The organism is Corynebacterium sp. NML120713 (genome assembly GCF_001875735.1).
In the GTDB taxonomy this organism is placed as follows: domain Bacteria; phylum Actinomycetota; class Actinomycetes; order Mycobacteriales; family Mycobacteriaceae; genus Corynebacterium; species Corynebacterium pseudogenitalium.
Genome location: NZ_MLCR01000005.1, coordinates 1 through 115,343 on the forward strand (window position 1 = coordinate 1; position 115,343 = coordinate 115,343).

At 61.0% G+C, this 115,343-nt stretch carries 101 protein-coding genes, 1 other RNA gene, 1 pseudogene and 1 riboswitch; of the genes and pseudogenes, 64 read left to right on the plus strand and 39 right to left on the minus strand.

Annotated features, from left to right (window positions below):
* Window positions 1-765: 765 nt before the first annotated feature.
* From BJP06_RS00060 to BJP06_RS00075, 4 genes are read right to left on the minus strand one after another with little or no spacing between them, the layout of a single operon-like run.
* Window positions 766-1,341, minus strand: a complete 576-nt coding sequence (locus BJP06_RS00060; protein WP_071572399.1) for a hypothetical protein — start codon at window positions 1,339-1,341, stop codon at window positions 766-768.
* Window positions 1,341-2,258, minus strand: coding sequence for an SURF1 family protein (locus tag BJP06_RS00065; protein ID WP_071572401.1), 918 nt, complete (start codon window positions 2,256-2,258; stop codon window positions 1,341-1,343). Before BJP06_RS00065 ends, BJP06_RS00060 begins: the two co-directional genes overlap by 1 nt.
* A gap of 38 nt (window positions 2,259-2,296) precedes the next feature.
* Window positions 2,297-2,761: a low molecular weight protein-tyrosine-phosphatase gene (locus BJP06_RS00070; protein ID WP_071572402.1), complete on the minus strand. Its 465-nt coding sequence runs from the start codon at window positions 2,759-2,761 to the stop codon at window positions 2,297-2,299.
* Window positions 2,751-3,398, minus strand: a complete 648-nt coding sequence (locus BJP06_RS00075; protein WP_255365759.1) for an HAD hydrolase-like protein — start codon at window positions 3,396-3,398, stop codon at window positions 2,751-2,753. The genes BJP06_RS00070 and BJP06_RS00075 overlap by 11 nt, the downstream gene beginning before the upstream one ends.
* 35 nt (window positions 3,399-3,433) lie before the next feature.
* On the opposite strand from BJP06_RS00075, the gene BJP06_RS00080 reads away from it, so the two are divergent.
* The 4 genes from BJP06_RS00080 (at window position 3,434) to rnpB (ending at window position 6,605) form a co-directional block, all read left to right on the plus strand.
* Window positions 3,434-4,279, plus strand: coding sequence for a Nif3-like dinuclear metal center hexameric protein (locus BJP06_RS00080; RefSeq protein ID WP_071572405.1), 846 nt, complete (start codon window positions 3,434-3,436; stop codon window positions 4,277-4,279).
* 17 nt (window positions 4,280-4,296) lie between these two features.
* Window positions 4,297-4,980, plus strand: a complete 684-nt coding sequence (locus BJP06_RS00085; protein ID WP_070975120.1) for a zinc ribbon domain-containing protein — start codon at window positions 4,297-4,299, stop codon at window positions 4,978-4,980.
* A 4-nt stretch (window positions 4,981-4,984) separates the two neighbouring features.
* Window positions 4,985-6,151: a bifunctional RNase H/acid phosphatase gene (locus BJP06_RS00090; RefSeq protein WP_071572407.1), complete on the plus strand. Its 1,167-nt coding sequence runs from the start codon at window positions 4,985-4,987 to the stop codon at window positions 6,149-6,151.
* 40 nt (window positions 6,152-6,191) lie between these two features.
* An RNA gene (gene rnpB, locus BJP06_RS00095) (RNase P RNA component class A) lies at window positions 6,192-6,605 on the plus strand.
* Here the strand turns inward: rnpB and BJP06_RS00100 are convergent.
* Window positions 6,599-7,801, minus strand: a complete 1,203-nt coding sequence (locus tag BJP06_RS00100; RefSeq protein ID WP_071572409.1) for a hypothetical protein — start codon at window positions 7,799-7,801, stop codon at window positions 6,599-6,601. The two genes, rnpB and BJP06_RS00100, sit on opposite strands and share 7 nt — an antisense overlap.
* A 37-nt stretch (window positions 7,802-7,838) precedes the next feature.
* On the opposite strand from BJP06_RS00100, the gene BJP06_RS00105 reads away from it, so the two are divergent.
* Window positions 7,839-8,042, plus strand: a complete 204-nt coding sequence (locus BJP06_RS00105) for a hypothetical protein (RefSeq protein WP_071572411.1) — start codon at window positions 7,839-7,841, stop codon at window positions 8,040-8,042.
* A gap of 21 nt (window positions 8,043-8,063) precedes the next feature.
* On the opposite strand, the gene BJP06_RS00110 is transcribed toward BJP06_RS00105, so the two are convergent.
* A complete protein-coding gene (locus BJP06_RS00110) occupies window positions 8,064-9,614 on the minus strand; it encodes a CYTH and CHAD domain-containing protein (RefSeq protein ID WP_071572413.1) in 1,551 nt (516 codons plus the stop codon).
* 106 nt (window positions 9,615-9,720) lie between these two features.
* Between BJP06_RS00110 and glnA (BJP06_RS00115) the strand changes: the two genes are divergently transcribed.
* The 3 genes from glnA (BJP06_RS00115) to BJP06_RS00125 are packed head-to-tail and all read left to right on the plus strand — an operon-like array spanning window position 9,721 to window position 14,436.
* Window positions 9,721-11,055, plus strand: coding sequence for a type I glutamate--ammonia ligase (glnA, locus tag BJP06_RS00115; RefSeq protein ID WP_070363460.1), 1,335 nt, complete (start codon window positions 9,721-9,723; stop codon window positions 11,053-11,055).
* A 9-nt stretch (window positions 11,056-11,064) separates the two neighbouring features.
* Window positions 11,065-14,109: a bifunctional [glutamine synthetase] adenylyltransferase/[glutamine synthetase]-adenylyl-L-tyrosine phosphorylase gene (locus BJP06_RS00120; RefSeq protein ID WP_071572415.1), complete on the plus strand. Its 3,045-nt coding sequence runs from the start codon at window positions 11,065-11,067 to the stop codon at window positions 14,107-14,109.
* A 15-nt stretch (window positions 14,110-14,124) separates the two neighbouring features.
* Window positions 14,125-14,436 carry a hypothetical protein gene (locus BJP06_RS00125; RefSeq protein WP_070363461.1) on the plus strand — a complete coding sequence of 104 codons (312 nt, stop codon included), beginning with the start codon at window positions 14,125-14,127 and terminating at the stop codon, window positions 14,434-14,436.
* Here the strand turns inward: BJP06_RS00125 and BJP06_RS00130 are convergent.
* The gene (locus tag BJP06_RS00130) at window positions 14,433-15,761 is read right to left on the minus strand and encodes a nitrate/nitrite transporter (RefSeq protein ID WP_071572417.1); all 1,329 of its coding nucleotides are present in this window, start codon (window positions 15,759-15,761) and stop codon (window positions 14,433-14,435) included. The two genes, BJP06_RS00125 and BJP06_RS00130, sit on opposite strands and share 4 nt — an antisense overlap.
* 71 nt (window positions 15,762-15,832) lie before the next feature.
* On the opposite strand from BJP06_RS00130, the gene thrC reads away from it, so the two are divergent.
* The 3 genes from thrC to BJP06_RS00140 are packed head-to-tail and all read left to right on the plus strand — an operon-like array spanning window position 15,833 to window position 18,440.
* Window positions 15,833-17,278, plus strand: coding sequence for a threonine synthase (gene thrC, locus BJP06_RS00135; protein WP_071572650.1), 1,446 nt, complete (start codon window positions 15,833-15,835; stop codon window positions 17,276-17,278).
* 3 nt (window positions 17,279-17,281) lie between these two features.
* The gene (locus tag BJP06_RS11995; RefSeq protein WP_168156175.1) at window positions 17,282-17,425 is read left to right on the plus strand and encodes a hypothetical protein; all 144 of its coding nucleotides are present in this window, start codon (window positions 17,282-17,284) and stop codon (window positions 17,423-17,425) included.
* Complete coding sequence (locus BJP06_RS00140) at window positions 17,415-18,440, plus strand: trypsin-like serine protease (RefSeq protein WP_143110507.1); 1,026 nt, start codon at window positions 17,415-17,417, stop codon at window positions 18,438-18,440. Before BJP06_RS11995 ends, BJP06_RS00140 begins: the two co-directional genes overlap by 11 nt.
* Window position 18,441: 1 nt before the next feature.
* Here the strand turns inward: BJP06_RS00140 and BJP06_RS00145 are convergent, their stop codons facing one another.
* The gene (locus BJP06_RS00145; RefSeq protein ID WP_071572419.1) at window positions 18,442-19,170 is read right to left on the minus strand and encodes a hypothetical protein; all 729 of its coding nucleotides are present in this window, start codon (window positions 19,168-19,170) and stop codon (window positions 18,442-18,444) included.
* Window positions 19,171-19,203: 33 nt separating this feature from the next.
* Between BJP06_RS00145 and BJP06_RS00150 the strand changes: the two genes are divergently transcribed.
* Genes BJP06_RS00150 through BJP06_RS00160 form a run of 3 tightly spaced genes read left to right on the plus strand, consistent with a single transcriptional unit; the run spans window position 19,204 to window position 21,535 of the window.
* Window positions 19,204-19,731: an NUDIX domain-containing protein gene (locus BJP06_RS00150; RefSeq protein WP_071572421.1), complete on the plus strand. Its 528-nt coding sequence runs from the start codon at window positions 19,204-19,206 to the stop codon at window positions 19,729-19,731.
* Window positions 19,731-20,318, plus strand: a complete 588-nt coding sequence (locus tag BJP06_RS00155; RefSeq protein ID WP_071572423.1) for a glycoside hydrolase family 25 protein — start codon at window positions 19,731-19,733, stop codon at window positions 20,316-20,318. The genes BJP06_RS00150 and BJP06_RS00155 overlap by 1 nt, the downstream gene beginning before the upstream one ends.
* Window positions 20,315-21,535, plus strand: coding sequence for a cutinase family protein (locus BJP06_RS00160; RefSeq protein ID WP_071572425.1), 1,221 nt, complete (start codon window positions 20,315-20,317; stop codon window positions 21,533-21,535). The genes BJP06_RS00155 and BJP06_RS00160 overlap by 4 nt, the downstream gene beginning before the upstream one ends.
* Here the strand turns inward: BJP06_RS00160 and BJP06_RS00165 are convergent.
* From BJP06_RS00165 to glnA (BJP06_RS00210), 10 genes are all read right to left on the minus strand, one after another.
* Window positions 21,532-22,377, minus strand: coding sequence for a polysaccharide deacetylase family protein (locus BJP06_RS00165; RefSeq protein ID WP_071572426.1), 846 nt, complete (start codon window positions 22,375-22,377; stop codon window positions 21,532-21,534). The two genes, BJP06_RS00160 and BJP06_RS00165, sit on opposite strands and share 4 nt — an antisense overlap.
* Window positions 22,378-22,410: 33 nt before the next feature.
* Window positions 22,411-23,595, minus strand: coding sequence for an ATP-binding protein (locus BJP06_RS00170; RefSeq protein ID WP_071572428.1), 1,185 nt, complete (start codon window positions 23,593-23,595; stop codon window positions 22,411-22,413).
* 143 nt (window positions 23,596-23,738) lie between these two features.
* Window positions 23,739-24,836 (minus strand): Wadjet anti-phage system protein JetD domain-containing protein, encoded by a 1,098-nt coding sequence (locus tag BJP06_RS00175; protein WP_071572429.1) that lies wholly within the window; start codon window positions 24,834-24,836, stop codon window positions 23,739-23,741.
* Window positions 24,833-28,216, minus strand: coding sequence for an ATP-binding protein (locus BJP06_RS00180; RefSeq protein ID WP_071572431.1), 3,384 nt, complete (start codon window positions 28,214-28,216; stop codon window positions 24,833-24,835). The genes BJP06_RS00175 and BJP06_RS00180 overlap by 4 nt, the downstream gene beginning before the upstream one ends.
* Window positions 28,213-28,812: a DUF4194 domain-containing protein gene (locus BJP06_RS00185; RefSeq protein WP_070976492.1), complete on the minus strand. Its 600-nt coding sequence runs from the start codon at window positions 28,810-28,812 to the stop codon at window positions 28,213-28,215. Before BJP06_RS00185 ends, BJP06_RS00180 begins: the two co-directional genes overlap by 4 nt.
* Window positions 28,813-28,824: 12 nt before the next feature.
* Window positions 28,825-30,300, minus strand: coding sequence for a DUF3375 domain-containing protein (locus BJP06_RS00190; RefSeq protein WP_083433136.1), 1,476 nt, complete (start codon window positions 30,298-30,300; stop codon window positions 28,825-28,827).
* A gap of 152 nt (window positions 30,301-30,452) precedes the next feature.
* Window positions 30,453-30,827, minus strand: a complete 375-nt coding sequence (locus BJP06_RS00195) for an iron chaperone (protein WP_083329558.1) — start codon at window positions 30,825-30,827, stop codon at window positions 30,453-30,455.
* 142 nt (window positions 30,828-30,969) lie between these two features.
* A complete protein-coding gene (locus BJP06_RS00200) occupies window positions 30,970-31,152 on the minus strand; it encodes a DUF4177 domain-containing protein (protein ID WP_255365760.1) in 183 nt (60 codons plus the stop codon).
* Between the two features lie 148 nt (window positions 31,153-31,300).
* Window positions 31,301-32,455, minus strand: coding sequence for an AAA family ATPase (locus BJP06_RS00205; protein ID WP_071572433.1), 1,155 nt, complete (start codon window positions 32,453-32,455; stop codon window positions 31,301-31,303).
* A 479-nt stretch (window positions 32,456-32,934) separates the two neighbouring features.
* Window positions 32,935-34,371 carry a type I glutamate--ammonia ligase gene (gene glnA / locus BJP06_RS00210; RefSeq protein WP_071572436.1) on the minus strand — a complete coding sequence of 479 codons (1,437 nt, stop codon included), beginning with the start codon at window positions 34,369-34,371 and terminating at the stop codon, window positions 32,935-32,937.
* Between the two features lie 101 nt (window positions 34,372-34,472).
* Between glnA (BJP06_RS00210) and BJP06_RS00215 the strand changes: the two genes are divergently transcribed.
* Window positions 34,473-34,949, plus strand: coding sequence for an RDD family protein (locus tag BJP06_RS00215; protein WP_071572438.1), 477 nt, complete (start codon window positions 34,473-34,475; stop codon window positions 34,947-34,949).
* Here the strand turns inward: BJP06_RS00215 and BJP06_RS00220 are convergent.
* From BJP06_RS00220 to sucB, 8 genes are all read right to left on the minus strand, one after another.
* The gene (locus tag BJP06_RS00220) at window positions 34,946-36,211 is read right to left on the minus strand and encodes a threonine/serine exporter ThrE family protein (protein WP_083433137.1); all 1,266 of its coding nucleotides are present in this window, start codon (window positions 36,209-36,211) and stop codon (window positions 34,946-34,948) included. The two genes, BJP06_RS00215 and BJP06_RS00220, sit on opposite strands and share 4 nt — an antisense overlap.
* A gap of 2 nt (window positions 36,212-36,213) precedes the next feature.
* A complete protein-coding gene (locus BJP06_RS00225; protein WP_070362178.1) occupies window positions 36,214-37,002 on the minus strand; it encodes a DUF4191 domain-containing protein in 789 nt (262 codons plus the stop codon).
* A gap of 51 nt (window positions 37,003-37,053) precedes the next feature.
* Window positions 37,054-38,100, minus strand: a complete 1,047-nt coding sequence (lipA, locus tag BJP06_RS00230) for a lipoyl synthase (RefSeq protein WP_070363464.1) — start codon at window positions 38,098-38,100, stop codon at window positions 37,054-37,056.
* A gap of 39 nt (window positions 38,101-38,139) precedes the next feature.
* Window positions 38,140-38,940 (minus strand): lipoyl(octanoyl) transferase LipB, encoded by an 801-nt coding sequence (lipB, locus tag BJP06_RS00235; protein ID WP_071572439.1) that lies wholly within the window; start codon window positions 38,938-38,940, stop codon window positions 38,140-38,142.
* An 18-nt stretch (window positions 38,941-38,958) separates the two neighbouring features.
* Window positions 38,959-39,351, minus strand: coding sequence for a glycine cleavage system protein GcvH (gene gcvH, locus BJP06_RS00240; RefSeq protein WP_083290837.1), 393 nt, complete (start codon window positions 39,349-39,351; stop codon window positions 38,959-38,961).
* Window positions 39,352-39,353: 2 nt separating this feature from the next.
* The gene (gene gcvT / locus BJP06_RS00245) at window positions 39,354-40,421 is read right to left on the minus strand and encodes a glycine cleavage system aminomethyltransferase GcvT (protein WP_070363465.1); all 1,068 of its coding nucleotides are present in this window, start codon (window positions 40,419-40,421) and stop codon (window positions 39,354-39,356) included.
* 12 nt (window positions 40,422-40,433) lie between these two features.
* Window positions 40,434-43,292, minus strand: coding sequence for an aminomethyl-transferring glycine dehydrogenase (gene gcvP / locus BJP06_RS00250; protein WP_071572441.1), 2,859 nt, complete (start codon window positions 43,290-43,292; stop codon window positions 40,434-40,436).
* Window positions 43,293-43,458: 166 nt separating this feature from the next.
* Complete coding sequence (gene sucB / locus BJP06_RS00255) at window positions 43,459-45,480, minus strand: 2-oxoglutarate dehydrogenase, E2 component, dihydrolipoamide succinyltransferase (RefSeq protein WP_071572443.1); 2,022 nt, start codon at window positions 45,478-45,480, stop codon at window positions 43,459-43,461.
* Window positions 45,481-45,636: 156 nt separating this feature from the next.
* Here sucB and BJP06_RS00260 point away from each other — a divergent pair, with 156 nt between their 5' ends.
* Window positions 45,637-46,032, plus strand: a complete 396-nt coding sequence (locus BJP06_RS00260) for an oxidoreductase (protein ID WP_070363466.1) — start codon at window positions 45,637-45,639, stop codon at window positions 46,030-46,032.
* Window positions 46,033-46,041: 9 nt separating this feature from the next.
* Here the strand turns inward: BJP06_RS00260 and BJP06_RS00265 are convergent, their stop codons facing one another.
* Window positions 46,042-47,532 carry a leucyl aminopeptidase gene (locus tag BJP06_RS00265; RefSeq protein ID WP_071572445.1) on the minus strand — a complete coding sequence of 497 codons (1,491 nt, stop codon included), beginning with the start codon at window positions 47,530-47,532 and terminating at the stop codon, window positions 46,042-46,044.
* 147 nt (window positions 47,533-47,679) lie between these two features.
* Between BJP06_RS00265 and BJP06_RS00270 the strand changes: the two genes are divergently transcribed.
* A complete protein-coding gene (locus tag BJP06_RS00270) occupies window positions 47,680-48,795 on the plus strand; it encodes a branched-chain amino acid aminotransferase (protein WP_070362184.1) in 1,116 nt (371 codons plus the stop codon).
* Between the two features lie 7 nt (window positions 48,796-48,802).
* Here BJP06_RS00270 and BJP06_RS00275 read toward each other — a convergent pair whose 3' ends face one another.
* On the minus strand, window positions 48,803-49,801 hold the full coding sequence (locus BJP06_RS00275) for a nicotinate-nucleotide--dimethylbenzimidazole phosphoribosyltransferase (RefSeq protein WP_071572446.1): 999 nt from the start codon (window positions 49,799-49,801) through the stop codon (window positions 48,803-48,805).
* An 18-nt stretch (window positions 49,802-49,819) separates the two neighbouring features.
* Entirely contained in the window at window positions 49,820-50,527 is a 708-nt protein-coding gene (locus BJP06_RS00280; RefSeq protein WP_083433138.1) for a DUF3043 domain-containing protein, read from the minus strand.
* A gap of 150 nt (window positions 50,528-50,677) precedes the next feature.
* Between BJP06_RS00280 and BJP06_RS00285 the strand changes: the two genes are divergently transcribed.
* Window positions 50,678-51,022 (plus strand): iron-sulfur cluster assembly accessory protein, encoded by a 345-nt coding sequence (locus BJP06_RS00285; protein ID WP_070362187.1) that lies wholly within the window; start codon window positions 50,678-50,680, stop codon window positions 51,020-51,022.
* Between the two features lie 76 nt (window positions 51,023-51,098).
* Here the strand turns inward: BJP06_RS00285 and BJP06_RS00290 are convergent, their stop codons facing one another.
* A complete protein-coding gene (locus tag BJP06_RS00290; RefSeq protein WP_071572448.1) occupies window positions 51,099-52,091 on the minus strand; it encodes a S41 family peptidase in 993 nt (330 codons plus the stop codon).
* A 13-nt stretch (window positions 52,092-52,104) separates the two neighbouring features.
* The gene (gene asnB / locus BJP06_RS00295) at window positions 52,105-54,027 is read right to left on the minus strand and encodes an asparagine synthase (glutamine-hydrolyzing) (RefSeq protein ID WP_071572450.1); all 1,923 of its coding nucleotides are present in this window, start codon (window positions 54,025-54,027) and stop codon (window positions 52,105-52,107) included.
* A 436-nt stretch (window positions 54,028-54,463) separates the two neighbouring features.
* Between asnB and BJP06_RS00300 the strand changes: the two genes are divergently transcribed.
* The 14 genes from BJP06_RS00300 to BJP06_RS00365 all read left to right on the plus strand — a co-directional run bounded on the left by BJP06_RS00300 (window position 54,464) and on the right by BJP06_RS00365 (window position 68,529).
* Window positions 54,464-55,558, plus strand: a complete 1,095-nt coding sequence (locus BJP06_RS00300) for a cytochrome c oxidase subunit II (protein ID WP_070362189.1) — start codon at window positions 54,464-54,466, stop codon at window positions 55,556-55,558.
* A 17-nt stretch (window positions 55,559-55,575) separates the two neighbouring features.
* The gene (locus tag BJP06_RS00305; protein ID WP_070362190.1) at window positions 55,576-56,007 is read left to right on the plus strand and encodes a cytochrome c oxidase subunit 4; all 432 of its coding nucleotides are present in this window, start codon (window positions 55,576-55,578) and stop codon (window positions 56,005-56,007) included.
* Between the two features lie 455 nt (window positions 56,008-56,462).
* Complete coding sequence (locus BJP06_RS00315) at window positions 56,463-57,083, plus strand: heme-copper oxidase subunit III (protein WP_176754846.1); 621 nt, start codon at window positions 56,463-56,465, stop codon at window positions 57,081-57,083.
* An 80-nt stretch (window positions 57,084-57,163) separates the two neighbouring features.
* Window positions 57,164-58,012 (plus strand): cytochrome c, encoded by an 849-nt coding sequence (locus tag BJP06_RS00320; protein ID WP_070362191.1) that lies wholly within the window; start codon window positions 57,164-57,166, stop codon window positions 58,010-58,012.
* Window positions 58,009-59,229: a ubiquinol-cytochrome c reductase iron-sulfur subunit gene (locus BJP06_RS00325; protein WP_070362192.1), complete on the plus strand. Its 1,221-nt coding sequence runs from the start codon at window positions 58,009-58,011 to the stop codon at window positions 59,227-59,229. Before BJP06_RS00320 ends, BJP06_RS00325 begins: the two co-directional genes overlap by 4 nt.
* Window positions 59,229-60,848 (plus strand): cytochrome bc complex cytochrome b subunit, encoded by a 1,620-nt coding sequence (locus tag BJP06_RS00330; protein WP_070478762.1) that lies wholly within the window; start codon window positions 59,229-59,231, stop codon window positions 60,846-60,848. The genes BJP06_RS00325 and BJP06_RS00330 overlap by 1 nt, the downstream gene beginning before the upstream one ends.
* 535 nt (window positions 60,849-61,383) lie before the next feature.
* A riboswitch (cyclic di-AMP (ydaO/yuaA leader) is annotated at window positions 61,384-61,555 on the plus strand.
* A 14-nt stretch (window positions 61,556-61,569) separates the two neighbouring features.
* Window positions 61,570-62,313, plus strand: coding sequence for a C40 family peptidase (locus tag BJP06_RS00335; RefSeq protein ID WP_071572452.1), 744 nt, complete (start codon window positions 61,570-61,572; stop codon window positions 62,311-62,313).
* A 125-nt stretch (window positions 62,314-62,438) separates the two neighbouring features.
* Entirely contained in the window at window positions 62,439-63,485 is a 1,047-nt protein-coding gene (locus BJP06_RS00340) for a C40 family peptidase (protein WP_083433139.1), read from the plus strand.
* Between the two features lie 5 nt (window positions 63,486-63,490).
* A complete protein-coding gene (locus tag BJP06_RS00345; RefSeq protein WP_070478765.1) occupies window positions 63,491-64,636 on the plus strand; it encodes a glycosyltransferase family 4 protein in 1,146 nt (381 codons plus the stop codon).
* 11 nt (window positions 64,637-64,647) lie between these two features.
* Complete coding sequence (locus tag BJP06_RS00350; protein WP_070362197.1) at window positions 64,648-65,619, plus strand: ROK family protein; 972 nt, start codon at window positions 64,648-64,650, stop codon at window positions 65,617-65,619.
* Window positions 65,612-66,352 (plus strand): 1-acyl-sn-glycerol-3-phosphate acyltransferase, encoded by a 741-nt coding sequence (locus BJP06_RS00355; protein WP_070362198.1) that lies wholly within the window; start codon window positions 65,612-65,614, stop codon window positions 66,350-66,352. The genes BJP06_RS00350 and BJP06_RS00355 overlap by 8 nt, the downstream gene beginning before the upstream one ends.
* Window positions 66,353-66,365: 13 nt before the next feature.
* Window positions 66,366-66,542 (plus strand): hypothetical protein, encoded by a 177-nt coding sequence (locus BJP06_RS12000; RefSeq protein ID WP_168156176.1) that lies wholly within the window; start codon window positions 66,366-66,368, stop codon window positions 66,540-66,542.
* Window positions 66,542-67,054, plus strand: coding sequence for a polyadenylate-specific 3'-exoribonuclease AS (locus tag BJP06_RS00360; RefSeq protein ID WP_070478769.1), 513 nt, complete (start codon window positions 66,542-66,544; stop codon window positions 67,052-67,054). The genes BJP06_RS12000 and BJP06_RS00360 overlap by 1 nt, the downstream gene beginning before the upstream one ends.
* 86 nt (window positions 67,055-67,140) lie before the next feature.
* Window positions 67,141-68,529, plus strand: a complete 1,389-nt coding sequence (locus BJP06_RS00365; RefSeq protein ID WP_070362200.1) for a class II 3-deoxy-7-phosphoheptulonate synthase — start codon at window positions 67,141-67,143, stop codon at window positions 68,527-68,529.
* 37 nt (window positions 68,530-68,566) lie between these two features.
* Here the strand turns inward: BJP06_RS00365 and BJP06_RS00370 are convergent.
* A pseudogene (locus BJP06_RS00370) lies at window positions 68,567-69,754 on the minus strand (protein kinase); the annotation flags it as partial.
* Between the two features lie 48 nt (window positions 69,755-69,802).
* On the opposite strand from BJP06_RS00370, the gene BJP06_RS00375 reads away from it, so the two are divergent.
* The gene (locus tag BJP06_RS00375; RefSeq protein WP_240492798.1) at window positions 69,803-70,165 is read left to right on the plus strand and encodes an Rv2175c family DNA-binding protein; all 363 of its coding nucleotides are present in this window, start codon (window positions 69,803-69,805) and stop codon (window positions 70,163-70,165) included.
* Here the strand turns inward: BJP06_RS00375 and BJP06_RS00380 are convergent.
* The 3 genes from BJP06_RS00380 to BJP06_RS00390 are packed head-to-tail and all read right to left on the minus strand — an operon-like array spanning window position 70,134 to window position 73,350.
* Window positions 70,134-71,606, minus strand: a complete 1,473-nt coding sequence (locus BJP06_RS00380) for an alpha-(1->6)-mannopyranosyltransferase A (protein WP_070478774.1) — start codon at window positions 71,604-71,606, stop codon at window positions 70,134-70,136. The two genes, BJP06_RS00375 and BJP06_RS00380, sit on opposite strands and share 32 nt — an antisense overlap.
* Window positions 71,607-71,608: 2 nt before the next feature.
* Window positions 71,609-72,721, minus strand: a complete 1,113-nt coding sequence (locus BJP06_RS00385) for a polyprenyl synthetase family protein (protein WP_070478775.1) — start codon at window positions 72,719-72,721, stop codon at window positions 71,609-71,611.
* 56 nt (window positions 72,722-72,777) lie between these two features.
* Complete coding sequence (locus BJP06_RS00390) at window positions 72,778-73,350, minus strand: GNAT family N-acetyltransferase (protein WP_070362204.1); 573 nt, start codon at window positions 73,348-73,350, stop codon at window positions 72,778-72,780.
* Between the two features lie 129 nt (window positions 73,351-73,479).
* On the opposite strand from BJP06_RS00390, the gene BJP06_RS00395 reads away from it, so the two are divergent.
* The 22 genes from BJP06_RS00395 (at window position 73,480) to BJP06_RS00500 (ending at window position 99,685) form a co-directional block, all read left to right on the plus strand.
* Window positions 73,480-73,914, plus strand: coding sequence for an SAV_6107 family HEPN domain-containing protein (locus tag BJP06_RS00395; protein WP_071572453.1), 435 nt, complete (start codon window positions 73,480-73,482; stop codon window positions 73,912-73,914).
* 96 nt (window positions 73,915-74,010) lie between these two features.
* Window positions 74,011-74,406, plus strand: a complete 396-nt coding sequence (locus tag BJP06_RS00400; RefSeq protein ID WP_070478970.1) for a DUF3040 domain-containing protein — start codon at window positions 74,011-74,013, stop codon at window positions 74,404-74,406.
* A gap of 400 nt (window positions 74,407-74,806) precedes the next feature.
* A complete protein-coding gene (mraZ, locus tag BJP06_RS00405) occupies window positions 74,807-75,241 on the plus strand; it encodes a division/cell wall cluster transcriptional repressor MraZ (protein ID WP_070362207.1) in 435 nt (144 codons plus the stop codon).
* Between the two features lie 202 nt (window positions 75,242-75,443).
* Complete coding sequence (rsmH, locus tag BJP06_RS00410; protein WP_143110515.1) at window positions 75,444-76,442, plus strand: 16S rRNA (cytosine(1402)-N(4))-methyltransferase RsmH; 999 nt, start codon at window positions 75,444-75,446, stop codon at window positions 76,440-76,442.
* 14 nt (window positions 76,443-76,456) lie between these two features.
* Window positions 76,457-77,164: a hypothetical protein gene (locus BJP06_RS00415; protein ID WP_071572455.1), complete on the plus strand. Its 708-nt coding sequence runs from the start codon at window positions 76,457-76,459 to the stop codon at window positions 77,162-77,164.
* Window positions 77,165-77,278: 114 nt separating this feature from the next.
* Window positions 77,279-79,216: a peptidoglycan D,D-transpeptidase FtsI family protein gene (locus tag BJP06_RS00420; RefSeq protein ID WP_369822174.1), complete on the plus strand. Its 1,938-nt coding sequence runs from the start codon at window positions 77,279-77,281 to the stop codon at window positions 79,214-79,216.
* Between the two features lie 21 nt (window positions 79,217-79,237).
* Window positions 79,238-80,755, plus strand: a complete 1,518-nt coding sequence (locus BJP06_RS00425; protein ID WP_070478971.1) for a UDP-N-acetylmuramoyl-L-alanyl-D-glutamate--2,6-diaminopimelate ligase — start codon at window positions 79,238-79,240, stop codon at window positions 80,753-80,755.
* 9 nt (window positions 80,756-80,764) lie between these two features.
* On the plus strand, window positions 80,765-82,303 hold the full coding sequence (gene murF / locus BJP06_RS00430) for a UDP-N-acetylmuramoyl-tripeptide--D-alanyl-D-alanine ligase (protein WP_071572457.1): 1,539 nt from the start codon (window positions 80,765-80,767) through the stop codon (window positions 82,301-82,303).
* A 9-nt stretch (window positions 82,304-82,312) separates the two neighbouring features.
* Entirely contained in the window at window positions 82,313-83,422 is a 1,110-nt protein-coding gene (gene mraY, locus BJP06_RS00435) for a phospho-N-acetylmuramoyl-pentapeptide-transferase (protein ID WP_070478780.1), read from the plus strand.
* Entirely contained in the window at window positions 83,419-84,834 is a 1,416-nt protein-coding gene (murD, locus tag BJP06_RS00440; protein WP_071572458.1) for a UDP-N-acetylmuramoyl-L-alanine--D-glutamate ligase, read from the plus strand. Before mraY ends, murD begins: the two co-directional genes overlap by 4 nt.
* A 43-nt stretch (window positions 84,835-84,877) precedes the next feature.
* Window positions 84,878-86,377, plus strand: coding sequence for an FtsW/RodA/SpoVE family cell cycle protein (locus tag BJP06_RS00445; RefSeq protein WP_071572459.1), 1,500 nt, complete (start codon window positions 84,878-84,880; stop codon window positions 86,375-86,377).
* Between the two features lie 33 nt (window positions 86,378-86,410).
* Window positions 86,411-87,490, plus strand: a complete 1,080-nt coding sequence (gene murG / locus BJP06_RS00450; RefSeq protein WP_071572460.1) for an undecaprenyldiphospho-muramoylpentapeptide beta-N-acetylglucosaminyltransferase — start codon at window positions 86,411-86,413, stop codon at window positions 87,488-87,490.
* Window positions 87,491-87,497: 7 nt separating this feature from the next.
* Complete coding sequence (gene murC / locus BJP06_RS00455; protein ID WP_071572461.1) at window positions 87,498-88,985, plus strand: UDP-N-acetylmuramate--L-alanine ligase; 1,488 nt, start codon at window positions 87,498-87,500, stop codon at window positions 88,983-88,985.
* 1 nt (window position 88,986) lies between these two features.
* Window positions 88,987-89,730, plus strand: coding sequence for a cell division protein FtsQ/DivIB (locus BJP06_RS00460; protein WP_177224244.1), 744 nt, complete (start codon window positions 88,987-88,989; stop codon window positions 89,728-89,730).
* Window positions 89,731-89,884: 154 nt separating this feature from the next.
* Window positions 89,885-91,102: a cell division protein FtsZ gene (ftsZ, locus tag BJP06_RS00465; RefSeq protein WP_070362217.1), complete on the plus strand. Its 1,218-nt coding sequence runs from the start codon at window positions 89,885-89,887 to the stop codon at window positions 91,100-91,102.
* A gap of 9 nt (window positions 91,103-91,111) precedes the next feature.
* A complete protein-coding gene (pgeF, locus tag BJP06_RS00470) occupies window positions 91,112-91,852 on the plus strand; it encodes a peptidoglycan editing factor PgeF (protein ID WP_071572462.1) in 741 nt (246 codons plus the stop codon).
* The gene (locus BJP06_RS00475; RefSeq protein ID WP_071572463.1) at window positions 91,853-92,566 is read left to right on the plus strand and encodes a YggS family pyridoxal phosphate-dependent enzyme; all 714 of its coding nucleotides are present in this window, start codon (window positions 91,853-91,855) and stop codon (window positions 92,564-92,566) included.
* Window positions 92,567-92,637: 71 nt separating this feature from the next.
* The gene (locus BJP06_RS00480) at window positions 92,638-93,126 is read left to right on the plus strand and encodes a cell division protein SepF (RefSeq protein WP_070362220.1); all 489 of its coding nucleotides are present in this window, start codon (window positions 92,638-92,640) and stop codon (window positions 93,124-93,126) included.
* Between the two features lie 50 nt (window positions 93,127-93,176).
* Window positions 93,177-93,470, plus strand: a complete 294-nt coding sequence (locus BJP06_RS00485) for a YggT family protein (protein ID WP_070478791.1) — start codon at window positions 93,177-93,179, stop codon at window positions 93,468-93,470.
* 273 nt (window positions 93,471-93,743) lie between these two features.
* On the plus strand, window positions 93,744-94,760 hold the full coding sequence (locus BJP06_RS00490; RefSeq protein ID WP_071572464.1) for a DivIVA domain-containing protein: 1,017 nt from the start codon (window positions 93,744-93,746) through the stop codon (window positions 94,758-94,760).
* Between the two features lie 344 nt (window positions 94,761-95,104).
* The gene (ileS, locus tag BJP06_RS00495; protein ID WP_071572465.1) at window positions 95,105-98,293 is read left to right on the plus strand and encodes an isoleucine--tRNA ligase; all 3,189 of its coding nucleotides are present in this window, start codon (window positions 95,105-95,107) and stop codon (window positions 98,291-98,293) included.
* Window positions 98,294-98,299: 6 nt separating this feature from the next.
* Window positions 98,300-99,685: a DNA polymerase IV gene (locus BJP06_RS00500; protein ID WP_071572466.1), complete on the plus strand. Its 1,386-nt coding sequence runs from the start codon at window positions 98,300-98,302 to the stop codon at window positions 99,683-99,685.
* Here BJP06_RS00500 and BJP06_RS00505 read toward each other — a convergent pair.
* On the minus strand, window positions 99,674-100,585 hold the full coding sequence (locus BJP06_RS00505) for an asparaginase (protein WP_071572467.1): 912 nt from the start codon (window positions 100,583-100,585) through the stop codon (window positions 99,674-99,676). The two genes, BJP06_RS00500 and BJP06_RS00505, sit on opposite strands and share 12 nt — an antisense overlap.
* A 130-nt stretch (window positions 100,586-100,715) precedes the next feature.
* On the opposite strand from BJP06_RS00505, the gene BJP06_RS00510 reads away from it, so the two are divergent.
* Entirely contained in the window at window positions 100,716-101,306 is a 591-nt protein-coding gene (locus BJP06_RS00510; RefSeq protein WP_070363472.1) for a hypothetical protein, read from the plus strand.
* 7 nt (window positions 101,307-101,313) lie between these two features.
* Here BJP06_RS00510 and BJP06_RS00515 read toward each other — a convergent pair whose 3' ends face one another.
* Both BJP06_RS00515 and BJP06_RS00520 read right to left on the minus strand, forming a co-directional pair.
* Window positions 101,314-103,011, minus strand: coding sequence for an ABC-F family ATP-binding cassette domain-containing protein (locus tag BJP06_RS00515; protein WP_071572468.1), 1,698 nt, complete (start codon window positions 103,009-103,011; stop codon window positions 101,314-101,316).
* Window positions 103,012-103,045: 34 nt separating this feature from the next.
* Entirely contained in the window at window positions 103,046-103,978 is a 933-nt protein-coding gene (locus BJP06_RS00520; protein ID WP_071572469.1) for a DUF6263 family protein, read from the minus strand.
* A 72-nt stretch (window positions 103,979-104,050) separates the two neighbouring features.
* On the opposite strand from BJP06_RS00520, the gene lspA reads away from it, so the two are divergent.
* The 8 genes from lspA (at window position 104,051) to BJP06_RS00560 (ending at window position 114,878) form a co-directional block, all read left to right on the plus strand.
* Complete coding sequence (lspA, locus tag BJP06_RS00525) at window positions 104,051-104,563, plus strand: signal peptidase II (RefSeq protein WP_071572470.1); 513 nt, start codon at window positions 104,051-104,053, stop codon at window positions 104,561-104,563.
* 44 nt (window positions 104,564-104,607) lie between these two features.
* Complete coding sequence (locus tag BJP06_RS00530) at window positions 104,608-105,498, plus strand: RluA family pseudouridine synthase (RefSeq protein WP_083433160.1); 891 nt, start codon at window positions 104,608-104,610, stop codon at window positions 105,496-105,498.
* On the plus strand, window positions 105,491-106,027 hold the full coding sequence (locus BJP06_RS00535; RefSeq protein WP_071572472.1) for a hypothetical protein: 537 nt from the start codon (window positions 105,491-105,493) through the stop codon (window positions 106,025-106,027). Before BJP06_RS00530 ends, BJP06_RS00535 begins: the two co-directional genes overlap by 8 nt.
* Before the next feature lie 76 nt (window positions 106,028-106,103).
* On the plus strand, window positions 106,104-107,771 hold the full coding sequence (locus BJP06_RS00540) for an efflux RND transporter periplasmic adaptor subunit (RefSeq protein WP_071572473.1): 1,668 nt from the start codon (window positions 106,104-106,106) through the stop codon (window positions 107,769-107,771).
* Between the two features lie 186 nt (window positions 107,772-107,957).
* Window positions 107,958-108,671, plus strand: a complete 714-nt coding sequence (locus BJP06_RS00545) for an ABC transporter ATP-binding protein (protein ID WP_070478973.1) — start codon at window positions 107,958-107,960, stop codon at window positions 108,669-108,671.
* Entirely contained in the window at window positions 108,668-109,948 is a 1,281-nt protein-coding gene (locus tag BJP06_RS00550; RefSeq protein ID WP_070362232.1) for an ABC transporter permease, read from the plus strand. Before BJP06_RS00545 ends, BJP06_RS00550 begins: the two co-directional genes overlap by 4 nt.
* A gap of 56 nt (window positions 109,949-110,004) precedes the next feature.
* Window positions 110,005-113,568, plus strand: coding sequence for a DNA polymerase III subunit alpha (gene dnaE, locus BJP06_RS00555; RefSeq protein ID WP_070362233.1), 3,564 nt, complete (start codon window positions 110,005-110,007; stop codon window positions 113,566-113,568).
* A gap of 101 nt (window positions 113,569-113,669) precedes the next feature.
* Window positions 113,670-114,878, plus strand: a complete 1,209-nt coding sequence (locus BJP06_RS00560; RefSeq protein WP_071572474.1) for a cobalamin-independent methionine synthase II family protein — start codon at window positions 113,670-113,672, stop codon at window positions 114,876-114,878.
* 81 nt (window positions 114,879-114,959) lie between these two features.
* Here BJP06_RS00560 and BJP06_RS00565 read toward each other — a convergent pair whose 3' ends face one another.
* On the minus strand, window positions 114,960-115,334 hold the full coding sequence (locus tag BJP06_RS00565) for a hypothetical protein (protein ID WP_071572475.1): 375 nt from the start codon (window positions 115,332-115,334) through the stop codon (window positions 114,960-114,962).
* Between the last annotated feature and the right edge of the window lie 9 nt (window positions 115,335-115,343).

Below are 115,343 nucleotides of genomic sequence, written 5' to 3' on the forward strand. Positions count from 1 at the left end.
TGGTGGTATTCGGTGTTGATTTCTCGAAACGGGCGAATGGAACTGTTTTGAAAACCATATCTGGTTGCTGGCCGAGGTCATCCCGGGAAACCGGATAGATTTACACACACAAAATGTCCCTTAAGCCGGACTGGCGCACCAAATTCGAGGTTTTTCGTTTGGAGGGCTTGCGTTTCCCCAGGTCGGTGTTGTCCTGCGCTGGATTGTGGTGCACAGCGGGCGTCCAGAAAACGGCTTCGCGACGGGACGCGCACCAAATTCCCGGTTTTCTGATTGCCTTGGTTGCGTTTGCCCAGGTTGTGGCGAGATCGTGCCGGATTGTGGTGCACAGCTAACGTACAGGCAGCTTCCTTAGGTTTCTGGTGCTGGGTTAAAAGCGTGGGATTCGAGGAGTGCGATGCTGGTCGGTGAAAATCGGCCAGGCTGGTTGGGAAAGCGCGACCTGCATCGCACGCTTCTAACACCTCGACCGGAATGGAAACTGACTGGTACCTCAGGAAAGTTCCCCGAAGATCTGTGAAACCGGGAACGATCTTTATGGGCATTCGTCGCGACCTGGCGAAACGGAACCGGTGGTCGACCGGAACCGGCCTAAAATGCAAAATAGTTCCCGGACGTGGGAACTTTTTCGGTTGGTGGAGGGATTGCACACCAAATCCCGGCATTTCGGCTCGGAAGTCGTGCATTTCCCCAGGTCGCGAACGTACCGCCCGGAAATGTGGTGCCCAGCGAACATCCAGCGAACACCCAGTGGGCGCAGAAACCCTACAGCTCCGCCTCGATGGCGGTGAAGATGGCCTGCATGCTGGCCTGCGGCGTGCCGGGGACGACGTCGGCGAGGACGACGCCGACTCCTTGCGGGGCTTGGAAGGTGACGGCTTCGGCGTCGAGGGGCATGAGGGCGCCGATGATGGCAAGTTCGGCATCAGCGATGCCAGCAGAATCGGCCGGGATGTCGATGTCGGTGACATCCCACTCGCCGACGCGCAGGCGCAGGGAGCCGGTTTCGATGTTGTCGGGGTCGGGGAAGACGGCGACTTCGCGCAGCTCGGCGCGCAGGGCTTTGGCGGCGAGGGCGATGTAGTCGAGGAGGTGGACGAAGGCGTTGTCGGTTTGGGGGACGCTGTGGACGACGGAGTCGATGAGCGGGGCGTTGTGGGGCCCGCGCAGGCCGAGCAGCGTGGTCATGGGGGCTTCGCGGAAGGCGTCGAGGTCGTCGAGGATGGCGTCTTCGATGTCGGCGGGTTCGGCGGCGGCGTCGAGGTGGATGTTGGCGTCACCGAGCAGCGTGAGGCAGCGGGCGAGATGTTTGACGTCGCGTTGGGTGAGCTGGTGGGGCATTAGCGTTCTTCTTCCTTTTCGTATGATTTGGCCCAGGGGTTGCGCCGTTGGGTGCCGTAGCGGGACCGCGCCTGAGCGGGAGCAACGGGAGCAGCGGGGGCAGGAGAAACTGGGGCGGCTGGTTCGGAGGGGGCGTCGAGAAGCTCGGCTTGTTCTTCTTTGAAGCGGCGGCGTTCGCGGGTTTCGGCCCAGATGAAATAGATGAGGCCGGCGGGCGCCATGATGCCGAAGGCGATCCACTGCAGTCCGTAGGAGAGGTGGTTGCCGGTCTCGAGCATGGGCAGCGGGATGGCGGTGAGGACGCCGGGGGAGTCGCTCAGGAGTTGGACGTAGGGGCTGGCCAGAGTGGCGCCGGTGAGTTCGCCAACTTGGCCTGGGCTGATGGAGTAGACCATGGTGTAGCCCTGGTCATTGAGGGGTGCGGAGGGGTGTATGCCTTCGTCGACGCGCATCATGCCGGAGATGGTTTGTTCGCCGGTAGGTGGGGCGTCGATGCCGGGGACTTGGGTGGAGCCGATGGCGGGGACCCATCCGCGGTTGACCAGCACGCTTTGCCCATTGTCCAGGTGGAATGGGGTCAATACTTGGAAGGAGGGGGTGCGGTCGATTGGGCGCAGGCGCAGCAGCACATCGCTGCCTTGCTCGTAGGTGCCGGTTGCGGTGATGCGGGTCCACTCGGCGCCGGGGGCGAGGGCTCCCTGCTTGTCGACGACCTCTCCGATCGGCATCGGGTCATGCTCGAATGCGGTCTTGATGTGGTCGTTGCGCTCGACGAGCGCTTCGTTCTTGTTGAGCTGCCAGGGCGCCAGCAGGGTGAACGCGAAGTAGGAGAACAGCACGATCAGGATGGCGACGATGACCCACCCGGGGGTCAGAAACGTTTTCCACCATGGTTGTGCACCTGTTTCAGGTTGCATTGTTGCTCCCGCTTTCACAGATCCCGTACTTTCTCCGGCTAGTCTAGCTGCGCTTTGACCCAGCTGATAATACCTGGGGCGGCGGCTTCGATTTGTTCGCGTGTGGTTTGGAAGCCGTCGGCGCCGCCGTAGTAGGGGTCTTCGACGCCGGCGCCTTCGGGGGCGGCTGGGTCGAAGGAGCGCAGGAGACGGATGCGGGATTCGGGGACGCCGCGGGCGATGAGTTCGGAGACGTGGTTGGTGTCGAGGGCGACGATGAGGTCGGCGTCGATTTGGTTGGCGCCGAACTGTTGGGCGCGGTGGCGGGTGCCGTCGTAGCCGTGGTTGGCGAGTTCGGCGACGGCGCGCGGGTCGGCGGGGCCGCCGACGTGCCAGCCGCCGATGCCGGAGGAGGTGACGCGGACGTTGTTGGCGAGGCCGGCGTCGGCAAGTTTGGCGGCGATGATGACTTCCGCCATGGGCGAGCGGCAGATGTTGCCGGTGCACACGAAATCAATATGCATAGAGGATCTCCTTGAGCTCGGTTGCGGTTTGCGCGGTGTGGGTGGCCTGTGCCCACTCCGCGGCGTCGCCGTAGCCCCAGGTCACAGCGACGGACGGGATGTCGAAGTGGGCGGCACCTGTGAAGTCGTGGGTGCGGTCGCCGACCATGATGGGGCGCTTCGGCGCGAAAGTGTCGTGGACGTACTCCAACACCGCGATCTTGGTGCTGCGGCCGTGCTCGTGGTCGGCGGCGCCGAGGAAGTCCAGGTGCGGCCAGATGCCCGCGCGCTGCAGCGCAAGGGTGGCGAAGGTTTCGCTTTTGGACGTCGCCGTGCCCACCCGGAACCCATCCCGGTCAAGCTGGGCGATCAGTTCGGCCATGCCGTCGAAGATGGTGAACTGCTGCCACCCGTCGGTGCTCATGAAGTCGGAGTAGACCTGCATCGCGGCGTCGACTTGCGCGGGTGTGCACCCGGCCTTCTCGTAGGACTCGCGCATGGGCGGCCCCGGGATCTTGGCGATGAACGCTTCGTCAGGCGGGGCGACGTCGATGGCGGCGAGCCCCCGCAGGAAGCCTTCACGGATTCCTGGGAAGGAGTCGAGGATGGTGCCGTCGACGTCAAAGAGCACGGTCGGGCGGTTTGTTTGGAGTGTCACGCCCACCAGCATTCCAGGTTTGTAGGCTAGTTGCCATGACGACGAAGACTGTAGGAGACATTGTTGCGGCACTCGAGGCCGCCTACCCGCCCGAACTCGCCGAAAGCTGGGACCAGGTCGGCTTGATTTGCGGCGACCCGGACGAGCCTGTGCGCAAGGTGGCGTTTGCCCTGGACTGCACGATGAGCGTGGTGGAGCGCGCGCTGGAGGAAGGCGCGGACATGCTGGTCGTCCACCACCCGCTGCTGCTGCGCGGGGTGCACTCGGTTGCGGCGAACACGCCGAAGGGCAAGGTCGTGCATACGCTGATCCGCGGCGGCTGCGCGTTGTTCGCGGCGCATACGAACGCGGACTCGGCGCGCCCGGGGGTCAATGACAAGTTGGCGGAGCTGGTCGGGATTCGGCCCGGCAGGCCGATTCGCCCGGTGGGGGATGTGGACGTCGATACGCCGGGGGCGCTCGAGCGAGCCACCGGCCTTGGGCGAGTGGGCACCCTGCCTGAGCCGATGACCCTGCGCGAGTTCACCCAGCGCGTGGCCGACGCCCTGCCAGAGACCGTGTGGGGCGTGCGCGCCGCAGGCGACCCGGAGCAGATGGTGCGCACCGTCGCCGTCTCCTCCGGCTCGGGCGACAGCTTCCTCGACGACGCCAGGGCGCTCGGTGTCGATGTTTATGTCACCTCGGACCTGCGCCACCACCCAGTCGACGAGCACCTGCGCGCAGGCGGGCCCGCCGTGATCGATACTGCGCACTGGGCGAGTGAATTTCCGTGGACGCAGCAGGCAGAGGGTATCGTGAACCCGCTAGGCGTGGAAACGTGCATCATCCCGGTGCGCACGGACCCGTGGACCGTTTCCGCCCACCCGAATCAAGCCAAGTAAAGGAGCAGTGCTTCCCCGTGAAACTTGCCGTAGAACTCCAGCAGGTACTACTGAATCTTGCCAAGGCTGACCGCCAGGCCGCCCACCCCGAGGCCACGAGCGAGGAGGAAAAGGAGCTGCAGCGCCTCACCGCGGAGCTCGAGCGCATGCGCGGTGCGGCGTCTGCGGCGCAGCTCGCTGTCGACGATATGGAGCTGGAGATCCTGCGCATCCAGGAAGACGAGCGCAAGCTCAAGCGCCGCGACCTGGACAACAAGCGCATGCTCGGCGCGGAGACAGACGAGGAGCGCCGCAAGGACCTGCAACACGATCGTTACACCACGAAGTCGCGCATCGCGGATTTGCAGTATGAGCTGAAGGAGGCCCACAACGAGATCGCGGCGCTGCGCAACAACCGCGACAACCATGGGGCTCGCCTGGACGGGCTCGAGCGTAAGGTCGAAGCCGCGCAGCGCGCCGTGGACGCTCTCCCGGCACGCGAGCGCGTGGACACCGAAGCACTGCGCAGCCAGCTGCCCGCGGACGTCCTCGAGGCCTACGACGAAATCGGCGCCGCCGCGTTCAACGGCCGCACCTGCAACGGCTGCTTCATCGCCCTGCCCGCCACCGAGCGCAACCAGGTCAACGCCACCCCGGCCGACGAGGTCCCAATGTGCCCGAACTGCGGCACACTGCTGGTACGCACCCAGGTACAGGAGTAGGCGCATGAAGGTAGCCATGTTTTGCGACGGCGGCTCCCGCGGCAACCCCGGCGTCGCCGGAAGCGGTGCCGTCGTCTACGGCCCGGACGGGGAGACGCTGGCGGAAGTGGTCTACGCTGTGGGCAAGAAGTCCACGAACAACGTGGCCGAATACCACGGGCTCATCGAGGGGCTGAAGGCCGCCATCGACGCCGGCGCCGACGAAGTCGCGGTGTCCATGGACTCCAAGCTCGTGGTCGAGCAGATGAACGGGCGCTGGAAGATCAAGCACCCCGACATGCAGCAGCTCGCGCTGGAGGCGAAGCAGCTTGCGCGCACGTGCACCAAGGTGACGTATACGTGGGTGCCCCGCGCCAAGAACAAGAAGGCGGACGAGCTGTCCAACGTAGCCATGGACGCCGCCGCGAAGGGCAAAAAGGGCCTCATTGCGCACGAGGCGCCTGCACACGAGGCACTTGCGCAAGCACCGAAGCAGGCTGCCCCGGCAGCGCCAAAAGAGGCGCAGCCTCACGAGACTGCCAGCCCCGGCCACTGGTCCGGCACCGACGCCCCACGCACCCGCTTCGTGCTGCTGCGCCACGGCCAAACCGAACACTCCGCCCGCCGCGTCTACAGCGGGCAAGCCAACCCGCCACTCACCGAAATCGGGCAGGCGCAGGCGCGCCGGGCCGCGGACGCGCTCGCCGAGATGGGGCACATCGACGTGATCGTTGCCTCACCGCAGGCGCGTGCCCAGCAAACCGCGCAGGCCTGCGCGGACGCGCTCGGGATTGCGCACGAGGACATCGTCACCGAGGAGGGCTTCCGCGAGGTGGACTTCGGCGACTTTGAGGCGCTCAGCAGGCAGGACGCGCAGCAGCGCTACCCCGAGGAGTTCGAGGCGTGGCAGGCCTCCGCCGCCACCGCGCCGCCGAACGGGGAGTCGCTGGCATCGCTGCACCGCCGCGTCACGCGTGCCCGGCTGCGCGTCCAGGAACGCTACGAAGGCAAAACCATCCTCTTGGTGGCGCACACCACGCCGATCAAGTCGGTGATCCGTCAGGGGCTGAACGTGAGCGCTGAAGTGTTCAAGCACCTGTTTCTGGACTTGGCGTCGATTTCTGTGGTGGAGTTCTACGGGGAGATGGGCGTGGTGCGCTGCGTCAACGACGTCGCCCACCACCGAAAATAAAGCACACCGGCTGCTGTGTTGTAGAGTGGCACAGTGCGAATGAGCCGGCCGGGCGACCGCGTCGCCCCGAACCACCACACGCGTTGTGGCTGGCGGGGACCGAGGAAAGTCCGGACTCCACAGGGCACGGTGGTTGCTAACAGCAACCCGGAGCGATCCGCGGGCAAGTGCAACAGAAAGTACACCGCCAACCCAGGCAACTGGGTGGGTAAGGGTGAAAGGGTGCGGTAAGAGCGCACCGGCATGCACAGTGATGTGCGTGGCCAGGTAAACCCCACCGGGAGCAAGGCAAGAACCGCAGCCGCAAGGCTGGGGTCGTCGGACGTGATGAGGCTGCCCGCCCAGTCCGAAGGTAGCTGCTTGATGCGCCCAGCGATGGGACGCACAGATGGATGGTTGCCGCCCGCGCCTACGGACGTGGGTACAGAATCCGGCTTATAGGCTGGCTCATTCGCCTTCTGTTTCAACCCTGCCAACCTCACCCGTCGTGATCGGGATGACCAGCAGGTTCTCCTTCATTCGGGAGGCAAAGTTTTCGGCTTTCGACGTCGGCACCAGCGCCAGCACCGACTGGGAGACCCCAGGTGCGGCTGGCCTTGCGACGCTCGCTCCGCACTCGCACGCGAGCTGGCTCAGCAGCGCCGGGGTTGCCAGGGCCTCATCGGCGGCGTCACCCGCGTGGGGGTGCAGCGCGTTGACCAGCGCATCGATCTGCTGCGAGCGCAACGCCTGCGCCGCACCCAGTGCGCGTGCCGTTTCGTCCTCACAGCGCTGCAGCACCGCGCGTGCGCGCTGCGGATCCGGCGCGGAACTATCGCCAACAGTGTGGCGGGCCTCCACCCACTGGACCACGCGCGCGGTCGCGTCAGGTAGTTGGCGCAGTGAGGCCACGCCGAAGTTTGCAGCTGCCGTCTCGATGAACTCCTGGCGCCGCCGCATCGACTCCGCGAACGCGTCCGGCTGCGCAGCCTGCTCCTTGGCCACCACGAACATCCGCAGGCCAAGGCGCTCGGGGTGGGTGATCTGCGTGACCGAGCCGTCCGCCTGCTCCACAAGGTTCAGTGTGGTGCCGTGGCCGCGAAGAGCCGCGGTGTAGCGCGCCTTCAGCGGGCTGGACGTGGCGTACGCGGTGGCGGACTGTGCGCAGACCTCCGCAAGCTTCGTGCGCAGGGGAGGGGCGTCGATATCGTCGTGGGCGCCGGCGCATGCCAACGTGATAGCAGCCTCTGCGGCGGCAATCTCGCCGAGGCCAACACCGTGCGGGACGTGCGAGACCACTGAGATGTCCATTCCCGTGGTTTCGCGGGAAAGCACCTGGCGGTGGATCAGCGTATGGATCAGCCCGGTAATCCGGTGCGCGAGCTGCGCTTCCTCGGTGCCCGCGGTGGGCGCGTTGAGCGCCGCCAGGGTGGTGGTCGCGGCGAGGACCTGGCCGTCGGCACGCGTGAACTGGAGCGAAATGACATCGTCCGACCTGCGGCTCACCGCGGCACACACCCGCTGTGGGCCAAGCCCGATGATGCTCGCCCCGCCATAACTATCGACGCCATCACCAGCCACCACCACGGTTGCCGGCGCGGACGCCACATGGTCGGGGGCGCAGCCAGCGTGGTGGGCATGCGCAGCACGCATCTCCTGTTGGACATTCATAGGGCACAACCATACCCGCGGCGCTAAGGTGGGCGCCATGAACGGAAACTTCTACTACAACCCGACCACCGGCGAGATCACCGAGGGCAAAGAACAGTCCTGGGAAAACCGCATGGGCCCCTACAAGACACGCGAGGAAGCTGAGGATGCGCTGCGCATCGCGGCCGCGCGTAACCAGCAGGCGGACGCCGAAGACTCCGCCGAGGACAACTGGGGCACCCCACCTTCCTGGGAGAAGTAGCCCCTACTGCACGAACAGGACTTACAGGGCTTTCTGTGCCGCCTTCTTTACTTCGCGGATCGCGCCGAAGTAGCCGCGCAGTGCCTTTTCACCGTCGCGGAGTTCGCGCTGGAAGCACATGCCGTAGGCGAACACGTCCTCGTCGCGCTGGCGCGCCAGCTTCGCAAGCACCAGCAGCTCCTCGCGCGAGGTCGCGCAGTCCTGGAAATCCCCCAGCATCGATTGCAGGCGCTTGCAGGCCTTGATAAGGCGCTTGAACTTCGGGTCGCCGGTGGCGGCCGCTGCGTAGCGCAGCCGCTTGGCGGCCTTGCGCACGTCGTGTACGTAGGCCTCGCGCTTCGCGCGCGGCAGTGACGTGTCGTGGTAGCGGTCGTCGACCTTGGCGTGGCGCTTCATCAGCTTCTTATATGCCTTGCGCACGTGGCGGGCCAGGGCCTCGTCGTTGTCCTTGATGCCCTCGCGCACCTGGGGAGGGTTCGCTATGAGTTCATCGATGGCGTCGAGAAGGTTGAGGTAGGCGTCACTGTTGCACATGTTGACGATGTTGCGGTGCGCGAGCTTGTACACGCTGTGCATATCCTCGCGCAGGTGGGCTGCGGCAGCATCATCCATGCAGCCGGAATCGTCGGTGTCGAGCAGCTGCAACCACCGGGCGTGCACCACTTCAGCGTCTCGCGCCACCCCGAGCACGCCCGCGACGTGCTTGAGTTCCTTCTCGATGTTCGAAAACGCATCGCCCTGCACGAGCCCGTCGAAGGTGCGCAGGATGGAGCGCAGCTCTCGGATTGCCACCCGCTGCTGGTGCACCGAGTCCCACTGGTCGGCGCGTACGGCGCGGTCGCCGTGGACGATGGTGTCGCGAAGCGTGCGTACGGAAGTTAACAGGGAATGCAGCGGGGAATCCGCAGGCAGGTGCGCCTCGGTGAGGTGCGGAGGCAGCGGAGCTTTCGCCAACGAGTCCCCGAGTGCGGACGTCAGCTTCGACGGCGAGGAGGACGGGCGAGCGCCGGAGGAGAGCAGGTAGCGCTCCGCCTGGCGCAGCAGGGACGCACCTGCGTTGGTACCCGCGACCTGCTCCGTGAGTTCGAGTTCCCACTCGCGCCAAGTGGTGTGCGAACCCCCTGGTAGCAGGGAGCGGGCGGAGACGTGGTCGTCGCAAAACTCGGCGACGGGCTGGCCTTCCTCGTCGGCGAGGATGGTTTCCACGCGGTGGTTGTCCACCTGGGCAATGGGCTGCAGCGGGTGGCGGCGCACGATGGCGCGGACGGCGTCGACAAGCTCCTGCGGGACCGTGTGCGGGTCCTGCAGTGGGCAGCGTAGCTCGGTGCGGCCTTGACCTGCTGGAATCTTCATGTGCCAGCCGTCGTCCGGGCCTCCCGTGCGGCGGCGCAGCGTGATCTTCTCGCGCGTCAGGCGCAGGTCAGCCGTGTCGTAGTAGATTGCGGAGAGCTGCTGGTGGCTCGTGCTCGCGAGCGCGGACACCCCCGGCAGCTGCCGCATGTCGGGGACGGCGGTGGAGTCGTCGACAGCTAACTTGATCTCAATTTCTATGTACTCATGTGGTGCAGCCACGGCGAAGCCCTACTTTCAACACGAAGCATGTGCGGTCACCGCAAAGTCTAACGCGTTCGCCCACTTTCGCGGCGGCATGAGCGCAGGCGCAGTAGGGTACAACACTATGGACACGCAACAGGAAAACGTACTTCGCATGGTTGAACAGCGCGACATCGCGTTCATCCGCCTGTGGTTCACTGACATTTTCGGATCCCTGAAAACCGTCATGATGAGCCCCGCCGAACTTGAGGCCGCCTTCGACGAGGGCGTGGGCTTCGACGGCTCCTCCATCGAGGGCTTCTCCCGCATCTCCGAGTCCGACACCTTGTTGCGCCCGGACCCCTCCACCTTCCAGCCGCTACCGTTCGACGAAGGCACCGGCCTGCAGACCGCCCGCATGTTCTGCGACATCACCATGCCGGACGGCGACCCGCTCTACGCCGACCCGCGCCAGGTACTGCGCCGCCAGATGACGCACGCGCGCGAGCTAGGCTTCGAGTTCAACGCCAGCCCCGAGATCGAGTACTACGTGCTCAAGCAGAACATGCCTGGGGAGGACCCGGTGCCGGCGGACAAGGGCGGCTACTTCGACCAGGCGAAGCGCAACGAGGCGCCGAAGTTGCGCCGCCAGGCGATCGCCGCGTTGGAGTACATGGGCATTGTCACCGAGTTTTCCCACCACGAGGCCAGCGCCGGCCAGCAGGAGATCGACCTGCGGCACACCGACGCGCTGACCATGGCCGATAACGTGGTCACCTTCCGCTACATTGTGAAGACTGTCGCAGAGGCCAACGGCGTGCACGCCACGTTCATGCCAAAGCCGTTCGCGGACATGGATGGTTCCGCGATGCACACCCACTTCTCGCTGTGGGAGGGGGAGACCAACGCCTTCCACGACCCGGACGATGAGATTTCGCTGTCCAAGACGGGCCGCCAGTTCATCGCGGGCATCATCGAGCACGCCAACGAGATCTCCGCGGTGACCAATCAGTGGGTCAACTCGTACAAGCGCCTCCAGTTCGGCTCGGAGGCGCCGACCGCGGCGACGTGGGGCGTTTCCAACCGCTCCGCGATGGTGCGCGTGCCCACCTACCGCCTGCACAAGGCGGACTCGCGCCGCATCGAGGTCCGCTCGTTGGACTCCGCCTGCAACCCTTACCTTGCGTACGCGGCGGTGCTGGCAGCGGGCTTGCGCGGCATCGAGGGCGAGTATGAGCTCGACGAGCCAAGCCGCGACGACGTATTCGCGCTGACTCGCCGGGAGCGCCGCGCGATGGGGTACCGCGACCTGCCGAACTCGCTCGACCAGGCGCTGCGCCACCTGGAGCGCTCCGAGTTTATGGCGGAAGTGCTCGGGGAGCAGGTCTTCGAGTTCTTCCTGCGTTCGAAGTGGGACGAGTACCACGCCTACACCTCCCAGATCACCCCGTGGGAGATCGAAAGCGGCATCGACCTTTAAGGAAACACCATGTCTGCAGATGCACCCTTGCCGAACCCTGCGAAGCTCGGGCTGACCAGCCCCCGCGCCGCCGAGGACTTAACCACACTCGGCATCACGGATGCGAAGGTGCTCGCAGCGCTTGCCGACGCCGGCGATCCAGACCTGGCGCTCAACACGCTCTACCGTCTCTTCAGCGCGCTTGACGACGCCCCATCCTGGCAGGACGTGCAGTCCCACCTGGCGGCCGACGGCCAGTTCCGCACCCGGCTGTTCGCGCTGCTCGGCGGCTCCACGGCGCTGTCCGACCACCTGGTGGCGCACCCGCAGCGCTGGTGCAGCCTGCTCGAGCCGCTCCCAGGCAGCGAGGAGCTCTTCCGCACGATGCTCGCGGCCGTCGATGCCGCACCCGCGGGCCTCGAGGGCGACACAGCAAGCGAGGACCTGACCACCCCCGGCACCTACCGGGCGGGGCAGGAGTGGTCGCGTCACGCCAGCGCCACCACACCGCTTCGCGAGCACTACCTCACCCTCATGATGCGCATCGCCGCCTCCGACCTCGCAGGTGAGGTGGGCTACCGCGACGTCACCGAGTACGTCACAACGCTCGCCGACGCCGCTCTGACCGCAGCGCTGGCCGTCGCCATCCGCGAAACCTACGGCGACGACGACCCCGACTCCCGCCTCGCGATCATGGCGATGGGCAAGTGCGGCGCCCGCGAGCTGAACTACATCTCTGACGTCGACGTCATCTTCGTCGCCGAACCAGCCACAGCCCCGGCAACCAAGACCGCCAGCACCGTGATGCAGCTTGGCACCGCGTGCTTCTTCGAGGTCGACACCAACCTCCGCCCCGAGGGCAAGTCCGGCGCGCTCGTGCGCACCGTCGACAGCCACCTGGCCTACTACAAACGGTGGGCGCAGACCTGGGAGTTCCAGGCGCTGCTCAAGGCGCGCCCGATGACAGGCAGCGCCGAGCTGGGGCAGCGCTACATCGCGGCGTTGCGCCCGCTGGTCTGGGAGGCGTCGCAACGCACAAGCTTCGTCGAGGACGTCCAGGCGATGCGCAGGCGCGTGCTCGAGCACGTGCCGAAAGACCTGCGCGAGCGCGAACTCAAGCTGGGCAGCGGCGGGCTTCGCGACGTCGAATTCGCCGTCCAGCTGCTCCAACTCGTGCACGGGCGCATCGACCCAAGCATTCGGGTGAAGAACACCGTCGACGCGCTCCAGGTGCTTACCGACGGCGGCTACATCGGCCGCGAGGACGGCGCCAAGCTGATCGACGCCTACGAGTTCCTCCGCCTGCTCGAGCACCGACTGCAGCTCACCCGCTTCAAGCGCACCCACCAGCTGCCCAAACCCGACGACGCGAAAGCGCTGCGGTGGCTCGCGCGCACCTCAGGCTTCCGCACCGGCCCACGCGCGACCGCGACCGAGGCGCTGCGCACCCGCCTCAAGCAGGTCCGGTTCACCGTGGCCAACCTGCACGAACGCATTTTCTACCGTCCGCTGCTTAGCGCGGTGGTGAACCTGAGCTACGGCGAGGCTACCTTGAGCGCCGACGCCGTCAAAGCCCAGCTCGCCGCACTCGGCTACCGCCACCCGGCGCGCGCCCACGACCACCTCACCGCGCTGGTGAAGGGCACCTCGCGCCGGGCGAAGCTGCAGGCGATCCTGCTGCCGTCGCTCATGCACTGGCTGGGTGGCACCGCGGACCCGGACGCGGGGCTGTTGAACTACCGCAAGCTTTCGGAGGCGGCGGAGGATAAGAGCTGGTTTTTGCGCATGCTGCGCGACGAGGGCGTGGTCAGCCAGCGCCTCATGCAGATCCTGGGCACCAGCCCGTACGCCTCCGAACTGATCATCGCGGCCCCTGAGGTGGTCAAACTCTTTGGCGACGGCTCCTCGGGTCCGCGCCTCATCGAGGCGGCGCCCGACCAAGTGGAGAAGGCGATCGTCGCAGCCGCCGGGCGCTACGAGGACCCGGACCGCGCGGTGTCGGTGGCGCGTTCGCTGCGTCGGGCGGAGCTCGCGCGCATCGCCGCTGCCGACCTGCTCGGCTTCATGGAGGTGCGCCAGGTCTGCGAGGAGCTCACCTACGTGTGGGACGCCGTTCTGCGCGCCGCGCTCGCCGCAGAGATGCGCGCCCAGCACCAGGACCCCGAGCGCCCAACGCCGGCGCGCATCGCTGTGATCGGGATGGGCAGACTCGGCGGGGCGGAGCTCGGCTATGGCTCGGACGCGGACGTGATGGTGGTTGCCGCAGCCAACGAGGGCTACAACGACCACGAAGCAACCGTGTGGGCCGCCAAGGTCATTGAGGCGATGCGCGCGCGCCTGGCCAAGCCGAGCGCCGACCCACCCCTCGAGGTCGACCTCGGACTGCGCCCCGAGGGGCGCTCTGGCGCGGTGGTGCGCACGGTGGAGTCCTACGAGCGTTACTACACCGAGTGGGGCGAGGTGTGGGAGCGCCAGGCGCTGCTGCGCGCCGTCACCATCGCCGGTGACCGGGACCTCGGCGCGGACTTCCTCCGCGTCATCGACCCAGTGCGCTACCCGCCGGGGGGTGCCAGCCAGCGCGACATCAGGGAGGTCCGCCGCATCAAGGCGCGCGTGGATAACGAGCGCCTGCCGCGCGGGGCGGACCGCGCCACCCACACCAAGCTGGGCCGCGGGGCGCTCGCCGACGTCGAGTGGACCGTGCAGCTGCTCACCATGATGCACGCGCACACCCACCCGGCCTTGCACACCACCTCCACGCTGGAGGCCCTCGACTACCTCGCCGACCCAAACGACGACCGACCGCAAGTGATTGAACCGCAGCAGGCCCGCCAACTGCGCGAGGCCTGGCTGATGGCCACCAGGGCCCGCAACGCCATCGTGCTCGTCACCGGCAAGCGCACCGACCAGCTGCCCGCGCCGGGCACACAGCTCGGCCCCGTCGCAGGCTCCGCGGGCTACAGCCCGGAGCACCAACAGCAGTTCCTGGAGGACTACCGGCGCACCACCCGCCGCGCATATCGCGTGGTGGAGGAGGTGTTCTGGGGCGAGGCGCCGTCGCACGAGTTCGAATAACTTATGCTGGTGCCCATGGCTGTACAGATCTCAATTGACCTTGATAATGCAACGTTCGCGGACCTCGTCGCGCTTGTCGACGCCGCCCGCGTCGCCGGCGTCACCCCCGACACCGAACTCGAACTGGCAGATTCCACGCTGAGCATCGCCGTGGAGCCCGGCACCACGGATGCACACCAGCAGCGCGTGCCCGAGCGCACCCGCGAAGGCGAGGGGCCGACCACGGTCTCCACGCCCGGATCCTCGGCGCTGCCGCAGCTTGGCGACGCCGCCATCCGCTCCGTCGTTGACATCCTGACCGGGCGCCAGGAACCCCCGCGGCGCTAGTTTGCCTTCGTTGGTGGCGCTTGCTCGACGATCTTGAGTCGGCGCATCTGCGGCTGCGCCTTCGCCCGTGCCACCAGCAGGCCCACGATCAGCAGGACTGCTAGCACGTAGACCGCGATCCAGGCGTACTGGAAGTCCTCCCACGTGTACTGCACCGAATCTGCCGAGTGGTCCAGCAAAATCCCCACCGCCTGGGCTGCCACCATGGAGGATGTGAACCCGCCCATGTTGGCCAGGCCGGTGCCGGTCGCCACCATGGCGGGCGGCACGTGCTCGCGCACGTTATCGAAACCGAAGTTGGACGCGGGCACCACCGTGCCCATCACGATCACCACCGCCAGGATCGCGCCGAAGCCGCGCGGAGTGGACGTCGAAAAGAACCACAAAAACATCAGCGGCGTCAGCGAGCACAGCACGATGACCGCCATGTCACGGCGCACGCCCAGGCGTGCAGAGACCGCACCGAGCACCGGCGATGCGACGATCATGCACACCGTCAGCACGATGAGCACCGTGCCGGCCTCCTGCTCGTTCAGGCCCATGCCGAGCGTCATCATCGGCACACCCCACAGCAGGGTGAAGGTGATCATCGGGAAGATGGAGAACCCGTGGATGAAGAATGCCTCCCAGCACACCGGCGAGCGCACCACCGTCGAGAGCGTGGTGCGAAGCGGCACCTTTGCACTCTTGGCGGGGGATGCTTCACCGGGCTTCGTGGGGGCGTCCGCCACCGCCACCACCGCGGCGAGCGCCACGAGCACCCCGACCGCACCGAGCGAGACGAACGCGACCTGCCAGCCCTTCGCGTGCAGCAGCGCCAAGAACGGCACCGCGGACAGGAACTGACCCATCTGCCCAATCGCAGTAGACAGCTGCGTAAACAGCGGCGTCTTGCGGGGCGGGAACCAGCTCGGCAGGATACGCATCACTGCCAGGAACGCCGTGGCGTCGCCCGCGCCGATCAGTACGCGCGCCGCAAGCGCGACAGGGTAGGAGGACGTAAACCCGAGCAGGATCTGGCCCACCGCCATCACGAGCGCGCCGACGATCAGCATGAAGCGCGGACCCTGCCTATCGATGAGCACCCCGGTCGGGATCTGCGCCAACGAGTACACGCCAACCTGTACTGCGGTGAACACGGCGATGCGAGAGGCGTCGATACCAAAGCGGTCGATCGCCTCAACTCCCGCGACGCCGAAGGACGTGCGGCCCAAGATGGCGACTACGTACACCGCGACTGCGCCGAACCACACAAAAAGGGCGCGCCGGGTGACGCGCTGCTGTGGATCGTTGGTCTGGGAGACAGGGGAGTTGGAATGGGGCATGCGGTACAAGGTACTCCCTCGGTTAGGCAATCCGGCATGCGGGTCCGGTGCGTCACGTAGACTGTGCAACCGTGGATTACATTTCAACGCGCGATACCGCAGGCACAACCTACAAGTTCACCGACATCCTGCTCACGGGCTTAAGCCCGGATGGCGGCTTGTTCCTTCCCGTGGAGTACCCGCAGCTGACTCCCGAGCAGCTCGACAGCTGGCGCACGCTGCTCGCCGAGCGCGGGTACGCGGCACTCGCCGCCGAGGTGCTCAAGCTCTTTATCGACGACATCCCGCACGCCGACATCGAAGCGATCACCGCCCGCGCCTACCGCACCCCCGTATTTAACGACGCCGCCATCGTCCCCGTAACCAAACTCGAGGACGACCTGTGGCTGGCACACCTCTCCGAGGGGCCAACCGCGGCGTTTAAGGATATGGCGATGCAGCTGCTCGGCGAGCTCTTCGAGTACGAGCTTGGCCGCCGCGGCCGCCACCTGAACATCCTGGGCGCTACCAGCGGCGATACCGGTTCCTCTGCCGAGTACGCGATGCGCGGCCGCGATAACATCCGCGTGTTTATGCTCACCCCAGCTGGCAGGATGACGCCATTCCAGCAGGCCCAGATGTTTGGCCTGGACGATCCGAACATCTTCAACATCGCCCTCGACGGCGTCTTCGACGACTGCCAGGATGTGGTCAAGGCCGTCAACGGCGACGCCGACTTTAAGGCGAAGTACGCCATCGGCGCCGTCAACTCCATTAACTGGGCACGCCTGTTGGCCCAGACGGTCTACTACATCTTCACCTACCTGCGCGTGACCGAGAACAACTCGCAGAAGGTGAGCTTCTCGGTGCCAACCGGCAACTTCGGCGACGTGTGCGCGGGCTACATCACCAAGCGGATGGGCCTGCCCGTTGACCGCCTGATCGTGGCTACCAACGAGAACGACGTCCTCGACGAGTTCTTCCGCACCGGCCAGTACCGCCCGCGCAGCGCGGCAGAGACCCAGGCGACGTCCTCGCCGTCCATGGATATCTCGAAGGCGTCGAACTTCGAGCGCATGATGTTCGACGCCGTCGGGCGAGACGCCGCGCTGACCGGCGAGCTCTTCGGCACCAAGGTGAACAACGGCGGCTTCGACGCCGAGGACTTCGGCGGCGCAGACGTCCTGGCCCGCATCCGCGACGCGTTCGGCTTCTGTTCCTCCTCGTCCACCCACGCTGACCGCGTGGCGACCATTCGCGAGGTCCAGGAGCGCTCCGGCGTGCTGATTGACCCGCACACCGCCGACGGTGTCCACGCCGCTCGTGCTGTCAGCGGTGACGTCAACACTCCTGTCGTCGTGCTGGAGACCGCGCTGCCGGTGAAGTTCGCCGAGACCATCGTCGAGGCCACCGGCACCCAGCCGGAGGTGCCTGAGCGCTTCCGTGGCATCATGGACCAACCACGGCACGTCACCGAATTGCCGAATGACGCCGACGCCGTGAAAGCCTTTATCCAAGACTCCATCGAAGGGAAGTAGCACATGGCACAGGAACAGTTCGCAGGCCCGGAGTACTTCACCGAGTTCGACCCCGAGAAGTTCATCCGAGACATGAAGATTCAGAAGGAAGAAGCTGCCAAGGGCGACCCCGCCTTCGCTGACGATGAAGCGGGCGATGAGCAGTAGCGGCGACCTCGCCAAAAAATACCAGCCCGAAAACGGGCAACAGTGGACGTTCCCGGAGCCGGTCGCCCCAGTAGGGCAGCCGGCGCCTCGTCGCGGGCTAGGTGGTGCCGCGTGGTTTACCGTCATCGTCACCGCGCTGTGCTTGGTCGGGATGGTGGTGTGGCTGGGCCTGCACACCTCTGAAATAGACACGCGCACCGCCGAGGAGCGCCAAGCCCAGGAAGCCGTCCAGCGACCCGGGGAGCAACCGCCTGCCGCGGCAACGGGCAACCGGATCCTGGTGCCCGAGTTCGCACCGTGGGCGCCGGGCTCCCTGATCCAGTCCACGGACCACTACCCGGAGCCGGGGGAGCGCTTCACCGCGCAGTCCTGCACCGTCGCGTTCACGTTCTCGGGTGCCGACGGCCGCTCCTACGCCGTCACCGCCGGGCACTGCGGGCGTGAAGGCAACCTGGTGTGGCCGAAAGGGGCCTCGGACACGAACGACTACTCGCAGGAAGTCGGTAGGTTTATCTACTCCGGGCTTTACACCCCTGATGTAGAGGACCCAGAGGCGGAGCGCATCGACGTCGGCATTATCGAGATCTACGACACGGACCGCGCCGTGCCACTCGTCGGCGACCCGATCCCGACAGGCGTCGGTGCCGAGATCGGCCCAGTCGACCGTGTCTGCAAAACGGGCGGGACGACCGGCTACACCTGCGGCCACTTCGAGGCCGCGAGCCGCGTCCAGATCGTGACCGCCCACGACGACGAAGAACAACGTGAGTCCCGCGGCGACATCGCAGGCGTCTGCGCCTCCTCCGGCGACTCGGGCGGCCCCGTCTTCGCAGACGTGAATGGGCGCGCCGCCATCATCGGCGTGGTCTCCGGGACGGAAGCCGACCGTTCAGGAGAGGAGTGCTGGGAAGGCATGGAGGACCCGATCATGATGTCCTACTCCAACGTTGATCAAATTCTGAGCGTCATCGAGCGCGTCGTGCCGGACGCCCAGTGGGTCGAACAGCAGTGGTGAGCTACTGCGTATCGGGCGTCGGGTTCGTCTGCAAGTCGTGCTTGCCCTTGTCATCAATCTCGAGAGTGGTCACTTCGCCAGCTCCGTAGGCCTGGTAAATCACCTCGACGAAGCCGTCGGGCAGGCCGACTTCCTCCCACATTGCGATGAGGCTGTCGCGATCAGCCTCGTCGGCCACGTTCATCCACGTTACCTTGACTTTCTGTCCGAACGGGTAGTGCAGGAACCCGACGAAGTCGGCGTCGTAACTCAGCGCGAGGCGCATTTGCTGCGCAATCGATTCTGGTGCGGGCGCTTCGTGGCAGTAGTCCCAAAAACTCACGTTGAGGTTGCTGCCCGTGCGCAGCTCGACGCCGGGGATGCAGTTCTGCTGCAGCAGGCGTGAGAGGTGCCCCGCGAACGAGTCCACGTCTTGCACCGCGGTATCCGTGATGTCGCCGCGCAGCGCTGCGCCGCGATGCGCCTCGCGCACCTCTGCATCCGCGATCAGGTACGGCCGGATGCTCGCTTCTATCGACGCGATGTCGGCCTGCGGTGCCTCGGGCTGAAACACTAGTTCGCGCTGCAGCCGAGTCTCCTGCGGAGCGTTGTGCTGGTAGGCGTACAACGCGACTGCCAGAGAGGCCAGCACCACCACGAGCGCTCCGTACACCGCCACAAACAGTGCAGTTGGCACCCGGCGAAGCAAAGCGACAGACTGTGCGGAGTCATCAGTGGTGGTGTGCAACATGCCGTAAATAGTAACCGAAGTACACTTGAACCCATGCCTATACCCGAGTTCATCGTGCAGACCCGAACAAAGATCGGAACCGACCCAATGTGGGTTCCCTCCGTATGCGCCGTCGTGCTGCGGGACTCCACCGCGGACACCCCGTGGGCAGTCCCCGAAGTGCTCCTCGTCCGCCGCGCGGACAACGAGAAGTGGACGCCCGTGACCGGCATCGCCGACCCAGGCGAGGACGCCCACGACGCCGCGGTGCGCGAGGTGCTCGAAGAGACCGGCATCAAGGCCACTCCGGCTGCGATCCTCGGCGTCGGCGCCATCGGCCCCGTCACCCACGACAATGGGGACATCGCAAGCTACATGTCGACGCAGCTCCGCCTCGAAGCCGTCGACCCCTCCCAGGAGCCCGTCGTCGGTGACGACGAATCCATCGACGTCGGCTGGTTCCCGCTATCCCACATGCCGGTCACGGACGCGAAGTGGCGCCTCGTCATCGGCGACGCCGCCGCCCAGCGCAAGCGCCCCGAGGGCTTCCAGCCACGCATGGGCTTTAGCAAGCGCAACTAATGCGGTTCGGCGTCGACGTATCCGAGCACCAGGCAGGCTTTGACTTCACCGCCTGCCCACTCGACTTCGCCATCATCCGCACCACCGACGGCACCTACCAGGACCACGCGTTCCCCACCCTGTTTGTCGACGCCCACTCCGCCGACCTCAACGTGTCCACCTACCACTTCCTGCGCAGCCCTTCCGAGGGAACCAGCGTGGCCGAGCAGGTGGAGGCCAGCGTCGAGGTACTCCAGCGCGCCCCCGGCGCCATGAATTGCCCGATGTGGCTCGACGTGGAAAGCCCTGCCGGGCTCGCGCTTTCCGACGTCCGCTCCGCCTACGACACCTTCCAGGGGCGTGGGGTGCGCGTTGCTGGCGTCTATACGAATGCCTGGTACTGGCGCCGATACATGCGCTTGGCCCGGCCCACCCAGTTCGGTGCGCTCTGGCTCGCAGACTGGGGTTCCGACGAGCCAGCATTTCCAGGTGCCGACGCCTGGCCAGCCCCGCTCGGCATGGGCACCCCCGAGGTGTGGCAGTACACTTCCCGCGGCACCATCGGGGGATTCACGGTGGACCTCAACGCATGGAGGGACGTCGCATGAACGCTGTGCGCGCTGCGTTGGCAGCCGTGGTGTGCGCTGCGTGCGTTGTGGTCCCGTCTGTGGCACCGCCAGCTCAGGCGCAGTTGCTGGGGAAAGGCGATAGCGAGCCTTTGCCCGAGGCCCCGCTCGAGGCGTACGAGCGCAACATCGCGGCCCCACCGCAGCGCTGCACCGATTTCGAGATTGTGATTGCCGCCGGCACCGGCGACTCCAACCAGGGCGACGACCCGCTGCACGTGCGCGGACTGCGACCTGGCTCGACCCTGATCGCTGACGTCGAAGCGGCTGGCGAGAGCGTGTCTGCCTGGCAGGTGCCGTACACGGCCTCGGTTGGCGTGCTCGGCACGCTGGGGGAGACCAGGACGAACATGGCCCTGCCGTACGGGGCGTCGCTAGATACGGGCAAGCGTGCGGTGCGCACGCACCTCGCCACGCTCCACGACGCATGCCCGGACACGAAGGTGTTGTTCCTCGGGTTTTCGCAAGGGGCTGGCCTGCTCGGGGACCTCGTGGCGGAGTCCCCCGACCCGAGCCTTGTCGCGGCCTACCTTATCGCGGATCCGGGGCGCAGCCGCACCACCTACCACACGGCGGAAACAGTCACCGGCGCGCGTGGCGTCCGCGGCGAGAACGGCGAAATCCTCATCCCGCTCGACGGCGTACGCCTTGCTAGCGACGTCTCGGGTCTCACCGGGCCACGCCGCACCAGCTTCCACGACGCTGAGGCTGAGGTACTCACGTTTTGCCACAGCAACGACCTCGCCTGCGCCACGCAGCACGACGGGTTGGCGCAGCGCGTCGGCGTGCGCCTCGCCCAGCCCGCCGCAGCCCCGCTGCACAAACTTGCCGGGCGTGGCTTCAAGGACTTTGGGCACAACCCCATCGCTACGCTGCTTGCACTGGCGTGGGAACTGGCTGCCGTGTCTCATGTAGTACAGGAATATGCGGGGGAGACACCGCCGTTTTTGGGTGAGGACATCACGGGGTTGGGAGTGCTGCTCCACGTGGCCGCGCAGGAACTGCTGCCGATGACCGCCGGGCTAGGCGTTCCTCAGATCCCGATGCCACTGATCGACCTCATCCCGCACGTGATGAACATGATGCCCCACCACCTGGCCTACTTCGAAGGCGGCGACCACCCGGCCTGGACCATCGACGGTGAGTCAGTAGAGTCGTGGATCGCCCACGACATGGTCGCCCGGATGCAGGCGAGCTAACTGTTCCTTGTGGTGTACGTCTTGCCGGGCACCGGATGCGGCACCATCTGATCCAAGCTCGCCGGCCGCAGCCCCTTCGCCCGCAGCCCGTCGATCACGCACTCCACGGCTTGGGCCGTCGTCGGGTGGATGTCGTGCATCAACACGATCGACCCGGACCGCGCCTGGTCAACCGCAGTCTTGCACGTCCGCGCCGGGTCGCGGTGCTTCCAATCCAGCGTATCGACGTCCCACAAGACCACCGCCTGCCCCTGCACCCGCGCCGCCTCGGACACGGTCGCGTTGAGCGCCCCATACGGTGGGCGGACAAACCGCGGGGAAGCACCAGTGGCATCAGCAATCGCGCGGGAGCCCTCCTCCACTTCACGACGCACCTCCGGCTGCGAAAGCTTCGTCAAGTCGCGGTGCGTGACAGTATGACTGCCCACTGTGTGGCCTGCTGCCCGCATCCGCTGCACGGCGCCCGGGTTTGCGCGCACCTTCGGCGTCAACACGAAAAACGACGCCGTGGCGTGCTTGCGCGCCAGGATATCCAACACCTGATTCGTGGAGGCAGCCGGACCGTCGTCGAACGTGACGGCCACACAGTTGGAACAGTCCGCAGGTTGATCCTGTGCAGGCGTCGGCGCGCTAGGCGCAGGTGCCGGAGCAAGCTGCTGCGCCCACGGATGGCTGCGCGCCTGCGGAGGCAGTGCCCGGTAGATAGCCGTGCGGAGCTCCTCACCAGCCTGGGAACTGGACTGCGAGAACGCCTGTGAGCTGCCCGCGAGCGGGTTCGCGGCCGCGTGCGGTGCTGTGAACAGTACCGCCACCGCAACGAGCGTGGATACGACTTTGCGCATTGCTTACACCACCATCCAGAGTTAGTACGCGTGTCAGAGTACCCGGTTTGAAGGACTCGCGAAATCCTGACGCAGGTACTCGACAACGGGCACCACCTTGAACTCTTCCAATTGTTGGCCGTGCTCGCCACGGTAGACCACCCAGCGCTGCGTCGGGTCAATGTCCAACTGGCTGCCAACCGTGGCGAGGTTTCTCCCGTGGCGCGAGCGAAACGTTGCGGAGGATTTTATTTCAACAGCGCGTGGCTCGTGCGCCATGTCGAGGAGATCCACTTCAATCTTGCTGTCATCGCGATAGAAATACAGGTCAGGGGCTATCCCTTGGTGGTGGTAGCACTTGGCTGTTTCTGCCACGATGAGGTTCTCCATCACCGCGCCGAAAGCCGGGGAGTTCACGAGGTCTACTTTTGTGCGGATACCCAGGAGGTGGCAGAGCAGTCCAGTGTCGTAAAAGTACAACTTAGGGGTCTTCGTCAGCGTCTTGCGGGAATTGGTGTGAAAAGGACGCAGTGTGAACACGATGAAGCTGGATTCCAGGATGCTTACCCAGTTCTTCACGGTCGCAAACGCGACGCCGAGTTCGCGAGCCAGTCCAGTGTAGTTGATGAGGTTGCCGGCATTAAGGGCCATCAGTTTCATCATCATTTGGAAGGCGTCCGTGTTCTGAACATTGAGTAACTGTGTGACGTCTCGTTCGACGTATGTGCGGAGGTAGTTCTGGTAGTAGATCTCTGGTGGCATATCTACTTGATAAAGGCGCGGATACCCACCGTGAACCATGAAATCTTCAGCGCTCGTGTCGGGTCGTGCGGTGAGTGCCTCCCGGAAAGAGAGTGGAAGCAGGTGGGTGATGCCGACTCTTCCGGCTAGACTTTGCGAGATCTTCTCCATGAGGAGGAAGTTCTGCGAGCCGGAAAGCACGTATTGTCCCGGTGTGCCCTGTTCGTCTGAAATAACCTGCAGGGCCGAGAAAAGCTCGGGCGCATACTGGGCCTCGTCGATGATGAGGGCAGAGCCACGATCATGGATAAAGCCCGTGGGATCCTCGGTGGCTAACGCGCGTAGCGTTGGGTCTTCGAGATTGAGATAGGTGAAATCAGGGAACTGTTCACGAATCAACGTCGATTTTCCGCTTTGCCGTGGTCCGGTCACGCTCACGATCGGAAACCACGAAGCCAGTTGCTCAAGATGCTGTCCCAATTCCCTCGGAATGAACACTATTTCACCAAATCCCTAAAGTGCGACTTACCAAATCCCTAAAGTGCAATCTACCAAATCCCTAAAGTGCGACTTACCAAATCCCTAACATGTTGACTGTTATCGCTGGTCGTGGTGGTAGTGGTGTCGTCGGTGGAATCGGCCTACATCTGTTGCAACGCGCGCTGAGCCCAGTCAAAACCAATCCTTTCTTGTTCGATTCGCAACCACGTGTTGTCCGCATGGGTATGAAGGAATTCAAGCGTGGCTTGCTCATCGTCGCTGAGCGTGATGGGTTCGAAGCGTTTGGAAGTAGTCTCTTCTACGCCGTACGCGGCATGCGCGCGGGCGGTTGCGAGGTCCATGAGTACTGACCGTGTGCGGGGGAGGTTCATTCGTACATGGTCGAGAATGTAGAAACCGTTGGAGTCTAAATCTCCCCAGTACAAGACCTCCCTGTCGTGAAGCCAGGTGGCGTCGCGGGAAAGCGAAATCGCGTTCATTCCCTGCCCATAGATCGCAATGGTGTCCGGCATTTCCGGCAGAGCTATATAGGTCTGGTAGTTCTCTACGATGATGGCTCGTGACCCTGGTAACTGGTGGTGACGGACCTCATCGAGCTCACAGCAGACTCGATGGAGCCCGAAGAGATCGCAAGATGGGTCGAGGCTGCGCATGTCCATCATGGCAGGGGCCTGTTTGAATTTCAGCGGTCCTGTGAGCGACTCGATGAGGGAGCGGTACTGGGCTATCCATTTACTATCGATACCGCGAATCGGAAGCTCCCGCTCGTAGAAGCGTGAGGTGTCGTTTGCATTGATCCAGGTGACCGTGTCGATGAACTGCGTCGCTGTTGTGTCGTCGAACTCCTTCCACGCTTTTAGTCGTAGCGCCAGCGGGGCCCGTACGTGCGTGCCAAGTGTCGTCTCAAAGCGGTCCACCAAGGCATTTATTCGTTGCCATTCCTTCAGCTTGCCTGCAGCGCGAGCGGCCACCACAGGGGAAGACAGGACTACTGCCGACGGGACCGTGTGGGTGCCGTAGACGTCCAGGCGTTTGACTGTGGTCTCAGGGTCTAACCAATGCCGTTCCCAGGTAGAAAGCCACTCGCGTACTCGGGAGCCGTCGTTTTTGGAAACTTCTGCAGCAGTGGGTGGGCTCAAGCTGATGCGTAGTGGGCTGAATTCACCGGCTAACCAGCTGCGGTGGTTGCGCCTATAAAATGTCAAAGCTCGCTTGTGTACGTCAGGCGGATACTTCACTGTTCGTCCTCTTCTGCAGCAGGGGAGAGTGATGCCGCGACTTCCTCGAACTTCAACTGCGCGGTGCGGGAATGCTTACGGTCCGGGCAGTCGACCTTAAGGATGCCGCCGATGTAGTCTTCCACGGTTTGGAGGAGCTTGAGCGGGGTGGCCAAAATCATGTGGAAGCCGAATCGATGGAAAGCTTCCATCGCGGCACGAGTGAACTCCGCGTCGGCACGGTCGAAAGCCTCGTCCAAAATGACTGAGCCGAACTTGGGATAGGTCGCCCCGTCATGCACCACCGTGGCACGCTTTGCCTGCGCGGTGGTTGTTCCAATTCCAGTCAGGCGGTAGCGCAGCGCAGCAGCCAGGCAGAACGAGGATAGCTTTTGTGCTTGCCCGCCTGAAAGCCCTTCCGCGGAGTCGTAGACGGCGCCTCGCTCACCGTCCGGAGTGATTTCCACTCCAAGAAATTTCACGTGTTCGCGGGTATCTAGACGCTGGATGCGCTGCCGGACAGTCGTTGTGTCGTTCACGGTGATGTCATCGATGACTGCCTTGAGTTTGGAAAAACGAGCTTCGCTAGCTGCCTGGTCGTCGTCGTGCAGGGACCCTTCCAGCGCGTCGTTGAGTTTTGCGATGAACTGGCGAGCCTCAGCGGGCTGGGACTCTTTGACCTCGATCTGGAGGAAGTTTGGGCCGTAGAAGCTGACTTCGGACAAGGATTCGTTGACAGGCACGATGGAGCTGCGGGTTTTCGCGGTGGCTTCTGAGAGTAAACGCCGCAGTCGACCCAAGTGACGGTCGGTTTGTTCACGCAGCAGCTCCCGGAAGTCAGCTTCAAAGCGGGGGAGGTCATCGTCTTCCAGGCGGTCCAGCTCGGCGAGAAAGTCCCCACGCCATTGCAGGTCAGGGTGGAGATCCCCGCGACGCTCCGGCCACCTATCCACGTATTTCTCCATCGCAGTGCGAACGGTGTTTTCCAGGCGAACGATTGTTGATTGCAGACCAGAGATTTGTTTATTCAGTTCTTCCTGCAAGGTTCGTTGAAGCTCATCGATGTTTGAGCGTTGGGCGCGTCGAGTGTGGCGATCAAGGCGTGCTGCGAGCCGTTGGATAACACTCGAGTCCAGCGGCTCGGTTTCGTCCAAGACGTGCTGTGCCTGGGCATACTCTTGTTCGGCTCGCTGAAGCTGGCTGCTAAGGCCGCCAATTCGCTGGTTGAGGTCCGTCACGCGCGAAGAACAGTCGTTGATCCGTTGCGCAATAACCTCGAGTTCTTTGCGCAGTTGGGCCAGTTCCTGGTTCCCATCAACGAGGCGGTCGAGCGCTGCTTGCGCGACGTTGAGGCTGTTTTCAGCAGAGGGGACGTCGATAGCAGAGAAATCCTCGGTCTCTAGCAGGCGTTCGCAGATGCCCACGCGGCGCTCCAGGCGCTTAACGTGTGCCTCAAACCGGGTGCGCTGTTCCTTGAGCTGCTGGAGCTCGGATTTCTTTCGCACGATGATATTGGTGAGCTCGTCGATCTTATCGTCGACGTTGCCAGACAACACCCAGCGAGAACGATCGTCAATGCGCCGACGGTCGTCTTTTGTATGCCGAGTTTTATTCTTGACCTGACCATTGAGTGTTACGGCTTTGGAAGCTGACCGGAACTCGTCAAGCGTTTGTACACAGGCATGGTCGAATCGATCCGAGAGCTGGGATTGTAGCCAGTCATGAAAGCGGCCGCTGCGCACGAACAGTTTTGTGCCAAGAGAACCTTGTACAAACGGGCGTGGCGTCGAGTGCTCCATCGATGAGGTTACCCGCACGTAATCAAGCCGGGCATCGAGGTGTGTGGAATCCACAGCCTTACTCACAGCTTGATAATGCTCTTCTGGGACGATCAACGTCCTGGCGAACCCGCCCACTATGCGTTCAGCAGCCGGTTGCCACTCAAGGTGATCTGGGTGCATATAGATTTCATCGGCCACGAACGGGAGCTCTTTGAGCGCGATGCCAGTGATATCTGCAATTCGCTGGCGGGCGCGGAGCAGGCGCGCATCCATGGAAGAGCGATACTTGCGGATAATTTGAAGCTCATCACTTGCCCGCGCGATGGCTTTGTCAGTTTCATCAATCTGCGGGTAGATCACCTCACGGCGTTGTTCTTGGGTAGCTACCTCGTCGCGAATGTCTCCGGCCTCGCGGCGTAGCGAATCCCGGACGAGTGAAAATTGTTCGCTCGTCGTCGGGATTCCGGTGCCGTCGCCTAAGCGATCAAGCAGGCCTTCGTAGACTCCGGCCTGCTGTTGCACAGCCTGCAGGCGAAGTTTGGCATTGTCTCGTTGATTTTGTGCTGCTTGAATGCCTGTGTCACCAGTGCCATGGATCTGGGCGTGAAGCGAATCCTTCTCGGTATTGAGGCTATCGAGGATTGCTTCCACTTGGGTCCGCTCGTCCTCCACCGCATCTTTTTGTGCGTTCAGCTGCTCGACGTCTTCTTGGGCGAAGCTCGCTCGTTTCTCAGCGATGAACCGCTCGAGCCCAGCTTTATCTGCGTCGGCCTCATCGAGCTGGCCGAGAAGCTGAGTCGCTTCATTGATGGATTCGCGCATGGGAACCAAGTGCGCAATCTGATCACGGGCAGTAAGTACTGTCGAGTGCGCGGACTTGAGCTCGGTGAACATAGTCGCTGCGGTTTCCGCGACGGCAAAGGTTTCCGGTTCGGGCAGCATGAAGGTGCGCATCAGGTGGTTCAAGTCCCCGAGAGTCTTTGCGGACTGGGTGCGGTGCAGCAATGCCAAAGCACCATCGTCAGGAATCCCCAGCTGTTTTCTCAGTGCGGCGATAAACGGACGATGGCTTCGGTTGATTGCGAAGGCATCTTTGTAGGTGCGCTTGGCCAGGCCGATATCGGCCTCCTGTACAGCAATGGGTTCGAAGTCCGCTAGGTTCACTTGCCCTGGCAGCGCCAAGAATAAGTTCTTCACGTCGGCAGCAACATGGGCGTTGGCACTCAGATACATCAGGTAGACCGCACTGACTTCTCGACCAGCGCCGTCTGAATAGGTGAGATTCACGCCTGACCACGTAGCGCCTGTTCGTAGGAATGAACGGGTGAGCTCGTCGACCTCTACGGAGTGTTCCCGACGCCACGCACCACGGCAATAAGTAATGAGGTCGCGGCCTGAAGCTTTCGCAGTGTCGGAAGCAGCCGCGTTGAATTTCCGCTTTATTGGAGGGACCAAGATCGTCGATACAGCATCGATGAGTGTCGATTTACCCGAACCGGACGCACCTGTGATGAGGAATCCCTTGCGTGCAACGTCTACTGTGTGCAGGTTGTTAAACGTTCCCCAGTTGTACACCTGGATGCGTGATAACCGGAATTGGCCTGCGATCAGATCAGTCATGCGTTGTCCTCCAGAACCTGTTGGTAGCTTGCGGTAACTGCAGCAATTTCTTCGGCAGAAAAGAGGATTCGCAGCACCGGTGAAACTTCGTAGCGGCCAGTCGTCGGGGTCTTCACCACGATGGAGTTCTTCTTGAACTTATTCCATGCAGCATCGAACCGTTTGCGCTGTTTCGTGTGGTCAGTGCCCTCTGCAGCTTGATACGGAAGCGTGGCTTCGAAGACTTCGTTTTCATCTACGATGGTGCGTTCATTGGGGTTGGTGTGGATCAGTGCTTTGCGCAGATGCAGCAGTACGACAGTGTCGACAAACTTCAGCGGCAGTGTGCGCAGCATCGCACGTTTATCAGGGTGATCAGCTTCCCACGTCTTCGTATAGGCAACGCCGGCATTGTCGTCGATAATCAAGGTCAAGAACAAGTTGTCGAGCTGTTGCGCTAGCACTTCCCGCGAGGAGGAGACGATGCTAAAAATCTCCGGTGAGGTCAGCATCGACACATACGGGCCGCGGATGAGCTCCGCGAGGGCCCTGCGCTGGCCGGAAGTGAGCGTTCCGGTGTCGCCCTCGTACAGAGTGGTGGATTCATTGTCATGCATGGTGGTTTCCTCTTAGTTGGTTCCTTCGAGAGACTGGTCAAAGACATGAGTAGGGAAGCGGGCTTGCCAAGGGTGTCCACTAATCGACGTCCACCTCAGGAGTTCACTGCCTTCAGTCCGCCGACCATGTTTTTCTGCCAACACAATGACGCCTACTACGCTGGCGACTCCTTGTGTGGCAGGGTGATCCTGCAGGACCTCGCTCAACGTGGCTACACCACGGCGGTGAACGGACGCGTTAATGGCATCGGTGAGCTCCTGCCAGTCAATCTCCGATTCTCTGATCTGTCGGCGCAGCTCCTCGAGGTCTATCTCCCCGATCTCAGCCTCTTCTACCGCGGTCTCGATTCGGTAATCCAGCGGGTCCCACAACTTCCAACTAGAGACGGACTTTGCCTGGTGTGTGCTCAGCTCCAGCTCAAGGTAGACGTGTTGCCCGGGGGCTGCGTCGGCGCGCGCAACTTGTAGAGCACATGCGTTGGCGTCATTAATTGCTTTCGTGAGTGCTTGTTGGGACTCGGCTTCCCTCGACTGTACGAAGCGCCGCAGTGACCTCGATAGGCTGGTCATGGAATCATGCACTTGCCCGGAGGAGGCGTCGAGCGTGCTCATGAGCAGGTGCAGCTGGAGGCGCTCCTCGGGAGTCAGCTTGGTCACGAAATCGCGCGACATGACCGCTTCCAGTGTGGCGTCGAAACGATGGGATTGCTCCGGATCCAAGAACAAGTCATAGAATCCGCCGAATGCCTTGCCTGCATCTGACTCGTTGATGAGGTCTACGCCCCGGAACACGTTGTCCAACACGTCTGCGGCGCTGCGCTCATTCTCCACGATGGATTGACGCAGCTCTACGTTTACTTTCTCCACCTCAGCCTGTACACGTGCAAAATCGGCAGGCAAGTCACTGACTAGATTGAGAATCTCGCGTGCTCGTTCCACAGCTTCGGCATCGGCGAGAACGTTGACTCCGTGCTGACTAATCGCGTCGATCTGACGCTGCAAGCTATCACGCTGGGCTTCCAATCGTGCGATCGCAGTGGCCTCGTCCGGGTCAGTCTCTGCAGCTAGCGAATACAGTGACGCCATCAACGTGCCCAGGCGGGACTTCGTGACCGTGTGCTGGGGGTTAATCAGATGCATCGCATAGTCCAGCGCCGAGTGCGCATCCGGGGAAAGCTCATATGTTTCATCGTGCAGCTCTTTCGGACTGCGACGAACCAGGTACCCGGCCTTCACCCAATCATTCACGTACGCGGTTGCAGCCTTGGGTAGTTCCTCGTCTGTTTGCTCTCGGATGTCAGCAAGCAGGGGCTCGACAGCGGAGATGAAGTCCTGGCCGGCAATGGGTTTATCCTCACCCTTAAACACTGCGCTGAGCACCGTGAGGATAGTCGGAGCATTATGCGCGCGCAGCAGCGTCCAGGCAGGGGACTGCTTGGCGAGACGTGAGAGGGTAAAAACATCGGCCAGCGACTGAGCTCGGGTCATGTGCAATTCTCCATACTGCTGGATCATCTACTAGGCCCGATCTTAGAGACGGGGTCCGACATAAAAGAGGCGTTGGCGTACGTAACCAACCAACATTAGAAAGGAGATTCGATTGAAGTGCTTGCCGGAGCGAGAACGACCAGCGGAAAGTGCTACCTCCAGAAGCTGGTCATGCCACGCTTGGTGGCAATCTGGTAGTCAATGAGCTCGCCGAGCAGCTCGAAGTTGAAAGGGGAGCCCCAAGGCTGGCGGATGATATTCTTCGTGAAGTCTGCGCCCAGGGCTTCGAGCTCTGGCTGGAAATGCGTGATCGTTGCTTGCTCAGGTGCGATGGCCATGTGTTTCGACGCCACCGAAAACCCAACGATATACGTGCCGCCGAGCGTAAACATCGGCTGGCTCCATTTGATCTGTAGCTCAAGATCCGGGTAGTTGCTGTGCACCCAGTCGATGACGTCGGTCATCCGGGCGCGCTTGTCACCTTCGGGAACGGTTGCTAGAAATTCGTCAAGTGTTTTCAGCGCCACCAGACCCAACATAGGCGATAGCAGTGCCGTGCACGACACAAGTCCGCCCAGCAACCACCCAAGCAGGGTCAGGCAGGCAGCCTGCTACACAATCCCAATCCAAGAGACCGCTGCGTCACGGGAGTACCCGACGCGTGCTTACCTACAGGCTTTCAAATACCAGGGTTGCCTGCACGCGGTCGCCTCCGAGCAGTCCTTTACTGCCAGATGAGGTGGTGGTGATGGTGTGCAGGCGATAGCCTTTCGCGCACTGGGTGTTGATGACGTCTTCGAGTTCGGAAGGACTTCTGGAGGCAGTGCCCATGAGCTTTTCTTTGAGCACCACTTGCAGTACAACGTAGGTTGGATTCGTGCACGTAATCCTAATGTGATTAGCTCGTGAGTTTTAGGCATTTCGGGGGGTATCCGAGCGCCGGAGAACACAGCTTCACATAACAAGCCTTCGTTCTAAGAAATCAAAGCGATCCCGGTAATTAGGCATCGAACTCGGGCAGACGAAGAATATCTGCGACCACATGGGTGCGAAGGTACTCGCGCAGATAGGGGAGAGCGAAGTCTGCGGTGCCGCGGTCGTAAGTGATTAAGTCGGCTTCGCTAAGGCGGCGTCGATAGTTGTACGCTTGTTGTTCGCTCACTTCGAGACGGCTGGCGACATCGCTGATTTTCGAGGCACCATCATCGAGCGACATTGCAGCAAGGAACCTACGATCCTCCGCAGAAAGATCGTTGAGCGCTGGTTCATGAACAAGTTGCCCGAGTTTCTTCCGTGCACGAGTAATCGCCTTCTCCGTAGCCTCCAATTGAATTGTGTCAGAGGATTCAAAGCGCCAAGCGAAGTTGCCAATCAACTGGATCATGAACGGATAGCCTCCAGTAGCTTGTACAGCAGTCGCGAGGGCTCCCTCGTCCCACGAGCGTCCGGCCTGTTGGACGGGAACTGTGAGCCCCTCACGGACCTCTGTACCTCTGAGTCGGCCGAGATCCACGCGGTTTGCACGCCTTAAGAAAGTGATTGGATTGCGCCCTTCGTCACTGGCAAGCAGAGGTCTCACCGAACTTGGAATACCGGCCATTACCACGGCGATTTCCCTGTTTTCTCGAACGAGGTGTTGAATAGCCGTCGCGAACTCAACAATTTCATCATGATGTACGAAATGAAGCTCATCGACCGTAATTAAGACACCATTGGCAGAACGGTTAAACCTGTTGTGGTTCGCGAGCGTGTCAAGGACCTCCGTGAGTAGAGTACGGAGTGAACGTGGCCTTTGGGCAGGCCGTTCGAACTCATGCTTGAGGCGCAAAGCGCTCGGACCAACTTGAAAAGAGGTTCGGGTCGGCGCATCGCTCTCGAGAAACTCTGTAAGCTGGTCTCTCAACTTATCGACGAACCCCTCAGTCGCCGTTTCGGAAAACGTTAGCCACCCAGCGTTTATTGCGGTGTCTTCTAACTCGTTGAGTAGGGCTGTTTTTCCAATACCTCGTGCGCCAACGAGGAGTGAGATGCGTTCGTGTGCACCTGGTCCTTCTTCAAGCCCGAGTCTGAAGTCATCGATTACTTCGTCGCGGCCGACTAGGAGTGGCGGGCTCGTCCCACGCGAAGCACGGAAAGGGTTTTGCGTGGTCGTCATAGTTACACATTAGCGCTCTTGTGTGGAGATGTGTGGTTTGTGTGGAGATGTGTAATTTGTGTGGAGTTATGTATAGCGGGGATGTCGCTGGTTCTTGCGAGTGAGCTGTGCACCACAATCCGTCCGCGGACTTCGGCCACCTGGGGAAATACTCAAGTTTTTCTGGGAGAAATGGGAAATTTGGTGTCCTGGCCTGAGATGCAGTGACAAGGGACGCAAGTTTGAACTTCGACCTCCACGTTCCCGCAGGTCACAAAAGGGCTAGATGTTATGTGTTGTGTCTTTTGGCACTGGCACGAAGCGGCCCGCACCAGATTCCTGGGTTTGGGAAGGGGACGTCGGCAAATGCGCAGGTCGCCGATTTCGCGTGAGGAAATGTGGTGCAAAAGTCCGCTGCACAGGAAGAAGACAAAGAAAAACCCACGGCAACCGTGACGGAAACCGTGGGCAAGAGGCCAGGACGAACCTGGGCTCAGAATCTAGCAGTCAAAATACAGCTCAAACTCCAGCGGCGTCGGGCGCAGGCGCGCCGGGGTGATCTCGCTGTCGTACTTGAGCTTCACGTACGTGTCGATGAGATCTTCGGTGAAGACGTCGCCTTCGGTGAGGAACTCGAAGTCGTCTTGCAGGGCCTGCAGCGAGGCTTCGAGTGAGGTCGGCGCTTGCGGAATGTCCTTGGCTTCCTCTGGTGGCAGCTCGTAGAGATCCTTATCCACTGGGGCGTGTGGCTCGATGCGGTTCTTCACTCCGTCGAGGCCGGCCATCATCATCGCAGCGAAGCCGAGGTACGGGTTGCCCGATGGGTCCGGTGCGCGGAACTCGATGCGCTTCGCCTTCGGGTTGGTGCCCGTGATCGGGATGCGGATCGCGGCGGAGCGGTTGCGCTGGGAGTACACGAGGTTGATTGGGGCCTCGAAACCTGGAACGAGGCGGTGGTAGGAGTTCAGCGTCGGGTTGGTAAACGCAAGGACAGCGCCGGCGTGCTCGAGGATGCCGCCGATGTACCAGCGGGCGATGTCGGAGAGCCCGCCGTAGCCGTTCTCGTCGTAGAACAGTGGCTTGCCGTCCTTCCAGAGGGACTGGTGGGCGTGCATGCCGGAACCGTTGTCACCGGCCAGGGGCTTCGGCATAAAGGTAGCCGTCTTGCCGTACTGGGTGGCGGTGTTCTTGACGATGTACTTGAAGTCCTGCAGGTCGTCGGCCGCGTGCAGGAGGGTGTTGAAGCGGTAGTTGATCTCCTGCTGGCCGCCGTTGCCTACCTCGCGGTGGAAGCGTTCGATTTCGAAGCCGGATTCGCGCAGGTTCTTGACCATGGCGTCGCGCACGTCGACGGTCTTGTCGTGTGGTGGGACGGGGAAGTAGCCGCCCTTCACGCGGTTGTGGTAGCCAAGGTTCGGGCCGCCGACTGCGTCGGTTTCCTTGCCACGATTCCACCAGCCTTCTTCGGCGTCGATCTCGTAGAACGCGCGGTGGCCTTCGACTTCGTAACGGATGGAGTCGAAGAGATAGAACTCGGCCTCGGCGCCGAAGCTACAGGTATCGGCGATGCCGGTGGAAGCCAGGTACTGCTCCGCCTTGCGCGCAACGTTGCGCGGGTCGCGGGAGAACGCTTCGAGGGTGAATGGGTCGTTGACGAAGAACTTCACGTTCAGGGTCTTCGCTGCGCGGAACTGGTCCAGCTTCGCGGTGGCGAGATCCGGCATGAGCGTCATGTCGGACTCCTCGATGGTGGTAAAGCCACGAATCGATGAGCCGTCGAAGGCGAGGCCTTCTTCCATGACGGTTTCGTCAAACATGGAGGCAGGGATAGAGAAGTGGTGCTCGATGCCGGGGACGTCGGTAAACCGGACGTCGACAAACTCCACGTTCTCGTCCTGAATGAACTTCTTTACGTCTTCGATAGTTTCGAAAGACACGACCTTTTCTCCTTCGGACGGCGTTGGGAACTTCGCACAATTCTAGCGTGTAGCTCCCGCTCTGTAACAGCTTTTTGGGAAAAGAGGATAGGCTATGTCGCATGTCTGCACCCCAAGGAAAACGATGGCTCGACGGCCCGGAGCTTCCCGGCCAGTTCAAAGGCGATGACTCGATCCCTGACTACCCGGGGCAGTTCCTTGGGTTGCCGAAGGAGGGCGCAGGTGCGCAGGCGTCGGTGGCGCGACGCATGGGAGGCGTCGCGATCGACTGGGCAATTGCCTGGGCGGCTGCAGCGATCATTCATGCCAACACCACCGTTTTCGGTGGCACGTCGACGTTGACGTATCTGTTGTGGATCGTGTTGGGCATCATTTGCGGTTGGCTATTTGCACGCACGCCGGGCATGGCGATCCTCGGGATGGGGGTGGCCCGCGTCGACGCAGAAGAGCCCGTCGGGCTGTGGCGCGCGGCAGTGCGCACGCTGCTCACTGCGTTCATTCTGCCCGCAGCGCTTGTCGACGCCGACGGCCGCGGCATGCACGATCGTGCGACCAACACGACCGTGATTCGGAGCTAGGGCTCCTCCAACGGGCGGAATTCCACGGTGCGCTGGAACGCCCAGTTCTTGTCAGTGAGCAGACGGGCCACCGTCAGGCCTCCAGAGAGGAACAACACCGTGAGCACGACGGCGGTAGTCGAGTCGATTGCCGCGGAGATATTGCCGTTCGTGATCTGGTGAAGCGCCGCGTAAATGGTGGGACCGGGGATCATGACCACGGCTGCGGGGATGGTCACCGTGGTGCGCGGCACCCGAAAGTGTTGGCCCAGCCAGGAACCAAGAATACCGATCACAAGGGTCCCCAGCAGGCAGGCGAGGAAGTATTCCACGTGGGCGTCGACAAGCATGAGGCGCAACACATTGGCGACGGTGCCGAGCGTGGCTGCCAAAAGTGTCATCCTGCGTGAGGCATTAAACAAAATAGCGAACCCACCCACGGAGACGAAGCTGGCGAGCGCCGCAGCCCCGTAAAACGCAGGATCCGGGGTTGCGCTGACCGTACTGGGGGCGGGCGCATCGGTGACCATCGCGATGACCGCGACCGTCAGCATCATGGTGATGACCACCTCGAGCGCGAAGAACAACCTCGGCAGCCCCGAGGTGAAGTCGAAGCGGGAGAGATCCATCAAAGAAACGAACAGAGGAAAGCCCGGCACCAGGTACAAAATAGCGGGGACGAAGCCCGCGGAGAGCTCAAAGTCGGAGTGGGGAAGCGCCCACGCGAGCGCCAGGAACAGCAACGTTGACACCAGGGCCGCTGCCATCACGACGCCTAGTTGCAGGAGGTGTCGACGCCCCAATCGCAGACGGACGTACTGGCCCACACCAGCCGCAATAATCACGAGCAACGCGGTGAAGTAGGAAAAGTGGTTCAGCACCGCGAAGCCGCCACATGCAAGGCCAGCCGCGCAGCTTGAGGTCAGCGGACCCCAACGAGGGGTAGGGATTGCCTCAATCTCGTCGATGGCAGCGTTGATTTCTTCCGCGGTGGTGTAGCGGTGCATCTCGTGCTTGGTCAGATTCTCGAGCGCCTCGATGCGCGACGCGTTCACCCCTGGCAGCGGAAGATCAGCCACGAGCGTGCGGAAATTATCACCGCGGTGGACAGTGCACGTGATCGTGTCGAAGCCGACGACCACGTCGGCGTCGTCGAAGTGCATCGCGCGGGCACAACGCTTCACGGCGCGGGTGACCCGGTAGCCGGGAGCGCCCGCGGACAACAAAAGAGCGCCGAGGCGCAGCGCGGTGCTGGCCTCGACGCCCATGTCGAAGGAAGACATACCTACTTGCCTTGACGCTGCTGCATTCGGCGCATACGGCGGTTCATACCCGCCATGTTCTGGGCCTGCTTCGGCAGCGGCCCGCCAGGCAGACCAGGCATCTGGCCAGGCTGCGTACGAGCGTCCATGGCCTCGAGCTTCGCGCTCATGGAGTAGACGTCATCCTTGCGGTAGTGGCGTGGCAGCTTCATCAAGTGCTTCTGCAGGTCACGCACTGCAACCTGGCCTTCGCCTTCGCCCACGTACACCTCGTGGATCGGCACGCCTGCCAGCAGGCGGTCCACGCGGCGGGACTCCTTCTTCATCAGGGTGCGTAGGCGGTTCTCGTTGCCCTCACCGACTAGGATGACGCCTGGCAGGCCAATCACGCGGTGCACGGTATCCATATGGGTGTTGGCCTGCACGCCGGTCTTGGTGATCCACACCATGCCGATGGTGTTGCGCAGGTTCTCCAACGTCCAACCGGCAACGCCCGGGGTATCACCGACCTCGTCGTACATCGAGCGCTCCAAGCGGCGGGTGAACATCCACATCGCCAGCACGGTACCGAACGCCAAGCCGAGCGCCAGCATGTACCACTGGCCGCCCCAAATGAGGCCGATCAAGAAGAAAAGCAGACCCATGCCAAGCAGGCAGGCCAGCATAATCGGGATGAGCTTCTTATCCCGCTTGCGCTGAATCTGAAACGCCTGCCAAATCTGGCTACGTGTCTGCTTTCCCTTTGCGCGCTTTGCCGCGCGCTCCTGCTTCTTCGCAGCCTTCAGGGCTGCCTTATCCTTCGACTGAGCCATGCCGTCAACTCTATGTCACGAACATGGCCGGACCAAAGTGGCCAAAGCGAGTTAGGAACGTGTTGCTACCGGGTGATCCTTCGAAGCGCCGTACTTCTCCAGGAGCGTCGAGGCTTCCTGGGCAGTGTCGCCCTTCGAGGTTTCCGCCAGGTGGCGCAGGTTTTCCGGCAACTCCAGGCCGCGGTGCTCCATCGCCTCGACGTAGAGCTTGCCCGCGCGGTATGAGGAGCGCACCAGCGGGCCCGACATGACGGCGCCGAAGCCCATCTCGTAGGCCGCGTCGCGGTACTCGATGAACTCTTCGGGCTTTACCCAGCGGTCGATCGGGTGGTACATCGGGCCGGGGCGCAGGTACTGGGTGATCGTGATGATGTCGGTGCCGGCGTCAACAAGGTCTTGCAGCGCCTGCATGACCTCTTCCTGGGTCTCACCCATGCCCAGGATCAGGTTGGACTTGGTGATCAAACCGAAGTCGCGCGCCTGGCGGATGACGTCCAGGGAGCGGTCGTAGCGGAACGCCGGGCGGATGCGCTTAAAGATGCGCGGGACCGTCTCCACGTTGTGCGCGAAGACCTCCGGGCGAGCTTCAAAGACCTCCTGGAGCAGATCCGGCTTGCCGGAAAAGTCCGGGGTGAGATTTTCGACGCCAGTATGCGGGTTGAGCTCGTGAATCTTGCGCACAACCTCCGCATACAGCCACGCGCCCTCATCCTCGAGGTCGTCGCGGGTCACACCGGTGATGGTGGAGTAGTTCAGGTTCATCTCGCGAACTGACTCCGCCACACGCTGTGGCTCGTTGACGTCGAGCGGCTCGGGCTTCGCCGAGTTGATCTGGCAGAAGTCACAGCGACGAGAGCAGTTCGCGCCACCGATCAGGAATGTCGCCTCGCGCGACTCCCAGCACTCGTGAATGTTGGGGCAGCCGGCCTCCTGGCACACGGTGTGAAGGGACGCGCCCTTCACCTTCTTTTTCATGTCCTCGTACTCAGGGCCGGTCTTGACCGCGTTGCGGATCCAACGCGGTTTCGACTCGATAGGGGTCTGGGCGTTGCGTTTTTCTACGCGAAGTAGTTTGCGTCCTTCTGGTGCAATAGTCACGCCGTCCACCGTAACGGACAGCCCCTCCAAAGTCGAGGTTTAATGGGAGGCTCGCCTTACATCTCGACGTTTGAGCCCCTTCGTCGGATCCGGTGCCGAACCAAAGCTGTGGTCGGCCACCACGAGCTCGCCTGCAAGGGCGCGCTTGAGGGCGTCGAGCAGCGGAGCGGTCATCTCCTCAGGTGTGACGTCGCGGCCGAGCTCCAGGCTCATCGTGGTCACGTCGGCGTCGTCGATGCCGCACGCAACGATGTGGCCGTAGTGCTCCAAGGTGTTGTCGCAGTTCAGCGCGAGCCCATGCATGGTCACTCCGCGGGTGATGCGGATACCCAGCGCCGCGATCTTCCTATCGCGGTGCGACGCCGAGCTATCCGCCGCGTCGACGGTTTTTGGCACCCAGACGCCGGAGCGGCCGTCGATACGCCCGGCGGCATGTACCCCCGCCTTGCGCACCGTCTCGATGATCGCCTCCTCCAGGCGGCGCACGTAGTCCACGACGTCTACCGGTTGGGCAAGTTTGATGATGGGGTAGAGGACAAGCTGGCCCTCGCCGTGCCACGTGATGCGTCCTCCGCGATCAACGTCCACGACCGAGACCGGGTACGACGGATCCGGCAAGTCCTCCGGCTGGGTTCGCTTGCCCGCGGTAAACACCGAGGGGTGCTGCAGCACCAACACCGTGTCCGGGATCTCGTCCGACGCACGCTGCTTGGCCAGCTCAGCCTGGAGGTGCCAGGCTTCCTCATAATCAACGAGCCCCAGCTCGCGCACATCAATAGGCGCGGCTGAGGCCCGAATGGATTTGTCGGCAGGGAAGAACGGATCGCGTGGAGCTGTCATGCCTGCCAACGATAGTCGCTAGTTTTCGACACCGTTAGCGGCAGCGTACTCATCCGCCGTCATCAGTGGACCAACCTCCTCGACCTCAACCTCGAAGAGCCAGCCAGCACCGAACGGGTCCTCGTTGATGGCCTCGTAGGCGCCATCAATGTCCTCGTTGACCGCGGTCACCGTGCCAGTCACCGGTGCGTACAGGTCAGACACCGACTTCGTCGATTCCACCTCACCGCACGTCTCACCAGCCGTGACCTGGTCGCCGACCTGCGGCAGCTCAGCGAACACGACCTCGCCGAGGCGATCCGCCGCAACGTTCGTGATGCCTACGCGCACCTTGGTGCCAGCAGCGTCCTCAGGGCGAGCGTTGATCCACTCGTGGTCCTCCGAGTAGTAAAAATCAGGGTTCAAAGACATGATTACTGGTCCTTTCGGGAATAGAACGGTGTGTCCACAATAGTAAACGGATAGCGGCGGCCGCGGATATCAATCTCAACATCCGTGCCAACCTCGGCGTGCGCTGGGTCGATGTGCGCGAGCGCCACCGGACGCTGCAGCGTGGGCGAAGGCTGCCCGGAGGTGACGACGCCGATGCGCGTATCGCCCAGGTAGATCTCGGCACCCTCGCGAGCGGCGCGACGCTGCTCCGACGACAGGCCGGCAATAACCACCGAGGGCTCGCGGCTGACAAGCGCGTCCTTGCCCACGAAGTCCGCCTCTTTCTTCGCAAACGCGCGGCCCATCCCGGCCTCGACCGGGGTGATCTCGCGGGAAAGCTCGTGGCCGTACAGCGGCATCGACGCCTCGAGCCGCAGGGAGTCGCGCGCAGCCAGGCCACACGGCGTCGCGTTCGGTGCGAGAGCGTCCCAGATCGCGCGGGCGTCTTCGCGGTCGCAGTAGATCTCGAAGCCGTCCTCGCCGGTGTAGCCGGTTCGGGCGACCAAGACGTCGCAGTCACCGAAGCGCATCGGTGCCGCCGAGTAGTACGCCAAGGCACCGGCGTCGCCGTCGAGGTGCGAAGCGATCGTCGATAAGGAATCAGGGCCCTGCACCGCAACAAGCGCGACGTCCGCGCTACGGTTCGTCAGCTCTACATCGAAGTTTGCTGCGCGCTTTTGGAATGCCTCCCACACCGCGGGCGTGTTGCCAGCGTTCGGCACGACCAGGAAGTGATCGTCTGCGAGGCGGTAAGAGATCAAATCGTCGATGATGCCGCCATCTTCGGCCACGATCATCGAGTACTTCGCCTTGCCAACACGCAACGTAGACAGCGTGGAAATCAACGTGTAGTCCAAAAACTCCGCAGCCTGGGGGCCGCGTACATCAATCTCGCCCATGTGGGAGAGATCAAAGATGCCGACGCGCTCGCGCACCGCACGGTGCTCCGCAAGCTCGTTGTCGTACTTCAGTGGCATGTTCCAGCCACCGAAGTCCGTAAAGGAAGCACCAAGCTCCTCATGCGCTGCAAACAAAGGGGTCTCAGCCATCACAATCACTCCTTACTTTTCCGCACTCGCTGAACTTTCAGAAATATCAAACGCCTCCGGCGGCGGGCAGGAGCACACCAGGTTGCGGTCGCCGTACGCCTCATCAATGCGGCGCACAGGCGGGAAGTACTTCTCGCGCACCAAGCGCTCTACCGGGTAGGCGGCCTGCTCGCGGGAGAACTCGTAGTCCCACGCAGTGCTAGCGACGCTGTGCGCGGTAAACGGCGCATGGTGCAGGACGGAGGCCTCGTAGGATACCTTGCCGTCGATGATCTCCTGGATCTCCGTGCGGATGGAACGCATCGCCTCGATGAAGCGATCCAGCTCGTCCAGATCCTCGGACTCGGTCGGCTCCACCATCAGCGTGCCCGCCACCGGGAACGCCAGGGTAGGGGCGTGGAAACCGTAGTCCACCAGGCGCTTCGCCACATCCGCCGCGGTCACGCCCGAGCGGTCCGTCAGCTCGCGCAGGTCAAGGATGCACTCGTGGCCCACCAGCCCATGCTCGCCGGTGTAGAGCACCGGGAAGGAATCGTGCAGCTCGTGAGCCACGTAGTTCGCCGCCAGCACCGCATGCGCAGTTGCGGACGCCAACCCCTCCGCACCGCTCATCGCGATGTAGGACCACGCGATCTGCAGCACGCCCGCCGAGCCGAACTTCGCCGCGGCAACCGGCACGCCCTCGCCAACTGGGGCAGGGTCGGCCGCATGCGTTGGGTCGACGTTCGGGTCCGTCGGCAGGAACGGAATCAGGTGCTCCGCCACACCAATCGGGCCAACGCCCGGGCCGCCACCGCCGTGCGGAATCGTAAACGTCTTATGCAGGTTCAGGTGCGATACGTCGCCACCAAAGTCACCCGGGCGCGCAAGCCCAGTCAGCGCGTTCATGTTCGCGCCATCGATGTAGACCTGACCGCCCACCGCGTGCACCTTCTCCGCGACGGCCTGCACCGTGTCCTCATACACACCGTGCGTGGACGGGTAGGTGACCATAATCGCTGCGACGTGCTCGCCGTGCTGCTCAAGCTTCGCATCCAAGTCAGCCAGGTCGATCGAGCCATCCTCCGCAGTCTTTACGACGACCACCCGAAGGTTCGCCAGCGTCGCCGACGCAGCGTTCGTACCGTGCGCCGACGCCGGGATCAAGCAGATGTCACGGCCATGGTCACCACGGGAAACGTGGTAGCGGCGAATCGCCAACAGGCCAGCCAGCTCGCCCGTCGCACCCGAGTTTGGCTGCATAGATACCTCGGCGTATCCGGTGATTTCGACAAGCCAGGCGCGGAGCTCGTCGATAAGCTCCCTCCAACCAGCCGTGAAGCGATCCGGTGTGTACGGGTGCACGTTCGCGAATGCTGGCCACGTGATGGTCTCTAGGCCCGCGGTCGGGTTCAGCTTCATCGTGCAGGAACCCAGCGGGATCATCGTGCGATCCAGCGCGAGGTCCTTGTCGCCGAGCTTGCGGATGTAGCGCATCATCTGCGTCTCAGAATGCACCGAGTTGAAATTGGGGTGCGTCATGAACTCCGTTGTGCGGCGCAGCGCCTCGGGCAGCGCGGACGGCGCCTCGTGAGCAACCGTGTCGACACCGAAGCCAGCGAGCAGCGCCGCGAGGTCGTCCTCCGACGTGTCCTCACCGAAGGAGACACCCACCGTGGTCGCGTCAATCGGGCGCACCAGGTAACCGGCATCCGCCAAGCGCTCGCACACTGCCTCGGAGCTGTCCACGACGACGGCCACCGTGTCGAAGAACGCGTCGTGCTTGACCTCGATACCCGCGTCACGCAGGGACTTGGCGAAGCGCGCCGCCCAGTCATGCACCTGAGCAGCGATAGCCTCAAGACCGCGTGGGCCGTGGTACACGGCGTACATCGACGCTGTCACCGCGAGCAACGCCTGCGCGGTACAGATGTTGGAGGTCGCGCGCTCGCGACGAATATGCTGCTCACGGGTCTGCAGGGCCAGGCGGTAGGCAGGAGTGCCCTCCGCGTCCTTCGACACACCCACCAGGCGGCCCGGCAGCTGGCGCTTCATCTTCTCCTTGACCGCCATGTACGCGGCGTGCGGGCCACCGTAGAACAGCGGAACGCCGAAGCGCTGCGTGGACCCGATCGCGATATCCGCGCCAAGCTCACCAGGGGACTCCAGCAGCGTCAGCGCAAGAATATCCGCATCCACCGCGACCAAGCCCCCGCGCTCGTGCACCGCCTCGACCACCACGCGAGGATCAACCACGTCGCCCTCGGTGCCGGGGTAGGCCACGATGGCACCCACGAGGCCCTCTCCCACGACCCCCTCACGCAGGTCAACGACCTCCACCTCGAGGTCAAGCGTGCGAGCACGCTCCGACGCGACCCGCAACACCTGCGGGTGCAGGCGCGCATCCAGCAGCACCGTCCGACCCTTGCGCACTGCGCGAGCCATCAAGCCGACAGCCTCCGCAGCCGCCGAAGCCTCATCCAGCAGGGAAGCGTTCGCAATGTCCAGGCCGGTCAGGTCCTGCACCATAGTTTGGAAGTTCAGCAGTGCCTCAAGACGACCCTGCGAAATCTCAGGCTGATACGGTGTATACGCCGTGTACCACCCAGCATCCTCGACCACACCGCGCCGAATTACCGGCGGCGTCAACGTCGACGAGTACCCCTGGCCGTAGAACGCCTTGAGCACCTCATTTTTCGACGCCAACTCCCGCAACCGATCCTGCGCCTGGTATTCCGTGAGCGGGGCGGGAAGGTTGAGTGGCCCTTGAAGTAGCAGATCGGCGGGGATCGCGGCAGTGGTCAGCGCCTCGAGTGAGTCGTAGCCGACTTTCGCGAGCATCGCCTCCGTTTCCTGCGTGTCCGGACCGATATGGCGGGTGATGTAATCCAAGATCTACTCCTTTGGTAGTTCTGAACCTGATGTCGTGAATAGTCTACGGGGCAAAACTGGCCTGGGTCGGCCAGTCAGCTGAAAATATGCAGAGGTGAAAACAGCGGTGGCCCCAACACCGTATTGGCATTGGGGCCACCGCTAAGATTCCTCATCTTGACCTGTTTTAGAGGTCTAGGTCGTCTTCAAAGTCGCCGGTTTCGATGCGGTCCTTGATCGTGGTGACGAAGCGGCCTGCATCTGCGCCGTCGATCAGCTGGTGATCGTAGGTGAATGGCAGGTAGCACATCTGGCGGATCGCGATGGAGTCGCTACCTTCCTCTGTAACGATGACCGGGCGCTTCTCAATCGCCGCGGTACCCAGGATGCCTGCCTGTGGCGGGGTGAGCACCGGCGTATCCAGCAGTGCACCTTCGGAACCGATGTTGGTCACCGTGAACGTTGCACCAGACAGGTCGTCCGGGCGCAGCTTCTTGTTGCGTGCGCGGGTCGCCAGGTCGTTGATAGCTTGCGCGATCTGCGCCAGGTTCAGGTCCTGTGCACGCTTGATCACCGGCACGAGCAGGCCCTGTGGCGTATCCACTGCGACACCAATATTGACGTCCTCGTGGTAGGTGATCTCCTTCTTCTCCGCATCGTAGGACGCGTTGACGTTCGGGTGGGAGACCAGGGCCTCGGCCGTCGCCTTGATGAAGAACGCGAGGTAGGTGATGTTGGCGTCGTGCTTCTTGATGAACTCCGGCTTCACGCGCTTGCGCAGCTCTGCGATGCGGGTGACATCGACTTCCTGAACGTGCGTGAGCTGAGCCGTGGTCTGCAGCGACTCGACCATCTTCGCAGCGGTGATCTCGCGGATGCGATTGACCTTCTGGGTGGTGCCGATCAGCGACTGCTTCTCCGGATCCACGGACTTGGTGGACCAGTTGGAGCGTGCGCCTTTCTTTTCCTCGGACTTCGGAGCCGATGCCTCGGTCTTGTCGTCGGATCCACCCTTCGCCGCAGCGATCACGTCCTGCTTGCGGATTCGGCCACCAACGCCAGTGCCCTCGACCGTGGAAAGATCAACGCCGTGCTTTTCTGCCAGCTTGCGCACGAGCGGGGTGACGTACGGGAGGGAACCGTCGGACTTGTTCACCTTGGTCGAAGCCTGCGATGCAGGCTTCTCGTCCTTCGGCTTCTCCTCCTTAGGCTCTTCAGCCTTCGGGGCTTCCTTCTTTTCTTCCTTTGTCTCTTCGGCCTTTGGAGCTTCCTTTTCAGCTGGCTTGGCGTCAGCGTCGCCGATGCGGGCGATGACTTCGCCGACCTCGACGGTGTCGTCTTCCTCAGCGAGGATCTCTACGAGGGTGCCTGCGACAGGGGAAGGAATCTCGGTATCGACCTTGTCGGTGGAGACCTCGAGCAGTGGCTCGTCGACCTCGACGGTGTCGCCGACTTCCTTCAGCCAGGTGGTGATGGTGCCTTCGGTGACGGATTCGCCGAGCTCAGGCATGGAGACGTCGGTAGCGTCGCCGGAGGCTGGCTTGTCAGCCTTCTCTTCCTCCGGAGCTTCCTTCTTTTCTTCCTTTGGCTCTTCGGCCTTTGGAGCTTCCTTTTCAGCTGGCTTGGCGTCAGCGTCGCCGATGCGGGCGATGACTTCGCCGACCTCGACGGTGTCGTCTTCCTCAGCGAGGATCTCTACGAGGGTGCCTGCGACAGGGGAAGGAATCTCGGTATCGACCTTGTCGGTGGAGACCTCGAGCAGTGGCTCGTCGACCTCGACGGTGTCGCCGACTTCCTTCAGCCAGGTGGTGATGGTGCCTTCGGTGACGGATTCGCCAAGCTCAGGCATGGAGACGTCGGTGGCGTTGCCGGAGGAAGGCTTGTCAGCCTTCTCTTCCTCCGGAGCTTTCTTTGGCTCCTCTTCTTCCTGAGGCTCCTCGTCCTTTGCCGAGTCCGATGCCGGGGCTTCGCCTTCTTCGCCGATAATCACAATCACGTCACCGACATCAACGGTGTCGTCTTCCTCGGCCTTAATCTCGAGGATTACACCGGCGACAGGGGAAGGAATCTCCGTGTCGACCTTATCGGTGGAAACCTCCAGCAATGGTTCGTCGACCTCTACCTTGTCGCCGACTTCCTTCAGCCAGGTGGTGATAGTGCCTTCCGTGACGGATTCGCCCAGCTCAGGCATCTCGACAGAGTGCGCCATAATTTAGTCTCCTCGCAGATACATTTTCGTAGAAGCTATACAGGTCAATAGCGTACCTGTCACCGAAGACTTTCGTGCCTTTCGGGGGCAACTAATTTGTTGAAGGCCACCAAACGCAGAATTGGGGCGTCGAGAAATATCCGTATGATGAGAGAAGTGTTTAACCTGTTCGGCAAGCGGAAGAAGCAGACCACCTTCAAACCCCCACGCGCGCCCGGCGAAACCATCCGGCCGGAAGACGCTGCCTACCTCCAGGAATGGGTTGCGCAGCGTGCCTTCGTTGAGGGGTTTGTTGAGCCGGAAACGATGGTCAACGAGATGTCCGTCGTGCTTGTCGATGAAGAGGGCAACTACACCCGCCGGCGCATCGGAGGTCCCAAAGGTATCGACGCCGTCGCTACGCTGCTGAATATATCTCTTTATGACGTCGAAGAGACCGGGTACCCGGACCGGATGCGTCGCAAGATGGAGCAAGAACGCATCCTGCGGAAGCGAGCGGAACAGAAAGAACGCCGCGCCAAGTTTGAGCGCGGCGAACATCCCTTTTCCTAAATCCGGGGACTAGTTGGCTTCAGCAATGCTGCGAAGCGTTGCAACGATCGTGCGCAGCGGGGCGCCGGTCGCGCGCTTCGGCGTGTAGCCGCGTGGCGAGCCACCGTTCCACGCCGGGCCGGCGACGTCGATGTGCACCCACTCGGTGTCCTCGCCGACGAAGCGAGACAGGTACAGGCCAGCGAACAGCATGCCGCCGGTACGGGCATTGTGGACGTTGCGGATATCGGCGACGGGGGACTTCAGCTCTTCTTCCTGTTCCTCCAGCAGTGGCATCGCCCAGGCCTGCTCGCCAACCTCGCGGCCCAGCGCAGCGACGCGGTCGCGGAACTCATCAGAGCCCATGACGCCGGCAGTGCGGTTGCCGAGGGCGACGAGCTGAGCGCCGGTCAGCGTGGACGTCTCAATCATGAAGTCAGGGTTATCTTCAGCCGCGCGTGCAATCGCGTCTGCCAGCACGAGGCGGCCTTCAGCATCGGTGTTGAGTACCTCGCTGGTGATGCCGCCGTAGTGGCGAATCACGTCGCCTGGGCGGGTGGCAGTGCCGGATGGCATGTTCTCCGCGAGTGGCAGCCAGGCGTCGACCGCAACATCCAGGTTGAGGCGGGCAGCTGCAACAATTGCGCCGAACTGAGCAGCAGAGCCGCCCATGTCGGAAATCATGTCCTCCATCTTTGCGCCCGGCTTGAGGGAGATGCCGCCGGTATCGAAGGTGATGCCCTTGCCAACCAACGCGACAGAGGACTTCGACGCGGAAGGCGTCCACTTCAGGTGCACTAAGCGAGGTGCGCGGGCGGAGCCTTTGCCGACCGCGAGGATGCCGCCGAAGCCCTGCTCCTCAAGCTGCTTTTCGTCGAACACATCGACCTCGAGTCCAACCTGCTTGCCGACGTTCTCGATGAGCTCCGCATACACGGCAGGGTAGAGGTGGTTCGACGGCGTGTTCACAAGATCGCGCGCCAGCATGACCGACTCGGCGAGAATCACTGCCTGGTCGAATGCTTCCTTTTCGTCGTCCTTGCCTACAACGGTGACGTCGGTAAGCCCGTGCTCGCCGTCGCAGCCGCACTGGCACGGGGCCTTGAAGCCTTTGTACTTGTACGCGCCGAGCAGCAGGCCCTCCACGACGGGGGCGACGCCGAACTCAGTCGAGATCACCGCAGACTCCGTGCCATACAGTGTGCGAGCCAGGGAACCGACAGCGCGACGGACAGTCTCGTCATCAATCTCATCGGCGTTGCCCAGGCCAAAGGCGATGACCAACTTCCCATCAACGACCACGCGGGTGATCTCGCCGGCGGTGCCCTTCGCGCCGACTGTCTCCAGCGCCTCGAGTGCACCCTTCGGTGCCAGTGAGGTCACTGGGACTTCAACCTTCGAGTCATCCGAGGTCACGGGTAGCAAGAGGGCAGCGGTGTCGCTCGGAGCGGACGTCGAAAAGTTGAGGGAGACGGAGTCGCCCCGGACCGGGAGCAGCGATTCAGGAACCGAAAAAGTCATGAGTACATGCGCCTTTCTTAAGATTATTGAACATCGCCAAGGGTACCTGGAATAAGGGACGCGTGGCGCGGGGCAAGCTATTTGTGCGTGGAAGAAAATATGGAATTCCGGTTCCAAAGAGTGGAATCGGGGAGTAGGGTGGTCTGCATGACTCAAGGCACACCATTTGAAATTATCCCGAATCCGAACAAGGCAACTGACGAAGAGCGCAATGCAGTGCTCGCAAACCCAGCCTTCGGGCAAGAGTTTACTGACCACATGGTCTCCATCGACTGGGACGAGGCCAACGGTTGGCATAACGCGCAGGTCCGCCCGTACGGGCCGATCTCGCTGGACCCGGCGACCAACGTCTTCCACTACGGGCAGGCGATCTTCGAAGGCCTGAAGGCATACCGTCACCACGACGGCTCGATCACGACGTTCCGCCCCGAGCAGAATGCGACGCGTTTTGCCCATTCCGCGCATCGCCTGGCAATGCCTGAGTTGCCGGAGGATCTGTTCATCGAGTCGCTGCAGCAGCTGGTGACGATTGATAAGGACTGGGTCCCCGAAGCTGGTGGGGAAGCGGCGCTGTACCTGCGTCCATTTATGATTGGCACCGAGAAGACGCTCGGGGTGAAGCCCTCGAGCACCTACACCTATTACCTCATTGCATCCCCAGCTGGCGCCTACTTCTCCGGCGGCGTCAAGCCCGTCAGCGTGTGGATCTCCGAGGAATACGTCCGCGCGGCGCCCGGCGGCACCGGTGACGCCAAGTTCGCTGGCAACTACGCGGGTTCCCTGCTCGCGCAGGCCGAGGCAGAAGAAAAGGGCTGCGACCAGGTTGTCTGGCTCGACGCCATTGAGCGCAAGTACATCGAAGAGATGGGCGGCATGAACCTCATGTTCGTCGAGGGCAGCGGGAAGGACGCGAAGTTGATCACCCCAGCACTGTCCGGTTCCCTCCTGGCGGGCATCACCCGCAAATCGCTGCTGCAGGTTGCGGAAGACCTCGGCTACAGCACCGAGGAGCGCAAGATCACGGTGGAGCAGTGGCACAAGGGCGCTGAAAACGGCACCATCAGTGAGACGCTTGCATGCGGTACCGCAGCGGTGATCACTCCGGTCGGGCGCGTGCTGAGCCGCCACGGTGAGTTCACCGTAAACAACAATGAGGCCGGCACCATCACCATGCAGCTGCGCGAGCGCCTGCGCGGTATCCAGGACGGCTCGGTCGAAGACGTCCACGGCTGGAACCACACGCTCGTCCCAGCCGAGAACTAGAGGGATCTCAGGCCGGGGCGCCCTCTGGGGCCTCCGGCCCGAGCACTGTAGTAACGAGCTCAGAAGCCAGGTTGATTTGCGGCAGCGCTGCGAGCGCGCCCACTCCCTGGTTGAGCGACAAGTCCAGTGCCAGCACCGGAATGATATCGAGGGCCTGGAGCGCCAGCATCTGGGCGGGTTCCGGACTGAGCTGGCCCGCCATGATCCACTGCTTCGTGCCGGGTGCGAGGCGCTCGGCGGCGTAGGCGGCGACGGTGGCGTAGAGGCCGTCGAAAAGTACGGGGGTTCGACGAACCGCGGCCTGCGCGAACATACCGACAAGGAACGCGAAATCTGGCCCCGAAAGCTCGGCAAGGACGCGGGGGACGTCGTCACTAAAGGTGCGCACCCGGAACATGGCGTCCCGAATTGCCGCAACTTTCACCTTCCAGACGTTGTCGTCGATGCCCGAGCCGCGTCCGATGACCTTGACCGGCTCGGTGCGCGACAGCGCGCCATAGACGGCGGCGGCGACCGTCGAATTGCCGACGCCAATGTCTCCAGGAATGAACAGGTCAACTCCACTGTCTACGCCCTGGTCAACGACGCGAGCACCGTGCGCGACTGCCTGCTCGAACGCCTCGGGCGTCATGGCGGCTTGCCGGTCTATCGCGCCTGTCGGCAGCGTTAAGTAGTCATTAATCTGAATAATCGACGCGCCCGCGGCTTCCGCAGCAACGCGAGCGACGCCGCCACCTGCCGCAATCTGCTTTACAGTGGTCCAGGCGGCGTCGTGTGGTTGCGCGGAAATACCGCGTGCTGCGACACCGTGGTTACCGGCGACAAGCACGCACTGCGGCTGACGGAACGCAACCGGGCACGTACGGTTTTGCACCGAGGCAGTCCACTCCGCAATCGTTCCCACGCGACCGAGACCGCGCCCCTCCGGGCTGCGCTGTAGTTCGCGGGCAAGCTCGCGGCGCAGGGTTTCGCTTGGATGCTCAATCGGGTCGAATGCAACAGCCATGAAACGTCCTTTGTCCGTTTAGTTCACGGTCTCGCCGATGCGCACCTGTGGCTTCGGCGAGCGCCACTTCCGCGGCTGCGACGCGCGCGAAAACGCGTACATACCAAGACCGAAACCGGTATCTGCAGTGCCCGGGAACTTCGCGCGCACAGCGTTGTTCGCACGCTTGCCGATCAGGAATGCCTCACCAAGAATCAGCACGATAAACACCATCGGCAAAATGGCGATGGCTCCGGCAATCTCGGGGTACCAAGAACCGATAAAGAGGATGAGGAACAGCAGGATCGCCAGAGGCATCGCGTAGTTGTTCATGAAGCGGCGAGAATCCACCCAGTCGCGGACGAAGCGGCGGGTTTCGCCACGGTCGCGGTCCATGAGGTAGCGCTCGTCGCCGGCGTCCATCTTGGCTTGGACCTCACGGTTGTGCTTCTTCGCCTCTTCGCGCTGCTGCTTCTTATAGGCTTTCCACTCCTCCTTCGACATCGACTTCTTTAACTCTTTGTTCTTCTGGTACTGCTGAGCAGGAGTCGTCGCGTTGGGGTCGCGCACTACGCCGCGCTTGATCTCCTGATCGATGCGCTTCGGCGTCGGCCGCCCCTTTGGAGGGGTGTAGCCCTTCGGGTACTTTTTCGCGGGTTCCGCGTCGGTTTCGGGAGTCTCCGCTCGATTCGCTGCGGCAGCAGCGGCGGCTGGAGCCTCATCAGATTTCTGCCAAGGAAGTTTCACGCTATACAGGCTACAAGGCCGTCCCCGAAAGTGGGGAATAAGCGCCCGCTCCCATACGCTGTAGACGATGACGGTGTGATGCGAGTACGCTAGTGCCACACTCCGAAGCACGCATCTTGCGTGAAGATATTCGCTAAGCAAGGAGAAAGAATGACTGCACCTACCTCTGCCACGGGCGTGACCCTTACTGAAGCAGCGGCTGCAAAGGCGAAGGCTCTGCTCGACCAGGAAGGCCGCGACGACCTTTCGCTTCGCATTGCTGTTCAGCCAGGTGGCTGCGCTGGCCTGCGCTACCAGCTGTACTTTGACGACCGCGAGCTCGACGGCGACAAGGCTGACGTTGTCGGGGGTGTGCGCCTCGTCGTGGACAAGATGAGCGTGCCGTACCTCACCGGTGCAACGATCGATTTCGCTGACACCATCGAGCAGCAGGGCTTCACCATCGATAACCCGAACGCTGGCTCGGCCTGCGCGTGCGGCGATAGCTTCAACTAAGCAGTAGCTTTTCGACGCCAACACCCCGCGCCCACCTCATGATTGAGGGGAGCGCGGGGTGTTTCGTCTGCGCGGACTATTTACAGCCGTACTCGGTGTCGAGCCACTGCTTGGCCTCCTCGAACGGCACATCGGTTTCGACGTCGGGCTGCACCGGATCTTCGGCGAACTCCTCGCCAGTGCGTGCCTTGTCCTTCGCGATAGTCAGCATCAGCAGGCTGCCGTCCGGGAAGTCGTACACCATGTTTGCCGACGCGTAGCCCGCAGTAGGGGACCCGAAACTGCGGGAGTGCTCGAGCCCCCGGAACGACAGCATCGTGGCCTCGCCCGACGAAGCAGTGTCGCCATCGACTAAGACCGCCACCGGCGCATCCCACTTCCCGCCAGAAGTCGTGATCGGGGTGCCGCCGCCGGTCACCGAGTTCCCCTCAACCGTGACCTGGGTAGTGTTCGTCCGAGAGACGAATTCGAGCACCGCGCCATCCGGCAACAGTGAGGAGAGGCCTGAGACCATTGGACCCATGTCGCCTCCGTCGTTGCCACGCAGGTCAACGACCGCCCCGCATGCCCCGGCATCACGTGCGGAAGCCAGACCTGTTGCGAGCGTGTCTGCGTAGCCCTGCACATCATCGTGCTGATCGACGCCAGGCACGGTTGCCACCGCAACGCGGCCCTCGACGCTGACTGCGGCTTCCGACTTCTCTTCCATAGTCCAGCCGAGGTTAGGGTTACCAGGTTCAATCAGACGGGAGTGCTTCCCGCCAGCAGCTTTGACTGCGTCCTCGAGGGCGGGGTAAACGTCGTGAAGCGTATCAGCCTGCTTTGCGGCCTCCTTTGCGCGGGCCTTCGCCTCCTCGAACTCTGTCGAGTCGGCGTAGATGCCCTGCTCGGCGAGCGCGAGCACCGTCGCGCTATACCGCTTCGGCGTCTGTGTCCCCGCGAAACGAGCGGTGCCCGTCAGCATCGCGGTGAGCGTCGGACCGTAGACGAACGCCACGGCGCCAACTGCGAGGAGCAGCGCACTGAGCATCGCGACGATGGTAGTCAGTACCCGTTTCTTGGTCCACATGAGCAGGTCCTCCTTAAAGCTGAACCGGGTATTCCTTGTGCTCGATGCCCGGATCAATGCGATGCTCGACAAAAATGCCGTGCCAGATCATAAACGCAAGCACCGTCCAAAGGCGACGCGAATGATCGGAAACACCGTCACGGTGCTCCTTGAGCATCTCCAGCACCTGGTCCTTGGCGAAGATATGGTCGGTCTGCGAATCGCGGATAGTGTCCTGCGCCCAGCCAAAGAGCTCATCGCCGGCCAGCCAGTGGCGCATCGGAACAGGGAATCCCAGCTTCTTGCGGTGGAGAACATGCGGCGGAACGATCTGCTCCATCGCCTTACGCAACGCGTACTTGGTGGTGCCGTGCGCGATCTTCTGGTCGTACGGAATCGTCTGTGCGACCTCAAAGACCTCCTTATCCAGGAACGGCACGCGCAACTCCAGCGAGTTCGCCATGTTCATCTTGTCCGCCTTGACCAAGATATCGCCGCGCATCCAGGTAAACAGGTCCAAGTTTTGCATCCGGGCAACTGGATCCATCTCTGTCGATGTGGCGTAAATCGGCGCGGTGACCTCGCGGTGGTCCCACTCATGCTTCGCCCACGGCAGCACACGCTGTAGTTGCTCGAAGTTAAAGGAACGAGCGTTACCGTAGTAACGGTCCTCCATTGGGGTCGTACCGCGTTCGAGTAAGCTCTTGCCCTTCATGCCTTCCGGCAGCACACGGCTTAGCCTGTTCAGTCCCCGTAGAAGAGGCGTCGGCAACTTCTCGAACGGCGCGAGCGACAGCGGTTCCTTATAGATGGTGTACCCACCGAACAGCTCGTCGGCACCCTCACCCGAGAGCACCACCTTGACGTGCTTGCGGGCCTCCTGTGCGACGAAGAACAGCGGGACAAGCGAAGGGTCCGCGACCGGATCATCGAGGTACCACATGATCTTCGGCACCGCGTCCGCGTACTCTTCAGGCGAGACAATCTTCACGATGTGCTCAACACCAATCGCCTCAGCGGACTCCGCAGCCACGTCTACCTCGGAGTAGCCCTCGCGCTCGAAGCCGGTGGTAAACGTCAGCAAGTTCGGATTGTGCCTCTTCGCCAGGGCCGCAATCGCTGTCGAATCAATGCCGCCCGAGAGGAAAGAACCGACGGTGACGTCCGCACGCATATGCTTCTCGACGGAGTCTTCGAGCGCCTGAGCGATCCTGTCGTAAAGCTTCTGTTCTTGACCTTGTGGGACTTGCTGTGGTTTGAAGTGTGGTTTGAAGTAGCGCTCCGATGTGACTTCACCGCCAGGCGTCAGTGACACCGTGCAGCCAGACTCCACGCGTCGAACGCTCTCGTGCAACGTTTCTGGTTCGGGAACATACTGCAGGTCAACGTAGTGCTCGATAGCTCGCCGATCTAACTCGAGACCAATCTCCAGCTCTGGAGCCATTTCTAGGATGGACTTTTTCTCGGAAGCGAACACGGTACCGACCGGGGTAGTGGCGTAAAACAAGGGCTTAATGCCGAATTGATCACGTGCCGCGAACATACGCTGTGTCTCGGTATCCCAAATGACAAACGCGAACATGCCTCGCAGGTGTTCGACAACCTTCTCTCCCCAGTGGTGGAAGCCGACTACGATTGGCTCACCGTCCCCCGAGGTATTGAAATTGTAGCCTGCCTCCTGCAGTTCCTCGCGAAGCTCGATGTAGTTATAAATCTCGCCGTTGAACGTCAGCGCGTAGCGCTCCGGATTCTCCTTCGGGCCCCAGCGTAGGGGTTGGTGAGAATGCTCGAGATCGATAATGGCAAGGCGGTTGAAACCAAAAACGGCGTGGTCGTCGTTCCAGGTGCCGGCGGCATCAGGGCCACGGTGATACATGCAGGGCAACGCGCGTTCCGCGGCTTCCACGAAGCTTGCAGCATTGCTGTTTGTGGTGAGTAGAGCCAACAGGCCACACATAGACTTGAAAACCTCTCCTATATATAAGGTGTACGCAGCCGTGCGGAGTGCTGGGCCACGAAGCATTTCTTCCAATCAACAATAGGGTTTTCTGTAGGAGATGCGCGAACCAGCGAAACCAGCGCCAAAATGCGGAAATTCTTCATCCTTTATTCGGTCCCCAAAAGGGGGCCAACTTATGGTTGAGCAATTTGGGTGAAAAATAAAGCTCTTACCAGGACGTTTGTACCGTTTTATGCAAAACCCGTTGAGTGCACCGCTTTTGCATACACGGTAAAAGATGTCAGCTGACAGCGAATGCTTACCTCGACTCAAAATCAAAAGAATTCAGAGGCGATGCGCCTTATCCACTATTCTGACGGAGTAACAATGCTTGGGCGCACCTGTTTGTGCGTCCTGCCGTAAACAGCGAGTGTGGACAGGAAGGCAGACACACGTGGAAAAGGTAAAGGACCGCAACTTCGCGAAGAAAATCGCAGTTGCCGGATCGCTCCTGCTGGGCGGTCTCGCGCTGACGGGCTGTGAGGTTGCACCGCCAGAGGCGCTCTCGAAGGTGCTGGATATGGGTTGGCCAGATCCTGTTACCCCTGAGGGTGAGCAGATGTACAACTTCTGGGTATGGACCTGGGTTGCAGCATGGATTATCGGCATCATCATGTGGGGCTTGTTCCTCACCGCGATTTTCAAGTGGAACGCGAAGAGCCAGGAGAAGCGCGGCAAGTCTGAGTTCCCGAAGCAGCTCCAGTACAACGTGCCGCTGGAACTTGTGCTGACGATCATTCCGATCGTCATTGTTATGGTGCTCTTCTTCTTCACCGTCCAGGCGCAGACGAAGACTACAGCCCTCGGCAAGGACCCGAAGGTGACGGTTGACGTAACCGCATACCAGTGGAACTGGAAGTTTGGCTACGCAAACGTTGACGGTGAGTTCACCTCGAACGGTCAGGCATATGACGGTGTTGACACCGAGCGTCAGGCCAAGGCTGAGGCAACGAAGTACGACGACGAGAATATTAAGAACCCGAACCCAATCCACGGCACTTCTACCGGTGACCTCTCGTACCTCAATTTCAATGAGATTGAGACTCTCGGAACCACCGAAGAGGTTCCGGTGCTCGTCCTGCCAACCGATCGTGCGATTGAGTTCCGTCTCGCATCCGGTGACGTGAACCACGCATTCTGGGTTCCTGAATTCCTCTTCAAGCGTGATACCTACGCTCACCCAGAGGTGAACCAGCAGCAGCGTGCATTCCAGATTGAGAAGATCGATAAGACTGGCGCATTCGTTGGTCGCTGTGCCGAGATGTGCGGTACTTACCACTCGATGATGAACTTCGAGGTTCGTGCCGTGACCCCAGAAAAGTTTGCTCAGTACATTCAGTTCCGTATTGACAACCCTGAGGCGCCAAACTCCGATGCGCTCGCATCCATCGGCGAAGCGCCGTACGCCACCTCCACACGTCCGTTCGTGTCTGACCGCCACGGCACCCGCGACGGCAACAACACCAACGACCCTAACGCGACGGTATAGAAAGAGAAGGCAGAGAAATGGCAACTGGTTCAAAAGTTTTCTACGCAATCGGTACCTTCCTGGCGCTGATGGCAGTCTTCTACATGATCAGCACAGCGTGGATTGGCGAAGATGCTTACCTCTACGGGCTCGAATGGGTCGGTGGCGTTGGCTTAGTTCTCGCTACTGCGCTCTGCTTCATGCTCGCCGTCTACCTCGACATCACCGAGCGTCGCATGGACGTTGTTCCGGAAGACTGGGAAGAGGCAGAGGTTGAAGATGGCGCAGGCGTGCTCGGCTTCTTCTCGCCAAGCTCCATCTGGCCGTTCGCAATGTCTGGTGCGGTTATGTTCCTCGGACTCGGAATTGCATTCTGGCAGCTGTGGCTCGTCGTGTTTGGCGCAGTATTCCTCGTGTGGACCACTACGCAGCTGAATCTCCAGTACGGTATCCCGCGCGAGAAGCACTAAAGATTCGCTGACCTCCCCGCCTTCGGGAGGTGTCGGCGAAAACTGATCCCCTTCAGCTAAGGCTGAGGGGGATTTTTGCTTGCTATTTTCATCCTTTCGGTTGAACTCATTCGTAACACTTGGGGGTCATACGAAAGTAGGTCTACAGTCGGAAACGGCAGCGGTGGAATGTGAGTCCCATCACTATTGGGAACTTTTGAAACACCGCAAAGAGTCGATGAAAAAGAATCCTGGATTGCCTAAAAATCAGCCGAAAGTGAGCTGAATGAAGTCGAGAAAGTTGTGACCTGCATTGATGTAGTCGGATGAGTGGCTAGAAAAGTTCCCGGTATTGCAGAAAGTTATTTCCTTCGAGCGCTATTAGGCCAGAAAAGGCAGGTTAGCGCGAAATCTGCCGGAAAGTTTGTGGGTGAAAGGAGATGACTTTGACCCGAAAACAGGGGATAATCACATGCGTGACGACCGCAATTTCTAACCAAGGTATGGCGACACCGCAGAATCGTGTCCCGGCGCTGAACCGACCAAACATGGTCAGCGTTGGCACGATCGCGTTCCTCGCCCAAGAGTTGATGTTCTTTGCCGGTTTGTTCGCGATGTATTTCACCTCGCGTGCAAACGGTATGACCGCAGGCGACTGGGATAACCAGACGGCACACCTGAACGTGATGTTCGGCTTGATCATCACGATCGTGCTTGTGTCTTCTTCCGTGACTTCTCAGTTCGGCGTATTTGCAGCAGAAAGGGGTGACGTTTTTGGGCTCCGCAAATGGTTCACGGTAACTATCGCGCTTGGCGTTGTCTTCCTCGGACTCGTGGCTTTCGAGTGGGGAGAAATGATCATGCACGGCGTGACCATTCAGGCGAGTGTCTTCGGGTCAGTGTTCTTCATCATCACTGGCTTCCACATGGCGCACGTGACCGCCGGCATTATTGCCTTCGTGGTTGTGCTGCTCCGCGTATCTAAGTCGAAGTTCACTCCGGCACAAGCTACTGCAGCAATGGTGACCTCTTACTACTGGCACTTTGTTGACGTAATTTGGGTCGGCGTCTTCATTACTCTGTATATCGTTCAATAGGTATCTGATACGTAGAGTCGCCGTCGAAATGACGGAAGGCCATTTATCTGTATTAGACACTGACGCTCAAAGGGAACAAGATGGAAAAATCACCTAAGAAAAAGCGCAGTCGGCGCAAGGCGCAGCGCACCTTTGCTGGTGCAGCAGCCTTGACGCTCGGCCTCACGGGTGCGGGTTTCCTCGCATCGGCGCTTGCCCCGAACGCGCAGGTCGCTACTGCGCAAAAAGATGACCAGGCAATGATTCAAGAAGGCAAGGACATTTACGACGTCGCTTGCATCACTTGCCATGGCGCAAACCTCCAGGGTGTTGAAGGCCGCGGCCCGTCCCTGATCGGCACCGGCGAAGGTGCTGTGTACTTCCAGGTCAACTCCGGACGTATGCCGATGATGTCGAATGACGCTCAGGCTGAACGCAAGCGTCCTCGTTACACCGAGTCTCAAGCACTGGCACTGGCTGCCTATGTTGCTGCCAACGGTGGGGGACCGGAGCTGGTGTACAACCCAGACGGATCACTCGCGAAAGAAGAGCTTCGCGGTAAGAACTACGATGGCCAGATTCAGGCTGGCGACGTCGCACGTGGCGGCGAGCTCTTCCGCTTGAACTGCGCGTCTTGCCACAACTTCACCGGCCGCGGTGGCGCACTGTCTTCTGGTAAGTACGCGCCGGAGTTGGACCCTGCGAATGAGCAGGAGATCTACCAGGCGATGCTGACCGGCCCGCAGAACATGCCAAAGTTCTCGGACCGCCAGCTCAGTGCCGACGAGAAGCGCGACATCATTGCGTTTATTAAGTCTTCGAAAGAAACCCCAAGCCCTGGCGGTTACGCCCTTGGTGGCCTTGGCCCAGTTTCTGAAGGTATGGCTATGTGGATGATCGGCGTAACGCTCGTTGCTGCCGCAGCTATCTGGATTGGATCGCGCTCATGAGTGAAGTAAACAAGAACTACACATCCCAAGATTTGGACCGCATGAATAATGCGGAGCTCGCTGCTCTGGGCACGGAACTCGACGACGTCACCGTTGCGTACCGCAAGGAGCGGTTCCCAGTTGATGGCGACCCACGCGAGAAGTCTTCCGAACTCGGAATCAACATTTGGTTGATTATTTCGGTGCTCTGCGGAATCGCGTTCCTCGGTGTCTACCTCTTCTGGCCATGGGAGCCACGCTTCCACGGCGATGAAGGACTTTGGGTTTACACGCTTTACACGCCACTGCTCGGCCTTACTTCTGGTGTCGGTTTTGCCGCCCTGGGTATCGCGATTGTCCAGTACGTGAAGAAGTTCATCCCTGAGGAGATCTCCGTACAGCGTCGTCACGACGGCCGTTCTTCCGAATTGGACCGTCGCACGACGACCGCTCTGCTGAATGATGCCTGGGAGACTTCCACCCTTGGTCGTCGCAAGGCAATGAAGGGTCTGCTTGGCACCGCTGGTGTTCTCGCCGGCCTCATGGTCGTTGCACCCCTCGGTGGCATGATCAAAAACCCGTGGAAGAAGCGCCACGACCTTAACTACTTAGGTGATGGCACGCTTTGGACACACGGGTGGACCATGCAGGAGAAGGGCGTCAAGGTTTACCTCGGTCGCGACACTGGCGCGATCGCCGAGCTGCACGAAGGCGTAGCTGGCTCGCACTACTCCACGGCAGGTGTTTCCCGCCTGGTGCGTATGCGTCCAGAAGACCTCGCTGCTGCTTCCATGGAGACGGTATTCCCGCTCTACCCGGAGGATGTCAACGATGGTGACATTTACGACCCAGAGCGCGACGTATACGAACATCACATGCACTCGCTGCATGGCCCTCGTAACGCAGTTATGCTGATCCGCCTTCGCTCTGAGGACGCACGCCGCGTCGTTGAGCGTGAAGGTCAGGAAGATTTCCACTACGGGGATTACTACGCATACTCCAAGATTTGTACGCACATTGGTTGCCCGACCTCGCTTTACGAAGCGCAGACGAACCGCATCCTTTGTCCGTGCCACCAGTCGCAGTTCGACGCACTGCAGTACGGCAAGCCGATCTTCGGACCGGCTGCCCGTGCTCTGCCTCAGCTTCCTGTGACTGTTGACGAAGACGGTTACCTCATCGCCAACGGAAACTTCATCGAGCCCGTCGGCCCGGCATTCTGGGAGCGTAAATCCTAATGAGTACTAAACTTGCACAAGCCGCGGACAACGTTGATTCGCGGTACACGGTAGCCGGTTTCCTCCGGCCACAGTTGAATAAGGTCTTCCCGAGCCACTGGTCTTTCATGCTCGGTGAGATGGCGCTGTACAGCTTCATTATCTTGCTGCTGACAGGTATTTACCTCGCGCTGTTCTTTGACCCTTCCATTACGAAGGTGATCTACGACGGCGGGTACCTACCGCTCAACGGCGTGGAGATGTCACGCGCGTACGCCACGGCTCTGAATATTTCATTCGAGGTCCGCGGTGGCCTGTTCGTTCGTCAGATGCACCACTGGGCTGCGCTGATGTTCATGATGGCGATGTTCGCCCACATGATGCGTATCTTTTTCACCGGTGCGTTCCGCCGCCCACGTGAGGCTAACTGGGTCATCGGCGTTACCCTGATTCTCATCGGCATGGCCGAAGGCTTCATGGGTTACTCCCTGCCAGACGACCTGCTCTCTGGTGTTGGCCTCCGTATTATGTCCGCCATCATTGTTGGTATCCCGATCATCGGCACCTGGATGCACTGGGCAATCTTCGGCGGCGACTTCCCGTCTGACCTGATGCTGGATCGCTTCTACATCCTGCACGTTCTGATCCTTCCGGGCGTGATCCTGGCTCTGATCGCAGCGCACCTGCTGCTCGTCTGGTTCCAGAAGCACACCCAGTTCCCAGGCCCTGGTCGTACGGAGAACAACGTTGTTGGCATCCGCATTATGCCGGTCTTCGCGGTCAAGGCAATCGGCTTCATGATGGTTGTCTTCGGTGTCCTCGCTGCTATGGCTGGTCTGACCACCATCAACGGCATTTGGAACATCGGTCCATACAACCCGTCGCAGGTCTCTGCCGGTTCGCAGCCTGACGTTTACATGCTGTGGACTGACGGCGCAGCTCGTGTCATGCCAGCGTGGGAGCTCTACCTCGGCCCGTACACCATTCCGGGTGCCTTCTGGGTTGCCCTCATGTGTGGCGTGATGGTCGTCCTGCTGATCAGCTACCCGTTCATCGAAGCGAAGGTGACCGGTGACACTGCGCACCACAACCTGCTGCAGCGCCCTCGTGACGTTCCAGTGCGTACCGGCCTCGGTGTGATGGCACTCGTGTTCTTCCTGTTGCTGACCGTTTCCGGTGGCAACGACCACGTTGCTCACTTCTTCCAGATCTCGCTGAATGCGATGACCTGGTTCGGTCGCATCGGTCTCATTGTCTTGCCGCCGTTCGCATACTGGCTGACCTACCGTATTTGTGTTGGTCTGCAGCGTTCCGACCGTGAGGTTCTGGAGCACGGTATCGAAACGGGCATCATCAAGAAGCTGCCTAACGGTGCGTTTGTGGAGATCCACCAGCCGCTTGGCCCAGTCGACGAGCATGGACACCCAGTGCCACTCGATTACGCTGGTGCTCCGGTTCCGAAGCGACTCAACCAGCTCGGCTTCGCTGACTCCGAGACCATCGGTAAATTCAAGCCTGCTGAGCTTGGCGTTTCCGAGCGCGTCCGGGACGCGCAGCGCGAGAACCACCATGAGGAGATCGAGACGTTGCGCAAGCTCGAGGAAACCAAACACCTCGATGACCGCAATGCTTCTGAATAGGCTCTAACACACTAGCGGTCGCTCAAGGCGCCCTGGTTGGTTGTACGAGAGTACAGCTGGCCAGGGCATTTTTGTATGTCTGGTCAGTTCACTTTTGGAACTCAGCACCTTTATCTCGCCCGTGCTATGACACGAGCCCACTTCTGACTTCGTTCTGTTACGGCACTTGGTATAAATGCGGAGCAATGGCTCACCGCTTCACGTCTGAAGGCGGAGGAATTTGAAGCCATTTCGAAGCGTTATGGAAGCGTTACACAATATTAGTGAGTAATGTCACATAAGAGTGATTTAGTGCATTCTTACCAAATCGGCACTCTGTGTACAGGTGAGGAAGGTTCGCAAAAGCGCAGGTAGAAGGTCGTTCGTCAGGTTCGGTACATTGTGGCGCTCTGCTTGTAGTTCTCAGGAAAATTCGCGCGGAATGAGGGGAGGGAAAAATAACGGAACGATAACGGCCGTGTCGTTGGACAAAGATGTTTCCGTTTCGTAACCTAATCGAGACATTGCAGCAACAGCCGTTGAAAGCAAGCAGTAAGTACATATAGCGCCTAATTCCCTGAGCCTTAGTGGCTTCGGGAAGCCGGGGACCCAAGCAGGATTTTCTCTCTGGGGTGAATGCGAACGAGAGCGGAGTTTTCCGTGGAAGTCGTAAGGCTGGTTCTCTAGCCCAACCCGTCAGCTAACTCGGTCGGCAAAAGAGAAGATATGGAGTTTTACAATTATGGCTAAGCACCGTCGTCAGGCACACAGCACTGCACGTAACGTCGCGGTAGTGACCGCAGCAGCTGCAGGTGCCTCGCTGCTCTCGCCAATCTCTGCAGAGGCGGCTGAGGTTCGCGTCCCGAACTCGCCGGTAGCTGTTCAGGTCCCAGGTATTGAGAACGTGCCGGGCATCGCTGCGATTCCTGGCATCGAGGCTTGGATCCCATCCCTGGCAGGTCAGAAGTCCAATGCTGATGTCCCAACGGCAATTGCGCAGGTTCGAGCGGTTCCTGGCGTCAACAACGTACCTTCGTTTGGTGCATGGCTGGCAAACGTCGAGGCTCAGTTCAAGGCGCCAGTCGCGAAGGCATACTCCGCAAACGTTGCTGCGCCGGCAGTTGCTCCAGCGTCGCAGGTCTCCGCAGGTCAGCGCCTGGTCGATATTGCACGTACAAAGATTGGTGCTGCATACGTATACGGCGCTGCGGGCCCGAACGTGTTCGACTGCTCCGGTTTCACCTCCTGGGTATATGCGCAGGCTGGTAAGTCCATCCCTCGTACCTCGCAGGCGCAGGCGGCTGCGGGTACTCCGGTTCCGCTTGATCAGCTTCAGCCTGGTGACATCGTGGCTTACTACGGTGGCGCTTCCCACGTTGGTATCTACACCGGCAACGGCACTATCATTGATGCACTGAACACCAACGCACCGGTCGCTGAGCGTCCACTGCACATGATGCCAGTGCACTCCGCTGTGCGCTTCTAAGCACGGTATTTATCGGCCGATCCAAACGATTGTGGTGGGGGTCGGCAGAAGAATTACAAGATTGTAACTTTAAGCCCCTCTCGCTATATTGGTGATAGTTTTTCTTGCCAGCGAAGGGGCTTTAAGTGGCTAAACACTCTTTACATGCGCGTCATGTTGCAAATGGGCGTTCCTGGGGGAAGCGCGTGGCGCTGGGTGCATCGCTCTCTGTCGTTGTGGGCAGTAGCGTTGCTGCTCCGTCCGCAGTAGCGGATGATGTCGAGGAACTGATTCATCAGGTTGATGAGCTTTCGCATGAGGTCACCGCAAAGGTAGAAGAGCTCAAGGGCGTCGAGGATGATATTGCCGCGAAGTCGGAGGAACTTGAGCGCTTGCAGTCTGACGCGGCGGATGCGCGTACCCAAGTCCAAGCTGCGAAAATCGCTCGTGATGATCTCCAAAGGGAAGTAGACCGCCTCGCTGCTTCCCGGTACCGCAACGTCCAGGCCGATGTGATCCTTACAACGCTGGACTCTGGTAGTCCCCAGACTGCTATTGACCGTGCTGCGTACCTGGATTCGCTGTCCCGCAAGCAGCAAAGCGTGCTCCGCGAGTACGAAGGCGCTGCCCAGGACGCGGCAACGAAGGCGAATGCTGCAAACGTAGCCCTTGCGGAAGCGCAGTATCTCCGCAATGACCTTGATTCAAAGCGTTCGAAGCTCGAGCGTGAGCGCGAGGCGCTGCAGGGACAGATTGAGGAGATTGAGGCGCGCGTCGATAATTTGTCGCCGGAGGCGCGTTCGTTGTGGGAGGGACGTCTGCACCCCGTTGATGCTGGCTCGTTGCCTCCGGTGGGGGATGGGGTTGTCGGTGCCGCGCTCGCGCAGGTTGGCAAGCCTTATGGCTGGGGCGCGACGGGGCCGTCGGCGTTCGACTGCTCTGGGCTCATGGTGTGGGCTTACGGGCAGAACGGTAAGGCGATCCCGCGTACCTCGCAGGCTCAGCTTGCTGGTGGCATGCCGGTGAGCATGGGGGACCTGCAGCCAGGTGACATTGTCGGTTATTACCCGGGAGTGACGCACGTTGGCATGTATATCGGCGACGGCATGGTTGTGCATGCCTCTGACTACGGTATTCCGGTTCAGGTTGTCCCGTTGAATTCGATGCCGGTCCAGGGCGCTGTCCGTTATTAGGCACCATGACTGTTTTATTGGTGACGAATGATTTCCCACCGACTGTCGGTGGGATTCAGTCGTACTTGCGGGATTATGTGCAGGAGGTCGTTCACCGTCGTGGGGCGCAGAGCATCATTGTGTTTGCCTCGATGCAGGATAAGGCGGCTGCTCTCGCATGGGATGCGGAACAGCCGTACACGATTATTCGTTGGCCTTTTCCGGTGATGTTGCCTACTCCTGCTGTCCGGAGGATGATGCAGCGAATTATCAGGGAACAGCACGTCGATACGGTGTGGTTTGGTGCTGCAGCTCCTCTTGGAGTGATGGGGGGTGCTGCGAAGCGTGCGGGTGCTTCGCGGGTTGTGGCAACGACGCATGGCCATGAGGTCGGGTGGTCAATGTTTCGCGTTGGTCGTCGACTGCTGCGAACGATTGGCGGTAGTGCCGATGTAATCACGTACATTTCGGAGTACACACTGGGGCGATTCAAGGAAGCGTTTGGTCCGAATCCTCAGTTCGTTGCGCTTCCCTCAGGCGTATCGACGTCCCGCTACGCGCCCGCAACGCAGCAGGAGAAGTTGGAGACCAGAGCTTCGTTCCGAATCGGCGCGGAGTCTCCGCTGATTGTGTGTGCGTCGCGTCTGGTGAAACGCAAAGGGCAAGACCGGTTGATCCGCGTCCTGCCGCGAGTGCGCCAGCGGGTGCCGGGTGCACAGTTGGTGATTGTTGGGGAGGGGCCGTATGCCCGTCGGCTTCACGCGATGGCGGAGGGCGTCGACGGTGTCAGGTTCACCGGGCGGGTCAGCGACGATGACCTGTGTCGAATCGTTGCGGCTGCAGACGTGTTCGCGATGCCGGTTCGTACCCGCGGCGGAGGCCTCGACGTTGAGGGTCTCGGGATTGTGTTTCTCGAGGCCCAGGCGTGTGAGGTGCCGGTGGTCGCTGGTGATTCGGGCGGTGCGCCGGAAACGGTGACGGACCACAGCGGAGTGGTCGTCGATAAGAATGATGATGCACTTGTCGCGGCGTTGGTGCGTCTTCTGCGTGATCCCCTGCTGCGGGAATCGATGGGGGAGGCGGGTCGACGCCATGTGCAGCTGGAGTTTTCGTGGCAGGTGTTGGGGGAGCGGTGTGAGAAATTATTATTTTCTCAGGCTCTCGGCGACTAGCATGGTCATGTATGTCTACTGAATCCAAGCTGACTGTCGGTTTTGATATCGGCGGGACGAATACTCGCGCAGCAGTGGTTGATGACTCTGGGCGCATCGTTGCATCGATATCTACTGGTACTCCGCAGACTGGTGATGAGCTTATCGACGTCATCGTCGATATGGTGCGGCAGCTGCAGCGGGAGTACGTGGTTGATGCTGTCGGCTTGGCTATCGCCGGTTTTCTTGACCCGGACTGCGAGATCGTGCGGTTCGCCCCGCATTTGCCGTGGCGCAACGACCAGCCGGTTCGGGCGCAGCTTGAGGAGGCTCTGGGGCTACCAGTCCGCCTTGAGCACGACGCGAACGCGGCAGCCTGGGGTGAATACCGATTTGGCGCAGCAAAGGATGCGGATATCTGGGTGTTCTTTGCCGTCGGTACCGGTATCGGCGCAACGCTGATGATTGATGGCAAGATTTACCGCGGATCGTTCGGCACTGCCCCCGAGTTCGGGCACTTGACTGTTGTGCCAGATGGGCGCGTGTGTTCCTGCGGTAAGCAGGGCTGCTTGGAGCGGTACGCCTCGGGCACGTCGTTGGTGGACTGTGCTTTGGAGGTCGCAGCGCACGGCGGTTTTAAGAAGTGCGGTTTGTACCGGAAAGTCGTCGATAAGCGGGCGACGGGCCATGACGTGATGGAGGCTGCACGCGAGGGCGATGAGCTTGGCGTGAAGGCGCTTGCGAGTTTTGCGGAGTGGCTGGGCCGTGGTTTGTCGATAGTGGCTGACGTTATGGATCCGGGCCTGGTGGTTCTTGGCGGTGGCGTGAGCGCCGACGCAGATCTCTTTATGGAAGATGCCAAGGATTCGTTGCGTCGTAACATGGTTGGCTCCGGGTACCGCCCTGTTCCGGAGATTCTATGCGCAGAGCTGGGCCCGCAGGCAGGTATGATCGGTGTCGCAGACTTGGCTCGTGAGGATCTAGCAGGGAGACACCGTGCATAACAAGTGGTATTCGGCGTTTAAAGCGTTGCTAGGTCCAGCGCTGCTCGTGTGGAATCGTCCCACGATTGAAGGCGCGGAGCATGTGCCAGACGAAGGCGGCGTCATTCTTGTCTCGAACCACCAAGCGGTGATGGATTCGTTCTATCTGCCGCTGATGCTGCGTCGGCAAATCACGTTTCCGGCGAAGAGCGAGTACTTTACGCAACCTGGCTTGAGGGGCAGGTTCAAGCGGTTTTTCTTTACCGCTGTTGGTCAGATCCCTGTGCATCGCGGTGATTCGAATGCGGGCGCGAACCTGCAGCAGGCTGCGCGCGAGGTGATTGTTGATCGCAACGACGTGTTCGGTATCTACCCGGAAGGCACGCGTTCACCGGATGGTCGGATCTACAAGGGGCGCACCGGTATGGCTCGTGTCGCGATGGACACGGGAGCGCCGGTGATCTTGGTGGCCATGATTGGCACCCGCGAGGCGAACCCGATCGGGTCGGTGCTTCCGCGCCCGGCGAAGGTCCGCATCAAGCTCAGCGAACCTATTGACCCGCACGCTTGGGCGACGGAGCACGGATTTGATCCGCACTCGCGGGAGGTGATGCGTCCGTTTACGGACTTCGTGATGCATAAGATGTCTGCGTTGTCCGGGTACCCGTACGTGGATGTGTATGCTTCGGACGTCAAAAAGCATCTGGAAGAGACGGGGCGCTATCCTGAGGGCGCCGAGCCCGAAGAGGATTAAGTAAGGACGTTTGATGGACCGGGACCTCGTTACTCGTATTGTGCTCGTGTGCTGCGCGGTGGGAGCGTATCTCGTCACGAGTGATCTTGAGATAGCCAGGAATGTGATTTCGCCGCTACTCGTACTGTTCGTTGCAGCGGTGATGTTTTGGCCACGCAAACCTGAGGGCCCGGAGGGTGAGGCGAACTAGTGCGTTACTTTTACGACACAGAGTTCATCGAAGACGGCTCGACCATTGAGCTAGTCTCCATCGGCATCGTCGCGGAGGACGGCCGTGAATACTACGCGGTGTCCAATGAGTTTGACGCCGCGCGTGCGAACCAGTGGGTGCGCGACAATGTCTTGGATAAACTGCCCGGTGCTGGTCACCCCGCATGGAAGTCGCGGGAGCAGATCCGCAGTGAGGTCTACGAGTTCTTGACGACGCCCCGCTCCGCCCCGGAGCTTTGGGCATGGGTGGGGGCGTACGATCACGTTGTGCTGGCGCAGCTGTGGGGTGACATGACCGGGTTGCCGAAGAACCTTCCGCGCTTTACTCGAGAGCTGAAGCAGTACTGGGAAATGGCGGGGCGGCCGAGGCTGCCACAGGTGCCGCGCGGGAACCACGATGCATTGGTAGATGCGCGCCATAACTTGAAGAAGTACCGCGTATGCGCGGAGTATTTGCCGCTTGACCGGCTTGGCCGCGCGTCTAGATCGTGAGACGCGCGTTTCACACTTTGAGTCTGTGCAGGTATTCGCGCCGCAAAGTTGTGGTATTCGTCGCAGCTTCGTGCTAAACATTAAGTGTGAGTTGGACAGTAGATATCCCCAAAGAAGTTCTCCCCGATTTGCCACCGCTCCCGGGAGACCTCAATGCACAGTTCCAGGACGCGTTGTCGCGTGACGCGAAGCAGCAGCCGAGCTGGGACCGTCATGAGGCTGAGTATGTGCGGAAGATTCTCGAATCTGTACCGCCGGTAGTTCTTGCCCCAGAGGTTGAAGAACTCAAGCAGAAAATGGCGAAGGTCGCTAACGGTGAAGCGTTTTTGCTTCAGGGTGGTGACTGCGCGGAGACATTTGAGTCCAACACAGAGCCTCATATCCGCGCGAACGTGCGTACACTCCTGCAGATGGCGGCAGTGTTGACGTACGGCGCGTCGATGCCCGTAGTGAAGCTCGGGCGTATCGCCGGGCAGTACGCAAAGCCACGTTCATCCGATCTCGACGGCAACGGCTTGCCGAATTACCGCGGTGACATCGTCAATGGCGTCGAACCGACTCCGGAGGCGCGTCGCCATGATCCCGCTCGCATGGTCCGCGCGTACGCAAATGCGTCTGCGGCTATGAACCTGGTTCGTGCACTTACTGCGTCCGGTACCGCGGACCTGCACAACATCAACACTTGGAACCGCGAGTTTGTGACCAACTCTCCGGCGGGTGCACGCTACGAGGCGCTCGGCCGTGAGATTTCGCGCTCGCTTGCCTTCATGGATGCTTGTGGCGTGAGCGACGAACACCTCCGGACCTCGGAGATTTACGCCTCCCACGAAGCTCTGCTTGTGGACTACGAGCGCGCAATGCTGCGCCTCGCCGAAGACGATCAGGGGGAGACGCGGCTGTATGACCTGTCCGCGCATCAGCTGTGGATCGGCGAGCGCACCCGCGATCTCGATGACTTCCATGTGAACTTCGCCGCGATGATCGATAACCCGATCGGCATCAAGTTGGGGCCGACGACCACTCCGGAAGAAGCCGTGGCGTACGCGGATAAGCTCGACCCGAATTTCGAGCCTGGCCGTTTGACGATGGTGATCCGGATGGGGCACGACAAGATTCGCGAAGTGTTGCCAGGCATCGTCAACGCCGTCGAGGCATCTCGCCATAAGGTGATTTGGCAAAGCGACCCGATGCACGGCAACACGTTTACGGCGTCAAATGGTTACAAGACCAGGCACTTTGACAAGATTCTGGATGAGGTCCAGGGCTTCTTCGAGGTGCACCGTCAGTTGGGCACGCACCCGGGTGGCATCCACATTGAGCTGACCGGCGAGGCGGTCACCGAGTGCCTCGGCGGTGCGCAGGACATCACTGACGTTGACCTGCCAGGCCGCTACGAATCTGCCTGCGACCCGCGCTTGAACACTGAGCAGGCACTCGAGTTGGCCTTCCTCGTAGCGGAGATGTTGCGCTACTAAGATTGCGCGCGGCGGTGGCGCCTTAGGGCATCGGTAGGAGGATCTGCGGAATCTCGCCGTACATGCCGGACCCGAGCCACCAGCCGCCCACCGCAACCAAGCCTGTGCAGATTGCGCTGAACACTAGGAAAACTGCCAGGCCGATTCCCGAGCGGTTGCTCACCGGCTTGCGAGGTCGCGCCGGGGAAAGCGGGGCTTGCGGTGGAGCCGGGGCTGGCACCTGTGGTGGTGGCGGTGCAGGCGCCGGGGGCTGGACTGTCGGCGCATCCACACGTGTTCTCGGGGAATCATCTGTTGAATTCGGCCGGAGGCGAAACTGCGTGGGGTGAGCTGCGGCACGATTCGCTGCGGAATGCCTTGGTACGGGTACCGCGTAGGGTGGTAGCTCAAGCGCGTCCGCTACGTCGTTGAGCGCAGCGAGGAACTCCGATGCGTCATGGAAGCGGTCGTGGGGGTCGGTCGCGGTGGCGGTGGCCACGAGTTCGTCGAAAAGCTTTGGTACGCCTCCGATCCGAGAGCTGGGCGCGGGCACCACATCATGTAGCCGTGCGAAGGCGTGCGCGATGGGGGTATCGCCGTTGAAGGGCTGCTGGCCGGTGAGTAGCTCAAAGAGCACGATGCCTGCGGAATAGACGTCGGAGGCCTGCGTGATCGGTGAACCGTCCACTTGCTCGGGGGAGAGGTAGGCGACCGTACCTACGATCTGGTCGGTGGAATGCGTGATGTCTGAGACTGCGCGCACAAGGCCGAAGTCCGCAAGCTTGACACTGTGATCGCTGTTAATCAGGATATTGTCCGGTTTGATATCGCGGTGCACCATTCCTTTTTGGTGCGCGACCGCGAGGCCAGTGAGCACAGCCCGCATTACCTCGGCGGCGGCGTGCGGCGGCATGGGACCGCGCTCGGCGAGCAGCTCACGCAGTGTTCCACCGGTGATGAGCTCCATGATTAAAAATATTTGGTTCGTGGGTTCGCCTTGGGCAGCGAAGTCGTACACGTTGACCAGGTTGGGGTGGGAAAGCTGGGCCATCGCCCGAGCTTCTCGACGAAACCTCTCACGAAACACGCTGTCATGCACATAGGACTCGTGCATCACCTTGGCGGCAACTTCACGGCCTAAACGCGTATCGACGCAGCGGTACACCGTCGCCATGCCACCGCGTGCGATGGGGCGATCGATGATGTACCGGTTGTCCAGCGTGTCTCCTACTGCGAGCTGTGCCATGCGCTCCAGTATGGCCCAAACGTGCTCTCGACGCGTAAACTGTCGGTCGTGAGTGCTCAACAGACTATTGATTCTTTGCTCGAACACGATGAACTGCTGACCTTCCCCGAAGTTGCGGAAACACTCGGCGTTCCAGTCACAAAAATCCACGACTATGTTCACGCCGACAAGCTCCTCGTTTACCGCAAGGACGGCGTGAATTACATTCCTGCGCTCCTGCTGGCGGACGGCGAAATGTCAAAGTTCATCAGCGGTGCAATCACCGTGCTTGCGGACGGCGGCTTTTCCCCCGAAGAGTCGCTCCAGTACCTATTCACCCCCGATGAATCACTGAGCGGCCGTCCAATCGACGCGCTGCACGGCCATGGTGCCCGCGAAGTTATTCGCCGAGCACAGGCGATGGCGTTTTAGCCTGCTTGAACGGCCACACCGCAAGCACTGCTGCAAAGGCCACGAACGGTGCCGCGACGAGGAACCAGGCATCGTAAAAGCGGTGGTTACCGCCGCCTGTAAACGCCAGCACGATGATCACGCTCGCACCCACGGCGACCTGTTGCACCCACCGCGGTGCCCGGAAAGTTCCCACGAGTGCCAAAATCGACGCGTAGTACCAGGGGAGCGTGACCGCATTCGTGATGAACGCGGCGACGTACGCGGCGGTCGTGCCCTGGACAGCGCGCACGTCGTTCGCTGCACCCGGTTTCGGGCGGAACCACCACCACACAACGGCTAACGCCACCAACATCAGGATGGAAGCGGCCGTGCGCACGACAACGAGCAGGCTGTTGTAGTAGAAGTGGTCGTCGAAAAGTTGGAACCCGGGAGTGAGTATCTCGGTGACCAGCGTGGGCCCTGCCAACGGGTTGATCACCTTCGAGTTGCCGGAGATCTCAGCCAGCCAGCCCCACGACGCTCCAGACGCCGCGGTGACAACATAAAGCACCCCGCCTGTCAGCGCGATAGACCAAGCCGTGGCAAGGATGAACACGCCGCACTTCTTAAGCACAGATGCTGATGCACCCGCGAAATGGGCAACCATCAGCCACACGATGAAAGGCATCGCCACGGCAGCCGTGGCCTTGAGCGAGACCGCAACAGCCACCACAGCGATGGCGCCACTAAAAGTGGCGAAGGTTGCTGGGCGGCGTAGTGCCCACACGATGCCGACGCTGACGAGCCCCACCATCACGGCCTCGTTGTGCATGCCGCCAACCATATGCAGCAGCATCAAGGGGTTCGTCGCGCCAATCCAGAGCGCAAATGCACTGTCGCCGCCGAGCTGCTGCGCAATTTTCGGGACCGTGATGATAATCAGCGCGAAACCCGCCAGCGCTAGGAGCCGATATGCAACGATGCCGGCGCCTACACTATCGCCAGTTACCAGTGTGATCAGCTTGCCTAACCCCAGGTGCAGCGGACCGTACGGGGTGGTGGTGTTGCGCCAGTCGTGCGAGACTTCCCACAGCAGCGGGCCGGGGTTGACGGCCGCACCTTCTGAGTATGGGTCGAAGCCGTCGCGAAGCATGGCGCCTTGCATCAGATAGGAGTACACGTCGCGCGAGAGCATCGGTGCGCTCAGCGCGAGTGGTGCGGTCCACAGCCAGGTGGTGCGCCGTACCGTATCGAAGGTGGGACGCGTACGCCACAGCCACAGCCAGGCAAGCAACAACAAAACGATGCCGACGCTCATCGTGATGTCCATGAGCGCACGCCCGTGCCCGTACGTCAAATTGTCGACGCCCAACATACGCATCACGCCGCCACGGTTGCGGGTGGCGCCGGCCCCAAAGGAACCAAGGGCCACCAAGATACTTGCCAGCAGCCCTAGTCGTGTCGGCGAAAGAGACTTCATTGCTACATACGCCTAGCCGTGGCTTTGATAGCTAAGTCACGCATGAACTGCGCAACTGCATCATCAATCCCTGCGTCCGAAAGGTGCTGCAGGCCTGATTCAGTGAGGCGGTCGATGCGCGCCTCTACTGCCTCGACGGCGCCACTTTCTTGAATAAGCTCTGCGAGTTCGGAAAGCTCCTCTGACGATGCTGCGACACCAATCCCGTCGCGAAGGCGTTGCGCTGCGGCAGGATCGGACGCGTCCAAGTTTGCCAGCGCAGTGGCGAACAAGACGGTACGCTTGCCCTCACGGATATCGTCGCCAGCCGGCTTGCCGGTCACCTCAGGTTCACCGAAGACCCCAAGGATGTCATCGCGGAGCTGGTACGCAATGCCAATATCACGTCCGTAACCACGGAACGCGGCGATCGTTGCATCCGGCGCGCCGGCAATCGCGGCGCCAAGGTGGAGCGGCCGTTCAATCGTGTACGCAGCGGTCTTGTACCGATTCACCTTGTCTGCGAGCTCAACAGATTCGCTGCCCTTAGCCTCTAACATGATGTCCAGCAGCTGGCCGCCGATCACCTCAGTGCGCATCCCCACCCACGGCTTCGCCGCGCGGTCGAGGGCATCATTCGTGAGCCCCGAGTATCGCCACATGTCTTCTGCCCACACCAGCGCAAGATCGCCAATCAAAATGGCCGAGTGCTCGCCGAACGACGCGGCGTCACCACGGTAGCCTTCGTTGCGGTGCGTAGCCTCAACCGCGCGGTGCACTGTTGGGTTGCCGCGCCGGGTGTCGGAGGCGTCGATAATGTCGTCGTGGATGAGCGCACATGCCTGAATGAACTCGAGCGAGCTCACTGCGCGCAGCACTGCGTCGGGGTTCTCCTGGCTGTGGTCGAGCCCTCCTGCGCCGATGAAGCCAGCCCAACCGTAGAGTGGCCGTATCCGCTTGCCTCCACCGAGGACAAACTTGCGCAGGTAAGACACTGCGTCTTCCACCGGGGCACCAATTTCCGCGACTACCGATTCCTGGCCGTCGAAGAACACGCGAAGTTGCTCCTCAACAAGCGCGGGGATGGCCTCGAGCGTTGGCCCTTGTGAGGATACTTCAGACACGTTGTGCTCCATTCCAGAATCTGTCGTAGACGTATGCACCTAGAGACTACCGAGTTACCACGACAAACCTACAACATTGGTGAGGCGCTGAGTGGCAGCGATCGCCCGAGAATCGCAAATGGCCGCGGATCAGCGGGGTAGAGGTAGTTACGTGCGACGTCGGAGAACCCAAATTTGCGGTAGAGCTTGAACGCGCCGTTGTCCTCGTGCTCGACCTCAGGGGTAGACAGTAGAGCAAATTTTGCCGGCGCAAGGCGCAGGAGCTCCCGGAGCAACCTCGCGCCGATACCTCTCCCTTGATAGCTAGGGAGCACATGGATTTCAGCGACCTCAAAGTAGCTTTGGAGTAACTCCTTTTCGCTTTTCGACGGCCCCCCTTGCATGGCAAGCGCCCGCCTGAGCTGCTGATCCCACCATCGTTCACGCTGTCCCAACATTCCGTATGCAATGCCGATGATCGTGTCGTCAGCAACTGCCGCGATTGCAGTGAAGCCTGGGGAGAGAGCCTCTTGGCGCCAGGAGGAGATGCGTTGTGCCCGAACATTGACCGGGTAGTCCATGGCCTCTATATAGAGGTCGACGAGTGCGGGCGTTGCAAGAAGGTACTCGGCCGATGTGAGTCGGCGGATTTCGGTCTTCATGCCTTTATCGAACCATGAGTCCGGGAAGTTTCGCCATATTCGAACAAATGAGCGAAGTTCTGGGGGATTTGTCGGACCCATTTTCTATATTCATCTCAAATGCGAAAGGGAAATGAAGGAGAAATCAACATGAACAGCGTTATCTCTGCGACAACGAACGAAGTTTACGGTGCTCGCGTCCGTCAATCGAAGCGTGACCAGTTTCTTGAAACCGCCGATGGCTGCCTCACGTATGCCTATGAGCGATTTGAGGAGGGGGCGTACGACGAGGCTATGGAATATGCCTACCGTGCAGCGCTGCGGACTGCGGGTGCGGTGTGTTCCGATAGTCCGGTAATCCAGAAGCGAAAGCGGCTGCCAAGTAGCGCGTGGAAGAAGCTTGCACTCACGGGGAAGGGTGGTGAGCGGTGGGCGAATGCGTTTGAGTCGTTCTCGCGGGAACGCGGCCGCGTTGCCTCGGGGATTGAGCATATGCCGCCAGCTGACAGGGTTGCGCAGTTGCTTGAGCAGGCGGAACAGTTCTACCTCGAGGCACTTCCTGCCGGAAATGGTGTTGCGGCTTAGCCCGGGCTATCTTGTCTTCGTCTCCCGGGGAACAAAGGCGCTAGGATGGCCGTTGTATGGATAGCAACGTCCGCTTTGGAGCTTGGGAGTAGAGCAGTGTCACTTTCTGAACAGGAGCAGCAAGCACTCCGCGCAATTGAGCAGTCACTCATGGCAGATGACCCTTCATTTGTGCAAAGCGTCGGCCGAAACGCCGACTATGCGGCTCCATCGTCCACAGGCCGGATTACGATGCGCAGCGTTGCGTTAATGGTGCTTGGAGTGGTGTTGTTGCTCGGCGGTGTTGCGCTTGCCTCGCTTTCCATTTGGACAGTAATCATTAGCGTTATCGGGTTCGGCGTCATGATGGCTGGTGGAATCATGGCGTTGCGCACCCCAGCGCATGGCCCATCTGTATCGCAGTTGCGAAATGTTTCCCGGAACCAGCAGAAGTCTCCTCGAGTGAGCTCGATGGAGCAGAACTTTAAGCGCCGGTTCGAGGATCGGCCTTAATATAAAGAAGGACCATGCCCCCTTTACTGGGGGCGTTTTTTATTGCGTAGGCGAAACGCCCCACTTTCACCCACACTCTCCACTTTTGCCCACACGTATATGTGGAGACGAACTTTTGTGGGTATCCCTCTGTGTATTTAGCCGACTAGTGAGGTGGTTGTGGCTAATGTGAAGCATGAAAGGGGGAGGGCGCCCCACCGTCTTCTTGCTCATTGACCTGCGATTATGTTGAAGTCGGCAATCTTTTTTGTGTGTGGTGTGGCATTTGTGGGGCACAGTGGGTTAAAGTGGGGCGTAGCGGAAGGCGCGATGGTGTGCTGACTACACACCTTTGTCGCACGAAGCAGAGAAAACTACATACATCACGTGTCTGACGGCGTAGAGGAAGGTGGGTCGCCCGATGTTTCTGGGAACCTACACTCCCAAGCTTGATGACAAAGGACGCTTGACGCTGCCCGCGAAGTTCCGAGAGGACCTCGCGGACGGGCTGATGGTGACCAAGGGGCAAGATCACTCTTTGGCGGTCTACCCCCGTGCGGAATTCGCAGCGCGAGCCAAAAAAGCTGCCGCAGCATCCCGCACGAACCCGAAGGCTCGAGCGTTCATTCGTAATCTGGCTGCCAGTGCGGATGAGCAAACGCTTGACGGTTCTGGTCGTATCACGTTGTCGGCGTCGCACCGGGAATACGCAAACCTTTCCAAGGAGTGCGTGGTCATCGGTTCTGTAGATTTTCTCGAGATCTGGGATGCACAATCCTGGGCTCAATATCAAGAAGAGACTGAAGCCGCCTTCTCGGCGGCGGATGACGACGACATACTCTCCGGTCTGCTGTAAGGCTGACTACCTGACAGTGGACATCGACTACTGACGGAGAGCGTGTACGGACTCTATCCCGGGCGTGAAGCGTTCTGGTGTACTTCCCCGACATCAGAGCAGCCGCCCGGGGTAGGGCTCTATACGCTCCCCAAACATGGGTGTAGGTAATTTTCAGAACAACGCAGTGAAGGGAGTGTGCCCGACAATGGTAGAAGCCGCGATGGACTTTGATCCGGTGGCAAACCGTGGCCACGTTCCCGTGATGCGTAACCGGATGGCGGAATTGCTCGCACCAGCAGTTGAGCAATTCGGCGATCGCGCAGTGATTGTCGACGGCACCCTCGGCGCAGGCGGCCACACTGAGTACTTTCTCTCTACATTTCCAAACGCGTACGTTATTGGAATCGACCGCGACCCAAACGCGTTAGCTGCGGCAACGCAGCGTCTGGCCCCATTCGGCGACCGTTTTGTTCCGGTGCAAGCCCGTTTTGACGCAATTGGCGAAGTTGCTGCTTCTGACGAGCGAGTGCCTTTCGGCATCGTCCGCGAAAATGGAGTTGCCGGGGCGCTGTTTGACCTTGGCGTTTCTTCGATGCAGCTCGATCAGGAAGAACGCGGTTTCGCGTACAAGGTCGATGCCCCGCTAGATATGCGGATGGATACGACGCAATCGCTCACTGCAGCTGACGTGCTGAATACCTACTCGCACGGTGACTTGGCACGCATTTTGAAGACGTACGGAGACGAGCGTTTTGCGGGAAAGATTGCTCGGGCGATTGTTCAGCAGCGTGAACAGGAGCCATTCACAACGAGTGCGCGTCTGGTGGAGCTGCTGTACGACACGATTCCGGCAGCCACACGTAGGTCGGGCGGGCACCCGGCAAAGCGAACGTTTCAGGCGCTGCGGGTCGAAGTGAACCGCGAGCTCGAAGCGGTCGAGCAAGTCCTCCCCGTCATTACTGACCTCCTCGGAGTTGGTGGCCGTGCGGTCTTCATGAGCTATCAATCGCTGGAAGACAAAATCGTCAAGGCGGCGTTTCGGGAACTCACGGAGTCGAAAACCCCACCGGGGCTCCCGATGGACTTACCCGGTACACAGCCGCTGTTTCGATCCATCACAAATGGGTCGGAGAAGGCGTCGAAAACTGAAATTGAACATAACCCTAGAGCGGCGTCCGTACGGGTACGTGGTGTCGAGAAACTAGCACAAGGCAACTAAGGAACTGATCAATCATGGCAGCACGAGAGCACAGCGGATCGAACATGACGCTGACGCGCGGTGATCAGGCGCGCCCGCAGACGCGGCGCTCCGGCCAGCAGCGTAGCGCGAACACTCGGCTGCTCAACCCGGGAATTCGGCCACACGTCCCACACCCGCGTACTCACGGGCGGTTGGGGTCGAAGCAGATTGTGTCCTACCGCGGCAGGAGGATTGCGCAGCCGGCTGTCGCTAAGAAACAGTTGTCGCTGACGTTCACAGTGACGGTGGTACTGCTGGTATTCGGGGTTGTTGCTGCGATGGGGCTCAGCGCTTTGTCGACGACGCAAACGTTTACCATTCAGCGCCTTCAGGCGCAGGAACGAGAGCTGACCAACCGTGTCGAATCGCTGACCCGCGACCTTGAGGACCGCAAATCATCCGCAGAGATTGCACAACGTGCAGGTGACGCAGGCCTGTTGGTTCCATCGGCTCCAGGGATCGTTGCGGTGCATGAAGATGGCAGTGTGCATGAGCAGCGTCCATTCGACCCGAACGCAACTGTCGGTGTGGTGGACGTGAATGAGTCTCACGCACGATCTGGGCGCGCGTCCAGTGACCAGCACGCAACTCGCGAAATCGGTGATTCTTTGACGCAGCTTCCTGGCAATAACGTGCTTGGCAGCACTTCTCGTTTGGACAACGTGGCGCCGTATGCGCCGAATGTCCCACCTACGCTCTAAGCTCTAAGGGCACGAATCGTTTCTTACCCGTTGAATGCAATTGAGTGAGGTGAAAATAGGGCAGTGGTCGAATCGCACCCGGACCGGAGAAAACGAACTGCTCGGCCTCGTGCCCTGCAAGCACCTCAAGCGCCTAAGACACGGCGAAGTGTGTTGCACCAGCGGTCCCAATGGGCAGTAATTCTGTTTCTTGTAGTCAGCGTATTTTTGGTTGGCAGGCTGTTTCTTGTGCAGGTGGTGTGGGGCCCACAGCTGCGCGAGCAGGCGCAATCGCAGCGCGCCAGGATTTACACTGACCCCGCGCGGCGCGGTGAGATCGTGGACCGCGAAGGTAACCACCTGGCGTACACGATGCAGGCGCGGTCGTTGACCGTGTCGCCGGTGACGCTTCGTAAGGAACTGCGTGAGCAGGTCATGCTCAATGAAGACGTTCCGAACCTCGACGATGACGCGACGCGAGCCATGGTCGACGCGAGAGTCGAGGATATTCTGCGCACGATGGCCAACGAGATTCCCGTCATGATTGGCGAGGCAATGGGCGAAGAGGACGTCGATAGGCGACGAGACAATGACGATATGCGCAGTGTGGGCAAGGTTGATGCGCGCGACATCCTCGAGAAGCTGCACGCGGATTCGAACTACGAAGTGCTTGTCCGGAACGTGGACCCTGATGTGGCGTCGAACATTGCTGCTGAGTTCCACGGCGTTGCCTCGGACCACCAGGACATCCGCCAGTACCCGAACGGGGCGATTGCTGAAAACATCCTCGGCAAGGTGTCGATGGACGGGCAGGGACAGTTTGGGCTTGAAGCATCGAGTGATGCGGTGCTCACCGGGATCAACGGGCGCAAGACAGAGGACGTGTCGAACGACGGGCAGTCCATCCCCGGTACGCTGCGCGACGTAGTACCCGCGGTGGATGGCGCGAAGATCACCTTGACGATCGACCTGGACCTGCAGTCGTTTGTGCAGCAGACTCTGGAGAACGCGAAACGGAACTCGTTGGCAAAGGACGCCGAGGCAGTAGTGCTCGATGCCCGCAGTGGTGAAGTGCTAGCAATGGCGAATACCTCCACTATTGACCCGAACGGGGACATCGAACGGCAGCTGCGCGAAGGGAAGGACTTCAGCAATAACGCGATCTCGCACCCGTTTGAGCCGGGTTCCGTGGCGAAGATTATCGCAGCGACTGCGGCAATTGAGGAGAAGGTGACTACTCCGGAGGAAGTACACCAAGTGCCGGGCTCTATCGACATGGCTGGTATTACTGTGCGCGATGCGTGGGAGCATGGTGTGATGCCGTACACCACAGCGGGCATCTTCGGGAAGTCCTCGAATGTGGGCACCTTGCAGATTGCGCAGAAGCTGGGCGAGGAGCGCTATTGGGATTACCTGCAGCGCTTCGGAATCGGAAACACAACCGGCATTGAGCTGCCCAACGAGTCCGCCGGTCTGTTGCCAGTGCTAGAGCAGTGGTCCGGAGGAACGTTTGCGAACCTACCAATTGGGCAGGGAATGAGCTGGACAGCGCTTCAGATGGCCAGCGTCTACCAAACGCTTGCCAACGGTGGCGAGCGGATTACGCCTCGCATTATCCGCAGCATTGAAAGTGCAGAGGGCACACCGCTGGAACAGCCCGAGCCTGAGCGGCATCGTGTGGTGTCGGAGGCGACGGCACGCACGGTCGTGGACATGTTCCGTTCCACGTTCCAAAACGACCCGGCAGGGATCAACAACGGTACCGCCCAGAACAGCCAACTTCCTGGCTATCAGCTTTCGGGCAAGACGGGTACCGCGCAAAAGGTGAATCCTGAGACTGGCGCCTACTCGCAAAACCAGTTCTGGATTACGTTTGCTGGCATCGCGCCTGCGAACGATCCGCGATTTGTCGTGGCGGTCATGCTTGATGAGCCGCAGCGAGGTACACGAGAAGGCGGAGCCGGTGGCCAGTCGGCAGGTCCGGTGTTTACTGAAATCGCCAGCTGGCTGATCAATAGGGAGAACTTGCCGCCTAGCCCAGAAGCGGACCAGTACGTTTTGCAAGCCCAGTAGGGAAGTTTCACAATGAATGACATGACGCAGACAACACCGAACGCGCCTACCCTGGAGGCGCTCGCAGCGCTGTCTGGTGGGACGCTCCACAACGCCCCAGATCAGCCGCTGCACATTGAAGAGATTGCACTCGATTCGTCGAAGATTGCCCCAGGCGGACTGTTCGCAGCTTTGCCCGGCACCCGTGTGCATGGAGCAACGTTTGCAAAGCAGTGCCCAGCGGGCGCCATCTTTACTGACAATGCAGGCGCGAAGATCCTCGAGGGCCAAGGGGAAACGCGGCCGGTGCTGGTCGTCGAAGACGTTCGCGAAGTTCTCGGGGATGTGTCAGCCGAGGTGTATGGTCACCCATCCGAGCACATGACGCTGCTCGGGGTTACCGGCACGTCTGGCAAGACTACCGTGACGTACATGCTGGAGAAGGGGCTTGAGGCAGCAGGAGCGAAGGTTGGTCTGATTGGCACCACCGGCACGAAGATTCTCGGCGAGTACGTTCCAACGTCCCTGACTACCCCGGAAGCCCCGACGCTGCAGGCTCTGTTCCGCCGCATGCTGCAGGCTGGAGTGACGCACGTAGTGATGGAGGTTTCTTCCCACGCGCTCATGCTTGGCAGGGTGAGTGGCACGTCTTTCGATGTCGCTGGGTTTACAAACCTGAGCCAGGATCACCTGGACTTCCATAAAACAATGGAGGAGTACTTTGAGGCGAAGGCGCTCTTCTTTGACCCGACGTCGCGCAGTGCCGCGAAACGCGCGGTAGTTTGCGTCGATGACGAGTGGGGCGAGCGCATGGCTGACCGGGCACAGCACCCGGTTCGCGTTGGCACCCACGGCCAGGCTGGGGTCGACGTGAGCGCGAAGCAGCTGTCCGCAGACAAGACTGGCGCGCAAGAGATTTCCTTATCGACGCCCACTTCGACCCACACGTTGACGCTGCAAATGCCGGGCGCGTTCAACGTGGCTAACGCTGCCTTGGCAACCGCTATGGCGTACACCGCCGACGTTGATGTAGATGCATTCATGAAGGGCCTATCAAAAGCGCAGGTCCCTGGACGTATGGAACGCATCGACTGCGGGCAACCGTTTGTTGCAGTCGTGGACTACGCGCATAAGCCTGCGGCCATCGCAGCCGTGCTGGATACGCTCCGAAAGCAAGTGGCTGGACGCGTCGGCATTGCTGTTGGCGCCGGCGGGGACAGGGATGCGTCGAAACGCGTCATCATGGGCCGCGAATCTGCGCAGCGTGCTGACTTCGTAGTGGTGACTGATGATAACCCGCGTACAGAGGACCCAGCATCGATCCGCGCGGAGGTGCTGCGTGGTGCATTGGAACTCGCGGATGCTCCCCACCACCCGGAGGTGCGTGAAATCGGCGACCGCGCTGCGGCGATTGACGCTTTGGTGCAGTGGGCACAGCCGGGCGATGCGGTCATTGTCGTTGGCAAGGGGCATGAAGTCGGCCAGATTGTTGGCACTACGACGCACCACTTCGATGATCGGGAAGAGATGCGTCGCGCCCTAGAAACTTTCGCGAGGTAACAGTAGATAATGATTGCATGTTCGTTGGGTGAGATCGCCGAGATCGTCGGGGGAACGCTGTCGAAGGAGGCGGACCCCGAGGTGAAAGTATCGGGTGGCGTCGAGTTTGATTCGCGGAAGGTGTCTGAGGGCGACCTTTTCCTTGCGCTGAAAGGCGCGAGGGTTGATGGACACGACTTCGTCGGCACGGCATTGGAGCAGGGCGCGGTAGTCGCCATAACCACGCGCGACGTGGGTGCTCCTGCGGTGATCGTTCCGTGCGCCGAGGTTCGGCCAGATGACAACTCTGACTTGGCCGCGAGCGACCCAACGGGCAGTGCACTCGGTGTTGTCGCGGGGCTTTCGAAGCTCGCAGCGCACGTGGCTCGCAGCCTAGTTCGCGAACACGGACTCACAATTGTCGGCGTGACCGGTTCGGCGGGGAAGACCTCGACGAAAGACCTGATCGCTGCGGTGCTTCGCCACAAAGGCGAGACCGTGGCTCCTCCGGGTTCCTTTAATAACGAGATTGGTCACCCGTACACGGTGCTGCGCTGCACACAGGAGACGGCGTTTTTGGTGGCGGAGATGTCCGCGAGGGGCATTGGGCACATCGCGCATCTTGCAAAGATTGCCCCGCCATCAATCGGCGTGGTGCTCAACGTTGGCTCCGCACACCTTGGGGAGTTTGGCTCGCGCGAGGCGATTGCTCAGGCGAAGGGCGAGTTAGTCGAATCACTCCCTGATGCGGATCACGGTGGAATCGCCATCTTGAACGCCGATGACCCATTTGTTGCAGGTATGCGTCCCCGCACAACTGCGAAGGTGTGGATGTTTTCGGCTGAGGGATCGCCCGAAGCAGACTTTTTTGCTACGGACATCTCATTGGACGAGGTTGCCCGAGCATCGTTTGTGATGCACACGCCAGACGGGCAACAGCACCGAGTTCGCCTGGGTGTGCACGGCGCCCACCAGGTTGGCAACGCGCTTGCTGCGGCGGCAGTCGGTTTCGGCGCGGGCATGCAGCCTGAAGCGATCGCGGCAGCGCTGAGCCAGGCACGGACCGTATCCGTGAACCGCATGGATGTGCGCACCCGCGAGGATGGCGTGACTGTCATTAACGACGCGTACAACGCAAACCCTGAATCGATGCGTGCCGGTATCGCAGCGCTTGCGTCGACGGCTGCCGCACACCCGGGGGCGCGATCGATTGCGGTGCTCGGTGAGATGGGCGAGCTCGGCGAGGAGTCCGCGTCAGCCCACGCCGAGCTGGCCGCAGAACTGGTAAAGCACAACATCACGGACCTTGTAGCAGTGGGGCAAAGTGACGCGATGGAATCGCTGGCGCAAGCGGCACAGCAGCAGGGCATCGCCACACAGTCTGTTGCCGATAGTGCCGAGGCAAGCAACGCTGTCGAAGCTACGATTGCCACTGCCACACCCCCGCCAGCAGTGGTGCTGGTCAAAGCGTCGAACGCCCAAAAGTTGTGGGTGGTGGCTGAACAACTCATGCGCACCCGTACGCTTGACAGTCAAAGTAAGTCAACCAATGAGAATGAAGCAAGGTAGCAGTCTCACATGATTCAAGTAATTGTCGCAGGAGTTATTAGCTTCCTCGTTTCCATTTTTGTCACACCTTTGTTGATTCGGTATTTCCACCGCCGCGAGATCGGCCAGGAAATTCGGGAGGACGGGCCGCAGTCGCACGCGCGGAAGCGCGGCACCCCAACGATGGGTGGCATCGCTATTTTGCTCGCGATCACACTGGGCTATTTGGCTAGCTCGATTGTCGCGCTGGCCACTAACCACGCGGCGTTTACCGCGAGCGGCGTCATCGTGTTGGGCTTGACATTGGCGCTTGGCTTGGTCGGGCTTGCCGACGACGGCATTAAACTCTTCATGAAGCGCAATCTCGGTTTGAACAAGACCGCGAAGCTTGTGTCCCAGTTTGCAATTGCGATTGTTTTCGGCCTGCTGATCACGCGATTTCCTGACGAGAACGGCTTGACGCCAGGCTCGACCCTGCTGAGTTTTGTGCGCGATATCGAAACGATTGACATCGCGGTCGGCGGTGGAATCCTTGGCGCAATTCTGTTCCTGATCTTTATCTACATTCTGCTGGCTGCTTGGTCGAACGCGGTGAACCTCACCGACGGGCTCGACGGGCTGGCCGCTGGTACGACTGCTCTGGTGATGGCCGCGTACACCATGATCACGTTCTGGCAGTTCCGGAACTCTTGCGAGGCAGCGCTGGCAGCGGGCTGCTACAACGTCCGCGACCCGCTTGACTTGGCGGTGCTTGCGGCTGCAGGCTTCGGTGCCTGCGTTGGATTCCTGTGGTGGAACGCGTCCCCGGCCAAGATTTTCATGGGTGATACGGGTTCGCTGGCGCTCGGTGGCCTCGTAGCGGGCCTGTCAGTGGCTTCCAAGACCGAGCTTCTGATGATCATCATCGGCGCACTCTTCGTGCTCGAGGCAGCCTCGGTGGTCATCCAGGTGGCATCGTTTAAGTCCACCGGCAAGCGCGTGTTCCGGATGGCGCCGTTCCACCACCACTTTGAGCAAGGAGGCTGGGCGGAGACAACCGTGGTTGTGCGTTTCTGGCTCATCGCTGCGATGGCGGTCGCGCTCGGCACCGCAATTTTCTACGGTGAGTGGCTCACACAGAACGGAGTGACGCTGTCATGACCGATACGAGTGTGATCCCCGCAGAGATTTCCTGCGGCGTGCTGCTGGCTGGTGCGGGCGTTTCGGGCCGAGGGGTGCTCGGCATGCTCCAGCAGGTCGGCGTTCCATGCATCGTCGCGGACGACAGCGAGGAAAACCGCGAGTTCGCTGAGCGCACGTGGGGAGTGCGGGCCGTCGATACGCAGCTGGCACACGAGTACTTCGGTGAGGTCGGGGTAGTAGTGACGTCTCCAGGGTGGAGGCCCGACACGCCGCTGCTTGTCGACGCCGCCTCGGCCCAACTCGATGTCATCGGTGATGTCGAGCTGTGCTACCGGTTGGATCGCGCGGGCGTGTTCGGGCCACCGCGCGAGTGGCTCGTTGTGACAGGCACGAACGGTAAAACCACCACCACTGGCATGCTCGCAGCCATGATGCAGGAGGCATCTGCCCGCACTGGTAAGCGTGCGCTGGCGTGCGGAAACATCGGTACCGCCGTGGCTGACGCGGTGGTGGATCCCCAGCGTGTCGATGTGCTCGTGGCCGAGCTGTCCAGTTTCCAGTTGCATTGGTCGAGCCAGCTCGTTCCCAACGCGGCAGTTCTACTCAACCTTGCGGACGACCACATTGACTGGCACGGCTCATTCGAGGCGTACGCGGCTGCGAAGGCGAAGGTGCTCAAAGCTCCCAACGCCGTGGTCGGCATCGATGACGAGCACGTGCAAGCGATCGTGGCACAGAATGACCGCAAGCAATTCTTCGGTTTTACGCTCGGCCAGCCCGAAGAGGGCCAGGTCGGTGTTATCGACGGCAAGCTCGTTGCGCGCCGCGACGGCTCGGTCCTTGAACTGGCAGATACGAATGGCATTGAACCCGCGGGTGCTGCAGGCGTGCTGGACGCAGGCGCCGCCGCTGCCGTGGCGTTGCTGTGTGGTGCGACACCCTCTGAGATTCGTGAAGCACTCGCAGGCTTCCACGTTGCGGGGCATCGCGGAGCCGTGGTCCACGAGGCGAACGGCGTTCGGTGGATCGACAACTCGAAGGCGACGAACCCGCACGCGGCTGATTCGGCGTTGACCGGGGCGGGCACCGTCGTGTGGGTTGCAGGTGGTCAGCTGAAGGGCGCTGCGATTGATGAGGTCGTCGAAAAACATGTGGGGCACATGCGTGCCGTAGCGCTGCTTGGGGTCGACCGCATGGAAATATACGACGCCGTCAAGCGGCTGGCACCTGACCTGCCTATCTTTGCGACTGACTCGACTGACCCCGAGGTGGCAATGGATGCCGTGGCTCGCTTTGCTGGAGAGCATGCGCAGCCTGGCGATAGCGTTGTGCTGGCACCGGCTGCCGCGAGCCTGGACATGTATCCGGGTATGTCTGCGCGCGGCGACGCGTTTCGTGCGGCCGCCAGGCGACACTTTTCACTACAGTAACTTGAGACACAGCAGTGTTCGAAGCGAAGGGTAATGAGGTGCCATGAAGCGAAATCGTCGACAGCAACCGCCGGCGCGTGCGCCAAAGACTGGCACCCGCGACGTGCCTCAAAGCGCACTGGGCCGGGCACATACGTCGTTCATTGCGGCGCTTGAGCAGCGGCCCCTCATTGACTACACCGTGATTCGGACCGTGGTGCTGGTGCTGGCTGCGTTGGGCGTCGTGATGGTGATGAGCTCGTCGATGGCGTCATCGTTCGCTGCTTCGAGCAGCGTGTGGTCGACTGCGCTTCGGCAATCCCTGATGGTGCTGGCGGGCCTTGTCTTGTTTTGGGTTTCGCTGTTGGTCCCGCCCGAGCGCATCCGGAAGCTGGCCACGCCACTATTCCTCTTCGCGGTGTTCCTGCTGGTACTGGTGCTGCTAATCGGCACCGGGCGTGAGGAAGTCGGTTCGCAATCGTGGCTGATGTTCGGCTCGTTGACGATGCAGCCTTCTGAGTTCGCCCGTGTGGCTATTGCAATTTGGGGTGCTGCGGTGCTGTCGAAGAAGCAGCCGCCAGCATCGGCGCCTGCGTGGCAGTCGCCGACCGCACAGTTCTTGCTTGGCGCGGGCGTGTGCATCCTCCTGATTGCGAAGCAGGGTGACGCCGGCATGACGATGTCGTTTGCCGCCATCGTGATCTTTGTGCTGTGGTTCGCAGGCTTCCCGCTCAAGGCCATTGGCATCCTCTGCGGGCTCATCGGTGCTGCAGCGGTTGTGTTGTTCCTGCTTGGAGGCTTCCGCTCGCAACGCTTCCACGTCTACTTCGAGGCGCTGTTCGGAAACTTCAGCGATACTCGCGGTGCTGCCTTCCAGACGCACCAAGGATTCCTTTCTCTTGCCGACGGCTCCCTCTTCGGCGTCGGCCTCGGACAGTCCCGCGCGAAGTGGTTCTACCTCCCAGAGGCACGAAACGACTTCATCTTCGCCGTCATTGGTGAAGAGCTTGGTATGTGGGGCGGCATTATGGTGATCGCCCTGTTTGCTGCCCTTGGCTACTTCGGTTTGCGCACTGCGCAACGCGCACAGACATCGTTCCAGGGACTCGCCGCTGCCTCGTTAACAGCGGGCGTAGTTTCGCAGGCGTTCATTAACATCGGGTACGTCGTCGGCCTTGTGCCGGTGACGGGTATTCAGCTGCCGATGTTGTCCGCCGGTGGTACCTCGGCAGTGATTACCTTGTGGTCGATGGGCATGCTGGCCTCCATTGCCCGCCACGAGCCCGACGCAGTCTCGGCCATGCAGAACTATGGGCGCCCACGCTTCGACAGAATGCTGTTCGTCCCGGAGCCGAAGGCGACGGCGCAGCTGCGCGCGACTCGCGCGGGGCGAACTCACATATATGAGCAGTCACGCCGAGAGCAACGGTACGGAGTGCCTGTTGTTCACCGAGTTGCCCCAGACGACCGTGCTCAGCGGCACTCGCCCCGGCCCACGAGGAATGTCGAGGTAACGCAACGGAGACCACGACCGAACCAATCAGAGCGACGCCGGTACCGTTAGGTGGCCGTCGAAAAGGAAAGGACGGGATCCATCATGGACAAGACCCAGCACACAGTGGTGCTCGCAGGGGGAGGCACCGCGGGCCATATTGAACCGGCACTCGCGGTAGGCGAGGTGCTTCGTGAACAGTACGGCGCAAATGTGATTGCGCTCGGAACTGAGCGTGGACTGGAAACCACTATCGTCCCCGCGCGCGGCTTCGCCCTTCAACTCATTGACCCCGTGCCGATCCCGCGCAAGAAGCCATGGAAGCTTCTTGGCGTGCCGTTCAAACTTGCGCGTTCCGTGCACCAAACACGGAAGGTGATGAAGGATTCGAAGGCTGAGGCAGTCTTCGGTACGGGTGGCTATGTGTCGGCGTCTGCGTACCTTGCCGCGGCATCGTTGCGCCTACCATTTTTCGTCTTGGAAACGAACGCGTTGGCGGGCATGGCCAATAAGCTTGGCGTCAAGCTAGGTGGTGTCGGGATTAACGCCGTAGCGAACTCGGGGATGCCGGGTGATGTCGTGGGGATCCCGGTGCGTCCGGGAGTGGGCGTCGATACGGATGGAGCGAAAGCGCAGCGTGGGTACAAGATGTGGGACCTTGATCCGGACAAGCCGGTGGTTCTGATTACCGGTGGGTCCCAGGGCGCGGTGAGCATCAACCGGGCTGTTGCCGGGGCTATCGAGGACATCACGGCGCGCGGGTACCAGGTGTTGCACGCCTACGGCAGAAAGAACGACGCCCCGAAGCCACACGAAGGCTACACGGCGGTGCCGTACATCGACGACATGGAAGCTGCGTATGCCGTGGCGGACATGGTTGTGTGCCGCTCCGGCGCTATGACCGTGGCGGAAAACTCAGCCGCTGGCCTGCCAGCCGTTTACATCCCACTGCCGCACGGCAACGGCGAACAGGGGCTTAACTCGGCGCACCTGGTAGCTACCGGGGCGGCAATGCGTATCGATGACGCCGAGCTCACCCCAGACGCGCTTGCCCGCAGCGTCAACGAGATTTTGGGTCGGCCAGAGCAAATGCAGCGCATGCGAGAAGCGCTCGAGCACTCTGGCGCGGGTAGTGTGGCAGAAGATCTCGCTGCACGGATCATTGCGACTATCACAAAGGAGTAACACCGTCATGTCTTCCGAACACACCACCGCGCCTGGTTCTGTGGATCTTTCCCGCGTACATCTGGTCGGAATCGGTGGCGCTGGCATGAGCGGTGTCGCCCACATCCTGCTTGACCGCGGGGCAGTCGTGACCGGGTCCGATGTGAAAGACTCCCGTCCAGTGCGTGCGTTGCGCTCGCAAGGTGCACAGGTCGCAGTCGGACACGACGCCGCGAACCTCGAGCTGACGGGGCAACTTCCGACCGTCGTGGTCACCAGCTTTGCTGCGATTCCGAAAGATAATCCGGAGTTGGTGCGTGCGAAGGAGGAGGGAATTCCTGTGATTCGCCGCTCAGATCTGCTCGGCGAGTTGATGGACGGTTACACGCAGCTCCTGCTAGCAGGCACACACGGCAAGACGTCCACGACGTCCATGACCGTGGTGGCGTTGCAGGCTGCGGGGGAGGACCCTTCCTTTGCGATTGGTGGCCAGCTCAACAAAGCCGGCACCAATGCCCACCACGGTGCGGGCGATATTTTCGTGGCGGAGGCGGACGAGTCCGATGCTTCGTTGCTTCGCTACAAGCCAAATATCGCCGTTATCACCAACATTGAGCCTGACCACCTGGACTACTTCGGCACGCACGAGGCATACTTCAAGGTGTTCGACGACTTCGCTGATCGCGTGCAGCCCGGCGGTTTCCTCGTCGTTTGTATGGATGACGAGCACGCTGCAAGCTGTGGTGAGCGCGCATTGCAGCGCGGCATCAACGTCGTCGGCTACGGCACTGAAGCAGCGGCTGCAGCGCACCCAGATATTCCCGCAGGTGCAGTAGTTGTAGAAGAGCGTATCGACGGCTCCTACGTCGACGTGCGTGCTCGACTCAACACCGGTGGCACATCTGCTGAGTACTCCTACCGCCTGTCGATCCCTGGCCGCCACATGGTGCTCAACTCCTTGGCCGCGCTGTTGTCCTCGACGCTGGCGGGTGCGGAACCTGAACGGATCGCAGCGGGGCTGAGCGGGTTCTCCGGTGTCCGGCGCCGCTTCGAGTTTAAGGGCCTCGTAGAGGACGGGCCGTTCGCAGGTACCCGTGTCTACGACGACTACGCGCACCACCCAACCGAGGTCACCGCTGTGTTGACGGCGGCGCGGGAGAAAGTCGAGTCTGAGGGCAAGGGTGCGCGCGTCGTTGTGTGCTTCCAACCGCACCTGTACTCGCGCACACAGAACTTTGCCCAAGAGTTTGCTGACGCCCTCTCACTCGCGGATGTCGTCATGGTGCTGGACATCTTCGGCGCACGCGAAGCGCCCGTTGAAGATGTGACCAGCAGGCTCATTACTGACAAGATGGATAGCTCGGTGCCGGTAGTGCTTGAGCCCAATTTCCTCGCAGTACCGGTGACACTGGCATCAATGGTTCGTCCTGGGGACGTCATCCTAACGATGGGCGCTGGGTCGGTGACAATGCTCGCCGATGAGATCCTCGCGCAACTTCGGCAGGCGGAGGTTTAGTGTGACAGAGCAGACAGAGCATGAAGCCTTCGAGTCGGACCACCTCGACGAGTTTGGTGATGAGGACGCTCAAACGCGTAGCAAGAGCAAGCGCAAGCGTCGCTTCGCTATCGCGGGAGCTGTCATCGCTGGTCTCGCTGTGTGCGGAATTGCGTTGCCGTTTACACCGTTGATGCCGGTGAAGGGTGTGGTTGTTGATGGCAACGACGTGCTCACGCCCGAGGCAGTGCAAGCCCAGTCCGACATTGAGCTGGGCACGCCTATGGGGCTGGTCAAGGTGCGCCGTGCTGCTGAGAACATCGTGCAGGACCCGTGGGTGGACGTTGTCACGGTGCACCGCGACTGGCCAAGCACTGTGCGGGTCGATCTGAAAGAGCGTGTCGCAGTGGCGTACTTGCAGCAGCCGGACGGGGCGCATCTGATCGATACTGAGGGCAAGGATTTTCTGATCGCTGAACCGCCGGTTGGGGCGATGGAGCTCGTGGGGGTCGACGTCGAGAACAAGGAGCAGATGCGGGAAGCTGTGGCGATCGCGGCGTCGATAAGCAGTGGTGCGCGTGCGCAAGTTGCCGCTTTGGAGGCGAATGGCCGCTACTCATTCGTGCTGCGGTTACACGACAACCGCCGCGTGGTGTGGGGCGCCTCAGAAGACAATGCGAATAAGTCACTGGCCTTTGAAACCGTTTTGCAACGCGAGGGCGCCGAGTTCAATATTTCTAATCCGGAGCTGATTACCGCGCGGTAGCGGTGTAAAACCCCAGGTCAAAACCCTAAAGTAAAGGTTTAGGGTCGAGACACGCCGAGGGAAACAATAAATTTTTTCTTGTTTTCGCCCATGATGGGATGCGTTACCGCAATTGTTGAAGTTATAAGAAGTTTTGAAAGGCGAGACACTACCCATGACCTCTCCCGCAAACTACCTCGCCATGATCCGCGTCGTCGGTGTCGGTGGCGGTGGCGTTAACGCTGTCAACCGCATGATCGAAGAGGGCCTGAAAGGTGTGGAGTTCGTTGCGATCAACACGGACTCGCAGGCACTGCTCTTTACGGATGCAGACACCAAGCTCGACATCGGGCGTGAGGCGACTCGCGGACTTGGCGCCGGTGCAAACCCTGAGGTTGGCCGGACCTCTGCTGAGGACCACAAGCAGGAAATCGAAGAGTCGCTGAAGGGCTCGGACATGGTCTTCGTGACCGCTGGCGAGGGCGGCGGTACGGGTACTGGCGCTGCACCAGTTGTCGCGGGTATCGCGAAGAAGATGGGTGCGCTGACCATTGGCGTTGTCACCCGTCCGTTCACGTTCGAGGGCAAGCGGCGCACCCGTCAGGCGCTCGAGGGTATCGCGAATCTGAAGGAAGTGTGCGACACCGTCATTGTCATTCCGAACGATCGACTGCTGCAGCTGGGTGACTCGGACCTGTCCATGATGGATGCATTCCGCGCTGCGGATGAGGTGCTCTACAACGGTGTTCAGGGCATTACGAACCTAATCACCATTCCGGGCATGATCAACGTCGACTTCGCAGACGTGCGCTCGGTGATGGCCGACGCCGGCTCCGCCCTGATGGGCGTCGGCTCCTCCCGCGGTGAAAACCGCGTGATGAATGCGATGGAGCAGGCGATCAACTCGCCACTGCTGGAAACCACGATGGAGGGCGCGAAGGGCGTGCTCATTTCCGTTGCTGGTGGTTCCGATCTCGGCCTGAACGAGACGAGTGCCGCAGCGTCCATCGTCGAAGAGAAGGCAGACGACGACGCGAACATCATCTTCGGCACGATCATCGACGACAACCTCGGTGATGAGGTGCGCGTCACGATTATCGCAACTGGCTTCGACGAGAAGGCCAACGCTCGCCCGGATGCCCAGCAGCCGGTCGATGCTGCAGCCGCATCGGCGGAAGAAGGCGCGGCGCCGTCTCCATCGCGTGGTTCGCTGTTTGAGGATCGCGCTCCGGAGACGGAACGCGACGACTCCTACCAGGCGCGTCACCGCTACGAGCCGCACCGCTCGGGCCTCTTCACCGGCGGGGAGTCCGAATCCTCCTATGAGCGTCGTGGACGCGAGGAGCGCGGCGGCGATGATTTTGACGTCGATGTCCCTGATTTCTTGCGTTAGTCTGGGAGCATGACTGACTCTCTTCTCGACGTAGAACAACGCCCCGTCCGCATGGTGTTTACAAGCCGTGCGGGCGGGGCGTCGTCGTCCCCATATGACTCTTTCAATCTTGCGCTGCACGTCGGGGATGACCCGGAGGCTGTACGCGCGAACCACGCGCGGTTGGCGTCGCTGCTCGGGGTTGATGCGGGGCGCTTCGTGTGGATGGAGCAGCTCCACACGCCGAACGTGACAGTAGTAGACGGGCCGCAGTCTGAGCCTGTCGAAGCTACTGACGCCATCGTAACCACGACCCCGAACCTCGCCTTGTGCGTGCTGGTCGCTGACTGTACACCGGTGCTGTTGGCGGACCCCGTCGCTGGAGTGATTGCCGCGGTGCACGCTGGGCGTCTTGGGGCGCGAAACGGCATCGTGAAGAAGACCGTTGAAACAATGCGTGACCTGGGTGCTCAGCCTTCACAGATGCAGGCGCTGCTCGGCCCTGCTGCTGCGGGAGCGTCATACGAAGTGCCTGCTGATATGGCAGCGGATGTTGAGCGCAAGCTGCCAGGCTCCCGGACCACTACGCATGCAGGTACCACTGGGCTTGACATCCGTGCCGGTATTCGGCGCCAGCTCACTGAGCTCGGTGTGCAGCGAATTGACGTAGATCCGCGCGATACCATCGCGGACGAGGACTTCTTCTCGTACCGGAGAGAATCCACAACTGGGCGCCAGGCAGGCGTTATTTGGCTAACTGGAGTGAAATAAATGAGCACAACTGATATTGCAAGCAACCTTGCCAAGGTGCAGGAACGTATCCGCTCCGCGGAGCATGCCGCGGGGCGCGAGCCGGGAAGCGTGGAATTGCTGCCAGTGACGAAGTTTCACCCGTGCTCGTCGATTGAGGTGCTTGCCGCGGAAGGTATTCGCTTGGTGGGGGAGAACCGAGAGCAGGAAGCGAGCGCCAAGGTTGCGACTCTGCGCGAGCACGGGGTCGACTGTGGTATCGCGATGATCGGGCAGATCCAGTCGAAGAAGGCGAACGCAGTGGCACGATGGGCGAGTGAGGTCCACTCGGTGGATTCCTTGAAGTTGGCGAAGGGACTCGAGCGTGGCATGGCGCTCGCCCTTGAGCGGGGTGATCGGACGTCCGAAATCCTGCCGTGTCTTGTTCAGGTTTCTGCCGACGGCGACGAAAGCCGTGGCGGTGTCGCGGTGGAGAAGATCGCCGAGTTGGTTGAAGCGCTCGAGGGGGCTGAGCACCTCCAGTTCGACGGGTTTATGGTTGTGCCACCGCTAGATGCAAACGCCAGCGAGGTATTCGACCAGGTCCGCGAGCTGCGAGACACCTACGCGGCCAAGCTTGGGCGGCCCCTGCGTTTCTCGGCGGGGATGTCCGCGGACTTTGAAGAAGCCATCGCGCATGGCTCGGATGTCGTGCGTGTCGGAACGGCGGTGATGGGGCCGAGGCCCGTAGTCTAAAAACCTAATCCGGAATTACATAGAGGTAATTTCTGCCCCGTCAGCACAGGCAACAAACGAGGAGCACCCAGATGTCTATTATCGGCAGCGCGAAAGAATTTTTCGGTCTTGGCCCGTTCAACGAAGATGACCCCTACTTCGATGAAGTGCAGTACGACGAGCGCGAGAACACTCGCGAGGAATCGACGAGGCCTTCGCGCACATCTGAGTACGGCAGCGAGGACCGCTACCGTTCCTCAGCTACCCGTGACTACGCGGATCGCGCACCGAAGTCCTACACCCCACAGGTCGTGTCCACTGCTCCGCGCAATTACAACGATGCGAAGGATATCGGCGAGCCGTTCCGTGATGGCGATGCCGTGATTATGGAGCTGACGGATCTCGACCCCCACGATGCAAAGCGCATCGTCGACTTTGCCGCTGGTCTGTGCTTCGCACTTCGTGGCAACATGTATAACCTGAGCAGGGGCGTTGAGACCCGCCGACGAGTCTTTGCGATCGTTCCGGAAAACGCTCGTTTGACCGAAGTTGAGCTGCAGCACACAGCGCGTCTTCGCTAATCGACGTCCAGCTCTGCGAAACATCAAGAAGAACAGGTAGTGTGTGACCCGTGTCTTTATTCGGAGCAATTCTTTACGCCGCGCTTGGGTTGTACTCCCTGATTGTGGTCATCCGCATCATTGTCGAGATGGTGCAATCCTTCTCGAAGCAGTTTGATCCACCAAGTTGGTTTATGGTCGTTGCGGAAGGCATGTTCGTGGTCACGGACCCGCCTGTGAAGTTCTTCCGCAAACTCATTCCGCCCATGCGTATGAGTGGCGGCGTTGGGATAGACGTCAGTGTGATCGTACTGTTCGTGGCGATTATGCTGCTCCAGATGCTGGTACGGGTCACCATGTTGTAGTAGTGAGCTTGGATTGAGGCACCTACATTGGTAGGTGCCTTTTTTGCTTAATTTTCCCGTAATTTATGCCCGGATCGACATCAATTATTGGGCATCGGGGGCAGAAAAGGGGTATAACTGGCGGTGATGCCTGGTGCGTGTGAACCTATGCGTTACTATGGATCGATAAAAGAATGACGAACTATTAGATTTTAGGGTTCGCTTCCCGTAGCGTGGGAGGCAATCTGTGTTCGCGACATTGCGGACACAATATCGACATCGAAGGGAACGCCAATGCCGCTGACACCAGCAGACGTGCACAATGTCGCTTTCAGCAAACCACCAATTGGTAAGCGGGGCTACAACGAGGACGAGGTTGACCAGTTCCTGGACCTCGTGGAAGACACGCTTGCGCAACTGCAAGATGAGAACGATGACCTTCGGGCCCGTGTCGAAGAGCTCGGTGCTGGTGGGTCTGCTGCCCCGGTTGCTCCTGCGGCCGCGTCCAGCGATGTCGACGAAGCTGAGATTGAAAAGCGAGTTGAGAAGAAGGTTCGTGCTGAGTACGAGCAGAAGCTCCGTGCTGCGCAGGAGGCAAAGGTAGCGGCTGAGAAGGACGCTCAGGCTGCGAAGCAGGAAGCTGCAAAGGCTCGTCAGGACGCGGAGCAGGCTGCAAAGCAGGCTAAGCAGGCGCCAAAGGCTGCCGTTGCACCGCAGCAGGCTGCGGCTGTCGACCAGAATGCAGCATCCGCCGATACACACATGCAGGCGGCGAAGGTGCTTGGGCTCGCGCAGGAGATGGCAGATCGCCTCACCAACGACGCGCAGGCAGAGGCCCGCTCGATGCTCGACGAGGCCCGTGGTTCCGCAGAGCGTCAGCTGGCAGATGCAGAGGCACGCTCGAAGAAGCAGCTGTCTGAGGCAGAGACGCACTCCCGCGAGCAGATCCAGGCGGCTGAGCGTAAGGCTGCTGAGACGAAGCAGTCGGCTGAGGCTCGTGCACAGCAGCTCGTTGTAGACGCCGAGAAGAAGGCTGAGGAAACCACCAACGAAGCTAACTCGCGCGCTGAGGCGCAGATTCGCCAGGCTGAGGAGCAGGCAACGAAGCTGCGCACCGAGGCTGAGCGTAAGCACACCGAGATCATGAACACGGTGAAGCAGCAGCAGACCGCCCTCGAGAACCGCATCGCTGAGCTGCGTACCTTCGAGCGCGAGTACCGCACTCGCCTGCGCACACTGCTCGAGTCCCAGCTGGAGGAGCTTGAGACCCGTGGCACGTCCGCTCCGAGCGGCGACGCTGGCAATAAGTAGTTTCTTTCAAACATCAGCCACCATTCACTGCGGTGAGTGGTGGTTGTTGCCATTTCTGGGGGACAAAGGGCTAGAATGAGACAAGCTACGTGCTTCACCACCTGGTGGTGCGGTAGCGCGTGATGATCCGACCATCATCGGGGAGCGTTTCCGGAAGAACAGCTGTTGCGCTACAGTGCGCTATTGCTTAGTAGAACCGGACGTAATTAGGAAGCGTTATTTCTTTCACCGCAAATGAAGCGGAAGCTCGTCTCACGGCGGACTTCAAGCAGGGTGGTACCGCGTGGCGTTGTTCGCTGCGTCCCTGTGACAAGGTAAGCATTGTGCGTGAAGGAGAGACGGAGATGAGCAAGGTCGGAAGTGTCTACCCAAAGGTAGATCTGACCGGGGGAAGTGCCGCGTTTCCAAAAATGGAGGAGCAGGTACTGAAGTACTGGAACGAGGATGATACGTTCCAGGCATCGCTGAAGCAGCGCGAAGACTGCGAAGAATATGTGTTTAACGACGGCCCTCCGTTCGCCAACGGTTTGCCACACTACGGCCACCTGCTGACGGGCTACGTCAAGGACATCGCGCCACGCTACCGCACGATGGCTGGTTACTACGTTCCGCGCGTGTTTGGTTGGGACTGCCACGGCCTTCCCGCGGAGCTCGAGGCTGAGAAGCAGCTCGGCATCAAGGATAAGGCTGAGATCGAAAACATGGGTCTGGCACAGTTCAACGAGTACTGTGCAAAGTCCGTGATGCACTACGCCGATGAGTGGAAAGAGTATGTGACTCGCCAGGCTCGTTGGGTGGACTTCGATAACGGCTACAAGACGATGGAACTGCCGTACATGGAGTCCGTCATGTGGGCGTTTAAGACCCTGTATGACAAGGGGCTGATTTACCAGGGCTTCCGCGTGCTGCCGTACTCGTGGGCGGAGCATACGCCGCTGTCGAACCAAGAGACGCGTCTGGATGATTCTTACCGCAACCGCCAGGATCCGACCGTAACCGTAACGATGCCGTTTACGGGTGGGCGTGAAGGATTTGCTGCTGCGGAGACCTGGAAGCAGCACCCTGAGCTGCACGACGCAGCTGCGATTGCCTGGACCACCACGCCGTGGACGCTGCCATCGAACTTGGCGCTTGCGGTCCACCCGGACGTTGAGTATTCGCTGGTCCGTGTTGGTGCGGACGGTGAAGAGGTGGTCGTCGGCAAGAAGCTGCTGCTGGCGACGGAGCTCATCGGCGCGTACGCGAAGGAGCTCGGCGAGGAGCGCGAGGTTGTCGCCACCTTCAAGGGCTCCGAGCTCGAGGGCTTGGAGTACGAGCCGGTCTTCGACTACTTCCGTGACCAGGAAAAGGCGTTCATGGTGTTGAACGCGGACTACGTGACCACCGAGGACGGCACGGGCGTTGTTCACCAGGCGCCTGCGTTCGGTGAAGACGATATGTACACCTGTCAGGAGTACGGCATCGATTTGGTGATTCCGGTTGATGCCGATGGTAAGTTCACCTCGCTGGTGCCGGAGTACGCAGGCAAGCTGGTTTTTGATGCGAACCGTGACATCATCCGTGACCTTCGTGCGAAGCAGCGCGTGGTCCGTGACCAGACGATTGAACACTCCTACCCGCACTCCTGGCGTTCGGGCGAGCCGCTGATCTACATGGCGCTTCCGGCGTGGTTTGTGAAGGTCACTGAGTTCCGCGACCGCATGGTGGAGCTGAACCAGGAGATCGACTGGATCCCATCGCACATTCGCGACGGCCAGTTCGGTAAGTGGTTGGAAGGCGCGCGTGACTGGAACATTTCGCGTACCCGCTACTGGGGCTCACCGGTGCCGGCGTGGGTGTCGGATAACCCGGAGTACCCGCGTGTGGACGTCTATGGGTCGCTCGAAGAGCTGGAGAAGGACTTCGGCGTTCGCCCGAAGTCGCTGCACCGCCCAGACATTGATGAGCTGGTCCGCCCGAACCCGGACGATCCGACCGGGAAGTCGATGATGCGTCGCGTGCCGGACGTGTTGGACTGCTGGTTTGATTCTGGTTCGATGCCGTTTGCGCAGTACCACTACCCGTTTGAGAATGTTGAGGAGCACGATGCTCGTCAGCCTGCGGACTTCATCGTGGAGTACTCGGGCCAGTCGCGTGGTTGGTTCTACGTGCAGCATGTCTTGGCGACGGCACTCTTCGACCGCCCGGCGTACAAGAAGGTCGTTGCGCACGGCATCGTGCTGGGCAATGACGGTCTGAAGATGTCGAAGTCGAAGGGCAACTACCCGAACGTCAACGAGGTCTTCGACCGTGATGGTTCCGACGCGATGCGTTGGTTCCTCATGTCTTCGCCAATTCTTCGTGGCGGCAACCTCATCGTGACGGAGCAGGGCATCCGCGAGGGCGTGCGCCACGCGTTGCTGCCGATCTGGAACGCGTACACCTTCCTGCAGTTGTACTCCTCCGAGGAGGCGAAGTTCAGCGTCGATTCGCAGGATGTGCTGGACCGCTACATCTTGGCGAAGACGCATGACCTCGTGGCTGCGGTGAAGGAGGCGCTCGACGACACTCGCATCGCGGACGCATGTGACGAGGTCCGTCGCTTCGCTGACTCGCTGACGAACTGGTACGTGCGCCGGTCACGCGACCGTTTCTGGGCGGGTCAGGAGGAGCATCCTGAGGCGTTTGACACGCTGTACACGGTCCTGGAGATCCTGACCCGTGTGACGGCGCCGTTGCTGCCGTACGTCAGTGAGGTCATCTGGCGTGGTCTGACCGGTGGTCGCTCGGTGCACTTGGCGGACTTCCCGTCTGCGGATGCAATCCCGGCGGACCCTGCACTGGTCAGCGCGATGGATGCAACGCGCGCGGTGTGCTCTGCTGCTTCGTCGGTGCGTAAGTCGAAGAAGCTGCGCAACCGCTTGCCACTGCCGAAGCTCACGGTGGCGCTGGCGGGCTCGGACCAGCTGCAGGACTTCGCGTCCGTGATCAAGGATGAGGTCAACGTGAAAGAAGTCGTGCTGACTGATGACGTCGACTCGGTTGGTTCCTTCGAGGTTGTCGTGAACGCGAAAGTCGCAGGTCCGACCCTGGGCCGTGACGTGCAGCGCGCTATCAAGAACGTCAAGGCTGGCAACTACGTCCGTGAAGGCGAAAACGTTGTTGTCGACGGCGACATCGTGCTCACCCCGGAGCTCTACACCGAGCGCCTAGTGGCTGAGGACCCGACGAGCACCGCTCGGGTTGACGCTACCGATGACGTCGTTGGCCTGGTCGTGCTCGATACGGAGCTGACCGAGGAGCTCGAGGCCGAGGGCTGGGCAGCAGACGTGATTCGTGGTCTGCAGGATGCTCGTAAGCAGGAAGGCTACGAGGTCTCTGACCGCATCTCGGTACAGCTGTGCGTACCTTCCGACAAGGTCGAGTGGGCGCAGCGCCACGCTGAGCACATCGCGCATGAGACGCTCGCGACGTCCTTCGAGATCGTCGAGACGCTCAACGGCGAGGCGCACACGATTCACGAAGGTGTGAGTGCAGCGATTGCTAAGCAGTAATTTGCTATGAAACGTTGGGTCCTGCACATCGACATGGATGCGTTCTACGCATCCTGCGAGCAGCTCACACGCCCAACGTTACGCGGACGCCCCGTCCTCGTTGCTGGTGTCAACGGGCGGGGCGTTGTCGCGGGCGCAAGCTATGAAGCCCGCAAGTATGGGGCGCGTTCCGCAATGCCGACCCACCAAGCTGCGAAACTGGTGGGTCCGCGAGCGGTGCTCGTTGCCCCGCGGCGCCCGGTGTACAAGGTGGCGTCGCAACGCGTGTTTGAAATCATTGAGCGCAGAGTCAGCGTCGTGGAGCAGCTCTCTATCGACGAGGCGTTCATGGAGCCCGAGGAGCTCGCGGGAGCGAATCGGGAGACCGTGCTTGAGTGGGCCAACGAGCTACGTGGAGACATTAAGGATGAGACAGGCTTGCCAAGCTCGATTGGTGCGGGCAGTGGTAAGCAATACGCGAAGATCGGCTCAGGCCTGGCAAAACCCGACGGGGTGTACATTTTGCCTCACGAACAGCAGGAAGCGCTGCTGCACCCTCTGAACGTCAACGAGCTGTGGGGCGTTGGGCCTGTCACGGAGGCGAAGCTTGCGCAGGCCGGGATTGAAACGATCGGGGACTTTGCGGCGCTGAGCGAGAAGGAAGTCGATATTGCGCTCGGAGGGGTCGTCGCGAAGCAGTTGTGGCAGCTGGCGCGGGGGCACGATGATCGCCCGGTTGCGCCGAGGGCCGTCGCGAAGCAGATTTCTTCCGAGCACACTTTTCCCCAGGACCTGACCACCGCGGCCGAGGTTGACGCCGCGGTCGAGCGCGCCGCCGAGGAGTCGCACAGGCGCTTGCTGAAAGATGGGCGCGGTGCGAGGACTGTGACGGTGAAGCTACGGATGGCGGACTTCCGCATCGAGTCGCGTTCTGCGACGCTGCCTTACGCCACTGACGATGCGGAGACACTGCGCGCTACGGCGTTTCGCATCGTGCGCTACCCGGACGAGGTCGGCCCGATCCGGCTCGTGGGCGTGTCCTACTCGGGGCTGGAAGATGCGCTGCAGGACGTGCTGTTTCCGGAGCTAGACCAGGAAATCATCCGGCCTGTACCCGCTGACAGTGATTACGAATCCGGGGTCAGCGACCACGTGGCCAGCAGCGATATTGCAGTCGAGCTATACGACGGGCCTACCAACGGCGTGTGGCGCGCCACCCAGGACATCTACCACGAGGACTTCGGCCACGGCTGGGTCCAAGGTGCGGGCAAAGGCTGGGTGAGCGTGCGTTTTGAAACGAGGGCCACGGGGCCAGGGAAGATGCGCACATTGCGTATCGACGACCCCAAGCTCCAGCCAGCGGACCCGGTGGATTCCCTCGCGTGGCAGGACTGGCTCGACTCAGAACACTGACGCCGGATCCACGCCGTTGGCCAGCGCAGTCGCGAGCGCGATGCGCGCCTGACCAGCGCGTAGGAACCCCGCGGCGATCGCCCCTTGGGAGCCGAGGGTAGCGCCACCACCGGTGCCGCCGTAGGCGAAGGTGACCTCGCCGTAGGGCACGGAACTGGTGATTACGACGGGGATACCCGAATCGAGTGCGCGGGTGATTGCCTCACCCATGCCGGGGCCAACATTGCCGGATCCGAGCGCCTCGATCACGATGCCATCCGGGTTCATACTGGTCACGGCATCCACGATCTCGCCGTCCGCGCCGGGCCAAGCGCGCAGGATGGGGATGTGAATGGCAGCCAACGGCTTGCGGGCAAGTGCTGCAGGGCGGGGAAGTGGGCGTTCACTGCTCAAGGTGAAGGCCTCGAGGGCGTGTGTGTCGCGCTTCAACAGCCCACGGGCGGGCAGGGTGGCGCCGCCGAAGTGGAGGAGTACGCCGTTGTTGCGCCGAAGCGGATCTGCGGCGGCGGCAATCGCGCCCGCGAGGTTCCCGGGGCCGTCGGGGTGTTCGTGGTCGGCCGCGTGCTGGGCGCCGGTAAGCACGATCGGGCGGGGGTCGTCGTGCACGATGTCGAGTGCGAATGCGGTCTCCGCCATGGAGTCGGTGCCGTGGCTGATTACGATGCCACTGATCTGCGGGTCTTGCAGTGCTTGTGCAGTGAGGGAGCGGAGCTTGTCGATGTCAGCGAAGGTGATCGCGGACGAGTCGAGACGCAGCGCGTCATACACGCGGACGGGCTCGCTGGTGCCACTGGAGTGGACGAGGTCTTCAGCGCTAAGGCTTGGAACGAGCGCGCCGTCGGCGTTCGCAGTGCATGCGATGGTGCCGCCGGTGGCGATGAGCAGTACGAAAGATTCCATAACTCACAGCGTGCCAGAGTGGCGTATTGGTGCCAAGGTAAAAACGCCGGTAACGTTGGCAAGGTTAGAGCGGTGTCGGATCGCTAACTGTGACCGTGAGCCGCTGAAGACAATGCTTCAAGGAGAAATCGTGAAAGCAGCACCGATCGTAGCTGTCGCCGCCGCGCTGGGCCTCGGGCTCGGCGTGAGCGCATGCTCTGGCGACAACAGCCAGGATGATCCCGCGACCACGGCAACGCAGGCCACCAGCGAGTCTGTCGCGCCCGCCGCGCAGCAGCCAACCGCTGAAGAACTCAACGCAGTGCTCATGCGCGCAACCGATGCAAGCCTGCCGATTGAGGAGCGCGTGAACACGGTCCAGGGCGGAGAGAACGTCCCTGAACTGTTCGACGTGATGGCGCAGTCCCAGGAGGAGTCCGGCGCGAACTTCCAGGTCGTACCGCCTGTGCTTCCTGGCTACACCCCGGATACCGTTCTGGCAACGGTCAGCTTCACCCGTCCCGACTCCCAGCCGCAGCTCGCGGAGGACGTGGAATTCGTCTTCGAAGACGGCGTGTGGAAGCTTTCTCAGGTCTGGGCATGCACCCTGATCAACAACACCCTGCCGCCTGAGCAGGTGCCAGAGATGTGCAAGAGCTCCGCTCCGCAGCCGGCAGCCCCGGCTGAAGAGCAGCCAGGTGAGCAGCCTGCGGAAGGCTACCAGCAGGCACCGAACCTCTAAGCAGACACTACTGCTTATCCGCGCGCCAGAGCTCCTCAGTCCACAACGTGGCGAGAGTCAGAGTTCTGGCGCGTGCGTCTTTCTTGGCCTGGCGCTCGTGCCACTGGCGGCGTACCCAACGGTCATGGCTGGTGATGATGACGGTGCCCTCGAACGCGAGCAGGGCGTGCTCCAGCTCTTCGGCCAGTGCGAGCGAGAGGTGGTTTGTCGGCTCGTCGAGCAGCAGCAGGTCAGGCGGGCACGCCAGGATGATGCCCAGTGAGACGCGGCGACGCTGGCCGAGCGAGAGGTCGTCGAGCTTCTTCGCCGCCTGCTCCTCGGTCATCAGGCCCATTTCTACGAGGTCTGGCACACCCTCTGGGGTGAGCTCCGCGAACACTTCGCCCGCGGTTTTGTCGAGGTCCGTCCACGAGTCGTCCTGCTCGAGGCGTGCGACGGTCATCTCTTCCGGCATGATGATCTCGCCCTCGTAGTCGCGCAGCTGGCCGTCGATAATTTTCAGCAGCGTGGACTTGCCGGAGCCATTTGGGCCTTCAACGAGGAGCTGCTGGCCGGGCTGCACTTTGATACTCAGTGGGGCGAGGCGGTCAGGAACGGAGAGGTTCTGGGTGACCAGCGCCGGGAGCCCAAGCGAGGTCGCGGTATGCGGCGGAAGGCCGCGGAAGCGCAGGCGAGCCGGCGGCTCCGGAATCTCCGTTCGCTCAAGCGCTTCGAGGCGTTGCGACGCCGAGCGCCTGCGGTTGCCCACCGTCTTCGCCGCGCGGTCCGCCTGGTACTTTGCCGCCATTCGGATGTCAGAAGAGGCTTCTTGGGAGTGGAAGATGTCCTCGCCGGTTTGCTCAGCGGCCTTCTCAAGCCTGGCGCGCTCGTGCTCTTGCGCTGCGTAGTCGCTTTCCCAGCGGCGGCGTCGGTCCTCGCGGGCCTTGAGGTAGTCGCTGAACGTGCCACGGTAGCGGGTGCCCTGGCGGGTCTCCTCGCCGAAGCCGCCCTCGGCGCCCAAGCCAGGGTCGAGGTCGACGATGCCGTCGCACGCGGTGTCGAGGAAGTAGCGGTCGTGCGACGCGGCGAGTACAGGCCCCTTGAATGCCTCGAGCTCGCCGATGAGGAAGTCGACGGCTTCGTCGTCGAGGTGGTTGGTCGGCTCGTCGAGCACCATAGCGTCCACCGGGTGTAGCAGCAGCGTGGCCAGTGCAAACCGTCGGCGTTGCCCGCCAGACATCTCGCCCAGTGGGGTGGCCAGGTCGACGTTCGCAAGGCCGAGGCCAGCCAACACGGTAGCGATGCGGGCATCTAACTCCCACACGCCGGAGTTTTCCGCGCGGGACAACGCCCGGTCGTATGCGTCGGCCGCCTCCTGGTCGTCTGGGTTGTCGACCATGCGCTGCGCAAAGGTTGAGATGTCTTCCTCGACAGCGCGAAGCTCTTTGACGGCTTCGTCGATAAGTGATTGGGCGGGCTCGCTGAACGGCAGCGAGGTTTCCTGCGGGATGAAGCCCGTGATCGGGGGCGTGATAAGCACCCCTGCGTCGGGTTTCAGCTCTCCGGAGATGATGCCGAGCAGCGTCGATTTGCCGGCGCCGTTCTCTCCGATGAGCCCGGTGACAGACCCGGATGGCACCGCGAAAGAAATGTCGGTGAGGACGCGGTGTCCGCCTGGGTAGGAAAACGAAATGCCGTCAAGGCCAATATGCAGTGGGGCAGTCATGGGATGTTCCTCGTCATCAAATGTGGGCCGTCTCCTATACGTTATAGTCCACAACGGTCGTGGTGTCTTGGGCCACACGGGTATCGGCTTCGTCACTGCCGTAGACAAGCCGCGTAGCGGTAAGCACAGAACCGCCCACCGGAAGTGGCGAATGCAGGTCCACTGTCAGCGAGCCCTCCGAGTGTGAAGTGTTGCTCACCACGTGCAGCGTCGTGCCGTCTAGGGCGCCAGCGACCTCGTTATCAATCGTGATGGATCGCTTCAGCGGGCGTTCCTGGACATCTACTTTCAGCTCGAGTGTTGCGTCCTGTGCGGATTCCAGCGTGTACGTGGTGGTCCGTAGCATGTCCGAGGCACCAAGTCCTCGCTGCTCAACTTTCCAGGAGCCGCCTACGCCGACTGGCTCATCCGGGAAGACAACTTGCCACGACATCAATTCGAGCAAGTTCTTCTCGGCGATGGCCCGGCCTTCCTCATCGGAATCCGCCGTAGGCATCAGTTGTACCGCCGATACTGTGCCGTTAGGGTCGCTGTGCCAGCGCATCTGGAAGCCCTCGTTTGACGTCAGGCTGTTCTGCATCGCTAAATCCGAGTGCTCTAACCCTTCCGCGACAAGGTCTACCTGGCGCACAGCACCCTCGCTGCTGCTCTCTGAAGTATGCGTCGAAACGGTCAGCGTGACTGTGTCGCGCTCGTGCTCGCGCGCGATGACCGGCTCCGAGCCCTCCTCGCCGGGGTACTGCGCAATCGCGTGCGACAGCGCGACCCGCTGCGGCGCCGTAGTTTCGCTGTCTGCTGATGCGCCGTCCTCGTACTTCCACACCTGAGGGTTTTGTCCTTGTGAAAGTACCTGCACGACTGGTGACTCAACGGCGAACTCGGGAATGTCAGCGAATGGATCCGGCTCCTCGGCGCTGCATGCAGTGAGCGCAAAAACCGCGGCGGTGATGGTTAGAGGGCCGAACAATGAACTTTTGGGATGAGCGGAGTACAACACAACTTCACAAGCTACAGCATTTGCATACTACAGTTATCTGCGATGGGTAATTCAAAGGAATCACGCGTGCGCGGCGGAGCGTCAGCGAAGCGTCGCTCGCTCGGTGTCGTCGTAGGCGTCATGCTCGCTGTTGCTGCTGTGGATCAAGTAGTCAAGCAAATCATGGTGACATCCTTGACACCCGGTGAGCCCGTGCCAGTGATCGGTGATTGGGCTCGACTGTATTTATTGTTTAACCCTGGCGCGGCGTTTTCGATGGGGCAGAACTCGACGTGGCTGTTCACGACGATCCAGCTTGCGTTCGTTATCGGTGCGTTGATCTATGCCCCACGCCTTGCTGGCAGGTGGGAGACACTTGGGGTGGCGTTGATCGCGGGAGGGGCGCTTGGCAACCTCATCGATAGGCTCGCGCGCGAGCCGGGCTTTTGGTTCGGCCATGTCGTTGACTACATCTCCATCGGTTCGTTTGCAGTGTTCAACCTTGCCGACGCCGCCATCACCATCGGGGTGGCCGTCGTCGTCATCTCGATGTTTGCAAAGGAGGCGCGGTCGTGAGTACGGGGTTTCGCGCGCTTCCGGTGCCTGAGGGGCTGTCGGGGATGCGCGTTGACGCGGCAATTGCAAAGCTCTTTGGGGTCTCGCGCAGTGTTGCGGCAGAGATGATCGCCGACGGCAGCGTACTTATCGACGCCTCCCCAGTACAGAAATCCGATCGTGTTACTGCGGGCGCCCTGCTGGAGGCCACGCTGCCACCGCCGAAGCGCGCGCCGGAGCCTGTGGTAGATCACGTCGACGGACTCGACGTGATCTACCACGATGCGGACGTCATCGCTGTGGACAAGCCGGTAGGCGTTGCCGCCCACCCAACACTGGGTTGGGAGGGGCCAACTGTGGTCGGTGGGTTGCAGGCGATGGGTTTTACACTGCCAGATGCTGGCCCCCCGGAGCGCAAGGGGATTGTGCAGCGATTGGACGTCGGCACGTCCGGAGTGATGGTTGTCGCAAATAGTGTGCGTGGCTATTCGGTGCTGAAGCGTGCGTTCAAGGACCGAACAGTGCACAAGACGTACCACGCGGTGGTGCAGGGGCTGCCTGACCCGATTGTCGGCACGATCGACGCGCCGATCGGGCGCCACCCCTCAGCTGGGTGGAAGTTCGCTGTCACGGCGGATGGGCGCCAGAGTATTACGCACTACGAGGTGCTCGAGGCGTTTCGCCAGGCAAGCCTGCTTGAGGTCCATCTGGAAACAGGGCGCACACACCAGATTCGTGTCCACATGTCTTCGGTAGGGCACCCGTGCGTCGGCGACCCAATGTACGGGTGTGACCCGAACCTTGCCGCCAAACTTGCGCTCAACCGACAGTGGCTGCACGCCACCAGCTTGACGTTCGACCACCCAAGTACCGGAAAGCCAATGACGGTGAAATCTTCCTACCCGGACGACCTGCAGCACGCCTTGGACATGTTGCGATCGGCGAACCGTGGCTAACCAGGCAAAGAGGTGGCGCGGCGCAATCGCGGCGTTGCTCGCCGGTGCTGTGCTTTACGGATGCTGCTACCTAGTTGGCGTCAATAATCCACCGGAGCAACCTGTGCTGCAAGGGGACGCTCTGGGGGTGGAACAAGGTGAGACGGCGCAGGCGTACGCGGCGCGCGCGGAGCAGAGCCTCGAGGAGGCAGCGCGGGCAGGTGAACAGGCTCATTTCGCGCTTGTATCGTTTAGCCATCCTTTGAATCCAGAAGAAGCAGACGCAGTGCTACGCCCGATTGGGCGTGTGAATGCCGTGATCACTAAGTTAGGTGCGAATCCAGTCGGAGAGCCTGCGCCCGGAGCGTCGCGCGCCGAGATATTCCGAGGAGTCTCTGCACACATTGAAGGCGCAGTCGTCTACGACGCTGTTGCGCATTTGGCTGATGTGAACGATGTGAACGATGTGTTTGCTGTGGAAGTTTTACCAGCTGACGCGGTATGGGGCGCGTTCGCAATCCGGCCCGTAAGTTTCGTAGACGCACAGTGAAGGCGTGTATAGTTTTCCGGGATTGCACCTATACGCGCATCCAAAAGGTGCGCGGAAAACAACACGAGGAGAGACATTGGTTTCCGACCCTGGAATCAACGCCCGAAGCCCGCAGCGTCAGCGTTTTTCGAAAACGCGAATTGTGGGTGTCACGCTGGCTACAACCGCAACGTTATTTGCGGCCTCGTGTGGCGCTATTGGCGGTGGTGATGACGGCGGGCACGATGGTTTGCTCGCCGGAGATTACACGATCGCTGCAGAGGAAAACCTCACCAATAGCATCGTGGTCAACGGCAACATTGCGCCGATTCGCTCAGTGAGCATCACGACCGCGCTGCAGTCCGAGGTCGAACGGCTCGCAGTGCAGCCCGGCGACCGCGTCGCGAAAGATCAGTTCTTGGTGCAGATGAACACCGACGCGTTGCAGCGCCAACTTGCCAAGCAAGAAAAGCAGCAGGCGAGTGCCCAGGCAGAAGCGATGCAGGGCGTCGAGCAGGCCAAGAGTCAGCTCAACGCGTACGACCAGGCGATGGCAAACGGCTCCAACCCGGCCGTGGCTCAGGCGCAAGCGCAGGTGGATCAAGCGCAGGCAGCGCTTGATGCTGCGCTTGCCGCGCAGGGTGGCGCACGGATGATCGCTTCGCCGAAGATCGCAGCCCACGTTCAAAAGATGGCCGGCGATTTGTCATCCCGTCTGCCAGGCGGTTCCGGCCACGGCATCCGCACGGCACCTCCTGCAGCCCCGGCCGCGCCGGGTCAAGTTCCGGGTGGCGGCCAGGGTGCTGTCCCGATGCTGAGCGTGGAGCAAGCTCGAGCTGCACTTCAGGAGTCGCAAGCCGCGCTGGAGGCCGCCAAGGCTCAAGCCGGGCAGGAGCGTCAGCAGTTGCAAGCACAGGTTGACTCCGCGTGGCGTGCAGCAGAGAATGCTTCAGCCACTGACGACGACGGTACGCTGCAGCTCCAAGTGCAGGAGGCGACGATTAACGCTCCGATGGCTGGCGTAGTCACAAACGTTGACGTGCAGGTAGGCGACATCCCACAAGGCCGCGTGCTTGGCATCGCAGACGACTCCCGTCTGCTGATCCGCGCGAGTGTGCGCGAGGCCGACGTCCCGGCGATCAAGCAAGACAACCGTGTTGAATTCACGTCGACTGCGACTGGCAAGAAGAAGTTCACCGGACGTGTCACGCGAGTTTCCCCGGTCGGTTCCACAGGCGCGAGTGCTGGTAGTGGGGCAGAGGCTGCAGCAGCAATGTCCGCAGGTGGAAGCGGTGGCGGGTCCTCAGTGACGTTCCCGGTTGAAATCGAAGTCACCGGTGACAAGGAAGGCCTGCTGCTCGGTGGCAGTGTGCGTGCTGAAATTATCACTGAAGAGGCGAAGAACTCCATCAACATTCCTCGCGACGCCGTCTACGACGAGAACAAGATTTTGGTGCTCGCAACGGAGAACCCCGGCGACACCAGCGGCGTCGTAGAAGAGCGCACTGTCAAGACCGGTGCGAAGAATGACGTTGACGTTGCTGTCACAGGCGGCGAGCTCAAGCCAGGCGACATCGTGATCAACTGGCCTGAGAACTTCAAGGACAAGGTTGGCTCCACCGTGAAGGTCAACGACGAAAACTTTGATCCTGAGCAGGTAAAGGACGCAAAGGACAAGAAGCCGACAGGCAGTGCCGCTGCAACCACTCCGGCGACGTCTTCTGCAGCGCCGAAGTCTTCCGCGCCAGCGGAAAAGGAGGGGTAGGCGATGGCACGGAACCCCTTCCGAAAGCACTCCCAACAACGCGTACAGGACGATGCCACCGACGCAGAGTTCGACGAGTTGTTTGAGGCCGCCGAGCCTTCGACGGAGGAGCTCGAAGTACCAACGCCGACAGAGCCAGTTGCGCAACCTCAACCAACACTGCACACACCTGCAGGGCAAGAGGCGATGTCGAAGAGCGGTCTGCTCATTGACATGCGCAGGATCGTCAAGACGTACAACGTCGGAGAGCCCAGCGAGCTGACCGTGCTGCATGGCATCGACTTCCATGCAGAGCAGGGCGAATTTGTCTCTATCGTCGGCCCGTCGGGTTGCGGCAAGTCGACGCTGATGAACCTGGTTGGCATGCTCGACCGGCCGACAGACGGCGCGTACGCGTTCAACGGCGAGCCGGTGTACGCCAAGTCAGACAACGAGCTGGCTGCGTACCGGAGCCAGAACATCGGCTTCATTTTTCAGAACTTCAACCTGATTGGCCGAATCGACGCGTTGCAAAATGTGGCGATGCCAATGATGTATGCGGGCGTCGATAAGAAAGAGCGCGAGGAGCGCGCCGCTGAACTTTTGAACATGATGGGCATGGGCGACCGCTTGCACCATAACCCGAACGAACTGTCGGGTGGGCAGAAGCAGCGCGTGGCAATTGCTCGCAGCCTTGCCAATGACCCTGACCTGTTACTCGCGGATGAGCCTACCGGTGCCCTGGACTCCAAGACGGGCCGCATGGTGATGGACCTCTTCCACGAGCTGCACGACGACCTTGGCAAAGCCATCGTCTTCATCACGCACAACCCTGAGTTGGCAGAAGAAACTGGCCGCATTGTAGAGATGATGGACGGGCGCATCGCGCAGGTTCGCGCCCCACTGGGGGCGAGGCCATGAACGTAGGAGAGTCAATCAAGCTTGCCTCCTCGTCGCTTCGGAAGAACAAACTTCGCTCGTTGCTGACGCTGCTGGGCATCATTATCGGCATTATGGCAGTGGTCATTATTATGACGCTGGGTCGTGGTCTGGAGCGCCAGGTGATGTCGGGGCTCGAAGGCGTCGGCACTACGACGCACCCGGTGATGGTGCATGAGCGTCCCGATGACGCGGATGCATCCGAGGATCCCTTCGCGGCGTTTTCTTACGCGCCACCATCCGATGAGCGCAACGCAGTCACTCCCGAGCAGCTCGATGAGCTGCGTCAGGCATTTGGGGACCGTATCCAGGGCGTGGACATCGATGTTTCCACGAGTGGGGAAGTGGTCTCCGATGACACAACTGTGTCCACGAACGTCAAGCCGGTCCTTGCAGACTCGATGAAGGTGCGAAACATCGAAGTGCAGTTCGGCCGCGAGATTTCCCAGGATGACATCGATGGGCACCGACCGCTCGCAGTGGTGAGCCCCTCGCTTATCGACGCCCTCTTCGACGGCAACGCTCAAGCCAGTTTGGGCAAGCGCATCGATGTGGTCGTAGACGACCAGCCGGCAGTGTTCACTATCGTGGGTGTGCTCGATGGCGAGGAAGATTCCCGCGGCGGCGGAATGTTTGGTGCCGCAGAACAGTTTGCGGACATTTATATCCCGCTCACCGCTGCAGATCGCGTTGGGCTTGACAGCGACTGGTTCACGTCATTTTCGGTGCAATCGGCGCCGGATGAAGACGCGAAGACCTTCCAGGCGGACCTGCAGCACTACATGGACCGTTGGTACGCCAATAACGAGGATTACACCATTGAGGTGGTGGATCTTTCCTCGAGCTTGGAAGAGCTGACGAGCGTATTCCGCATCATGTCGACGGTGCTCTCCGCGATCGGCGGTATCTCTTTGCTGGTCGGTGGTATCGGTGTGATGAACATCATGCTGATCACCGTCACTGAGCGCACGCGGGAGATCGGTGTGCGCAAAGCGTTGGGCGCCAAGCAAAGCGATATCCGTACACAGTTCATCGTCGAGGCGATGCTGGTGTGCCTGATTGGCGGCATCATCGGTGTGATTCTGGGCGGGGCGATTGGCATGATCGCGACGGCCGCGTTCGATGCCTTTACATGGCCGCCGCTCGGCGCAATTGTGTTGGCGCTCGGGTTTTCGCTGGCAACCGGTATTTTCTTCGGTGCCTATCCAGCCGCGAAGGCTGCAAAGATGCAGCCTATTGATGCTTTGCGTTACGAATAAGTTCGCTGGTTGCTGGCTCTTTTGGCCGTGTCCGAAGTCTGGATAAGATGAAGCGCATGGCCAAAAAATCTTCCTTCGTCCACCTGCATAACCACACCGAGTTTTCGATGCTCGACGGCATGGCGAAAGTTGACATGCTTGCGGAGGAGGTCGTGCGCCAGGGCATGCCCGCAGTGGGCATGACTGACCACGGTAATATGTTCGGCTCGAACGCGTTTTACCGCCAGATGGTGGACGCGGGGGTGAAGCCGATCATTGGCATCGAGGCCTACTTGGCGCCGGAGTCGCGCCTGAATAAGAAGCGCGTGCTGTGGGGCACCCCTGACCAGAAGCGCGACGATGTGTCCGCCTCCGGTGCGTATCTGCACCAGACGATGCTGGCAGAAAACGCGACCGGCCTGCGCAATCTGTTCAAGCTCTCGTCGCTGGCTTCGTACGAGGGGCAGCTTGGTAAGTGGCCGCGCATGGATGCGGAGCTCGTCGCCGAACATGCCGACGGCATCATCGGCACCACGGGGTGTCCGTCGGGTGATGTGCAAACCCGTTTGCGGCTTGGCCAGTACCGTGAGGCCCTTGAGGCCGCGGCGATGTGGCAGGACATCTACGGCCGTGATAACTACTTCCTCGAGCTCATGGACCACGGTCTGGATATTGAGCAGCGCGTACGTAATGACTTGCTGCGCATCGGCAAGGAGCTCGACCTTCCGCCACTGGTGACGAACGACTGTCACTACGTCCTGGAGTCCCAGGCGCCGGCGCACGAGGCCATGTTGTGTGTGCAGACCGGCAAGACGCTGATGGACCCGGACCGCTTTAAGTTCGACGGCACCGGCTACTACATCAAGTCAGCTGAGCAGATGCGCGACCTGTGGGACTCTACGGTGCCTGACGCCTGCGATAACACCCTGTGGATTGCGGAGCGTGTCGGTGACTACAGCGAGCTGTGGGAGGAACATCCGCACGACCGGATGCCGGTGGCTGACGTGCCGGAAGGGGAGACCCCAACAACGTGGCTGCGCAAGGAAGTGATGCGTGGTTTGCAGGCGCGCTTCGAGGGCAGGGAGGTGCCGGAGGAATACATCGAGCGCGCGAACTACGAGATCGACGTCATCGATATGAAGGGCTACCCGTCCTACTTCCTCATCGTTGCCGAGCTGATCAAGCATGCGCGCGAGGTCGGCATTCGCGTCGGGCCGGGCCGTGGCTCCGCGGCGGGTGCGCTTGTGGCGTACGCGCTGACCATCACGAACATTGACCCGATGGAGCATGGCCTGCTCTTCGAGAGGTTCTTGAACCCGGAGAGGCCGTCGGCACCTGATATTGATATCGACTTCGACGACCGCCGACGCGGGGAAATGATCACGTACGCTGCAGAGCGCTGGGGCGAGGACAAGATCGCACAGGTGATTACCTTCGGCACGATTAAGACGAAGCAGGCTATTAAGGACTCGGCCAAGGTGAACTTCGGCCAGCCCGGCTTCCAGATGGCGGACCGTATTAACGCAGCGCTGCCTCCTGCGATCATGGCGAAGGACATTCCGCTGGCAGGTATTACGGATCCGGAACACCCGCGTTATAACGAGGCAACCGAGGTGCGCTCCATGATTGAGACTGACCCGGACGTTGCGCGCATCTATGAGACCGCACGCGGCCTGGAGGGGACCGTGCGCCAGGCAGGCGTGCACGCTTGTGCCGTGATTATGGCGTCGGTACCTTTGATGGACCATATCCCGATGTGGAAGCGGCCTGCCGACGGTGCGATCATTACTGGTTGGGACTACCCAGCGTGTGAGGCCATCGGCTTGCTGAAGATGGACTTCCTTGGCCTGCGAAACCTCACCGTGCTTGGCGACGCACTGGAAAACGTGAAGAAGAACCGCGGCGAGACCATCGACCTTGAGTCGTTGAGTACTGACGACCCGAAGGTGTACGAGTTGCTCTCTCGCGGCGATACGCTTGGCGTGTTCCAGCTGGACTCGGGTGGCATGCAAGAGCTGCTCAAGCGCATGGGCCCGACTGGTTTTAAGGACATCGTCGCCTCGCTTGCGCTGTATCGCCCAGGCCCGATGGGCATGAACGCCCACTGGGATTACGCGGACCGCAAGAACGGCCGCAAGCCGATTACGGCCATCCACCCGGAACTTGAGGAGCCACTGAAGGACATCCTGGACGAAACCTACGGTTTGATCGTGTACCAGGAGCAGATCATGGAGATCTCCCGAAAGGTTGCGAACTACACCGCTGGTGAGGCAGACGGCTTCCGCAAGGCCATGGGTAAGAAGAAGCCAGAGGTGCTGGCGCAGCAGTACGAGAAGTTCTGGTCGGGGATGCAAGACAACGGCTATTCCAAGAGCGCGATGGACGCACTGTGGCAGATCATTGAGCCGTTCGCTTCCTACGCGTTTAACAAGTCTCACGCGGCGGGCTACGCGCTGGTGTCCTACTGGACGGCGTACATGAAGGCGAACTACACAGCCGAGTACATGGCGGCGTTGTTGACCTCGGTGGGCGATAAGAAGGACAAGTCGGCGATCTACCTTTCCGACTGCCGCCACCTTGGCATTTCCGTGCTCCAGCCAGATATTAACGCCTCCGAAGAAAACTTCATGGCTGTTGGCGAGGACGTTCGATACGGCCTCGCGGCGGTGCGTAACGTTGGCGTCGAAGTTGTTGAGTCGATTAAGGAGACACGCCGGACGAAGGGCGAGTTCACGAGCTTCTCTGACTACCTTGACAAGATTGACCTACTGCCGTGTAACAAGCGAATTACTGAATCCCTGATTAAGGCCGGTGCGTTTGACTCGCTTGGTCACCCGCGTAAGGGGTTGATGCTCATCCAGGAGGATGCCGTCGATTCTGTGCTTACCACGAAGAAGGCTGCTGACAAGGGGCAGTTCGACCTGTTCGCCTCCTTTGGCGGTGACGACGCTGTTGCTGCTGACAACGCGTTTGCGTTGCAGATCCCGGATGAGGAGTGGGACAAGAAACACAAACTTGCTCTCGAGCGTGAGATGCTGGGCTTGTATGTCTCGGGCCACCCGCTTGACGGTTTCGAGGAAGCAATTGACGCACAGACCGATACTCAGTTAACGACGATCCTCTCCGGCGAATTGCGAAATGGCGCCGAGGTAACGATTGGCGGTCTGATCTCTTCAGTCGATCGACGTTTCTCGAAGAAGGACGGTTCCCCTTGGGCGATCGTCACGATTGAGGATCACCACGGCGCCTCCGTTGACGTGTTGCTGTTTAACAAGGTGTATTCGCTGGTTGCGCCACAGATTGTGGAAGACAATATCATCCTTGTGAAGGCGCACGTCTCGATCCGTGACGAACGCATGAGCCTGTTCGGCGACGACGTCAAAACCCCGGAGCTCGGGCCTGGCAACGGTGCTGGGCTGCCACTGCGTCTCACGCTGCGCACCGAGCAGTGCACTGTGGATAATATCCAGCGTTTGAAGGGCGTGCTGCAGAACAACCCGGGCGACTCGGATGTGTACCTGAACCTTGTACATGGCGACGAGACGCAAATGATGGTGTTAGGCGACCATCTGCGGGTGGAGCGTTCAGCGAGCTTGATGGGCGATCTGAAGGCGACGATGGGGGTTGGGATCCTCGGCTAGTGGAGGGGAGTGAATATATTCCCCAGTGTGAAAATCGGCTTGGCTACACTCTGTCGTTGGAATCAATACCAGCTAAGAGGCGAATGAGTGGAGCATAATATATGTCCGAGCACAAGATTTTGACAACACACGTTGGGTCCCTGCCGCGCACCCCTGAGCTGCTCGAAGCGAACCAACTTCGTTCGGAGCAGCAAATCAACGACGAGGACTTCAAGGAGATCCTTGAGCGCGCGATCGACGAGGTCGTGCAGCGCCAGGTTGACCTGGGCATCGACATCATCAACGAGGGCGAGTACGGTCACATCACCTCTGGCGCAGTCGACTACGGTGCTTGGTGGAACTACTCTTTCTCTCGCCTTGGTGGACTGACCATGACCGACGAGGACCGCTGGGCCTCGCAGGAGATCAAGCGTTCCACACCTGGAAACATTGAGTTGACCAGCTTCTCAGATCGTCGCGACCGCGCACTCTTTTCCGAGGCGTACTCCGACCCACACTCCGGCATTTTCACTGGCCGTGCGAAGGTTGGTAACCCGAAGTTCACGGGTCCGATTACTTACATTGGCCAGCAGGAAGTTGAGACGGACGTCGCGCTGCTGAAGCGCTCCATGGATCGCGCCGGTGCCACGCAGGGGTTTGTCGCAGCGCTTTCGCCAGGCTCCGCCGCCCGTCTGAAGAACGAGTACTACAACACCGACGAAGAAGTCGTACAGGCGTGTGCTGCTGCGATGGCACACGAGTACAAGGCAATTACCGACGCCGGTTTGACCGTGCAGCTCGACGCACCTGACCTTGCAGAATCCTGGGATCAGATTAACCCTGAGCCGACCTTGGAAGACTACCGTGCGTGGCTGCGCATTCGTATCGACGCCATCAATGAGTCCATCCGCGACTTGCCGAAGGAACTGACTCGCCTGCACATTTGCTGGGGTTCGTGGCACGGCCCGCACGTTACCGACGTACCGTTCGGTGACATTATCGAGGAGATCCTGCGAGCAGAGGTTGGCGGCTTTTCCTTCGAGGGGGCGTCGCCACGCCACGCGCATGAGTGGCGCGTTTGGCAGGACCACGCATTGCCGGAGGGCAGCGTTATTTATCCGGGCGTTATTTCGCACAGCACGAACGCTGTCGAGCACCCACAGTTGGTTGCGGATAGGATCGTTCAGTTCGCCGAGGTCGTCGGCCCAGAAAACGTTATCGCTTCGGCAGACTGTGGCTTGGGTGGACGCCTGAACCACCAGATCGCCTGGGCGAAGCTGGAATCACTGGTGAAGGGCGCGGAGATCGCGTCGCGCCAGCTCTTCGGATAATCGGAAGTAGCAGAAGCACTAAGGCCGGTGCCCACCTCGGAAGGAGATGGGCACCGGCCTTAGCTCTTGTGCGCGTTGCGACTACTTAAGCATGGACTTCAGCTTGTCCTGTGCTCCAGGGATAACCTTGATCGCCGCGGTGATCATCTGAATCAGCCCGACGAAGAGTGCGATGCCAGCCGAGATGTAGCTGAAAATCTCGCGAGTTTCATCGGTCATGATGCCTTTGTTGATCGCTTCGGAGCTTGGGCCTTCAGCTTTCCGTGGCTCCGTGGTCTTTGGTACTGGCGAAGCGGTAACCGTCACGGTCACAGCAGGTGCTGTTTCTGTGGCAGTAACACGTGATTGCGTGGTCGGCGTGTTTTGCTGCTCTTGCGCCATCAACGGGCTTGCGGTGAGGCATGCTCCGCCGAGTGCGGTAGCGATTGCAAGCGCGACCAGTGAGCGTGTATTCACGTTCAACTC

What these genes read in the sequence shown, in the direction of transcription:
- BJP06_RS00060 (WP_071572399.1), bottom strand. Translation starts at nt 1,341, where the DNA reads ATGCCCCACCAGCTCACCCAACGCGACGTCAAACATCTCGCCCGCTGC.
- BJP06_RS00065 (WP_071572401.1), bottom strand. Translation starts at nt 2,258, where the DNA reads ATGCAACCTGAAACAGGTGCACAACCATGGTGGAAAACGTTTCTGACC.
- BJP06_RS00070 (WP_071572402.1), bottom strand. Translation starts at nt 2,761, where the DNA reads ATGCATATTGATTTCGTGTGCACCGGCAACATCTGCCGCTCGCCCATG.
- BJP06_RS00080 (WP_071572405.1), top strand. Translation starts at nt 3,434, where the DNA reads ATGACGACGAAGACTGTAGGAGACATTGTTGCGGCACTCGAGGCCGCC.
- BJP06_RS00090 (WP_071572407.1), top strand. Translation starts at nt 4,985, where the DNA reads ATGAAGGTAGCCATGTTTTGCGACGGCGGCTCCCGCGGCAACCCCGGC.
- BJP06_RS00100 (WP_071572409.1), bottom strand. Translation starts at nt 7,801, where the DNA reads ATGAATGTCCAACAGGAGATGCGTGCTGCGCATGCCCACCACGCTGGC.
- BJP06_RS00105 (WP_071572411.1), top strand. Translation starts at nt 7,839, where the DNA reads ATGAACGGAAACTTCTACTACAACCCGACCACCGGCGAGATCACCGAG.
- glnA (WP_070363460.1), top strand. Translation starts at nt 9,721, where the DNA reads ATGGACACGCAACAGGAAAACGTACTTCGCATGGTTGAACAGCGCGAC.
- BJP06_RS00120 (WP_071572415.1), top strand. Translation starts at nt 11,065, where the DNA reads ATGTCTGCAGATGCACCCTTGCCGAACCCTGCGAAGCTCGGGCTGACC.
- BJP06_RS00125 (WP_070363461.1), top strand. Translation starts at nt 14,125, where the DNA reads ATGGCTGTACAGATCTCAATTGACCTTGATAATGCAACGTTCGCGGAC.
- BJP06_RS00130 (WP_071572417.1), bottom strand. Translation starts at nt 15,761, where the DNA reads ATGCCCCATTCCAACTCCCCTGTCTCCCAGACCAACGATCCACAGCAG.
- BJP06_RS11995 (WP_168156175.1), top strand. Translation starts at nt 17,282, where the DNA reads ATGGCACAGGAACAGTTCGCAGGCCCGGAGTACTTCACCGAGTTCGAC.
- BJP06_RS00140 (WP_143110507.1), top strand. Translation starts at nt 17,415, where the DNA reads ATGAGCAGTAGCGGCGACCTCGCCAAAAAATACCAGCCCGAAAACGGG.
- BJP06_RS00145 (WP_071572419.1), bottom strand. Translation starts at nt 19,170, where the DNA reads ATGTTGCACACCACCACTGATGACTCCGCACAGTCTGTCGCTTTGCTT.
- BJP06_RS00150 (WP_071572421.1), top strand. Translation starts at nt 19,204, where the DNA reads ATGCCTATACCCGAGTTCATCGTGCAGACCCGAACAAAGATCGGAACC.
- BJP06_RS00155 (WP_071572423.1), top strand. Translation starts at nt 19,731, where the DNA reads ATGCGGTTCGGCGTCGACGTATCCGAGCACCAGGCAGGCTTTGACTTC.
- BJP06_RS00160 (WP_071572425.1), top strand. Translation starts at nt 20,315, where the DNA reads ATGAACGCTGTGCGCGCTGCGTTGGCAGCCGTGGTGTGCGCTGCGTGC.
- BJP06_RS00165 (WP_071572426.1), bottom strand. Translation starts at nt 22,377, where the DNA reads ATGCGCAAAGTCGTATCCACGCTCGTTGCGGTGGCGGTACTGTTCACA.
- BJP06_RS00180 (WP_071572431.1), bottom strand. Translation starts at nt 28,216, where the DNA reads ATGACTGATCTGATCGCAGGCCAATTCCGGTTATCACGCATCCAGGTG.
- BJP06_RS00185 (WP_070976492.1), bottom strand. Translation starts at nt 28,812, where the DNA reads ATGCATGACAATGAATCCACCACTCTGTACGAGGGCGACACCGGAACG.
- BJP06_RS00190 (WP_083433136.1), bottom strand. Translation starts at nt 30,300, where the DNA reads ATGACCCGAGCTCAGTCGCTGGCCGATGTTTTTACCCTCTCACGTCTC.
- BJP06_RS00205 (WP_071572433.1), bottom strand. Translation starts at nt 32,455, where the DNA reads ATGACGACCACGCAAAACCCTTTCCGTGCTTCGCGTGGGACGAGCCCG.
- BJP06_RS00215 (WP_071572438.1), top strand. Translation starts at nt 34,473, where the DNA reads ATGTCTGCACCCCAAGGAAAACGATGGCTCGACGGCCCGGAGCTTCCC.
- BJP06_RS00220 (WP_083433137.1), bottom strand. Translation starts at nt 36,211, where the DNA reads ATGTCTTCCTTCGACATGGGCGTCGAGGCCAGCACCGCGCTGCGCCTC.
- BJP06_RS00225 (WP_070362178.1), bottom strand. Translation starts at nt 37,002, where the DNA reads ATGGCTCAGTCGAAGGATAAGGCAGCCCTGAAGGCTGCGAAGAAGCAG.
- lipB (WP_071572439.1), bottom strand. Translation starts at nt 38,940, where the DNA reads ATGACAGCTCCACGCGATCCGTTCTTCCCTGCCGACAAATCCATTCGG.
- gcvH (WP_083290837.1), bottom strand. Translation starts at nt 39,351, where the DNA reads ATGTCTTTGAACCCTGATTTTTACTACTCGGAGGACCACGAGTGGATC.
- gcvT (WP_070363465.1), bottom strand. Translation starts at nt 40,421, where the DNA reads ATGGCTGAGACCCCTTTGTTTGCAGCGCATGAGGAGCTTGGTGCTTCC.
- sucB (WP_071572443.1), bottom strand. Translation starts at nt 45,480, where the DNA reads ATGGCGCACTCTGTCGAGATGCCTGAGCTGGGCGAATCCGTCACGGAA.
- BJP06_RS00265 (WP_071572445.1), bottom strand. Translation starts at nt 47,532, where the DNA reads ATGACTTTTTCGGTTCCTGAATCGCTGCTCCCGGTCCGGGGCGACTCC.
- BJP06_RS00270 (WP_070362184.1), top strand. Translation starts at nt 47,680, where the DNA reads ATGACTCAAGGCACACCATTTGAAATTATCCCGAATCCGAACAAGGCA.
- BJP06_RS00275 (WP_071572446.1), bottom strand. Translation starts at nt 49,801, where the DNA reads ATGGCTGTTGCATTCGACCCGATTGAGCATCCAAGCGAAACCCTGCGC.
- BJP06_RS00285 (WP_070362187.1), top strand. Translation starts at nt 50,678, where the DNA reads ATGACTGCACCTACCTCTGCCACGGGCGTGACCCTTACTGAAGCAGCG.
- BJP06_RS00290 (WP_071572448.1), bottom strand. Translation starts at nt 52,091, where the DNA reads ATGTGGACCAAGAAACGGGTACTGACTACCATCGTCGCGATGCTCAGT.
- asnB (WP_071572450.1), bottom strand. Translation starts at nt 54,027, where the DNA reads ATGTGTGGCCTGTTGGCTCTACTCACCACAAACAGCAATGCTGCAAGC.
- BJP06_RS00305 (WP_070362190.1), top strand. Translation starts at nt 55,576, where the DNA reads ATGGCAACTGGTTCAAAAGTTTTCTACGCAATCGGTACCTTCCTGGCG.
- BJP06_RS00320 (WP_070362191.1), top strand. Translation starts at nt 57,164, where the DNA reads ATGGAAAAATCACCTAAGAAAAAGCGCAGTCGGCGCAAGGCGCAGCGC.
- BJP06_RS00325 (WP_070362192.1), top strand. Translation starts at nt 58,009, where the DNA reads ATGAGTGAAGTAAACAAGAACTACACATCCCAAGATTTGGACCGCATG.
- BJP06_RS00330 (WP_070478762.1), top strand. Translation starts at nt 59,229, where the DNA reads ATGAGTACTAAACTTGCACAAGCCGCGGACAACGTTGATTCGCGGTAC.
- BJP06_RS00335 (WP_071572452.1), top strand. Translation starts at nt 61,570, where the DNA reads ATGGCTAAGCACCGTCGTCAGGCACACAGCACTGCACGTAACGTCGCG.
- BJP06_RS00345 (WP_070478765.1), top strand. Translation starts at nt 63,491, where the DNA reads ATGACTGTTTTATTGGTGACGAATGATTTCCCACCGACTGTCGGTGGG.
- BJP06_RS00350 (WP_070362197.1), top strand. Translation starts at nt 64,648, where the DNA reads ATGTCTACTGAATCCAAGCTGACTGTCGGTTTTGATATCGGCGGGACG.
- BJP06_RS12000 (WP_168156176.1), top strand. Translation starts at nt 66,366, where the DNA reads ATGGACCGGGACCTCGTTACTCGTATTGTGCTCGTGTGCTGCGCGGTG.
- BJP06_RS00380 (WP_070478774.1), bottom strand. Translation starts at nt 71,606, where the DNA reads ATGAAGTCTCTTTCGCCGACACGACTAGGGCTGCTGGCAAGTATCTTG.
- BJP06_RS00385 (WP_070478775.1), bottom strand. Translation starts at nt 72,721, where the DNA reads ATGGAGCACAACGTGTCTGAAGTATCCTCACAAGGGCCAACGCTCGAG.
- BJP06_RS00390 (WP_070362204.1), bottom strand. Translation starts at nt 73,350, where the DNA reads ATGAAGACCGAAATCCGCCGACTCACATCGGCCGAGTACCTTCTTGCA.
- BJP06_RS00395 (WP_071572453.1), top strand. Translation starts at nt 73,480, where the DNA reads ATGAACAGCGTTATCTCTGCGACAACGAACGAAGTTTACGGTGCTCGC.
- mraZ (WP_070362207.1), top strand. Translation starts at nt 74,807, where the DNA reads ATGTTTCTGGGAACCTACACTCCCAAGCTTGATGACAAAGGACGCTTG.
- rsmH (WP_143110515.1), top strand. Translation starts at nt 75,444, where the DNA reads ATGGACTTTGATCCGGTGGCAAACCGTGGCCACGTTCCCGTGATGCGT.
- BJP06_RS00415 (WP_071572455.1), top strand. Translation starts at nt 76,457, where the DNA reads ATGGCAGCACGAGAGCACAGCGGATCGAACATGACGCTGACGCGCGGT.
- BJP06_RS00425 (WP_070478971.1), top strand. Translation starts at nt 79,238, where the DNA reads ATGACGCAGACAACACCGAACGCGCCTACCCTGGAGGCGCTCGCAGCG.
- murF (WP_071572457.1), top strand. Translation starts at nt 80,765, where the DNA reads ATGATTGCATGTTCGTTGGGTGAGATCGCCGAGATCGTCGGGGGAACG.
- mraY (WP_070478780.1), top strand. Translation starts at nt 82,313, where the DNA reads ATGATTCAAGTAATTGTCGCAGGAGTTATTAGCTTCCTCGTTTCCATT.
- murD (WP_071572458.1), top strand. Translation starts at nt 83,419, where the DNA reads ATGACCGATACGAGTGTGATCCCCGCAGAGATTTCCTGCGGCGTGCTG.
- BJP06_RS00445 (WP_071572459.1), top strand. Translation starts at nt 84,878, where the DNA reads ATGAAGCGAAATCGTCGACAGCAACCGCCGGCGCGTGCGCCAAAGACT.
- murG (WP_071572460.1), top strand. Translation starts at nt 86,411, where the DNA reads ATGGACAAGACCCAGCACACAGTGGTGCTCGCAGGGGGAGGCACCGCG.
- murC (WP_071572461.1), top strand. Translation starts at nt 87,498, where the DNA reads ATGTCTTCCGAACACACCACCGCGCCTGGTTCTGTGGATCTTTCCCGC.
- ftsZ (WP_070362217.1), top strand. Translation starts at nt 89,885, where the DNA reads ATGACCTCTCCCGCAAACTACCTCGCCATGATCCGCGTCGTCGGTGTC.
- pgeF (WP_071572462.1), top strand. Translation starts at nt 91,112, where the DNA reads ATGACTGACTCTCTTCTCGACGTAGAACAACGCCCCGTCCGCATGGTG.
- BJP06_RS00475 (WP_071572463.1), top strand. Translation starts at nt 91,853, where the DNA reads ATGAGCACAACTGATATTGCAAGCAACCTTGCCAAGGTGCAGGAACGT.
- BJP06_RS00480 (WP_070362220.1), top strand. Translation starts at nt 92,638, where the DNA reads ATGTCTATTATCGGCAGCGCGAAAGAATTTTTCGGTCTTGGCCCGTTC.
- BJP06_RS00490 (WP_071572464.1), top strand. Translation starts at nt 93,744, where the DNA reads ATGCCGCTGACACCAGCAGACGTGCACAATGTCGCTTTCAGCAAACCA.
- ileS (WP_071572465.1), top strand. Translation starts at nt 95,105, where the DNA reads ATGAGCAAGGTCGGAAGTGTCTACCCAAAGGTAGATCTGACCGGGGGA.
- BJP06_RS00500 (WP_071572466.1), top strand. Translation starts at nt 98,300, where the DNA reads ATGAAACGTTGGGTCCTGCACATCGACATGGATGCGTTCTACGCATCC.
- BJP06_RS00505 (WP_071572467.1), bottom strand. Translation starts at nt 100,585, where the DNA reads ATGGAATCTTTCGTACTGCTCATCGCCACCGGCGGCACCATCGCATGC.
- BJP06_RS00515 (WP_071572468.1), bottom strand. Translation starts at nt 103,011, where the DNA reads ATGACTGCCCCACTGCATATTGGCCTTGACGGCATTTCGTTTTCCTAC.
- lspA (WP_071572470.1), top strand. Translation starts at nt 104,051, where the DNA reads ATGGGTAATTCAAAGGAATCACGCGTGCGCGGCGGAGCGTCAGCGAAG.
- BJP06_RS00530 (WP_083433160.1), top strand. Translation starts at nt 104,608, where the DNA reads ATGCGCGTTGACGCGGCAATTGCAAAGCTCTTTGGGGTCTCGCGCAGT.
- BJP06_RS00545 (WP_070478973.1), top strand. Translation starts at nt 107,958, where the DNA reads ATGTCGAAGAGCGGTCTGCTCATTGACATGCGCAGGATCGTCAAGACG.
- BJP06_RS00550 (WP_070362232.1), top strand. Translation starts at nt 108,668, where the DNA reads ATGAACGTAGGAGAGTCAATCAAGCTTGCCTCCTCGTCGCTTCGGAAG.
- dnaE (WP_070362233.1), top strand. Translation starts at nt 110,005, where the DNA reads ATGGCCAAAAAATCTTCCTTCGTCCACCTGCATAACCACACCGAGTTT.
- BJP06_RS00560 (WP_071572474.1), top strand. Translation starts at nt 113,670, where the DNA reads ATGTCCGAGCACAAGATTTTGACAACACACGTTGGGTCCCTGCCGCGC.